Consider the following 115,343-nt stretch of genomic DNA (forward strand, 5'->3'; position numbering starts at 1 on the left):
CGAACGGCTGCGGCCATCGCTGGCGTAAAGCGAGCCGTGACCGGCGGTAAACACGTCATCGATGTATTTCTTCAAGATCCACGGCGTATCCATCCACCAACCCGGCATCTGATAAATGATGGTATCGGCCCACAGGTAGTTCTGAATTTCCTGTTCAATATCATAGCCGTTGTCCACGACCGTCACACGAACGTCGTGACCTTTATCGCGTAGAAAACTGGCGGCGACCTCAGTAAGGGTATGGTTCAATTCGCCTTTGGAATGAGCGAACGATTTGCCCGCGTTAATCAGCAATGTGTTCTGCATAGGTCTGTTCTCGAATAGGTTATCAACGAAGAGGTTGGGCGTAGTCTAGAGGAGAGATTCGTGCAGAAAAATGGGCGGTAGCGCATAACACTGTTGACTGAATATCAACAATCAGAAGCAGGATAGTGTTCTATTGAAATAATGTGGTCGGAGGAAAAGGCAAGAGAATCCTCCCTTGCCTTGTGCAGATCGTGTGGCGTATCTATCGATATAAACTGGCTTTTCCCGTGGAGCCGAAGAGCGCCATTTTATAGCGAATCACCTCTTTTGCCGCCTTAATCGGTTCCGGGTAGATGGCATTAGGGTCCCACCAGGTTTCACGACTGAGGATTTCTCGCGCTTTCTGGAAATAGGCGAATTTCATGTCGCTGGAGATATTGATTTTGCCCACGCCAAGCGTCACCGCTTCGGCAATTTCGGCGTCCGGGTTGGCTGAACCGCCATGCAGGACAAGCGGAATCGAAACCCGTTGCGAAATATCCCGCAGGATATGCATTTGCAGCTCTGGCTTCAGGTCTTTGGGGTAAATGCCGTGCGCCGTGCCGATGGCGACGGCTAATGTATCAACGCCCGTCCGGTTGACGAAATCTTCCGCCTGTTCGGGGTCGGTGTAGATCACTTTGCTGACGCCGCCTTCTATCGTGGTGCCGGTGTCACCAATCGTGCCTAACTCCCCCTCCACGGAAACGCCAACGGCGTGCGCCAGTTTCACCACTTCCGTGGTGAGCGCCACGTTCTCCTCATAAGGCAGCAGCGATCCGTCGATCATGACGGAGGTAAACCCGCACTGAATGGCACGCAAAACGTGTGCGATCGAGGCGCCATGATCGAGGTGGATGACAAACGGTACGGGGCTGCGCAGCGTTCTTTCTCGCACATAGGCGAAGAACTCATCGGTCACGAATTCCAGCTCGCTCGGGTGAATAGAAATAATGGCAGGAGTATTCGTTGCTTCGGCTTCTTCCACTACGGCGCGGATAAAGCAGCTATCGGCGACGTTAAACGCGCCAATAGCGAAACGGTGTTCACGCGTGGGTCTCAGGATATCGGTCATTGAAATCAACATGTTATGTCTCTCCTGTGTCGGATAAAGGGCAAAGCGTTCCTGTACCAGTGGAAAACCACTGATGAGAAAGTGAGTAAAGGGCTAACGGTCAGGCTTTGTTGGCTGAACCTGACCAACCAAGATAATCGACGACCACGTCGCGGCAGGCGGACTCCATCATTGCCAGTAAGTCGGACAGCTCCGCCGTTGGGTGCTGATGCAGCGTTTGCTGCAATGCCGTTTTTCCTGCCTCAAAAACGGCCGCGCCGACGTTGATTTTGGCGACGCCGTGACGGCTGACGCGGCGAATGTCGTCAGCCTTGGTGCCGCTGCCGCCGTGCAGCGCCAATGGCACCGTTGATTCCCGATGCAGTGCTTCAAGTCGCTCGAAATCAATCCGTGGTGTTACCCCAGCAGGATAAATACCGTGTGCGGTGCCGACCGACACGGCAAGCAGGTCGATACCGGTTTGGCGGATAAAGGGAACGACGTCCTCCACCTGTGTCATTTTCACCGCGGCGTCCTCTTGGTCGTAGACCGGCGCGTCGGCGATATGACCCAATTCACCTTCCACACAGACGCCAGCAGTTGTGGCGATGGCAACTACCTGCTGTGTGCGCTGGATGTTTTCCGCCAGCGGATGGCTGGAGGCATCGATCATCAGTCCGGTAAAACCGGCGCGGAACGCCTGACCAATCAGGCTGAATGCTGTACCGTGATCCAGACTGAGCGCCACGGGAACGGTGGCTTGTTCGGCCAGCGCTTTAGCCAGCGGCACCGCGAGATGCGGCGGAAAGTGTGCGCTGTGACCCTGATACACATTCAGGATCAGCGGCGCACGCTGTTGCTCGGCGGCGGCAATGGCCGCCCGCGCAGTCTCCAGGTTGAAACAGTTGATGGCGAGCACGGCATACTGCTGTTGATACGCGTCATCAATGAGGGCTTTCATTGCGGCATACATGGCGGCTCCTGTTATTCGAGAGTGAATTTAATGTCTTCGTCACGCACGTTGCTGTCGTCAACGTCGTCGAACTCTTCATCTGCCTGCGTCACGCGTTTCTTAATCAGCGACAGCATTACGCCGCAGATGACCGTGCCGATACCGAGCGCCAGACAGAACATCAGCGGTTTGGTAAACAGCGGGACGACAAACATGCCGCCGTGTGGCACGGGTGCCTCCACGCCCCAGACCATGATGAGTCCGCCCGCGATAGCGGAGGCAACGACGCAACTGGCAACGACTCTGAACAGGTCACGTGCGGCAATGGGGATGACACCTTCGGTAATCATGCAGATCCCCATCGGGAAGGCGGCTTTCAACGCCTCTTTTTCAGCGCGGGTGTATTTGTAGCGGGTCAGCAGGAAGGACAGCGTGATGCCGAAGGGCGGAATCATTGAGCCGACAAATTTGACGGCTTCAGGTCCGTAGATACCATCGACCAGCATGCCATCCGCGAAGAGTGACATCGTCTTGTTCACCGGTCCGCCGAAATCGAAGGTCGCCATCGCGCCTAATATCGCCCCCATCAGGAATTTCGATCCGCCCTGCATCGATTCCAGTAGATGAATCAGCGCTTTTTGCAGCCAGACGATGGGCTGGCCGATAAACGTCATCATCAGCAGCCCGGCGATAATGGTGCTGAGCAACGGCAGGATCATGACGGGCATCAGCCCCTGCATCGAGGTGGGTAGTTTGATGTAGCGGCGCAGCAGTAGCACGGTGTAGCCGACTAAGAAGCCGCCGAGAATACCGCCGATAAAGCCGGTTTGAATCTGACCGCAGATAAAACCTACGATCAGGCCGGGAGCGAAGCCGGGACGGTCGGCAATGGAGTAAGCGATAGCGGCGCTGATGAGCGGCACAATCAGCCCCATGCCCCAACCGCCGATCTGATTGAGCATCCACGCAATACTGCCGGTTTGCTTGCCGACATCCGGACCGCCGATAACCTGCCCGAGGGCAATACAGATCCCGGCGGCGACAATGAGCGGGATCATCCAGGAAATACCGGTAAGAAGATGCCGCTTTATTTCCTGTCCAACGGTGATTTTTCTGGTGTTCATAATTATTACCCCGAAATTGAGATATTCAGGCACCCGCTAAAGAACTAGCGACTTTTTCCAGAAATTTAATCGGAGATTTAATAACGACCTCCGTTTTTACCCGAACAATAGGCTTACCTTTAAATCGCTCTTCGCCTGTTATTTTTATATCGATGGCCAGAATAACGACATCGGCTGCGGCTATTTCATCAGGCGTTAATTCATTCTCTGTACCAATAGTTCCCTGAGTTTCTACTTTGATAGTGTAATTTAAGGCGTTGGCACCCTTAATGAGTTTCTCGCGTGCGATATAAGTATGCGCAATGCCTGCCGTGCAGGCGGCAACACAAACAATATTCATTTTGAGCCTCGTTTTATGTCGGAGTGACGGGCGCTGTTTCTGCATACTGACTAAACAGCCGAATAATTTTATGGGGATCGGATTCGTCCAGCAGTTGAGCAATCACCTCATCATCGGCCAGCGCACTGGCAACCTGAGACAGCAGGCGAATATGTGTCGTGTTCTGATCTTCCAGACGCACGGCAAAAAGAATAATGCAGCGAACCTGGCTACCGTCCAGCGTTTCCCACGGAATATCCTGACGGGTGCGGCCAATCGCGAGCGTGGTCTGTTTTACGGCGGAGGATTTCCCATGAGGGATCGCAATATGGTTTTCAAAACCGGTTGACCCTTCCGCTTCACGTAACCAGACATCGTGAATAAAATCTTGTTTATTGGTAATGGCACCATCGGCATACAGCAGATCGGTTAATTCATTAATGGCTTCATCTTTATTAGTCGCGGACATATTGAGCTTCACGCGATTGGCATTCAATATTTTATTGATATCCATTTATCACACCTCATCTATAAATTTGAAAAATTAACGTTAGGCCGAAAATCAGTGAGGGACGGCCTGATGCAGCTGATTAGCGATAACTTTTTCGGTAACACGCTTAATGTCATCGTCGTTAAAAAAGGCGGAAACATAGACGACAGGAATGTGTTGCTCTTCCAGATGAATCGTAGAAATAATCAACTCAATCTCTTCCTGTTGGCAAAACGTCTGCATATTACTGGCAGAGATCACGCCAACAATAATCCAGTCAGGAAATGCACGCAGGATACGATTTTTTAATAGATGTGATGTTCCTACGCCGCTGGAACACACCACCAGAATACGTTTATGGGCAATTTGGCGTTCCAGCGCGGCTTGAAAATGAATGGTCAGATAGCCAATTTCATCCTCAGCGACCGGTTTTAATTGGAACCGCTGACAGACTTCGCTCATTGCCTGCTGAGTCATGTCATAAATATCGATAAATTCATTTTTTATATCGTCTAATAACGGGTTTCGAATATGTATTTGGTACTTTAAACGGTTAAGCAACGGCTTGATGTGAATAAGCAATCCCTCATGTAATAACTTATCCGAGCGCAAATCGATATTAATTAAATCAGAAAATATCTGCGTCAATGCGCGCGTGATTCTGCGCGATTCACCGTTAGAGAATTGATAGCGAAGCAGTTGGTTATTCGCCCGTTCCTCCATCACAATGCCGGAAGAAATAATATATTGGTAAATAAACCAGACTTCATCCGAAGGTAGCGTGCTCTCGACTCGCTGCTCTATTTGGCTCACCATATTTTGAGCGATGGAGAATATACGATTATCAATCTGCTGATGAACGGATTCTTCCGCCATCATTAACGCTTTTCCCTGCACAATACGGTGCATCATAATTAAGGTATGCGTGAAAATATTGATGTAATAGGGCTCACCGAGCGGATAAGAAAGCTGTCTTTCCATGCCCTGTAACAGCGATTCGACGAAGGACACGTCTTCTTCACCGAAATAGTTAACCAGCGCTTTATAGCTGCCGGGGTCGAGACGAGAATGGCTTAGCGGGCCGGGTTCTTTGTGGTGCATGACGTCATTAATGAGCGAGGCCATTGCCTGACGTACCTGATTTTCACTGCCTTCAATGTGCGTGCCACTCTGGCTGCGCACCAGCGTCAGCCCCAGTGGATGTAGCCAGCTTTCGATGATTTTCAGGTCGTTAACGATAGAGGCGCTGCTGATAAAATAGCGTTCTGACAGCTTGCTGATAGACGTTTCATGAGGCGTATCGCTTAACAGCTGCGAGGCAATTTTGACGCGACGCGCATTGTTGATCAGCGCATCGGCATCCCCGTCATCCACGACAATTTGCTGTTCCAGCAATGCGCGGTGTCGATCGTCATCTGTGGTTAACATGATTCCCGCACCAACCTTTTTGTCTGGATAAATATTCCAGACAGAAAGGAAGGCTTCGACAAATTGCATATCACGATAGACGGTTTTTTCCGACACATCGAGGTACTGTGCAATATCTTTAACCGTTACATATCCCTGGTGTTGTAACAGATATTTCAATAAACGGTTCTGACGGGAGGTGAGTGGTTGCATCATATTACCCTCATGCGTATTTAGATTTTCTGATGCTTATCGAATTGATAATTTTTTCTAAATGATTCCCTGTTTTATTTTTCTGTGCATTTATTTAAATAGCGTGCTGTAGTGATTAATCTAGTCGTGATAGTCGATAGGGACAATACTAAATGCTGTCCGCCGAATAGGACAAAAATAAAACAGGGTGTTGAGTGGATATTAATTGGGATCGCGATCACGCTATCATGGGTAATAATTGTGATCTCACCTGCATATTAATTGTTTCGTTAAAAAATGCAGTGAAAATAAGAATATGAGCAAGTCAGAGCGAGGGGAAATAAAAAAAGCAAGAAAGCCGTGGTGCGCTTTCTTGCCTGATAAGGTAGCGATGCCCGAACTGAACATCGCCTTATTTCAGTAAATCAGCGCATCGTGCCGATTAGAAGTCCACATTCACACCAAGCTGGAAGGAACGGCCGGGAGCAGTAGACAGCGCGCGATCGTATTGCCCTTGTCGGTCATTGGTTTCAATCTGACGGCTGCTCAGGTAGTCCCAATATTTACGGTCCGTCAGGTTATACACGCCACCACTGATTTTCACGTCTTTGGTCACGCGATAGTAGGCGGTCAGATCCACCATGCCATAGCCGGGAATCCGCATATATTCGGCTGTTGAGCCAGTAATCGCGTTGCCTGCATTGGTATAGCTTTCACGGCTGGTATCCTTCGCCTGTTTCCCTTTCTGGAAGGTCGACGTCAGAGCGGCACCGTAGCGCTGTGAAGGATCGTCATAGGCGATGCCAACAACCGCTTTCATCGGGGCTACGCTGTCGAGATCGACATAGCGGTCGCCAAGGTAGCGAGATTGTGATTGACCTTTGGTATAACCAAACGCCAACGTGGTGCTGAGCCCATCAACCGTTGGGAACCAGGTGCCTAGCTGTATTTTGCTGCTGATTTCACCGCCGTAGATGTAGGCTTTATCACGATTTTCTGCCTGAAATATCGTATTGATATTGTTTGGCACATTGGTAAATTTATCGGGGTTAGCAGCACGGCGGTAGCGGGTATTGGCGATAAAGTTCTTATACGTGTTGTAGAACAGCGCCGTGCGGAAGGTGACGCCCTCTGTTGCCTCGCCTTTTAATCCCCATTCTACGTTGTTGCTGGTTTCCGTTTTGAGGTCGCTATTGCCGATAAAGGCGTACTGTATAGGCCCAGCAAAGTTGGCATCAAGATTGGTGCTGCCATAAAGCTGGCTGGCATCGGGGAACTGTGCGCCGCGGCGGTACTGCAAATAGGTTGTCAGCGTTGGGGTTATGTCGTAGAGGAAACTCAGTGAAGGCAGAATTTGCGTATCACTGTTGGCTTTACCGTACAGTCTGTTGACATCGGATTCACTGATGACACTACCGTCACCGCTCAGGCGAACCGTATTGGTCGGTTTGGTACGCTGGTGGACGGCGCGCACGGCTGGAACAACCGAGAAGGCGTGCCCGGCCAGATCCCAAGAGATAGTATCTTGCACGAAGCCGCCGACGGTGTAGCTGTCGCTATCGGCTTCTGGCTGCATGATATTATTCGCACCCGTTTGGTTAGGCGATTGCCTGAATGGACGCTCTGTCTTGGTTTGGCTGGCATTGAGACCCCAGCTAAACTCGTGACGATCCCAGCTTTTCACCAGGTGGGTATCGAAGCCGTACGTTTTTACATTGTAATCAGAATAGACGCGGTGGCTATCGGCTGCCGCCATTCCTGTTGTCGCTGGTAACCAGGTATTGTCGTGTGATTCGCTGTTTTGGAAGTAAATGCGGCTATCAACCAGATCAACCAGCGTGTTGTTAACGGGCGTCCAGCGATCTTTCAGGCTGGCGCTCCAACGGCGTGTCTCGCTGCTCTGTTGCGCCGTGCCGTAAATGGTATTGTTGCCGCTTGGCAAGTTACCCCAGTAATCGTAATGGGTGTGGTTGGTTTTATGATAATAATCCAGCGTACCGGTGAGTTGATGCTCGTCGTTGGCCTGCCAAATACCGGACGCCAAAATGGCGTTAGAGTGCCAGTTGGCAGGGTAAGCGGCGATCTCGTCGCTGTTATTGCGCGTTTGCTGGCCGTCACGACGGCTGAGTACGACAATGCCGCGCAGTTCGGCATCCCCGCCTGCGGCGGTGATGCCGTTATGCCAACCATGGTTGGCAGAGTCGAAGTCACTCTGAAGACCGAAGTAGTCTTGCTTACCCGCTTTCAGATAATCATCGGCAGATTTTGGTCGAAATGAGACGCTGCCTCCGAGTGCGCTGATGGTATTTTCTGCGGAGGTGACGCCTGACTCAATATCAACGCGGCTGTACAGGTAAGGATCGATATAGTCGCGTCCCATACCGAACGTATTGAATCCGGCGCGGCTGGCGTAGCTACGACCTGTTGCATTAGGCAGAGCGATGCCATCGGTATCGATCGCAACACGGTTGCTTTCTATCCCGCGAATGTTGTAGCCCGTGTAGCCACCGCGGTCGAAGCCACTTTTCCCCGTATTGCTACCGCCGCTGGAGCCCGTTGCGCTGATTAACGGCTGGTAACGCATGATGGTGCCAAAATCGTTACCGCCATTTTTCTGCATGTCATTGGCTGTGATTGCAACTGATGAGCCCGCTTTTTTCTCAACTTCAGGTGCGTGCACAGTCATGACGTCACCCGTCGGTTCCGTTTTAGCCGCTGGATTGTCTTGCTTCTTCACGTTGAGTGCGTTGTTGCCTGTGGTGCTATCCGCTGCCATGCTGTTCAGCGCGGCGCCAGTCAAGATGCCGGTGAGAAGAATTTTATTTAAATTCTTGTTAATTAACATAATGATACTCTGCTATAAGGTTGTTCTGGCCAGCGGCGTTGAGGAAACATGGCGTGCTGGTAGCTAACGTCTGCAAGGGAAATGCAAAACGGCGAATAACATTAACTATCATGTGGTAATGATAATTATTATCAATATGTTAATCATTATCGTTTGTTGCGGCAATGATGATGAATAATTCTTAATGAAACGGTTTGTCGGCTAGCAAACTCTAAAGCAGGCTGTGCCTGCGTGATGTATCAATGAGGTGTAATGAAATTACCGACTTACGAAACCGATCGCTACGAGCTGGACGATGGCGAAGCGATTAACCGTGAGTACCCAGATTCATTCTGGATTCCGGCCAAAGCAATGCGTGAATCGCTGGAACCCGGAGATTTTGTTAAGTTGATCTTCCGTATGGAGGAAACGGCGGGCTCTGACGATCTTTCAGTAGAAAGAATGTGGGTCAACGTGACGAAAAAGCACCCAGCGTTTTACGAAGGGGTTTTAGATAACGAGCCTACGGGAAGCGACTGTGTGCAATGCGGTCAGACGGTTACGTTTCATGCTTGCCACGTGATTGCTATCTATGGAAAGAATGAATAACGGCATCGCTAACACGAGTGATGTTCGTGCTGATTTCACTATGTTTAGCGTCGCAGTACGGCGATCCTATGATGCAAGGTGACTAACGATGTTTATTGAAATACCTCAATCTGTTTTTCCACTGTTTCACGCGGCAGGCTGGCCGCATGTCGAACCGCAACCAATCCCGCCGTTTGTGCCAGAGAATCATCCGGCCGCTGACATCCTGCACGCGTTCAGCGGGTTGACGGTCGGGCAGTGCGGCGCAGGAGAAGAGTGCGCCAGTGGTGATATTATTTTTGGCGGCAGTGAGGATTTGCAGGAGGATGAAACGCTACTTGAGTGGCAAGGTATTCTGAATACGACGCTGATTCTCATTGGTGAGACTCATCATTCGCACGCTGCCTTGCTGATGGATAGCGCGGGTGCCTGCTACGGGATGAGCTTTATACATGAGGCATTCTGGTTTGAAGGGGCGTCTTTTGAGGTCGCTGTTGAGCGCATTCTGCTTGGCCGGAAGGGGAAACCCATGCTGCGGCCAGACCAACCGTCAATATCCGTCTATGGCGAGACGATTACTGCCGATCATCCGAGCGTCCACCATTACTGCTAGCCGCTTGCTTCGGTAACGTTGGATTCACACCGGCCATCGCCTGGCGTGAGGGTTTTCTGAGAACAACATCGTTTCCTGTGACGCAGTTTCCTGCTAACTGTTCCCTGTGACATCACCTCATCAGATAAGGTACTATTCCCGCCAAACATACCGCCACTATGGCGTGCCGGAAAGCGTAACCATCGCGCCGCGATGTGAGGGAAATGAGATAAATGAGTGAGATGACTCATGACGGCGCAGAAAGCCTTGCGCTGCGCACGTTTACCGAAAATGCATATCTGAATTATTCCATGTACGTCATCATGGACAGGGCATTGCCGTTTATTGGCGATGGCCTGAAACCTGTGCAGCGTCGCATTGTGTATGCGATGTCCGAGCTAGGGCTGAATGCCAGCGCCAAATTTAAAAAATCCGCCCGTACCGTGGGTGATGTGCTGGGTAAATACCACCCGCACGGCGACAGTGCCTGTTATGAGGCGATGGTGCTGATGGCGCAGCCGTTCTCTTACCGCTATCCGCTGGTGGATGGTCAGGGAAACTGGGGGGCACCGGACGATCCGAAATCGTTCGCCGCCATGCGTTATACCGAATCGCGGTTGTCCAAATACGCGGAAGTGCTGCTGTCAGAGTTAGGGCAGGGAACGGTCGATTACACCCCGAATTTTGATGGCACGATGCAAGAGCCGAAGATGCTGCCTGCACGTCTGCCGAATATTCTGCTGAACGGCACCACCGGGATCGCTGTCGGGATGGCAACGGATATTCCACCGCACAACGTGCGTGAAGTCGCTGCGGCAGCCGTCATGCTGCTGGAAAACCCGAAAGCCTCGCTGGACGATTTGCTCCAGCATGTGCAGGGGCCGGATTTCCCGACGGAAGCTGAAATCATTACGCCACGCGATGAAGTGCGCAAACTCTACCAGAATGGCCGTGGCTCGGTGCGGATGCGTGCGGTCTGGAAGAAAGAAGACGGTGATGTGGTGATTACCGCACTGCCGCATCAGGTTTCTGGTGCCAAAGTGTTGGAACAGATTGCCAGCCAGATGCGCGCGAAGAAGCTGCCGATGGTGGAAGACCTGCGTGATGAATCCGATCACGAGAACCCAACTCGTCTGGTGCTGGTGCCACGCTCGAACCGTATCGATATGGATCAGGTGATGAATCATCTGTTCGCCACTACCGATCTGGAAAAGAGCTATCGCGTTAACATGAACATGATCGGTCTGGATGGTCGTCCTAGCGTGAAAGGGCTGGTTGAGATCCTGAGCGAATGGCTGGTATTCCGTCGCGACACCGTGTGTCGCCGATTGAACTACCGTCTGGAAAAAGTGCTCAAGCGCCTGCATATCCTTGAAGGCTTGCTGATTGCGTTCCTGAACATTGATGAAGTGATTCATATCATCCGCACGGAAGACGAGCCGAAGCCCGTACTGATGCGCCAGTTCAGCCTGAGTGAAACTCAGGCTGAAGCGATCCTGGAACTGAAATTACGTCACTTGGCCAAGCTGGAAGAGATGAAAATTCGCGGTGAGCAGGACGATTTGGCCAAAGAGCGCGATCAACTTCAAGCGCTGCTGGCGTCAGAACGTAAGCTCAGCAATCTGATTAAGAAAGAAATTCAGGCAGATGCGCAAGCCTATGGCGACGATCGTCGTTCGCCGCTGCATGAACGCGGCGAAGCGAAGGCGATGAGCGAGCATGACTTTGTGCCGTCAGAACCCGTTACCATTGTGTTGTCGGAAATGGGCTGGGTACGCAGTGCCAAAGGGCATGACATCGATCCTACTGGGCTGAGCTATAAAGCGGGCGATAGTTTCCGCGCCGTTGCGAAAGGCAAGAGCAATCAACCCGTAGTGTTTATTGACTCCACCGGCCGTAGCTACGCGCTGGACCCGATCACGCTGCCTTCCGCACGCGGTCAGGGCGAGCCGTTAACGGGCAAACTCACGCCGCCACCGGGCGCGACGATTGAACAGGTGCTGATGGCCGCAGACGATCAGCCGTTGCTGATGGCGTCGGACGCGGGCTATGGATTTGTCTGTACCTTCAACGATCTGGTCGCACGCAACCGCGCAGGCAAAGCGATTATTACGCTGCCGGATAATGCGAAGGCATTAGCACCGATCGAGATCAAAGGAGAAGATAACCTGCTGATGGCGATCACTGCCGCAGGCAGAATGCTGCTGTTCTCTGTCTCTGATTTGCCACAGTTGTCGAAAGGGAAGGGCAACAAGATCGTGTCCATCTCTTCTGCTGACTTTGCGGAAGGTAAAGACCGTCTGACCTGGCTGTATCTGCTGCCACCACAGGCTTCCGTCACGCTGTATTTCGGTAAGCGTAAGCTGGTGCTGCGTCCAAACGAGCTTCAGAAGTATCAGGGCGAGCGTGGACGGAAAGGTACGCTACTGCGTGGGCTGCAACGCATCGATCGGATTGAGGTGGATGCGCCGCAGCAGGCCGATACTGGCAGCAGCGAAGAATAACGCCTCCCTATTGTCATTGTGCATGTAGAAAGGCGGTGTTTACCGCCTTTCTTTGGTTTCCGGTTGCTATCCCGCAGCAAATTGAATCACCGTGTGTTTTCGCGCGGAATCGCTATACTAGCGGCGGCTGTTGGCTAATGAGGTTGCTATGTTATCCATTTTGCGTTTTTTTGTTGTTGTCATCTTTTCGATCTTGATCTGTATTTTTGGCTTGTTTTACTGTCTGTTCAGCCCTCGAAATCCCCGTCATGTGGCAACTTTCGGTCGTCTTTTTGGCCGCTTGTCCGTGGTGTTTGGCCTGAAAGTAGAAATGCGGATACCGGAAGAAGCGGCGCATTATGGCAATTGCATCTATATCGCGAATCATCAGAATAATTACGATATGGTGACGGTTTCCAGCGCGGTTCAGCCTCGTACTGTCACCGTCGGTAAAAAAAGTCTGCTGTGGATTCCGTTCTTTGGACCCCTCTACTGGTTGACGGGTAACTTGCTGATTGATCGTGAAAATCGCGCCAAAGCGCATGGCACGATCGCTCAGGTCGTGAAGCATATTAAAGAGCGTAATACTTCCATCTGGATGTTCCCTGAAGGGACACGCAGCCGTGGGCGTGGCCTGATGCCATTCAAGACCGGTGCTTTTCATGCCGCGATTAGCGCAGAAGTGCCTGTCGTACCCATCTGTGTTTCTACCACCAGCAATAAGGTGAAATTGAACCGCTGGAACAATGGCCTCGTTATCGTAGAAATGTTGCCACCGATTGATACCCGTGCGTACACCAAAGATCAGGTCCGTGAACTGGCGACGCATTGCCATGATGTGATGGCGGCCAAGATTGCGGCGCTGGATGCGGAAGTCGCAGCGCGTGAAGCGGCAGGTAAAAAATAAGTTTACTCCATCAGGTTCTACTCTCAATCACTCGAGCGGCAGGAGACCAATGCACGCCTTGCTCGGGGTATGACGGGGATTCAGGATTATTTCTTCCGAATGCCTAATCGGAAGTTAAACTTTGCTTACGGTTTATTGGATTTACGGAGTCATTATGTCACTCAGCCGACGTCAGTTTATTCAGGCATCGGGCCTTGCGTTATGTGCGGGTATGACGCCACTAGCAGCGAAAGCCAGTGGGAATCCCATCGCATTGCCGATACCTCCATTACTGGAGTCGCGCCGAGGCCAGCCGCTTTTTCTGACGATGCAGCGTGCTCATTGGGCATTTTCTGGCGATCGTAAGACGTCCATTTGGGGAATTAACGGCCGTTATTTAGGGCCGACGGTGCGAGTCTATGACGGCGATGATGTTAAGCTAATTTACAGCAATCGCCTGAATGAGCCTGTCGCGATGACGATTGGTGGATTGCAGGTGCCAGGGCCGCTGATGGGCGGGGCGGCTCGCATTATTTCTCCAGGAACCGATTGGTCACCGGTGTTGCCGGTTCGTCAACCCGCGGCGACCTGCTGGTATCATGCGAATACACCGAACCGCATGGCACCCCATATTTATAATGGATTGGCAGGGCTGTGGTTGGTGGAAGACAGCACCAGCAAATCTCTGCCTCTGCCTAATCACTATGGTGTCGATGATTTCCCCTTGATTATTCAGGATAAACGACTGGATAACTTTGGTGTCCCTCTCTATAACCCACCTTCTAATGGTGGGTTCGTCGGTGACTCGCTGTTAGTCAATGGCGTCCAAAACCCCTTTGTTGAAGTTTCTCGCGGCTGGGTTCGCCTGAGATTGTTGAACGCGTCGAACTCCCGGCGTTACGTAATGCGACTCAGTGATGGCCGAGCGATGCATGTGATCGCCAGCGATCAAGGGCTGTTACCCGCGCCAATGGCGGTGAACCAACTGTCGCTCGCGCCCGGAGAACGACGTGAAATACTGGTCGATATGTCTCAAGGCGAAGATGTCACGCTGACGGCAGGTGAATCAGCTGGGATTATGGATCGCCTGCGCGGCTTGTTTGAGCCTTCCAGTATCCTGATTTCCACCCAAATTGTTACGCTTAAACCGACGGGGCTGTTGCCATTAGTCACAGACAACCTACCGATGCGTTTGCTGGCCGACAACATCATTGAAGGTAGCATCAGTCGCACGCGCGAATTCCGTCTGGGTGACAGTCTGCCCGGCATCAACGGCGCGATGTGGGACATGACGCGTGCTGATGTGCAAACTCAGCTTGGCCGCTGTGAACGCTGGATTATCCACGCCGACACGCCGCAGGCTTTCCACATTCAGGGCGTCAAGTTTCTGGTGCGCAGCGCGAATGGTCGCCCACCAGCGGTGGAAGACAGCGGCTGGAAAGATACGGTATGGGTGGATAACGATGTCGAACTGCTGGTGTATTTCATGCAGCCTTCTTCAATGGCGTTCCCTTTCCTCTATTACAGCCAGACGCTGGAGCTGGCCGATCGCGGCTCGACGGGACAGCTTATCGTACAGACGGCGATGTGAGTCTCTATCCTGCCAACAATCCTTCGCCGTTACGGATGTAACGGCAATATCACCCACCCTCGTTTGTTTCTTAATGTGATCCACTTCTATTCAGACACACCAAAATTAAAGATGCGGAGCTGTGCGGACGATACCTTATAGAGTGATGTTGCTTTGTACTAAGGGAATATTTCGGATTCGGATACTGGGTTTAAGGCGTCATAAAAATATCTTTTATTACAACAAATTCAGAATCAGAGTATTTCGTGGCGTCATGGAATCAGGTTCACTTCTGTTTTAACTCATACGTAGCCAGAATGCTGCGTTATTGAAAAGGCTGTGCTATGCGGGAATTACTGCTTTGGGTCAGGGATCAGCTTGCTGGGGCGTCGTCGGCTCCCCGCTATATGCAGCTTGCGTCGTTGCTTGAATCAGAAATCGGCCGCCGGAAGACGTTATCAGGCCAGTTCTTACCTGCGGAAAGATTGATTGCGCAACAGTTGGGATTATCGAGAGTCACGGTTTCCCGATCTTTGTCGTTGCTGGAAGAGAAGGGGATGATTGTTCGCCAGCAGGGGGTTGGGACTCGCGTTGCCCAACGGCTTAATTATGCGTTGAGTGCTGAAGACGAAGGGTTCACCGCACTGGTGCTGAAGCAAGGCGGTGTTGCTGGCAGCCTCTGGCTGGAGAAGGTAATACAGGTTCCTCCCGCTGCAATCGCCGCGAAAATGTCTCTGCCGGAAGGCGAGGCCGTGACCTATCTGCGACGCGTCCGGCTCAGCAATGGCGAGCCCGTTTCGCTGGAAACGACCTGGATACCGCAAGAATTTCTACCCGATCCCGAAGCGCTTGAGCAGTCTCTCTATCAGTATTGGATTACGCGTGGCATCACACCGGACAAAAAACGCTATCGTTTCAAGGCGATTGCCTGTACGGCAGAAATCGCTGCGCTTCTTGGTATTGCGGCGGAGGCTCCAGCGCTGTATTGCCAACTGCATGTTTACAACGAACAAGGTGAATTGCTGGAATACAGCGAGGCACATTGCCGTAGCGATGTGTATGAGATTCAGTTTGCTGATTAGAGAAAAAATGCCAGCAGGGGGAATGCTGGCATCAAAGACGGGTTAGTCGTTTCTCGGTTCGTCAGGATCTGAACCCAGGCGTTTTCCACTGTCCAGCTTGGCAATTTCACCCAGCTCGTCTTTATCCAGACGGAAATCGAACACCTCGAAGTTTTCCTTGATACGTGCAGGTGTCACCGATTTAGGGATCACCACCAACCCACTGTCCAGATGCCAGCGGATCACAATCTGTGCCGGTGTTTTCCCGTATTTCATCGCCAGTTTGCGGATAATCGGGTGATCAAAGACCCCTTCGCCACCCTGCGCCAGCGGGCTCCAGGATTCAGTCTGAATATGGTGTGTGGCATTCCAAGCGTGGAGCTGTTTTTGCTGAAGAAGCGGGTGCAGTTCGACCTGATCGATGACAGGCAAGACGCCCGTTTCTTCTTTTAACCGCTGTAAATGGTGGATATGGAAATTACTGACGCCGATGCTTTTCGCCAGACCTTGTTCCTGAAGCTTGATGAGCCCGCGCCAGGCATCTACGAAAGTATTCTGTTGCGGTAATGGCCAGTGAATCAGGTAGAGATCGACGTAGTCTAACCGAAGCTTCCGCAGACTTTCTTCCAGCGCCTTTTGGGGATCGGTGTGATCGCCATTCCAGAGTTTGGTGGTGATGAACACCTCTTCACGCGGTAGATTTGCGGAACTCAGCGCCTGACCGACCGCTTTCTCGTTCTTATAAATCGCGGCGGTATCGATCGCCCGATAACCGATGGACAATGCTTCAGTCACGGCGGTCACCGTGTCCTCACTGCTTGCTCGCCAGACCCCAAGGCCCAACTGGGGCATGATATTGCCGTCCGCCAGCTTCACTTTCGGTTGCGTCATCTCATTCTCCTTTTATATCCGTTAATCCATAAACGTATCATAGGCTTAACTGAATGGGCGACCTGTTCATATCACGGACAGAGAGGAACGTGATCCCTCGCAGGAACAGGCATATGATTTCAGTTTAGTAGAAAAATTCGTTGGCTATGTGTGGTCGGATGATAAAGGGAGCCGATTGGCTTCATGCAGATCGTTTAAGCATCGAGATACACGGGGTGACCACAGGGGTGAAGCCTCCCTGCGGGAACCTTCCCCTGTGTTTCCCCTCATAACAGGCTTAAGCGATCGGTATTAGCTGAGCGGCTCCCCTTAACAGACACAGCATTGAGGGGGGATATGTGATTTAAACGATAGCGTGTTCTCCTGTAACTCGAATTATTGAGGACTAAGAGGCTTAACGCGCCGCTTCGTAAATCTTCTGGCTTTCTTCCAGCGTGATGTCACGGTGTTCGCCTAATGCGGTTAGGCCGTGCTCGTTGAGTTTGGCAACCAGCGTCGGAATGGAACTGCCATCCAATTGATAGTCAGAGAATCGGGTCGGCACGCCCATTGTCTCGAAGAAATCACGCGTAGCGGCAATCGCACCGTCGATGCGCTGGTCTTCGCTACCGTCGCGCAGGTTCCAGACGCGCTCGGCGTATTGCAGCAGTTTGTCACGCTTCTGGGCTCTCCTTGCTGTCAGCATGGCGGGCAGGACGATAGCCAGCGTCTGGGCATGGTCGAGGCCGTGCAGCGCCGTTAATTCGTGCCCCAGCATGTGGGTTGACCAGTCCTGCGGCACACCTGCGCCAATCAGGCCGTTCAGTGCCATGGTGGCGCTCCACATCACATTGGCTCTAACCTTGTAGTTTTCCGGTTCAGCCAGCGCACGCGGGCCTTCTTCAACCAGCGTCAGCAGCAAGCCTTCCGCAAAACGATCCTGTACTTTGGCATCGACGGAATACGTCAGATACTGCTCAACGGTATGAACGAAGGCATCGACCACGCCGTTCGCAATTTGGCGAGCGGGCAGGGTGTAAGTCACCACCGGATCGAGTACGGCGAAGAGCGGCTGCGTGTATCGCGAGCGGAAGGCGAGTTTATCGTTGGTTGATTTACGGGTGATGACCGCGCCATTGTTGGATTCTGAACCGGTCGCTGGCAGAGTGAGTACCGCTGCCATCGCGATACCGCGATCGATTTCCGCACCGCCGGTTTGCAGAATATGCCACGGGTCCTGCGCAGCCTGATAGTCTGCGGCAGCCGCGATAAATTTTGTGCCATCAACCACTGAGCCACCGCCAACCGCCAGCAAGAAATCAATCTTCTCTGCACGAACAACCTCGACAGCTTTCATTAGCGTTTCATACGTCGGGTTGGGTTCAATGCCGGAAAATTCGCGTACGTTGCGGCCTTCTAATGCGCGATAGACCTGATCCAGCACGCCATTATGCTTCACGCTGCCGCCGCCGTAAGTGATGAGAATACGGGCATCGGCAGGGATTTCTTTGCCTAATTCAGCAATCTGGCCTTCGCCAAACAGAATTTTGGTCGGGGTGTGGAGTGTGAAATTTAGCATAGGTTATTTTTCCAGTTTAAAGCCTTGTTGAAGGATTGCGGGTAAGACTTTCGGGAAGTAGATGTGTTGGTAGTAGCTGGCGGTGTTATCCCCCCAGTTATCGCCGTCTGCGCGGCCGGTTTCCTGCCAGTGTGTCACCAGCGTGTGGTTATATTGCTCAATCGCCGCAGGCAGAACATCCTGATGATAGGTTTCATCATGGCGGAATGAATTCAGCGGCAGGCGTGGCTTCTGGTATGCGGGAGTATCGACATAGCCGATAGCGACGCCTGCGACGGGGAACGTCAATTCAGGAAGCGCCAGAAAGTCGATCATTGCCTGCGGCTCACGACGAATACCGCCAATCGGGACGATACCCAGCCCAAATGAGCGGGCGGCTGCCATCAGCGTGCCAAGCGCGATGCCGACATCGGTTGTACCTGCGATCAGGCTTTCTATGCTTTCATGTGCGTGTTGCTGTTTTCCGCTCATGGCAATCCCGACCTGCGTTTTGTGCATATCTAGCACTACGGTAATAAATACGGGGGCTTTGGCAATCCACGGTTGTCCGCCAGCCAGTTCGGCAATGCGTGCCTTGCGTTCTGGGTCGCGGGTGACGATGAGCGACACTTGCTGAGAGTTCACGGACGTTGGTGCCAGATGGGCGGATTGAACAATGGCATCCAGTACGTCATCGGGAATGGGTTTATCAAGATAGCTACGTTCGCTGCGATGTGACGTAAACAGTTCAATCGTTTTATTCATGTCTTTTCCCGAGTAATAGTGGGCAAATGTATGCTCACTATTGTCATCAACCCAGGGAAGACGTTCAATGCACATTCCTGTTTGGTTATTGCCTATTTCTACAAAATACAGGAGAAAAGGGTGATAATAATTCACGGGTGTGTCATTTTATTTCTACTGTCAGGAGAAAGGCTTCAGACAGGAAAAAATAACGGTAGTGAGATAACACTATGTTGATTGAAGACCAAGGCGTGTTGATTGAAAACCAAGGCGTGTTGACGAAAGGCGAGGGCATGTCGACGGAGAGCCAATGCGAGCGGCTTGTTCAGAAACAAAAAGTTCAGAAACAAACAGTTCAGAAACAAATCGTTCAGAAGCAAACAGAACAGCTACTCACCGCGCGGCAACGCATCGTGCAACAGGCCATACGCTGTTCAGCCAAAAGCTGGGTCACGCCTTCTCTCGTGCCTCAGGTCAAAATTCTGTATACGGAACAGCACCATCCGCGAGTACCGGTGATGTATGAGCCGACGATTGTCATCATTTTCCAAGGGAAAAAGATTGGCTATCTGGGCGGAAAAACGTTCCAGTACGACGCGGAAAATTATCTGTTGATGACCGTTCCACTGCCGTTCGAATGTGAAACGATAGCCAGCGTTGAGAACCCGCTAGTGGGGATGGCAATCCGCATCGATATCCAAATGCTTCAGGATTTGCTGATCGACATTGGTGATGATGACAGCGCGATCCGCCCCTGTTCCTGCTCGTGCGGAGTGAATAGCGCACCGCTGACCGATGAGATTCTGTGTGCCGTTGAGCGACTGCTGGATGCGATGAATAACCCACGTGATGCTCGAGTACTGGGCCCGACGATTGTGCGCGAGATTATCTACCATATGCTCTGTGGCGAAAGCGGTTCGGCATTGCAGGCGTTGGTGAATCGGCACACGCACTTCAGCCAAATCACTAAAGCGCTGCGACGCATTGAGAATCACTACGCCGATAGCCTGAATGTGGAACAGCTGGCCGCCGAGGTGAACATGAGCGTCTCTGCGTTTCATCATAACTTCAAGGCGGTCACCAACACATCGCCGTTGCAGTACCTGAAATCCTACCGCTTACATAAAGCACGGGGGATGATGCTCAACGATGGCCTGAGAGCGGGCGTTGCAGCCGCTCGCGTCGGATATGAGAGTGCGTCGCAGTTTAGCCGGGAATTTAAACGCTACTTTGGCGCGACGCCGGGTGATGAAGTGGCGAGATTAAAGGCCAGTAATATGGTGGTTGAGGAAAGCGGAATACGGTAATAAATCGCACGGTTACCCGATTAGGCGACGGTGCGCTTTTTACGCCATACCACAACAGCCATGCCGATCAGGCCGCTGACCAGTAAAATAATCGGCAGCAGGATCAGTGCGGTCATCACCTGATCCTCATAGCGTTTGACCAGCGGAATGTGGCTAAGTGCATAGCCGAGCGTGACAATTCCACCGACCCACAGCAGCCCGCTGAGCCAGTTGAAAATTTGAAAACGCGTATTGTTTAACCCGGAAATCCCCGCCATTGTTGGCAGCAGCGTGCGGATAAACGCTAAAAAACGGCCAACCAGCAGCGCCATCAGGCCGTGACGGTGGAATAGATGATGCGCACGTTGGTGATAATGTGCAGGGAGCTGTAACAGCCAGCCTTTTACCAATCGGGTATCGCTCAGCCAGCGGCCCTGAAGATAGCTGAGCCAGCAGCCGAGACTGGCGGCGATGGTAAGCAGAATCATCGTGGGGAAAAAGCTCATCACGCCTTTGGCAATCATGGCTCCGGTGAGCAACAGCAGGCTATCGCCGGGCAGAAAAGAGGCAGGTAGCAGGCCGTTCTCCAGAAACAGCGTCGTGAACAAAATGCCGTAAATCACCCAAATGACGTGGGGATCGGCCAATGCACTAAAATCTTGCTGCCAGAGCGCCTGAATAATGTCGTGAACCACACTCATATTACTTCCCGCCAGTGATGATATTCACTATTTCCCAGGCTGCGGCGATGAAACGCTGAGTTACCTGAAATCTATTGTCTATCAAGTGTCTATCAAGCCCTAAAGTCGATATGGGGCAAACGCCTTGTCGTATTGTGATAATACGGCAAGGCTTAATGCTAAATTTTGGTTAAGGTAACGCGTTTTTGGTAAGCGTTGACTCATGATTATCATAACGCATTACCCACCGCGCCGCAGGGGAAATCAAGACGCGGCGGTTTTATGGCCGTCACACTTCCTGTAATTTGTTTCCTATCGCCCGACAACGCTGAGCGTGCTAGGCACGTAGCCTACTGAAACCCGCGGCCAGATCGTCGATCAGATCGTCGCTGTCTTCAAGTCCAATATGTAACCGGATAAGTGTGCCGGTAAAGTCTACCCCGCTCACTGGGCGGAGCGCTGCCAGTTCTTCCGGCTGGTTTGCCAGAATCAGAGACTCAAAGCCACCCCAGGAATACGCCATGCTGAAGTGCTCAAAATGGTCCAGATAGTGCGCCAACGTTTCTTTGCTTAATTTCTCTTTTAATACAAAGGAGAACAAACCGTTGCAACCGTTAAAATCACGTACATAGAACGCATGTCCTTTGCACCCTGGTAACGCGGGGTGATTAACGACGGCGACTTCTGGCCGTTCCGCCAGCCATTTCGCAATGCGGATGCTGCTTTCCTGATGTTGTTTGAGCCTGACGCCCAATGTACGCAGACCACGGCTGGCGACGTAGGCGGTATCAGCATCCACCATTTGTCCCATCAGGTAAGAATGCTCGCGCAGTTGCGCCCAACAGCGTTCGTTAGCGACAGCCGTACCGATCATGGCATCGGAATGGCCGACGATATATTTCGTACCAGCCTGAATCGAGATATCAATATCGAAGTCGAACGCTTTGAATAAAATGCCCGCAGCCCAGGTGTTATCAATCATGACAACGATTTCGGGATTGATACGGCGCACGGCTTGGACAATAGCTGGCACATCGTGGACTTCCATGGTGATAGAGCCCGGCGATTCAAGAAAGACCACTTTGGTATTCGGCTGGATTAGCTCGGCAATACCGGCACCAATGAGCGGATCGAAATAGGTGGTGCTGACGTTCAGCTTGCTGAGCACTTTCGTGCAGAAATCCTGTGTGGGTTCATAGGCTGACTCTGTAACCAGAATGTGATCGCCTGCCGCAACGAAAGAGAGGATCGCGTTAGAGATAGCGGCGGCACCACAAGGGTACAACGCACAGCCTGCGCCGCCTTCCAGTTCCACCATCGCTTCCTGAAACGAGAAATGGGTCAACGTGCCTCGGCGACCATAGAATAGCGCCCCCTTGGCTCGGTTAATGGTGGCGTGTTTCTTATCCTGTACGGTATCGAATACCAGAGAAGAGGCGCGCTGAATAACGGGGTTTACGGAGCCATGGGTGAATTTCTTGCTGCGTCCTGCGGCGACTAACGCGGTTGCCGTTTTTTTGCTTGTCATAGCCACTATCACCTTTTCTGTTCAGTCCTGCTGAATGACGTAATACGCCAGCTCATTCCCAGCAGTGAGCGCATGGGAATCGCGGAGCATAATGGGATTTATTCGAATTCGATTTGTGAGGTCTACGTTATCACGGCTGGAGCGGCGTGTGGGTGGCTTTTGTCATCACGGAAAAATGTTCTCTATCGCTGACATTCCCGCAGCGAAAGGGGCTTTCATCGATTTTGATGGGATAAGCTTGGAGGTAGGTGAAAATATTTCAGGTAAGAAAAGCGCCAGGTTCTTCTGCATTGCTACGAAGAACATGGCGCGATTGGGGGGGAATTACCCCGTATGGACGCCAAAGAATTTGGGCAGCCAGAGCGAGATAGCCGGAATATAGGTGACGAGCATCAGTACAAAGAAAAGTCCGCAGTAGAAGGGCAGCATCGCTTTAACGACTTGCTCTATCTTCTGTTTACTGACTGCACTGGCGACGAAAAGTACCGACCCTACCGGCGGTGTAATCAGGCCGATCCCGAGGTTAACCAGCATGATCATACCAAAATGTACTGGATCGATGCCGAGTGAGTGAGCGACAGGCAGCAGTACGGGGGTCAGGATCAGGATCAGCGGCGCCATGTCCATCAGCGTACCGACTAGCAGCAGCATGATGTTAATCCACATCAGGATGACGTACTTGTTATCCGAAATGGAAGTGAAAAACTCGGTAATGCGGGCGGGCAACTGCATATAGGTCATGATGGCACCGAATGCGGCAGCGAAACCGATCAGGATCATGACGATCGTGACGGTTTTTACCGTGCGGTACATCAGCTTGGGCAGTTCTGACCATTTATAGTCTTTATAGATAAACATGGTCACGAAGAAGGACCACAGGCAGGCAATGGCCGCAGATTCGGTCGCGGTAAAAATACCGGACAGAATACCGCCCATGATGATGACAACGGTCATCAACCCCCACAGGGTATCGACAAAGATTTTCAGCGCCTGACGGAACGGTACGCGCTCGCCTTTCGGGTAGCCTCGTCGATGCGCGAAACCGACGCACATTACCATCAAGGTCAGACTGAGCAGCAGGCCGGGCAGAATTCCTGCGATAAACAGTGAGGCGATCGAAACCGTACCGCCGGTTGCCAGCGAGTAGATGACAGAGTTGTGGCTGGGTGGTGTCAGAATCGCCTGTACGGAGCCGCTGGCAGTGACGGCGGCAGAGAAGTCGCGTGGGTAGCCCTTCTTCTCCATTTCCGGGATCATCACTGAACCGATTGAAGCCGTATCTGCCACCGAAGAGCCGGATATTGCACCGAAAAATGTCGATGCGACGATGTTAACGAGCGATAAGCCGCCGCGAATAAAGCCGACAAAAATATACGCGAAGCTGACCAGCCTGCGGGCGATGCCACCTTCGGCCATAATGGCCCCAGCCAGAATAAAGAAGGGAATCGCCAGCAGCGAAAATTTGTTCACGCCGTTGGTAATCTGAATCATGACTGCCTCAAGCGGCAGATCGATCCAGAAAGCGCCAACAATCGCGCTCAACCCTACCGCGTAGGCGACAGGAACGCCGACCGCCAGCAGCACAGCCAGCGCGGCAATAAGAATAAATGCATCCATGGTATTGGCTCCGAATTAAGAACTGCCAAGCATGACCACAGGGCGTTTATCCTGCGGGCCGAAAAACATTTTTTCGATGATGAAGAGCACGGTGATGAACGAGCCGATAGGCAGCGGCAAATAACTTTCACCCGCGGTTAATAATGGAAATTCTGCGACGGGCTGTTCCCATAATTCCATACAAAGCACGGTGCTGTAATAGAGAATAAACAGGCTGATTAAGAGCATCAGGATATTCGACAGGTGAGCGCAAATCTTCTTACCGGATTCTGGCAATCTGTCGGTAAACATGCTGACTGCAATATGTGAGCTAGAACGGTAACTGACGGCTGCGCCTACAAAAGTAAACGTCACCATACAAATAATCGAAATGGGTTCTGGCCAGGATAAGGCTGAATTTAAAACATAACGTGCGAATATGCCGATAGGAATTATTAGCGTCATAATTAATAACGCCAGACCAGAAACCCACATGGCAATACGATAGAGTATATCCATACTTAAGTGATAAGACTGTGCCATTGCGCCACCTATATTCACTTCGCTAAATGAGCAGCGAAGGATAATTGTTAATACGAGGCTATTCATGGTGGCGGATAAATAGCAGGCTATTTATCCGCTCAGATGAGATATTGATTATTGGACGTCGGCGACGGCTTTAATCAGATCCTGGTATTTGGCACCAAACTGATCGCGTACAGGCTGCGTAGCTTTGAAATAGTACTCGGTATCAATTTCATGGAATTGAACGCCACCGGCCTTCATTTTATCCAGAGATTGCTGAGTATACTCATTCCACAGCACGCGCTGTTCTTGCTGCGCTTCTTTCGCCAGCTTCAGGATAAGATCCTGATCTTCTTTGGAAAGCTTGTCCCATTTGGTTTTGGAGTACAGGAACAGCTCCGGAATAATAAAGTGGCGGCTCCAGGTGAAATTCTTGGCAACAGGCATGTAGTTATGTGCGACATAGGTTGGCGGATTATTCTCAGTGCCGTCAATCACGCCGGTTTGCATGCCGCTAAAGACTTCACTGGTGCCCATGGCGATGGAGTTGGCGCCCATGGCTTTCAGCGTTGCGAGAGCGACCTGACTGGTTTGGACGCGAATTTTCATGCCTTTGAGGTCTTCTGGTTTGGCTACTGGCTGCTTGGTGATTAAATTACGCGTTCCCGCGTCCATCCAGCCTAGGAAAACCAATTTTGATTTACTGTTCTGAGTAATCTTATCACCAATTTCCTGCCCGATTTTTCCATCCAGTACTTTATGCAGATGATCTTCATCACGGAAAATATAGGGCAGCGTAAAGACTTCTATTTCCGGTAAAATAGCGGCAACGGGCGTCATTGATACACGAATAATATCAATGGCACCGAGCTGCGCCTGCTCAATCATTTGTTTTTCATCACCTAATACGCCGCCAGGGAAGGTTTTAATTTCCAGTCTGCCACCTGTGGCAGCTTTTAATTTCTCTCCCATTTTCTGTACGGCGACGACATTCGGATATCCTTCAGGGTGAACATCGGAGGCTTTAATTTGTTGCGCCTGAATCGCGTGGCTCATCAGGAGTACAGTAGAACTCAGACAAACGCCGATCAATGTTTTCGACAGCTTCATTGAATTATCTCCAGAGGTAGGGTGACATTATCGATAATCAAATGGTGATTGAAAAAATAAACCTATGAAAAAATAGAATAACTTATGGTGGTACAGTGGTGAGACGACGGCATCCTTGTATGGGATATTATCGTGGTGCGCGTCGGCATTCTCTATGAGTTAAGCTAACCTATTATACAACTTCGTAGAATGACTCGTGTCACAAAAGAAAAAGCTAATATGAAATGCTGTTTTATAGGGGTTTTATTCCTATTTCCCCAATCTCAATATGCGTAACATGGTGTTTTTATTTATCTTATTGTGTGTTTGTGTTTCCATTCATTTCATTTAACCTATCGCCAGCCACCATGAAATGGTGTGATAACTTAATGTCGATCACAAAAGCCTAGCGGTATAACGCTGTGCTCTAAGTGAGTACCTGCGGCTCTCTCCTGAGATATATTTCTGGATGCTATGTTTCATGATTTTTTTATGCATTTCCCAGCGATATGCAGGTAATACCCCTAAAAACCCTGTCAGAACGCAAGAAAAAGTGTGTTATCTGGCGTAAATAATAATGAGAACGACTATCAATTCGTTCAGGGTTTGGTATCATTTCAGGCTGCGTTATTGCGGCATTAATACCTGCGGGTATGTGCACGTTATTGTACAGAACGAATGGTGGAGGCACAGCGTGAAGACGGCTGTCAGTAATACAACTCAACAGGTGTTATCAACCTGGCAAAAAAAACGTGGTGCGTTCAGCGCATTTTCCCGTAGCGTGCTGGTTATCCTGCTGTGTACGGCGGGACTAAGTGGAAATGCGTTTGCAGCGCCGGCAACGACGCCGTTATCGACAGAGAATGCAGCGCCAGCCGCTCAGCCTGCTGCTGCATCCCCTTCTGCCCCCGTGACAACCGATGCACCAGCATCCGCGCTCACGCTTCCGGCCAGTGCTGCACCGGGTACGAATAACCTGATGAAGACTGATTTGTCCGTCTGGGGCATGTACCAGCATGCTGATGCCGTGGTGAAAACGGTGATGATCGGCTTGCTGTTGGCTTCCGTGATTACCTGGGCGATTTTCTTCAGTAAAAGCGTTGAAATGTCTGGCGCGAAACGTCGCCTGCGCCGTGAGTATCTGGCGCTGGAACAGGCGAAAACGCTGGACGATGCGCTGGAAACGGCGGAGGCGTTCAAACCAGGCAGTGTAGCGCAACAGCTATTGGTGGATGCGCAGAACGAACTGGAACTCTCCGCACGTTCGGATGACAACAACGGGATTAAAGAGCGCACCGCGTTTCGTCTGGAACGTCGCGTGGCGGCTACCGGGCGTCATATGGGACGTGGCAATGGCTATCTGGCAACGGTTGGGGCAGTTGCACCGTTTGTGGGGTTGTTCGGTACGGTATGGGGCATCATGAACAGCTTCATCGGTATTGCACAGACGCAAACGACTAACCTGGCGGTGGTTGCACCGGGGATTGCAGAAGCTCTGCTGGCGACGGCGATTGGTCTGGTCGCTGCGATTCCTGCGGTGGTTATCTATAACGTCTTCGCTCGTTCGATTGCTGGCTACAAAGCGACGGTTGGCGATGTGGCGGCACAAGTGTTGCTGTTGCAAAGCCGCGATCTTGACGTTGCCGCCAGCAACGATAACCGGGCGTCTTCAGCAGCGCATAAACTGCGGGTGGGTTAAGTCATGGCGATGCATTTGAAGGAGGACGCGGGTGATGACGGTGAAATGCATGACATCAACGTCACGCCGTTCATTGACGTCATGCTGGTTCTGCTGATCATCTTCATGGTGGCGGCACCGCTGGCAACGGTGGACATTCGTGTCGATCTGCCAGCATCATCAGCAGTACCGCAGCCGCGTCCAGAGAAGCCACTTTATCTGACGGTAAAAGCGGATAAGCAAATGTTTCTGGGGGAAGAGGCGATTAACGAGCAGTCTCTGGCTCAGGTGTTGGATGCGAAAACCAGCGCCAACAAAGAAACAACTATCTTCTTTCAGGCGGATAAAAGCGTTGATTATGAAACTATCATGAGCGTGATGGATTCACTGCGTAAAGCGGGCTACCTCAAGGTTGGCTTGGTTGGTGCGGAAACCGCTGCTGCTAAATAACGCTTGAGAATGGTGTTTTAAGAAGGAATGCGGGATGAAGATCCAAACCGCATTCCTTTTTTTATTTCAGAATGACGTCATTGCCGTGCGAATGCTGGAGAACGCCGCAAACTCTGCACGCAAAAAAGCGACCAAGGCACTATTTCCCGCACTCTTCACCAAGATGCGCGGCAGGGTTAACTCGCCGCGCGGTCATCTTTCTATGCAACGTGGTCGCATGAGTTAGCGCAGACGGTTGCTGCTTTCCACTAGTGAGTTGTAGTTCTTGATGAGCTTATCGGCGCTGCCATCCACCATCCAGCCGGAGTTCTTGGACAGTAGCAGGCGCTCACCTTGGCTGTAGGGGGTTTTATCGCGTATGCGGCGCAGGCGCTCTTTGGCGGACACGCGATAATTTTCCAATGGTGAATCCATTACGGACCATGTTGCGGGTTTTGCGGCGTCGGGCTGCTTGGCCAGTTCGATCAGGGCGTCAGCGTTGTCTTCATAGGCTTTGAGCCGGGCTGTGGCGGTGTTGATGTCGAAGTTATCCTGCGTCAGCATGTTCACCAGCTGTTTGGCGCTGAGCATGGTAGCCATATACCAGTAATTGAACTGACGACCTTCACTCTTCTCAATTTCTGCCAGTTGCTTCAGTTGGCGCTCATCGTTGGCTTCTTCCAGTGCCTGATTGAACTGACGGCTGGCCGTGTTGAATGCCGCATAGTGTTTGACGATGTCGCCGTGCATCGCCTTACCGCGTGCCATTGCATCATCTTTATAGTTCTCGCGACTATAGTAAGTTGAGGCTTCCTGTAGCGTCTGGCCCCAGGTGATGACGGCTGTGGAGTAGTCCTTGGCAGCGGTATCCAGCGCGGGCATGGCGGGCTCGCTTTGGGCTGCGTTGATAAGAGGTTCGTTACAGTTTTTCAGGCTGGATTCCGATACTGAGTAGATGCCGTAAATGACGCGCTCTTTGCCCGTAGGGCCTGACTTCATGTCTTTCACCCAGGATGTGTACCGCTCCATCGCTTTGTGAGCGCGCTCATGGGTGGCGTTGAAACATTGGATGTAGAGATTGAGTTTCTGGTTAGCATCCACTTGAGGTTTCGCCGCCGGTGCGGGTGCGGTGTTGGCGGCGGTGGAAGCGGACTGGGCGGGGGCATCTGCTCCGCCGGGTTTGTCTTCGCAGGCCGCTAAGCCGATGGTGGCGGCAATCAACGCTGCCAGCCTAACGGGTGTACGGATAGTGCGAACGTTCATGTGAACTCCCTTTTCTTTGATCGTGATGTATCGTGATTATGCAGTCACATCAGGGCTATCGTTAGACGCCTTGGGGTGATGCGTTACATGTGGTGATGTTTATCTTTGAAGAAGTGATGCCCTCTTCGATCGCAACTATCTGCCCTGCGTAGCACGGAACTATCCTGCTTAAGGGAGACAGATGAAATTGCAATTTTTCTTTGAAAGCAGGGTGACTGAGGAAAGCCGCGGGGTGCTGATTGGCTGAGCGGTGCTTTATTAATTGCCTTATTTATCATTCAGGTGAACCTTAGCGTCTTCCTTGACCATAATGCTTAGACAAAATGATTCCGCATTATTGCTATCAATGCAACCCTTAACTTCCCGATCGGTCAAGCTGTCGGGACGGAAATATTTGGTGTTAATAGCAGAAGACGCCATAGACCCGCTAGCAATGAGACAACCGGCGAAGTGCGGATTGAGAACTGCTTTGGCCTATGCCCGTGAGTCAGGATGACGCCAGTGAATACGCGTGGGGATATAGCGTCGATCTTCTTCAAGCGGCTGTTGTGCAATCAAACTCGTAATCATTTCAAAGCTGTTACGTGCCAGATTTTCGCAGTCCTGTGCCACGGTATCGATCTTCAGCGGTAAACAATCAAACAGATAGTGATCGTCAAAACAGCACAGCCGGATACCGCTTTCCATCAGGTTATGCTGGTTCATATAGCGCAGCACGCCTTCCATCAGGCCACAAGCGGCAACAAACAGCGCTTTTGGCGGACGCCCTAGCGTTGCACACAGCTGAGCAAACATTTCATAACCCGCGCTGGGGTGGTAGCTACCGTGAATAATCCACTCCGGCTGGCAGTCGATACCGGCTCGCGTCAGCCCAAGCTGGAAGCCTTCCAGCCGGTGGCGAGTCGGGGAAATTCGCGGCTGGCCGCCAAGGAAATAGAATTCATCACGATGCTGGCGGGCGATACGTTCGACCATTTCCGCTGTGGATTCCACCGCTTCGGAAATCACCATTGGCAGTGTGGAATCACCAATCACCCGGTCAAATTGTATAACGGGCAACTGCTGATTAATCTTCTGATACTCGGTATCGCTCAATAGGCTGGAAGCGACGATCAAGCCATCGACCTGACGCTGTACCAGGCTGTTGACCGCCATCATCTCCTGGCTGGCATTTTCGTCGGTACAGGCAATCAGTAACTGTAACCCCGCTTCACGGCACAGCATCTCCAGCTCGCGGGAAATCACGGCGAAGCCGTAGTTGGTCATTTCCGGCACGACCAGCCCTAGCGTGTTGCTGCGTGAGGAACGCAGCGAACGTGCGTGAATGCTCGGCTGATAACGCTGCTCGTGCGCGACGGCTAAAATGCGATCTCGGGTTTCATCAGAAACGCGAAACTCTTTGCTGCGGCCATTAAGCACCAGACTGGCGGTGGATTTTGATACACCGGCCAGCGCGGCGATGTCACTGATTGTTATGCGTTTAGTCGGTTTCACCGCGAGGTCTGCTATCAGAAAAAAGGGAAGTTATTCTATCACGCATGGCGCTAACAGCCAGTGTTGTAGCGTTAATCGCCCAGAGCCGCTGAACGTGATCGTCGCCTCGCTTTCTGGGAAATAGCGTGCAGACATCACGGCTTCGCCATCGTTGATAAAAATTTCAACGCTGGAGCGATCGCACAGTATCTGCAATTGACTTAGATCGCCGCGCCAATAGCGGTGTTCGGGTTCCCCGGTGCGACGGTTGTGTCGGCTCATCGTTACGCGTTCACCGTCCCAACAGAGAACAATCTGCGAGGCAAGGTTGCACTGGAATTCCCCCTGAACGGTGACGAGCACTTCCGCGCGACTAATGGGGAGCGGTGATGCATAGTTTGCGACACCCTGCCAACGGTAATGCTGCTTGCGCAACTGTTGCAGTTCGCGAGCAGGACGCTGGTAAACGCGGTTGCCATGCAGTGTGAGTTCACGCGGGCAGGTCATGGTATGAATCCAACCGTATTCGATCGTCGGTTCAAAAAACTCATTATCGTCAGGAATCGACATCCAGCCGAATAGCAAGCGTCGCCCATCTTCACTCAGCGTGGTTTGTGGCGCGTAAAATTCGAAACCGAGATCCAGTTCGTGGAATTCCTGATGTGGGTAAGCACCGCTTGTGTAGTCGAGCGAGCCAATAAAATAGCCAGCCTGGAAGGTATTCAGGTAGCGTTCTTCCTCGGCAGGAACACCCTGTGGGCAGCAAACCAGTACATCTTTGCCATCCAGCGGGAAGAGGTCTGGACACTCCCACATATAGCCAAAATCACCAAGTCCACCTAAACGGGAACCGGCGATCTCGCCGATCTTGTCCCATGCCAGCAGGTCGGTAGAACGATAGAGCAGGACTTTTCCCTGAAGATCGAGATCCTGCGCACCGAGCACCATGTACCAATGAGCGTCATGACGCCACACTTTAGGATCGCGAACGTGGCCCGTATAGCCGTCAGGAAGCGTCAGCACGGCTCCCAACTTGTCATATTCACCGTGAGGATTCTCACGGGCGATGCATTGAAACGCGGTGCGTGAGCCATCGTCGTATTTCACGTTACCCGTATACATCAGCATGATGGCCCCTTGATCCACCACGGCAGAACCGGAGTAGCAGCCGTGGCTTTCATAGCTTTCGCTCGGCACCAGTGCGACGGGCTCATGCTTCCAGTTCACCAGATCGGTGGAGCTCCAGTGCCCCCAGAATTTCGCTCCGTGGGCACAAGACAAAGGGTTCCACTGATAAAACAGATGGTAACGCCCCTTGTGATGAATAAATCCGTTCGGATCGTTGAGTAGGCCTACGCACGGGGATAGATGCCATTCCGGGCGATACGGGTCTTCCTGTTTCCGTGAGTGACCTGACATCAGGGCGTGCGCCATGCGCTTTAATAAGTGGACTTCCTTCATTATTCGCTATCCGTTTTATATTTCAGCAATAAGGACAGGGTAAAGGCGGCACCGAACGCAATGAACATCCCAATCAGGTAGTTAAGCATCGATCCTCCTTGCACAATGGCCAGCCCCGGAAAACCGGTCAGCCCGACGGCCGTCATATTGACGTGATTGAAGACCACCCACGCGCCACCGAGCGCACCGCCAGCCAGTGCGGCCAGGAACGGTTTAATGAAGCGCAGGTTGATACCAAATATCGCGGCTTCCGTGATGCCCAGCAGACAAGACAGCCCTGCGGGAACGGCAATGGCTCGGGTTTTGGCATCACGCGTTTTGAAATAGACCGCCAGACACGCGCCACCCTGCGCTACGTTCGCCATCGCCCAAATCGGCAGCAGGAAGTTGACGCCGATACTAGGGTTACCCAGTAGCCCAGCTTCAATGGCATGGAAACTGTGATGAACGCCAGTGATGACGATGGCGGAATAGAGGCCACCGAACAGCAAACCGGCCAGCCAGCCAGCGTGAGCAATCAACGTGCTGAGTAAGAAAGAGATGCCGTCGCCCAATGCGCGCCCAGCCGGACCAATGATCAACATGGCGACGAAGCCGGAAATGATGACCGTCAGGAAAGGCGTGACGATGATATCCAGCGCATCGGGTACGATTTTACGCAGGCGCTTTTCCACGATGCTCATGAACCAGACGGCCAGCAGTACCGGGAACACGGTGCCCTGATAGCCAATCATGGCGATGTCCATGCCGAAGAAATGCATGGTCTGGAAGCCCCCTGCGACGCCCCAGGCATTGGTCAGCGCCGGATGTGTCAGGATACCGCCCAGCGTTGCGCCCAGATAGGGGTTGCCGCCGAATTCCCTTGCGGCGGTAAAACCGATCAAAACAGGCAAGATAATAAAGGCTGCGGAACTGAACATATCCAGCATCACGAAGATCGCACTGCTGGCATCGACCCAGCCGTAGGTCTTGATCATGCCGAGCAGACCCATCAACAGGCCGGAAGCGATAATTGCCGGCATGATAGGGACGAAAATATTCGATAGCAGACGCGCCAGTCTTTGCAGCGGGTTAAGCTTTTTCGCGGCGATCGAGGCGGCTTCGGATTTACTTGATTCACTGATGCCAGCGGCTTTAATGAATTCAGCGTAGACCTTATTCACCAGACCGGTACCGAAAATAATTTGCATTTGTCCGGCGTTCTGAAAGCACCCTTTAACGCCATCAACGTTCTCGATCGCTTTTTTGTCTGCCAGACCGTCGTCGTTCAGCACTAAACGCAGGCGAGTGGCGCAGTGGGCAGCACTGGCGATATTCTCTTTTCCGCCAAGTAAGGGGATGAGCGCGGAGGCAGTTGCGTTGATATCCATGTTATTCCTCTGTGTATACCGTTTCTTTGGCGTCGATTAGCGTGTCATTGACGCCAAGGCTAGCCAATCATCAGAACCAGGTTTCCATCTGGATGCCAAAGTTCCATTCGCCGCCTGCTTTAAAGCCGGTGGAGCCAAACGTATCTTCGCTGGAGTAATTATCCAGTCGTTTATCCCAGTCCATATAACTGGCAAACACGCGCAATTCAGGGCGGCTAAAGAAGTTGCCGATATCGCCGACCTTGAACGTAGGCGCAAAGGTCAGTTTATAGAAGCCGCCGCTCACTTGATTCAGGCTGCGATAGCCGCGCGGATCGAGGTCCATGTATTGATAGCTGCCTTCATAAGCCAGTGCAAAATTTTCGGTGATTTCCTGAATCAGGCGCGCATTAAAAGTTACCCATTCGTAGCTGTCGCCATTGACGTAACGATCTTTGCTGGTCTGCGCCAGAATGGACGGCGCGAAGCTCCAGGTCTTGTTCAGCGCCGTGGTGCCGTAGGTCGCAAAGCGCCAGGTGTTGGCGTCATTGGTCAGGTTACCGTCGGCACCGATGTTCTTCACTTCACCGCCCAGACCGTGACCGTAAAGGATCGCGGTTTTTGATGTCCCGTCGCGTAAGCCGTAGAAGCTGTCGCCGTGGTACGCCACCATCGCGTGATAGCCTTTGTCGCCCGCATTGGTATTGGTAACGAAGGTGTTATCGCGGCTTGTACCGGTATTTTGTTTTACATCGTTGTTCTTGGCGGTTAATCCGCTCAGCATGAACTGGAATGGCCCGACGTAGTTATTCGCGGTAAAGACGTAGTTTTTGATGTCGTTATCCAGCGAGGTAATTTCGCCGAGGCTGCGGCCATACAGCGAGAAGTTACTCTTGGCGCTATCCGCCCATTTCACGTCATAGATACCGCCGCCGGTGCCTGCAAGGAAGACCACGTCGCTATCGAGCCAGTGAATATCGAAGTTATCGCGATCGAAGCGTTTACCCGCCCACAGCGTGGTGTCCTTAAACGCGCCGGTGAAAGTCGGTAGTGAACCCAGCTCGACGAAGGCTTCGCGGATGTTCAGGTCGCTGGTGGCTGCCGTCCAGTCGTTATAGCTGCGTTGGCCGTCCGCCATCATGACCTTGAAACGTGTGGTCGCGCCGTTATCCAGCTTTTGTTTGTGCTCTAGTTTGATCTCAACGTAGGTGTCGTCTTCATTACCCAAGCGGCCAATATGCCCGCCCGTCTGACCCGCAGGGGACATACCCGGCCCGATATCGGTTTTGGCGCTGGTGGCAGAATCATTGATCGACAAACCGGAACGCGCGTAGCCGTGGAATTCAAATCCATCGGCGAACGACTTCTGCTTTGCCAGCGCCGTCGTGCGCTGCTCCACCTGCTGGGTTTTCTGTTCGGTTTGTGTAGTGCGGGTGGCGAGCTGCTGGGTTTGCTTTTCAGCGGCATTGGCTCTGGCCTCGGCGGCTTGAGCACGGGCTTCTGCCTGTTGTAAACGCTGCTCCATAGCGTTCAGGCGGGCCTCAATACTGTCGGTGTTGGCAGCAGATACATAAAGCGGGGAGGAGAGTAATAACCCTATCGTCACAGCAAGGTGGCTTGGTTTCATTTTTTCGTTCTCGTCGTGAAGGAGATTTATTGTTTTTGGATTTCTCATGTTTAGCTAAATTGCTAAACCGGTTTTTCATGAGAAAAATAAAAGCCGGAAGGTGGGTTAGCAAGAAATTTCATTCGCCCGATTCTGTAACTGTGATCCTGACTACAAAACCGGGCGTTAACCGTATGAAGCGAAGGGGTTAGGACTTGGTTACGGGGAGGGTGTGCAATTGCTGCGCGTAAGGGAGTGCTGTCATTGCGCCTTTTGCCGTGGTAGCCAGCGCACCGCACCGCTGCGCCTGCTCGATAATTGGGTCCCAGCTAAGTGGCTGTGACAGGTCGTCATATTGCGCCAGGCCATGCAGTAAACCGGCGACGAAGGCATCCCCTGCTCCCGTAGTATCGACAGGGGTCACCATTGGTGCGGCAAAGTGCTGTAGCTGGTGGCGATCGTGCAGCCAGACGCCTTCGCTGCCCAGCGTCACCAGCAGCAATCGAGTAGGGTAGCGCTGCATGAACTGTTGAATCCCTTCTTCAACATCCGCTGTTGGACAGAGAAAGGTCAGCTCCTCGCGCGACAGTTTTACCACATCGGCCAGCATCAGCGCCTGTGTCAGGCAATCGCGCAGTTCCTGCTCGCTGTGCCAGAGGTCGTCACGGATATTAGGGTCGAAACTGACCCGCCCCAGCGAGGCTTTAACCTTGCGCATCGCCTCAAATGCGGTACTGCGCGACGGTTCTTGCGACAGCGCGATGGAGCAGAGGTGCAGCCACTCTCTGCGGTTAAATATTGGTAGATCTTCCGGCTGTAAAAACAGGTCGGCACTGGGACGCACCATAAACGTGAAAGTGCGTTCCCCCGTCTCATCAAGGCTCACGACCACGGTTGATGTCCGGTGATGCCTGTCGTGCGCCATATAGTGGGTATCGACGTTTTCCTGCTCCAGCACCGTTTTGAGAAAATGCCCAAAAACATCGTCACCGACGCGACCGACAAAGGCGCTGTTTCCCCCCAGTCTGGCAATGCCGACAGCGACATTGGCTGGCGCACCGCCGGGGCATTTCAGATAGCGTTCCGTATCTTCCGGGATGAGATCGACAACCGCGTCGCCCATGACCCAAATTCTGTTTGCCATAACGTGACTCTTATCAATGATAATTAGACTGTTTGCTAAAATAGAAGAATCGGTTTAGCTAAGCAATACTCTTCACCGCAGAGACACATCCACATCAATAAAACGCACATTTCCACATCGCGTTGGCGAAAATTTATGCGATAGTCATCACGTTGCCACGGTCATCGGACTAAATAAACGGGCCTGTTATCCGATATCTATGGGGCGTGGCTGAATTAAGCCGCAAAAAGGACGAATGGAGAAGGATATGTATTACCCCACCTCTTTCTGGGTTTATCCCGGTGCGTAATTACAACCTGCTTTGGGGAATATGGGCGATATGGGCGTTATTGGTTGCCGTTTGGCTTATTGATATCTATAGCGAATTTCCCCTTCGCTATTACGGTCAGGGCGTGGTTGCGCTACTGGCCGCGAGTGCCGCTATCGCATTTTTTTATACTGTTAAAAGGAATAACACGATGTTTTCATTTGATAAAAACAAAAAAGACGTAAAAGAACCGCAAGGGCACAGTGAAGTAAACAGCTCTCCCGCTATTAGCCCATCGAACGAGTTGATTAATTCAGTGAATCCTGTGCGCGTGAAAAAGGACACCTTTATTTCTCAGGGCGCGCGTATGACGGGCGCTTTATCTGTTGATGGCAACATTACCGTGGAAGGTCAGGTAGAGGGTGATGTGCAGTGTGATAACACGGTGAAAGTGGAGCACACGGGTCAGGTAAACGGTGAAATAAAATCGCAGCAGATCGTCATCAACGGCCGCGTTGAAGGACGTGTGGCTGCCAGCGTTGTGGCTATTTTGGCGCAGGGAAAAGTGTTCGGTGATATTTTCACTGATGAACTCTCTATCGAAAAAGGCGGCATCTTCACGGGTCAATCCCATCCGCTAACCCCGCCAACGCAGAGTCAGGAAAAACTGACCTATGTGGAAAAGAAAAAAGAGAAAACCAGCAAAACGCCCGCAGAACAAGAAAATGTCGTGGCGCTAGCGAGTAATGCGCCCACGGCGTGATATTGTCGGGAAAGGTCACTTTGACAGGTAAAGTCTATGGACAAGGAAGACATCATCGGCCGGCGCTACTTCCAGTATTGGGGAAAAGCAAAAAAATCGGCAGATGCGCTGGAGGGGGATGATTATCACCTGCTGCCTTATCACGGTTTGGATGTGGCAGCCTGCGGTTATTTCTTATTAAAGGGAAACTATTTTCAGGCTAACCATGTGCTGCGTGAACTGGCATCTGGCGATGATGATGTCGCCGCATGGTTTGCGTATTTTCTGGCCTGGCACGATATCGGAAAATTTGCCCGTGGTTTTCAGGGCAAATATGCCAACCCTGATTCCCCGTTAGTCCAGCATTCGGGGCAGTCCGGGAGAGACAGGCATGACGATCTGGGCTTCTGGCTATGGACGATGCGTGATGACATTCCCAATTTATTTCCTTTAGGGACGAAAAAGCCCACTTCGGTGGTGAAAAATACGCTGGAGATTTGGCTGAACATTGTTACCGGGCACCACGGCAAACCGGCGGCGGAATGCAAAGGCAGTCTGGCTTTTCATCGTGATGACTATCTGGCGGTAGAACATTACCTGCATGATCTGGAAACGTGTTTTCCCGACGCGTCTACGTTCCCTGCCTGCTTCGCTGATAAAGGCTGGCGAAACCGGCTGAAGCAGCAAAGCTGGGGATTGGCTGGTTTGACCGTACTGGCAGACTGGCTGGGTTCGCGCCAGCAGGATTTCCACTATTGCAGCACACCGATGCCGCTCGAAACCTACTGGCGTGAGCATGCGCTACCGATAGCGGAAAAGGTCGTCTCGCGCCTGCCGCGTACGCCGTCTCCCGCGCTTTTCCATTCTATCCAACGACTCTTTCCGTTTATCCAGCAGCCAACGCCGCTACAACAGAACGCGCTAGAGGCTGATATTTCCGCTGACGGGCCGCAGCTTTTCATTCTGGAAGATGTGACTGGCGCGGGGAAAACGGAAGCGGCGATGATCCTGGCGAGCCGACTGATGGCGCAGCAAAAAGCGAGCGGGATCTATGTCGGTCTGCCGACGATGGCGACAGCCAATGCCATGTACAAACGGCTGGCGCAAGCCTATCGCGCATTATATTCACCAGAACATAACCCTTCGCTGATGTTGGCGCACGGTGCGCGACATATGTCGTCCGCCTTTATGCAATCGCTATGGGAAGGCGACAGTCAGGGGCAGGCACAGTACGACAAGGAAGAAAACGCGGCCAGCAAAGACTGCAACATTTGGTTTGCGGACTCGCGCAAGAAAGCGCTGCTGGCCGATATTGGCGTGGGTACGCTCGATCAGGCGCTGATGGCGGTGATGCCGTTTCGCCACCAGTCGCTACGGGTGCTGGGGCTACAGAATAAACTGCTGATTCTGGATGAAGTGCATGCGTATGACGCTTACATGAGTAAGCTGATTGAGCTGTTGATTGGCTTCCATGCACAGCAGGGCGGTAGTGTCATCATCTTAACGGCGACGTTGCCGCTTAACCTGCGAGAGAAGCTGACGCGGGCGTTTGCGCAGGGCATAGCCTGTGAGGCTGCGCAGCCCGATCCCAATGCAACGTATCCGTGGCTGACGCAGTTAACACGCGAAGGATTGCAGGAAACGACGCTGGAAACGCGGGCGGAAGTGCGACGCGAGGTCAAGATTGGCTGGCTGACTGAGCGGTTAGAGGGCATCGAACGCGTAAAAGTTGCCGTCGCGGCAGGGCAATCGATCTGTTGGATTAGAAACACGGTGGATGATGCCATCGCGGTTTATCGCCAGCTCATTGATGCGGGTGTCGCAGAGCACAATATGCTGCTATTCCATAGCCGTTTTGCCTTTTGCGATCGTATGGCGATTGAAGAACGGGCTCTGGCGTGGTTTGGCAAAGACAGTACGCCGGATGAGCGTGCTGGTAAGGTGCTGATTGCCACGCAGGTTGTCGAGCAGTCGCTGGATATTGATGTCGATAACATGATTAGCGACCTTGCGCCCATCGATCTGCTGATTCAACGCGCAGGGCGGCTACAGCGACATATTCGGTTTCTCGACGGGCGTCGTAAAACTGAGGCGGACGCTGCACCACTAACGGATGAGCGCCCAGCAGCGGTGCTGCATATCATGGCTCCGGTCTGGCAGCCGGAAGCGGAGGCTGACTGGTTGGGAGACGGATTGCGTAACAGCGGTTACGTTTACCCCGATCATGCTGCGCTGTGGCGCACGCAGGCGATATTACGCGAGTGTGGTGCGATCAACATGCCGGAAGCGGCGCGTCTGCTGATTAACAGCGTGTATGAAGAACAGATCGTGGTGCCTCTGGCATTGGAGGCAATAGCCAATAAGGTACTGGGTGAGCGATACGGCCAGCGTTCAGTGGCGAGTCAGTCCTCGCTAGCGCTTGTCCACGGTTATTGTGCCCAATCCAGCGAAGCAGGCTGGAGCGATGCAGTGGACATTTCCACCCGTCTGGGAGAGGAAACGCTGGATCTGTATCTGGCGTGGAAGTCAGAAAACGATGGTGAGCTACCGCAGCCTTATGCCACATCGGACACTTTCGCCTGGGAACAGAGCCGCGTGCAGGTACGAGTTAGCTGGTGGCAGAAACGTAAAACCGGATTACCGATACTGGAAGGTGAGGCACTGGAGCGGTTTCGGCAGCAATTACACCGCCCACAGGCGGAAGTGTTGCTGTTGAACCGAGGGGAAAACCACGCATTTTATAGCGAACGGGTGGGGTTGATGCTATTGGGCTCGTGATGTATTTATTGCGGATCAATAAGGTTGATTAACTTAATAATCACATCCTGTATGAGGACATCCTCCGCGACGGTTTCAAATGTTGCTCCACGTGCAATAAGATCTATCGCCTGAGCCTGATGGCATAGCACCACACCCCGTAAATCCCCGCGTTCTGTATCCACTGGCGTGACTACGACGGTGACGCCCGAAGAACGTGCTGCTTCTGCTTTGGTTGAAATAGGGCAGCAAATGGCGACGCCTAGTGCTGCATTCAATGCACCTTCGGTGACGACAATCCCATAGTGATCGCCTTGCAACTCGCGACCGAAAACGGGGTCAGGGCTAAAATGCCAAATGTCACCTTTTTGCGGAATACGTGTTGCTGACATTACCAATATTCCTTGCCTGTTGGTACGGCATCGGTGAAGACTTTCACGTCTTCATTGAGTGCTGCAATCTCTTCACTATCGATTTGAGTGAGTAGCTCTGCAACGCTGAATTTACCACGTGGTTTTCTTTTGGTCGGTTGTAAACTGATCCCTTCACCACTGCGTTCTACCGCGATTTCTGTCCCTATATCCCACCCCAGTTCTTTACCGTAGTCTCGGGGGATAGTGACGATCAATGCTCCACCTTGCTGACGAATCTTTACTATTTGCATCATATCATTCTCTTTCAGTGCTACTTTGTGGAACAGGGTAACACGCTGTGATTGCCTGTCAATTAATCAACAAGCATGTTTATTGAGCGATGAAATGCGTTTTTTGGTGGCCTGACTCGCTATTTTTCTTCTCGCGGTTTGTCCCCGCTGGCGCGGGGAAGTATGACTCAATAGTCCGATTACTCGGTTCATCCCCGCTGGCGCGGGGAACACGGAAGAAGTTTAACATAGTTTAGATAAATAATTTGATTCAATAGTACGTTTACTCTTCCATTTTTACTTCTCTTCTACTATCTTGTGATCGTAGCTTGTCATCGTTAATGGGGTTGCCCAAAAAAGCGGTGTTCAAGCACAAGGCACGGAACACGCACTTAGTTGAGCGAGTGGTATCTTTCATCCTAGCGGCGTATTTCGTATAAATCAAATCATGTCACAAGGAATGCATAGATTGTTAATTATTCCAATTGTTCCTATTACGGTAAACATCACCGTTTATCAAACCAAAGCGGAGGCATCGCCGCTGCATCCCACGAGTATTGTCCCGTCCCTCAACCACAAACGTGAGCCATCTCTCTGGCGTCGCGGCTTGAATGCGTTAAAAAAGAGACTGTAGAACCAGCCTAGATCTGGCTTGCCGCAGGGATGCGGCACACACAGGAGGTACGATGTATTTTTCATTGATTGAAGAACCTTGGCTGCCTGCCGTCTTTGCGGATGGTCGGATAAGTCACATTTCCCCGCTGCAACTCTCCGACGACAATATTATCGATCTCGCCTGGCCGCGTGCCGATTTTCAGGGGGCGGGCTATCAGTGGCTTATCGGTTTACTGCAAACCGCCTATGCGCCCGCCGATGATGATGACTGGGATGAGATTTGGGATGACGGTCTTGGCCCCGATTTCCCACAGGCATTAGCCGTGTTGGCACCCGCGATGCAATTTGGTGTGCAGAAGCCCGCGTTTATGCAGGATTTCGCCACGCTCGACAGCGCCCCGACACCGATTTCCGGCCTGTTGATTGATGCCCCCGGCGGCAATACGCTCAAGCTGAATAAAGATCATTTCATCAAGCGCGGCACGGTCAACGCGGTGTGTCCGCACTGTGCGGCAATGGCGCTATTCACGCTGCAAACCAATGCGCCATCTGGTGGGCAGGGGCATCGCACCGGAATGCGCGGCGGTGGGCCGATCACCACGCTGCTTATGCCGGAAGACGCCAGACTGCCGCTGTGGAAAAAGCTTTGGATGAACGTGCTGACGCAGAAGGTGATGCCCAAGGGCAAGCTCGACGCCACGGTGTTCCCGTGGTTAGCCGCCACGCCCACCAGCGATGGTGCTCACCCGCCCGTGACGCCGGAAAATTCGCATCAGCTACAGGCTTATTGGGGCATGCCGCGTCGTATCGAGCTGGATTTCACTACATTACAGACGGGGGAATGCGATCTGTGCGGCACGGAATCTACTGTGTTGCTCACGCAGTATCGCACCAAAAACTATGGCATCCAGTATGACAGTTGGCGGCATCCGCTTACCCCTTATCGTCATGCGCTGAAAGGCGATGCCCCTTTTCTGTCGGTGAAAGGGCAGCCGGGCGGGCTGGCGTATCGTGACTGGCTGGGGATGATGGTGGCGGTGGAAGATAAGCTCAACCACACCTATCCCGCCGCCGTTGTGCAGCACAATGCTGGCAAGCGGGCGCTGCGTAACATGGGGTTATGGTGTTTTGGTTACGACATGGACAACATGAAGGCGCGTTGTTGGTATGAACACCACGTTCCGCTGCTGTTCTCCCCGGCTCGCTTCCAGAGCGATACGCTTGCGTTGCGGGAATATAAAGATCGCTTACAACTGGCGGTGGAGCTGGCGCGGGACAGCGCCACGCTGCTGCGTCAAATGATTAAGGAAGCCTGGTTCTCGCGTCCAAAAGACGCAAAAGGGGATTTCAGCGCCATTGATGTCGCGTTCTGGCAGGAAACGCAGCCCGATTTTGTGCGGCTGTGCCAGTCGCTGGAGCAGGGTGATACACCCGCTACGGCACTGAATATCTGGAAAAAATCGCTCTATCGCTACCTGTTGAATAACTACGATGCCCGGGTGTTTAGCAACCCGGATGAACACCGCGATTTGGCCAAAGCGGCGGAAACGCGGAAAAAACTGAGCGTGTTTTTCGGTAAACAGAAAGCGGCAGAAACCATTAAACAAATGCAGGAGGCAGTGGATGGCGAACACGGCTGATTTTTTAGTTATCACCAAGGATGACGCGAAAAAGATTAATGATTGGTTCGATGGTCTACAAAACCGCCACGGCACCCCCGGTAATGGCCGTGCGCGGCGGGCAGATCTGCGCCGTGCCAAACAGCCTCCCTACGGCGTGCTGACCTGTCAGGGGTATCACGATCTGGCCGGGAAGCTGGAGGCGCGACTGGAAAAGGAACACCACATCGTGGCACTGACGATGTTTGTTTCTGTCGCGGCACATGCAGAGAAAAACATATTGAAGACCAGCTTCGCCGCCCAGCTAGGTGAAAAACAGGGCGGCGACCGTCCTTTTCTTTCCCCTTTGCGTTTTGAACGGCTCCAGCGGGCGCAAACGCCAGAAGAACTGCATCGCCAGCTTTTTCGCGCGGTACAAATACGCGGTGAGGCAGGCGTAAACCTTCCTTCGCTGGCGGACGGCATTTTCCTATGGGCAGAAGAGTGGCAGGCACGGCAGGAAAACCGTGCACTGAATCTTCATCCTTTGCGGCGCAATGCCGTGCGCTGGGCATGCGAATATGCGCAAGCGTCACAGGACATTACGTCCGATGAGCCAGATACCACAGAAACGTCAACGACAGCTTCAGACAAGGAATAACTGATGACCACTTTTATCCAGCTTCACTTTTTAACCGCTTATCCCTCTTCCAACCTGAATCGTGATGACGCGGGTCGCCCAAAAACCGCAATCGTTGGCGGTATTGAACGTTTGCGAGTGTCCTCGCAAAGCCTGAAGCGTGCATGGCGCACCTCTGAGGTATTTGAAGACGCACTCGATGGACACATCGGCACCCGCAGCCGCCGGGTAGGGCGCGATATCTATAACGCGCTGATTGCCAGCGGTATGAGTGAAAAGTTGGCCGATGAGGCGGCGCTGAGTATCGCTAGCCAATTCGGTAAATTGAAAGATGCGAAGGGGAGTAAAGACCCGCTAGAGAAATACGATATCGAACAGCTTGCTCATTTCAGCGTGCAGGAGAGGGCGTTGATCGATCAACTGGTTGTTCGCCTGATTGCGGAATCACGTAAGCCAAATAGTGAAGAATTGAAATTGCTGCGCAAAGATGCCGCCAGCGTCGATATCGCGCTGTTTGGTCGTATGCTGGCCTCCAGCCCAGAATTCAATATTGAAGCGGCGTGTCAGGTCGCACACGCGCTGGGCGTGAGTGCTGTTACCATCGAAGATGACTTCTTCACGGCGGTGGATGACCTGAATACGTCAGCCGACAGCGGATCGGCACATATGGGCGAACAGAGCTTTGCTTCGGCGCTGTTCTACCACTATGTGTGCATTAACCGCGATCTGCTGCTGGAAAACCTGAACAACGATGAAGATCTGGTGGCACGAACCCTGCGTGCGCTGACCGAAACGGCATTAACCGTGTCGCCGGGCGGCAAGCAGAACAGCTTTGCCAGTCGAGCGCTGGCGAGCTATGCGCTGGCAGAAAAGGGAACCGATCAGCCGCGTACTTTGTCTGTCGCATTTTTCAAACCGATTCGTCATGACAATCAGGTCAATGATGCCATCGATCTGCTGTGCCAGCAAAAGGCCAAATTTGACCGAGTGTACGCCTCTGGGGGCCGTGTTCCTTCCTATGAGCTGAACGTGGAAGCGACCAATGAGGGCGGATCGCTGCAAGGATTACTGGATTTCATCAGCCAGTAGGAGCGCGCTATGGATAACTATCTGGTCTTCCAGATCTATGCCCCGCTGGTGTCATGGGGAGAAGCGGCGGTCGGGGAAGTACGCCACACCTCAACGGTGCCTAGCCGTTCCGCCCTGTTGGGGTTACTGGCGGCGGCGCTAGGGATTCGGCGCGACGATCGGGCTGCGCTGACGGAGTTTAATCAGCATTACTCTGTGGCGGTGCGGCCGCTTTCCGATCGTGAAACCTGGCTGAATGACTACCACACAGTACAGATGCCGAAAGAAAACCGCAAAGTGCCACGCTATACCCGGCGTGATGAACTGCGGTCGGAGGCGGGGCAATCGCTCGAAACTATGCTGACCTCACGCGAATACCGCTGTGATGCCTATTACCACATTGCCATTAGCGTCACACCGGATGCGCCTTATTCGCTAACTGCGCTGCGTGATGCGCTGTTATCTCCCGTGTTCGCGCTCTATTTCGGACGTAAAAGCTGTCCGCCCGCTCTGCCGCTGGCACCACACCTGTTTTCAGGCTCGCTGGCCGAGGTGTGGCAGCAGGCAAGACTGACGCCTGCATTGAACGATCTCGCCTTGCAGTCGATCGGCAGTGCCGAAGGCCTGTGCTACTGGGAGCAGGAAAACGACACGGGATTAACACCGCAATACCGCGTCGTGCGCAACGATCAGCCTGCCGATCGACGGCGCTGGCAGTTCACTTCTCGCGTGCAATACGTCGGTAGTGGGAAGGGAGATAAATAATGTATTTTTCCAGAATAACGCTGAACCTTAGTGCGTTACCGCATGCTATGGCGACAAAGCGGTTACATGCAGGGGGTTATGCCAGCCACCAATGGCTCTGGCAACTGTTTCCCGACCAGCCACAGCGCTCGTTCCTCTTTCGTGAAGAGGAACAAGAGACAAAAAGCCTATTTTATCTGCTCTCTGAACAGGCTCCGCAGGTTGACCATAATCTGTTTCGGGTAGAGACCAAACCGTACCAACCGCAGTGGCATGATGGTATGACGCTGGCGTTTTCGCTGCGTGCTAATCCGGTTGTCACGCGGGATGGCAAGCGTAGCGATGTGTTGATGGATGCGCGGCATCAGGCGAAAGCCGCGGGGCTTTCCGGTGTGGCATTGTGGCAGCACCAGCAACAGCGTGCTCGCGACTGGTTAGTGCGTCAGGGGGAAAACGCAGGCTTCACGCTGTCGTCGTGTTGTGTGGACGGTTATCAACGCCACCGCCTGAATAAACCCAGCCAGTCGGCAGCGATCGTGTTCAGCAGCGTGGATTATGATGGGGTGCTCCACATTACGGACGCCGAACGGTTTGCGGCATCTGTCCGGCAGGGGTTAGGAAAAAGCAAAGCACTGGGGTGCGGCCTGCTGCTATTGAAACGGGCGTAGCGCGCCCCGTTACAGGGAGAGTTGACGATGTATGTTCCGCTCAACCCGATCCCCCTTAAGGATCGGGTCTCATTGATCTTTCTGCAATACGGGCAGATTGATGTTATCGACGGTGCGTTTGTTCTGGTGGATAAAACCGGTGTGCGTACGCATATTCCCGTTGGTTCGGTGGCCTGCATTATGTTGGAGCCGGGTACACGGGTTTCTCATGCTGCGGTGCGGCTGGCGGCAACGGTAGGCACACTGCTGGTGTGGGTCGGCGAAGCGGGCGTGCGGCTGTACGCGTCTGGTCAGCCCGGCGGCGCACGGTCAGACAAATTGCTCTATCAGGCTAAGCTGGCGCTGGATGAGGATCTGCGTCTTAAAGTGGTGCGCAAAATGTTTGAGCTCCGCTTTGGTGAACCTGCACCGAGCCGCCGTTCGGTCGATCAGCTTCGAGGGATTGAGGGGGCCCGCGTGCGTCAAACCTATACGCTGCTGGCACAGCAGTACGGTGTGAAATGGAATGGCCGCCGCTACGACCCGAAAGACTGGGAACGGGGCGATAAGGTTAACCAGTGCATTAGCGCGGCGACGTCCTGCCTGTACGGTATTACGGAAGCGGCGGTACTGGCCGCGGGTTACGCCCCTGCGATCGGATTTGTCCACAGCGGTAAACCGCTCTCTTTTGTCTATGACATTGCCGACATCATCAAATTCGAGGGTGTGGTGGCAAAAGCGTTTGAGATTGCAGCCCGTAACCCTGCCGAACCGGATCGTGAAGTGCGGCTTGCCTGCCGTGACATTTTCCGCAGCCAGAAAACGCTGAGCAAACTGATTCCCCTGATTGAAGAGGTGTTGTCTGCGGGTGGCATTACGCCGCCGCTACCGCCGGATGATGCGCAGCCGCCCGCGATCCCAGAACCGAAACCGTTTGGTGACAGCGGCCACCGAGGGCAGGGTTAAATGAGCATGCTGGTGGTGGTGACGGAAAATGTCCCGCCGCGCTTGCGCGGCAGGTTGGCGGTGTGGTTGCTGGAGGTTCGCGCGGGCGTGTATGTGGGGGATACCTCGCAGCGGGTGAGGGAGATGGTCTGGCAGCAGATTATCGAACTGGCAGAACAGGGCAACGTGGTAATGGCGTGGGCGACGAATACGGAGTCTGGTTTTGAGTTCCAAACCTGGGGTGAAAACCGTCGAATGCCGGTAGATCTGGACGGCCTGCGGTTAGTCTCTTTTTCACCTATTGAAAATCAATAAGTTAGCGATCTTTAACAACATGGAAAAATCGGTGGGATTTTCTCTACCGAAAAAAGTGTTATAAAACAACTCTCTACTTTTAGAGTATTCCCCGCGCCAGCGGGGATAAACCGCACGTTCCGCATGCCCTCGCCACATCGACGTGGTATTCCCCGCGCCAGCGGGGATAAACCGACAGTGCCACCGCGTTGGGGGTAGGCCACAATCGTATTCCCCGCGCCAGCGGGGATAAACCGTCAGAATTTAGCTTTTCAAACGATCACATGGAGTATTCCCCGCGCCAGCGGGGATAAACCGCGATCCATAAATTCCCGTTTTGCGTCTATTGCGTATTCCCCGCGCCAGCGGGGATAAACCGAACAGCAAGATGAACGTTTAACCCATCAAGACGTATTCCCCGCGCCAGCGGGGATAAACCGTCATAATTCCATGCAGCGGCATTTGCTCAATCGTATTCCCCGCGCCAGCGGGGATAAACCGGTTTCAGGTTTGTATATGGTTTGCTGGAGGCGGTATTCCCCGCGCCAGCGGGGATAAACCGCGCCTGTTGGTAAATTGCCAAAAATGGATACAGTATTCCCCGCGCCAGCGGGGATAAACCGAAATTCTGTAGCCTGTTGAGAATGTTCTCGTCGTATTCCCCGCGCCAGCGGGGATAAACCGTATGCAGTGCCGTGGATATCAGTTCGAAATCGGTATTCCCCGCGCCAGCGGGGATAAACCGGGTCTTTATCATTGAATGCTAGCCAGAGAAAAGTATTCCCCGCGCCAGCGGGGATAAACCGCAAGCAGAATATGTTGACCTGTTAAATAAAACATATTCCCCGCGCCAGCGGGGATAAACCATTTTGCGACTCAGCGGGACCAGATGAAATAACGTATTCCCCGCGCCAGCGGGGATAAACCGGGTAAATCATAATTTTCGTAATGCGAAGGTCGGTATTCCCCGCGCCAGCGGGGATAAACCGAAATGGCGAAGAAATAAAATTCGACATGACTAGTATTCCCCGCGCCAGCGGGGATAAACCGCAATTTTTGAGCTATACACGACCATGACTCTAGTATTCCCCGCGCCAGCGGGGATAAACCGCACCGTTGATCCTAACGTTTCGTTCCATGGAAGTATTCCCCGCGCCAGCGGGGATAAACCTGCATCGTATGAAAAATCAAAGCGCGGCGTTCTGTATTCCCCGCGCCAGCGGGGATAAACCGGTCTATGTGATGACATGGCTCAAGCGGAAAACGTATTCCCCGCGCCAGCGGGGATAAACCGCGCGGTAACAGTAATGTCGGTCTGGAGTTCGTGTATTCCCCGCGCCAGCGGGGATAAACCGCGTAGGAACCGGATCTATGTGAATCGCTGGCGGTATTCCCCGCGCCAGCGGGGATAAACCGAGCAGGAGATTCTTTTCGGGGATGGGACCGGGGTATTCCCCGCGCCAGCGGGGATAAACCGGATAACCTCAATTTCTTCCCTACCCCGGCAAAAGTATTCCCCGCGCCAGCGGGGATAAACCGCACAGATAGATTTTTCTGTTGGGCGCTTACTAGTATTCCCCGCGCCAGCGGGGATAAACCGCTGATTTCCATTTTCATCAAATCCGTTTGTTACGTATTCCCCGCGCCAGCGGGGATAAACCGTAGTGATTATGAGCACCATTACAGACCCTGAAGTGTTCCCCGCGCCAGCGGGGATAAACCGTGTCAGCGGATCGGACGGTCGGTTTTGGGAGAGTGTTCCCCGCGCCAGCGGGGATAAACCGCGCAGTTCATCCATGTACGCCGCCCAATATTCGTGTTCCCCGCGCCAGCGGGGATAAACCGTGGGCGCGGTATAGTCATGAATCCTCATGTAGGTGTTCCCCGCGCCAGCGGGGATAAACCGTGGGCGCGGTATAGTCATGAATCCTCATGTAGGTGTTCCCCGCGCCAGCGGGGATAAACCGCGGGGTCAGAAAAAGACCACTACGCCCAAGACGTGTTCCCCGCGCCAGCGGGGATAAACCGTCTCCGCGCCCCATGTGTTTTCGTAGGAAAAGGTGTTCCCCGCGCCAGCGGGGATAAACCGCGTTTAGGCGGGAACGGCGCAAGGCCGCTATAGTGTTCCCCGCGCCAGCGGGGATAAACCGTCTGATTTGTTCAATGCGGCCTCTGTTTTGGGGTGTTCCCCGCGCCAGCGGGGATAAACCGAGGTAAAGGCAGTATCGATTATCGGTTTATCCGTGTTCCCCGCGCCAGCGGGGATAAACCGATAATCATTAATGTCCGGCTGCGCTGGTAACTGTGTTCCCCGCGCCAGCGGGGATAAACCGCGTTTAGGCGGGAACGGCGCAAGGCCGCTATAGTGTTCCCCGCGCCAGCGGGGATAAACCGATTAATTGCATAGACCGGGGGGAATATGCACCGTGTTCCCCGCGCCAGCGGGGATAAACCGCTTGCAGGCTTGCGATCTCTCTCAAATAAAAAGTGTTCCCCGCGCCAGCGGGGATAAACCGTCTGATTTGTTCAATGCGGCCTCTGTTTTGGGGTGTTCCCCGCGCCAGCGGGGATAAACCGATAATCATTAATGTCCGGCTGCGCTGGTAACTGTGTTCCCCGCGCCAGCGGGGATAAACCGTGAACACGACGATCGCCCAGCCAATTGCGCTAGTGTTCCCCGCGCCAGCGGGGATAAACCGGGGGAAATATCATCCGGCGTGCATATTCGGGGGTGTTCCCCGCGCCAGCGGGGATAAACCGTACCAAAAATTGGGGATGATAAGCACTCGGAGGTGTTCCCCGCGCCAGCGGGGATAAACCGGCGTATGAGGGGCAGATTTCGACCACTGATGTGTATTCCCCGCGCCAGCGGGGATAAAACCTAATCCGTGGAAGCGGCTACAGGATTAGCTGTTCTGGTTCGCAGTGGTACAGCTTAGCCAGCTTTTCTCGGGTGCGCTTCTGCGGCCTTGAGTCTGGGGATTCAAGCTGAGAGACGGCCGCTTGGGTCATGCCGAGCGCGGTTGCAACTTCTTGCTGAGAAAAGCCTCTGAAAATTCTCCAGGCTGCCTGTAAGCTGACATCTTGATCAATGTGGATGCTAACCACTTCATGAGGAATCGAGACGTCATCCTCTGCGCTATGATCGTAGGGAATGCTCTCATAGAGGGCGGGGTCGTCAGCATTTTCAATAAGTTTCTGATATAACTCGTACGGAACAACAGCATATTCAGGTTTACCGCTTTTATCCCGAATGACTTGTATGCTCATAGTGTATTGCTCCAACATTTTCTTTCGATGGGTGAAAATCAGCTGTGTTGTAAAGAAGGATGCGCTTTCCTCCTTAGTATGTCGTCGTTGTCCTGCGCTTGACTTCAAGAATCTCGCACACTTGTGGTACATCGTTGATTAGCTCAAAGATAATGCGGTAATCCCCAACCCGTAGCCGATATTGTTTACCAGACGATTCGAGTTTTTTCAGATCTAGATTCACATCTGGAAATGTACTCAGCTCACCCACTTTTTCTTTGATTCGTTTTCGATATCTGGTGTCAATGGTGCCGAGTTGTTTTAATGCCCGTTTTGACCAACTAACCTTAAGCATGAATTCCTCAAACGAAACCCTTCCTTGATATAAGTTAATTATAAGATAATTTCAGGTTTTTTTCATTTTTTTCTTATTTTTTTGCCGATGACTATGCTGTTCCTCCAGGGATAAACCGTGGTGACGCAATGCGGTGAAGAGAGGCAATGTAAAGTGTTCCCCCGGACACCTTTTGACACTGCAATCGCCCAGCTCCTGAATCCGGCGACAGCACTGGCTGACTTATATCGGGTTATCTATGCAACGCCGGACGATATGAAAAAACGCTTCCCCAGCTTAGACAGGATAAAGTTCAGGGAAAAGTGGTGGGTGATTGATATCGGTGGTGGGCATCTTCGCGTGATGTTTTTTGCAGATTTTGAGCGAGAGAAGATCTTCATTAAACACATTACCACCCATGCAGAGTATGACAGGCTGATAGAGTATTACCGGAGGAATAAAGAATGATGTACGCAGACGCTATCAAGGCCGCTAACACGCTGACGAGTATCGTACCGTTCCTCGGAGGTAGCACCTCTCGTAAAGATTATGAGGACGCGCTGAAACTCACGGAATATTTGATCGAGAGTGAGCCTGATAGCCCGCTGATCGATATGCTGACGGCTAAAATTGATAAATATGAAGAGGATGCGCCAGAATTTGCAGACTTCAACGAGCGGATTAAAGCGCTCCCTGCGGGTATCGCTTTACTGCGCATACTTATGGATCAGCATGGGCTAACGCAAAGTGACTTTGAAGCTGAGATCGGTAAAAAGTCTCTGGTATCCCGCATTTTAAACGGTGAACGTACGTTAACGCTTGATCACATGAAAGCGCTTGCTAAACGATTCGATATTCCCGTGAGTGCTTTTATTGATTAGTACGATTTTTGCCAAGTACAGCATGATGCGCCATGTAATAAAGGTTGCCGTGCTGGACTGTTATTTGAATAATCCCTGCGTTAGCAGGGATTACTTTATGACTAAGATGCGTTTTAATAAATTGTTGAAATGAATTGGCAGATTGCCTGTAATTATTAAGAATGACGAGTTTACCCTGTAATAAAGTATAGGTCTGTGTATACCTACTTCTCTGCTATATTGTTGGCTTTGTTAAATTTACTTAGCTTTAATTGTTCTTCTGCTTTCTTGGTTTCTGCATTTTCTTTGTCTGTTTGCGCTATATCTCCAACGACTTTTAAAATAGCATCAAATCGGCCAACAACTTCAGATTGATTTAATGATCCATTCATTGAAAGAAAGCACAAGCTATTCAAAGAATAAACTAGGACATTCGTAGTAGTATTTCTTTTAGCCAGATCCACTATCGCTGTTTTTAAGCTGGCATCAGCGCTGGCATTATTTCCTGATTTATCAGCCAGCGTTGTAGCTAAGGTACTATCAATAGTTTTAGCCGTGTCAGCTGGAGCATCGGGGCAATATTTAGCATTGACAGAATTTGGTATTAATACACCAACTCTCTGGCTGGAGTCGCTTCTGACAAGCGTTGGTGAATCACTTTTAATGGTTTTTGTAACCATACACCCAGATAACAGCATAGCAATAGGTATAACAAGAATTACTCTCATAGCTTCACCTATATATTTACGAATAGTAGAGGGCGGTTATTAAATAAAATGTAATTTTTACTTTACAGCTTAGTGCTGGAAATCTACAGCCTCTATTAAAGCTATAACACAAATGTGGAAATTTTCATTACATTTATTCACATTTAATGAGAGATTTTTTCACTGATGTTAGTCAGCTAATTATTTCCTGAATTACTTCACTTTAGTGAATATGTACTGATTACCTTCCATTTATGCCAATATATTTGTAATCATTGAAAATAGAGTGTGAAAATATTTTCGTATTTATGCGTTATATCGATATGAAGTTACGAAGAAAGTGTTAACCATTGGCGTATTACCGCATCATAAAAAATGAAAGTATAATCCTTGCTGTATCGCGCTGTGTCTAATTCAGTGACGTGATGTTTTTTCAGATGCTTGATATCAACGTGGAGGAAGCATGTATATCAGTCCTGAAAACAGAAACTTTGTCGCTGCGCTTACGTTGGTGATGAGTATCGCTAAATCTGGGGTGAAAACTGCCGGATACCGGTAGATCGGGGTGGCTCACGGTTACTCTCTTTTTCACCTTTTTAAAATCAATAAGTTAGCTATTTTTAACAACATGGAAAAATTGGTGGGATTTTTTCTGCTGAAAAAAGTGTTATAAAACAACTCTCTACTTTTAGAGTGTTCCCCGCGCCAGCGGGGATAAACCGGCGTTACAGCAAAACGTATTGCGGGTGCGTTGCGTGTTCCCCGCGCCAGCGGGGATAAACCGTGCGGGTTTTCTCAGTAATAAATGGGAGTTTTGTGTTCCCCGCGCCAGCGGGGATAAACCGCAATTCAACCGTGCTTTCGCAGTCGTTGCCCCGTGTTCCCCGCGCCAGCGGGGATAAACCGGCTCAGTAGCACAGTCCGCAGCGCGTAGTAATGTGTTCCCCGCGCCAGCGGGGATAAACCTTTGTGCCACTCAAATACGCCAAATTCAAACCCGTGTTCCCCGCGCCAGCGGGGATAAACCGCGCTCGTTAGGGGTTAGAGGGAAATAATGAAAGTGTTCCCCGCGCCAGCGGGGATAAACCGATATTATCGACCCAACCCCCGAACCAAAAGATGTGTTCCCCGCGCCAGCGGGGATAAACCGGGTCTTTATCATTGAATGCTAGCCAGAGAAAAGTGTTCCCCGCGCCAGCGGGGATAAACCGAGGTTTGTTTAACCCGGTGCCGCCAAAGAAAAGTGTTCCCCGCGCCAGCGGGGATAAACCGAAATCCCAAGGCTGGATTAACCGCCTGAAAACGTGTTCCCCGCGCCAGCGGGGATAAACCGACGACCCTCCTGTCGGCAAGTTCTCTGCCACGGTGTTCCCCGCGCCAGCGGGGATAAACCGCGGTTTCTATTATTAACGAAGAGCGAGATAAAGTGTTCCCCGCGCCAGCGGGGATAAACCGCATTCAGGGTAGGAGATGAATTCCTGATTACGGTGTTCCCCGCGCCAGCGGGGATAAACCGGATGACTTCACCAACTCCTACGCTAAAATTTCGTGTTCCCCGCGCCAGCGGGGATAAACCGTGGCTCTGTTGCTCATCAAAGAAAAACGCCCGGTGTTCCCCGCGCCAGCGGGGATAAACCGTAATAAAGGTTTTCGTTAACTTTTGATTTCAAGTGTTCCCCGCGCCAGCGGGGATAAACCGAAAAATTCAGTCCTTATGAACTTATTATCGAAGTGTTCCCCGCGCCAGCGGGGATAAACCGTTTTTCTTCTTGCTCCATCAGATAACGGGTATGTGTTCCCCGCGCCAGCGGGGATAAACCGATAATGCGTCTTTAATAAAGGAGAGCATGACAGTGTTCCCCGCGCCAGCGGGGATAAACCAGTGGTGTGATGCATGGTATCTTCTGCGCTGCCGTGTTCCCCGCGCCAGCGGGGATAAACCGTGCCGTTGGCGGTTTTCAGTAGTCGCTGCTGTGTGTTCCCCGCGCCAGCGGGGATAAACCAGCGCAGTAAAGGCGCACATCACAGCGTTAATAAGTGTTCCCCGCGCCAGCGGGGATAAACCGCGAGTTATACAACTCTAAACCTAAAACCCTTTGTGTTCCCCGCGCCAGCGGGGATAAACCGTAAAGTGCGGCTAACTTAGCCACACTTGATTTGTGTTCCCCGCGCCAGCGGGGATAAACCGCGCCTCGCCAGATCGCTTCCTGATACAGGAGCGTGTTCCCCGCGCCAGCGGGGATAAACCGAACCCTGTGTGTCGCAATGACAAAGCGTTGCTGTGTTCCCCGCGCCAGTGGGGATAAACCGGTCTGCGCCGCCCGTTGCAGGTGTGCTCATAAGTGTTCCCCGCGTCAGCGGGGATAAACGGTTATACCCCTTGTTGTATGTTGGTCTAAATATTCCTCGTGCGGAGTCAAATCCCGCTTCTGGCTGGCGTGATGGCAGATTGCGTGTCAGTATTACAGCATGCTGTTTTTGTGCTCACCGTACTGGTGAGGTACGATGCCAATAATGTTTGTCTTCCATACGTTACCCGTAAGGAGGTGATATGAAAGTTGAAGCCGCAGAGTCGTCCGTTTTTGCCAGCCAGCAGGTGATGGCAAAGCGTTCCACAGAACATGCGGAAAAAGTGGCGCTGTCCGAACAGCTTCAGTCTTATCAGGCGGGCAGCGGCGCTGTTCCTGCTGGTCAGACGACGCGCTATGATTTCACCCGCATCAGCCCTGCTGAACTGTATGAAACGGTTGGTAGCCTGGTTAGCAGCGGGCAGTTGGGGCGTGAAGACGGTTCCGCGCTGCTGGGTTTTATCTCGTCACCACGAGCGAATATCGGCAGTGTGCCGCCTTCTAATGTGTTCCAGCCGATCAATGTTTTCGATACCATCCAGCAAGGCGTCGCGGGGGCATCATCCCGTAGCGAAGTGCAAAATACCGAAAGCCTGCAACGCGCCGCAGAGGCGTTGAACCGCTTTCAGGGGCAGGTTTCCAGCATTAGCGTGTACGTCTAGCACATCGGTACGCAATGGTTTGATGGCGTCGTCCTTTCTCTTCTCCCCGTGTTGGCGGGGAGTGTTGTTTTACGCTGCGATCAGCGTTGGGTCTGAGCTTTTATTTCCGTCAGCAGCGCGATGAGCGCCTGTACGTTGTCGTCCTGTGTGCGCCAGGATGATACGCTGATGCGTAATGCCGGACGCCCTTGCCAGACGGTGCCGCCAAACCATGCCTTGCCCGACGCCTGTAACGCTTCCCGTATTGCTGCCGTTTGGCTGTCGGTTTCCCCACGTAACAGAACCTGATTGAGCACCACCCGGTTTACTATCTCAAAACCCGCATGGCGCAGGCCGTCGGCGATCGACGTTGCCTGTCGGCAGTGCCGTTCGATCATCTCAGCTACGCCGTCACGCCCTAACGTGCGCAGCACCGCCCAGACGGGAATCCCACGCGGGCGACGGGAAAATTCGAGCGTTAGGTTTTTCTGGGCATCGCGTGCTGCACTTGAGTAAACCGCATCTGCGTTCATCGCCTCGGCTAACGCGTCCGCACGGCGGCAAATTGCCATCGCACAGTCGTAGGGCGTGTTCAGCCATTTATGCGCGTCTGTCGTCCAGCTGTCGGCCAGTTCGATCCCCTCGGTGAGTGCTGCGTGAGATGACGCTCTGGCCCAGAGACCGAATGCACCATCAACGTGAACCCAGGCACCGGCTGCTTTAGCGATTGGAATGATCTGCGCAAAATCATCGAACTCGCCCGTGTTTACCTCGCCAGCCTGTAAACAAAGAAGGGTGCGATCGTCGAGCGGAGGGAGCTGAGCGACATCGATTTGCCCAAATGCGTTAACGGGCGCGATGTGTAAATGGCGTAGCCCAAAGCCGAGCACGCGCAGCGCTTTTTTCACGGTAATGTGCGTCAGTTCTGAAATCACAACCTTAATTTCAGGTGCGCCGATCAGTCCATCGTTGTCAAAATCCCAGCTCTGTTTTGCCAGTAGATCACGGCGTGCGGCGGTGAGGCAGGAAAGCGTGCAGGCGGTGGCGCTGGTGCCGAACCCAACGGCGCTTTCTTTTGGTAAGTTCAGAACATCGAGCACCCAGCGGCTGGCGAGGCGTTCCAGCGTGGCGGATACTGGTGAATTATCAAAGGTGGAGGCGCACTGATCCCAGGCGATCATTAATCGCTCGGCAGCGGCAGCGACTGGCAATGCCGCACCGATAACAAAGCCGAAATAGTTCGGGCCATTGGAGGCGGTGGTGGCTGGCGATCCGACCTCGTCCAGCAGCGTCAGCGTGCTTTCGGGCGAGAAGCCCTGTTGCGGCAGCGCTTCATCAAAACGTGCCAGCGCGGCGAGAGCGTCTGCATCGGGGAAAACCCGACGCTGTGCATTCTCAGCCAGATAGCGTCGGCCGCGCTCGTCGGCATCAGCCAGTAATGTCAGTTCGCTCATGGTTTCTCCTTCATCAGTAATCATTTTCTGTTATCACAACGGTGTAAATGCTGTCGGTGACGGATCTGAAAGACGTCGTGTCACTTTCCAGAAAAGCAGCGCCGTCAGGCTGACGGCGGCGCCAAGCAGGCACACACCTGACCAGCCAGCAGAGTCATACGCTACTGTTGTTGCCATCGCGCCAAGCCCGCTGCCGATGCTATAAAACAGCATATAGCAGCCAACCAGACGGCTGTGTGCATCAGGATGCGTCTTGAAAATCATGCTTTGGTTGGTAACGTGAATGGCCTGTCCGCCCAGATCCAGAATGATGATGCCGACGACCAAGGCGAAGAGAGAGTAGGGCGCTAACCACAGCGGTAGCCACGAGGCCAGCAGCAATAACAGAGCGATGCCGCTGACCCACTGTCCTCGCCCTTTATCGGCCAGTGAACCTGCTTTCACCGCCGCCAGTGCACCGAGAATACCCACCAGACCAAACGCGCCGATAACGGTATGAGAAAAGAAATAGGGTGCGCGACTCAGCGGCAGAACCAGCGCGCTCCAGAAGATGCTCAGGGCAGCAAACATCAGTAAAGCGATCACGCCGCGTATTTGTAATACCCGCTCTTTACGCAGCAAAGCCAGCATAGAAAGCAGCAGCGCGGGGTAGTGTGGGCGCTGTTGGGCAGGTGGCTGATGTGGTAATGCACGCCACAGCAATACGGCAAGCAGGAGCATCAGCAGTGCGGAGAAAAAGTACACGCTACGCCAGCCCGCTATATCGGCGATGAAGCCAGACAGCACGCTAGCTAACAAAAGCCCAATCACCACGCCGCCCTGTGCGGCTCCCACAACGCGCCCACGCTCCTGAGGTGCAGCAGCCGTTGCGGCATAAGCAATCAGACCCTGAGTCATTGCTGTGCCGAGCATGCCTACGGCCAGCATGCCGATCAATAAATACAGGGATGTGGTAGCGAGTCCTACGGCAATCAGCGCCACGATGAGCGCACCCAACTGAGCCAACATCAAATAGCGTCGGTTGAGGATATCACCCAGCGGGACCAGAAGAATTAACGCCAGCGCACAGCCAAGCTGTGTTGCCGTCATTACCCCGCCAACGGCGGCGATGCTGATGTGAAAATCTACCGATAATGCATCCAGCAGCGGCTGTGCGTAATACACATTGGCGACACTGAGGGCGCTGGCACAGGCAAACAGCAATACTAACGCGCGCGGCAGTACCCTCTGTGCGGGCAGTATAGTGCTGTAAAGATCATATTCAGTGACAGATGACGTGGTATGAATAGGGCTATTTTTCATGATATTGGCTGTCATTATTCTGTGTGGTTTCAAAATAAAACCAGTTGAAGCATGAATGATCTGGTTTTACTCTGCAACCAAAAAATGTGCGGTCAGTTTTTCAGTTTGTGGATAAGGCAGATAGGATGAACAGGAAAAAGGGGAGGAAATAGTTATGGTGAAGCGCAAAAGTCTGAAAGAGGATGCGTGTCCCGTTGCGCGCGCGCTGGATGTGGTCGGCGATCGTTGGACATTAATGATTATCCGCGATGCCTTCGACAATCGCCGCCGTTTCAGCGATTTTCAGCGCAGTTTGGGCGTAGCCAAAAATATTCTTACCGACCGTCTGCGTACTTTGGTTGATGAAGGCATTTTGTCCGTTCAGCCCGTTTCCGAGAGTTCGGCCTATCAGGAATATGTTCTGACACCAAAAGGTGAGCAGCTATTCCCGCTCGTTGTGGCACTACGCCAGTGGGGCGAACAGCAGCTGTTCTCTGAAGGGGAACCGCACTCACTGCTATTGGATAAGCACACCAGCCAGCCTCTGCAAGCCATGCTGCCACATTCTGCGCAGGGGCAACGGTTGGCTGGGCAAGATACGTTCGTTCAGAAAATAGATTGAGGTGCCGTGATGCAGAAAGAATCGAGAGAAGCAGGCAGCGATCTTGAGGCAATCTCACGCTATCTGAAGAAGTTGCACGTACTGACATTGTGCGTGGGTGAAAATTCGGAATTATGGTGTGCGAGTTGCTTCTATACTTATGACGATGAACAAATAGCCTTCTATCTAATGACGGAGTTACAGACGCGCCACGGTGAAATCATGGCAAGGTTGCCGCAGGTTGCTGGTACGGTGAGCGGCCAGCCAAAGAGCGTCATGTTGATTAAAGGCGTACAGTTTCGGGCGCAGGCGGTGCAGTTGGAGGGGGATGACGCGGAGCAGGCCAGAGCGCGGTACAACGCACGTTTTCCTATTGCACGAGCATCAAAAGCGCCGATCTGGCGGCTCGATCTGACAGAAGTAAAAATGACGGACAATACGCTGGGTTTTGGTAAGAAACGCTACTGGCAGCGCGACGAGCAAACGAGCCAGAAAGAACACGATAAGCATGAAAAGATGAGAGAGTAAAAGACGCAAAGCAAGGGGGAAACTGATGAGCCGGGTACTGTTATTAGGTGCAACGGGGTTAGTGGGGCACGAATTGTTAGCACTGCTGAAAGCCAATAACCGGGTAGAGACGATCTATGCGCCGACTCGTAAGCCGTTGGCGCATTCGGAGAAAGTCGTCAATCCACACGATCCCGATCTGTCTGCTGCATTGGCGCAGTTGACCGATCCTGTCGATATTGCCTTTTGTTGCCTGGGATCGACGCTCAAGACGGCAGGCAGTAAGCAAGCTTTTCGCTACGTGGATTACACGCTGGTTGTGGAAGGATCGAAAGTGGCGTTAGCGCTGGGCGCGACGCACCTTTTGGTGGTCAGTTCGCTGAGCGCGAATGCCACATCACCTTTCTTTTACTCGCGGGTGAAGGGGGAAACGGAAAAATCGCTGCGTCAGCAAGGCTGGCAGCATCTGACATTGGCACAGCCCTCGATGCTACTGGGTGAAAGAGAGGACAGTCGCACGCTGGAGAGCCTTGCCGCGCCGCTATTCCGACTGTTCCCGGCGAAGTGGCGTGCGATTGAGGGAAAAACCGTGGCGCAGGCGTTGTTGAATCAGGCGTTCTCGCCGGAACCAAAAGCGCGGGTGACGGTACTGGAATCCGATCAATTACGTTCGTTGGGTAAGTGGCAACCGCTTCAGTAGCCACTTATCGCTCAACGCAGGCGGTGAACAACCTGATTGCTGCTACCGCGCCAAATCAGTGCGGGATCTTTCAGATCTTGCACAAATTTTCCATCGACTAACACGTTGATGAGATCGACCACCCGCTGTTGTTCCGGCGTGATGTCCGCCAACACGTAGCCTGTCCAAACCCAGATATCTTTGCCGGGGCATTCCGCACGGATACGTTCTACCAGCCGCAGAATATCAGGCACATTCTGTGGGTGAAGCGGATCGCCGCCAGACAGCGAAATTCCCTGCCGTGGGATCGTCGTATCCTGAAGATCGGCGATGATCCGATCTTCCTGTTCCTGCGTAAACGGCTGACCGGAGTTCAATCGCCAGGTGCTTTTGTTGTAGCACCCAACACATTCATGCACGCAACCAGCGACAAATAGCGTACAGCGGGTGCCGGGGCCGTTGACCACATCGACGGGATAATATTGGTGGTAATTCATACGATAGAGCCCATGTTATGAAGCGGGCGCGTGTTGACGGTGCCGCGAAAGGTGGGCCGCATTGCTGCGGCCCAGCAGGGATCACCCCAGTTGACCGTTGCCCAGATGCTTAATCCGGCGTTTAACTTCTTCCTGCTTACCGGCGTTGAACGGGCGTGCATCCGGGCTACCGAGGTAACCGCACACACGGCGCGTCACGGAAACGCGCGCTGAGTCGTGGTTACCGCATTTCGGGCAGGTGAAGCCTTTGCTGGTACACTCGAATTCACCCGTGAAGCCACACTCATAGCATTCATCGATCGGCGTGTTGGTGCCGTAATAAGGCACGCGCGTGTAGCTGTAATCCCACACGTCTTCCAGCGCTTTGAGGTTGTGTTGCAGGTTTGGATATTCGCCGTAGCAAATGAACCCACCGTTAGCCAGCGGCGGATAGGGCAGCTCAAAGTCGATTTTCTGATAAGGGTTCACCTTCTTCTCCACATCAAGGTGGAAGCTGTTGGTATAATAGCCTTTGTCCGTCACGCCTTGTACGACGCCAAACTCGGCGGTATCCAGACGGCAGAAGCGGTCACACAGATTCTCGCTTGGCGTGCTGTACAGGCTGAAGCCGTAACCCGTTTCGTCTTTCCACTGCTCGGTGGCGGCTTTCAGGCGAGTGATAACGGCCACGGCTTTAGCACGTAGCGCCTCATCATCAAACACGTGTGTCTGGCTACCGAAAAGCGCGTTAATCGTTTCATGCAGGCCGATGTAACCCAGTGAAATCGAGGCGCGTCCGTTCTTGAAGATGTCCGCGATGCTGTCGTCCGCTTTTAAGCGTACGCCGCAGGCTCCTTCCATATACAGGATTGGCGCGACGCGAGCTTTCACGCTTTCCAACCGCGCAATACGCGTCATCAGCGCTTTCTTTGCCAACGTTAGGCGTTGATCCAGCAACGTCCAGAAGCGGTCTTCATTGCCTTCGGCTTCTAGTGCAATACGCGGCAGGTTCAGGCTGATGACACCCAGATTATTACGCCCGTCGTGAATCTGCTGGCCGTTTTCTTCATAAACGCCGAGGAAGCTGCGGCAGCCCATTGGCGTTTTGAACGAGCCGGTGACGTTAACGACCTGATCGTAGTTCAGGATGTCGGGATACATGCGTTTGCTGGCGCACTCTAACGCGAGCTGCTTGATATCGTAATTCGCATCGCCTGCCTTATGGTTCAGACCGTCGCGGATGGCGAAGACCAGTTTCGGGAACACCGCGGTTTTGTGGTTTTTACCCAGCCCGGCAATGCGGTTGCGCAGAATGGATTCCTGAATCAGACGCGATTCCCAGCAGGTGCCAAGCCCGAAGCCAAAGGTGACAAACGGCGTTTGGCCGTTAGCGGTGTGCAGCGTGTTGACTTCATATTCCAGTGACTGAAAGGCGTCGTAGCACTCTTTTTCCGTGCGGGTCAGGGCATAGTTTTCTGCATCTGGGATCTTCCACTCTTCTGCCACGGCTTTGTGTTTCGCATGGCTGGCGGTGACGAACGGTGCCAGAATTTCATCAATACGATTAATCGTGGTGCCGCCATAAATGTGGCTGGCGACCTGCGCGATAATCTGTGCGGTGACAGCGGTAGCGGTTGAGATCGACTTCGGTGGCTCAATCTCCGCATTGCCCATTTTGAAGCCGTTGGTCAGCATGCCGTTCAGATCGATCAGCATGCAGTTAAACATCGGGAAGAACGGCGAGTAGTCGAGGTCGTGATAGTGAATCTCACCACGCTCATGCGCCAGTACCACATCACGCGGTAGGATGTACTGTTTGGCGTAATGCTTGGCGACGATGCCTGCCAGCAGATCGCGCTGGGTGGGGATCACTTTACTGTCTTTGTTGGCGTTCTCGTTCAGCAGCGCCATGTTGCTCTGCTCGACCAGACCGCGAATTTCCTGATTGAGGCGACCGTGGCGTTCACGCGCAATATCTCGGTCATGGCGGTATTCGATATAGGTACGCGCCAGCTGCTTATAGTTGCCGGACATCAGCAGATTTTCGACCGCATCCTGAATATCGCGGATATCTACGCGCGATTTATCCTGCATTTGTTGAGCGACCGCACAGGCCACAGTTGCACAATAGTCTGCATCATTGACACCGGCCGCATGTGCCGCGCGCTCGACCGCCTCTTTGATACGAATTTCATCAAAAGGCACCTGGCAACCGTCCCGTTTAATCACAACTGGTTTCACGTTTTCTTCCTCTAGAAAGGTTATCCACAGGCAAAAGCCCTACCCGACAAGGGTTACAGAGGCTGTGGATGATACTGTGGATAAACACTATATGTAGGTCGTGTTTATAGGATAGGCACTATATATTGAAATTGCGTAGGGGTGTTTGCGCTTTTATCGCTGCAAAATTGATGTAGAGCAAAGAAATCATCATGTCGGAGCGAATTTGAACCTGAACAAAAAATAGTCAAAAAAGACGATTAAAGCGTGGAGGCTTGCTACGCGCGGGTTGGCAGAAATTCGTCTGTTTTTTGACCGTAATATGTGCCTGGGATGCCCACGATCTTGCTGTGGCGAAAGAAAAAGCAAAAAAAAGCGCACCAGTTATCGTGCGCTTTTTGGGGATGGCGCTGCCGAACGTTAGCGGCGAACGGCGATCGCTTCGATTTCGATCTTCACGTCTTTCGGCAGGCGGGCGACTTCAACGCAAGAGCGAGCCGGGAATGGTGCGCTATGTTCGTTGAAGAAGGCTTCATATGCGGTGTTCACGAGAGCGAAATCGTGCAGGTCTTTCACGAACACGGTCATTTTCACGATATCGGACACTTTCAGGCCAGCGGCTTCCACAATCGCCTGAACGTTTTCCAGTGACTGGCGCGTCTGGGCGGTGATGTTGTCAGCCACCAGACCGCTTTTTGGATTCACGGGGATCTGACCAGACGTGAAGATCATACTGCCAAGGTCGACGCCTTGAACATAAGGGCCGATGGCGGCTGGGGCGTGCTCAGTGCTGATAATGCGTGACATGGTATCTCCTTGGTGGGGGCGTAAAAGGAACGCGGACGCAGCCATTATTCAAAAAAGCCCCGTGACAGGCAATGTCCATTACGGGGCAAAGCAGAAAACTAGCGATCTTGCAGCACAGCCTGACGCTCAAACTCTTTCTCACAGTACTTGCACTTCAGGTGAACGTCGCCGTCGCGTTGCTTAACGCTGAATGACGATGACACCGGTTCGCTACGGCTGATGCAGTTGCTGTTTGGGCAAGTGAGCACGCCGGTAATGTGGTCTGGCAGCGTCGGCACCAGCTTGCGCACCACGTCATACTCATCAATCTGATTGACGGTCGCCTGCGGTGCGTAAATCGCCAACTGATTCGCCTGCTGTTCCGTTAGAAACACGTTTTCGATCTTGATCAGATCTTTGCGCCCAAGGTGGTTGGACGGCAAATTCAGGCCGATGGTGATGCGCTGGTCTGTCGCCGTCAGTTTAAACAGCGTCAGCAGTTTAAAACCGACCTGTGCGGGAATGTGGTCGATCACCGTGCCACGTTTGATCGCTTCAACCTGTAATTTGTTATCGTGTGTCATGATGGTTTTTTCCTCTTACAGAACCAGTTCGCGATTCAAGACCAGTGCCAGCAGCGCCTGACGGGCGTAAATGCCGTTTCCCGCCTGTTGGAAATAATAGGCGTAAGGCGTGGCATCCACATCAATGGTGATTTCATCGACGCGTGGCAGCGGGTGCAGCACTTTCAAATTCGGGCGGGCGCGGTGCAGGTCGGCGGCGCGCAGGACAAACTGGGATTTGATGTTGATGTATTCGGATGGGTCCAAACGCTCTTTCTGGACGCGTGTCATGTAGAGAATATCCAGTTCGCCGACGACGTCGTCGATGCTGTTGTGCAGGCTGTAGGCAATATTCTTCTCTTTCAGCATGCTCAGAATGTAGTCCGGCATTGCCAATGCGTCTGGGGCGATGAAGTAGAAGCGGTTGCCTTCGAACTTAGCCAGCGCCTGCGTGAGTGAATGCACGGTGCGACCATATTTCAAATCGCCGACCATCGCGATGTTGATGTTATTCAGCCGGCCTTGCGTTTCCTGAATGGTGAACAGATCGAGCAGCGTCTGCGTGGGATGCTGGTTCGCGCCGTCACCAGCGTTCAGTACCGGAATACCGCCAGAAAACTCGGTGGCAAGGCGGGACGCGCCTTCCTGCGGATGACGCATCACGATGGCATCAACATATTGGCTGATGACGGAGATCGTGTCGGCCAGCGTTTCACCCTTTTTCCCCAGCGATGTGTTATTGCTGTCGGCGAAACCGACGACGGAGGCGCCCAGGCGATGCATCGCGGTTTCAAAGGATAGACGCGTCCGGGTGGAGGCCTCGAAGAAGCAACTGGCAATCACTTTATGTTTTAACAGCTCAGGCTGAGGTTTAGCTTTCAGGCTGGCGGCGACATTCAGCGCCAGCTCTAAATCTTCCCGGCTGAGGTCGTTAATCGAAATAATATGTTTTTGATAGAGCGGATTGACCATGTTGTCTTTCTCCTAACGAGTAAACAGGAAATGTCGTATCTGGCGGCCCGGACGGTGGGCAAAAAAAAGCCCCTCATTGAGGGGCTTTCTTAATTGATCGATTGAGCAACGGAAAGGAAAACGCTGGCTGGCTGCCGGATGGCAGTTGTGGTTGAGAACCAACATAAGCAGCGGATTTTTTGGTGTAACGGTGCATGACCCCTCCCGGCAAACTGTCGGGAATTATACGCGCCGACTAGGCTATTTCAAGCAGAAAACGTGGTTTTTTACGCATCGCAATCGGTTGCGGAGTGAGTGCTATACGCATGGTGACTGTAGGCAGGGGAAGAGTGGTTGAGAAGAGTGATGAGCAGTTCACTGTTTCGGATTAACGCGCTGGCGGGCGTCACATTTGGAGAGTATAAGGATTGTAAAACAGGGTTTCATTTTTTCTATCAACGAGGTTTTTATGATTACTGGCAATGTCCACCACCTTGGTCTGGTTCCTTATCTGCCTGCCAAACTGCGTGAAGCGATTGAGTACGTGAAGCAAAATATCACGGCGGATACCCCGCTGGGCAAGCACGATATCGAGGGTAACAACGTATTCGTGCTGATCTCCAACGACAGTACTGACCTGCTGGAGAAACGCCGCGCCGAGTATCATGCTAAATATCTGGACATTCAGATTGTGTTGTCCGGTGTGGAAGGGATGACGTTCAGCAACCTACCTGCGGGCAAACCGGATACCGATTGGCTGGCGGATAAAGACATTGCTTTCTTACCTGCTGGCGAGCAGGAAAAACAGTTTGTGATGCAGGAAGGGGATTTTGTCGTCTTCTTCCCAGGTGAAGTGCACAAACCGCTGTGTGCCGTGGGTGAGCCCGCGCACGTGCGCAAAGCCGTGGTGAAAATCGACGCATCGCTGGTGTAGGATTTCTGTGAACAAGGAACGTTCAACCATAAAATGGAAGAAAAGAATGGCAATGATGCCTCAGAGGCCTCTCGGTGGTTTTCCCCTTCTACAGAGTGGTAAAGGAAAAACCACATAAATACCGCAAGGCCTAGAAAAAAATAGCCAGTCAGCTGCTTAACCGACTGGCATTATTCAGAAAATGATTTTCTTGCTAGAAAATCTCATGATCTTTCGATTATAGGTATATTATTACTTTACATTATGTAGGATGTTTTCCCTGGCATTGGCCTGTCACAGACTTTTTATTCTATTTTAGTTTTTATAAACAGGTGCATATCAGGTACGGCATATTTTATGTAGGGTAATTTTAATGTAGGGATGCGCTGATGAAACAAATTACATTACCTGACAGATTAATCGCCATGTTCGAAGGCGACCCTCTTGTCGGCTGGGCAATAAAAGACACAAACTCCCGTTTTATTTATGTCAATAACACCTTTAAAACCTGGCAAACCATATCAACTCGTTATGATTATGAAGGCTTGAATATTAGGGATATCCCTGTTCCTGTCGCCGAATTTTCAGACATTTTTAACCAGCAGGAACGAGAGATAGAGCGTACGGGTAAGGCGGTGAGAGCCATTACAACGCATATTCAAGGCACGGAAAAAATAATGCAGCCTGCCTACAATATTCAGGAGCCAATCTATGATGAACATCGCAACTGTATAGGCACAGTTATCAGCGTCAGACATGTTAGGATCATCACACCGACCTCGTTGCTAAATGGAACCATAATTCAACACTCCACCTTCGAGCCCCCTTCTACAATATTTACCGAGAAGGAGTGGGAGGTTATTTACCTGCTTGTCTGTGGGATGATGCTTAAAGATATAAGCAGTATCCTCTCAATCACCGTCGATGCCGTTAACAGCAGACTCCGAAGCTGCTACAGAAAAACAGGCTTGAATTCACTATCAGGCTTAAAGGAATACTGTAGAGATAACCGATTTGATAACTACATCCCGCTGTTCTTTCTGAAAAAAGGACATATCATTATCAGAGGCTAACCTGATGGACCCAGATTTGACTCCTGTTGAGTATTACTTTGATAACTCTTTGTTTGGCTGGGCAATAAAGGACTGTAACTCCCAGTATGTTTATGGCAATAAGATGGCATGTCAGTATTTCGGCGTAACAGAAAATAAACTTTTAGGCTGTCTCGACACTGACTTAACGCCCGATATCAGCGAGCACTACGGCCATATACTGTATGACGACCAAAAAATATTGACCACAAATGAAATGAGTATTGTCCTCAAAACATTTGATTACGGAAGACGAAATAGACTCAGGTCTTTTCTGGTGGAGAAGCGCCCTTGGCGGCTCAATGATGGCAATGGCGGGATTGTTTGCACTTACATAGAAATCACCAATGTTTATTTTTCAACCTTTCTTATGCCATGCGAAAGGAAGCCCGTTGTGTTCACCCGACCGGCAAATATTTTTACAGACAAGGAGTGGGAGGTTGTTCTTTTACTACAGAGCGGGGTGAAGCAGAACCGTATTCCGGACATACTCGGTATAAGTTCTTCAACGCTTCGTAACCGGATAACGCGTTGCTGTGATAAAGCAGGTGTGGCAAACAGCACCGCCCTGATCCAACACTGCAACCAAAAAGGGTGGGATAACTACATTCCTCCTTTTTTTCTGATAAAAGGGCATGTGTCGATTACCTGAGGGACTGCCTACCTCTGATCTGTTTTTAAACACATCAAAGGCAGGCTAAATCTTAATCTTGTACCAGCGTGGCGACCATCACGGCTTTAATGGTGTGCATGCGGTTTTCCGCCTGATCGAACACGATACTGTGTGCGGATTCAAAGACCTCGTCCGTGACTTCCATTCCGCCGTGCAGGCCGTACTGTTCCGCCATTTGTTGACCCATGGTCGTCTGGTCATCATGGAATGCAGGCAGGCAGTGCAGAAATTTCACCTGTGGATTGCCCGTTGCGGCGATCATCGCCGTGTTCACCTGATACGGTTTCAGCAGTGCGATACGCTCCTTCCAGGTCTCTTTTGGCTCGCCCATGGAAACCCAAACGTCGGTATAAATGAAATCTGCGCCCGCAACGCCTGCGGCGATATCTTCCGTCAGCGTGATGCTGCCACCCGTTTGCTCTGCCGCTGCCTGACACTCAGCCACCAGACCGGCATCCGGCCAGCAGGCTTTTGGCGCAACAAGGCGTAAATCTAATCCGGTCAGCGCTGCCGCTTCCAGCATGGTGTTGCCCATGTTGTTGCGCGCATCGCCCACGTAAACGAGCGTCATCTCTGACAGCGCTTTACTTGGCAAATGTTCCTGCATTGTCAGCAGATCGGCCAGCAACTGTGTGGGGTGGAATTCGTTTGTCAGTCCGTTCCACACTGGAACGCCCGCGTATTGCGCCAGCGTTTCCACAATTTGCTGACCGTAGCCGCGATATTGAATGCCGTCGTACATTCTTCCCAGTACACGTGCGGTATCCTTGATGGATTCTTTATGACCGATTTGGCTACCGCTCGGGCCGAGATAGGTCACTTGCGCGCCCTGATCGTATGCAGCAACTTCGAAAGAGCAGCGAGTACGAGTCGAATCTTTTTCGAAGATGAGTGCGATGTTTTTACCTTGCAGGCGGCGGGCTTCGGTCCCGTTTTTTTTATCAGCCTTTAGTGTCGTTGACAGGGTTAAAAGATGGGCAATTTCTGCGGGTGTAAAATCCATTAACCTTAAAAAGTGACGTTTATAGAATGGTTGCATGATGTATCTCTCCATGTGGCTCAATACTATTGATTGAATTAAAATTCACTTTATATGTGTAATTATTCAAATTCAAGTGGTGATATCAAACTTTGTGGTGGAGCAAGCCGCAGGGCTGTGGGACAATAAGCAATATTACGTCGATTAATGAGGACTGAGGCATGGCAAATCGCGAATTACTGGAAGAACAACGGGAAGAGACACGCCTGATCATTGAAGAACTGCTGGATGATGGCAGCGATCCTGACGCGCTCTATACCATTGAACACCATTTCTCCGCTGAGAAGTTTGAAGTGTTGGAAAAAGTTGCTGTAGAAGCCTTCAAACTGGGCTACGAAGTGACGGATGCGGAAGAACTGGAAGTGGAAGATGGCGTGTTGCTGATGTGCTGTGATGCCATCAGTGAAGTTGCGCTGAATGCGGAACTGATCGACGCACAGGTAGAACAGCTGCTGGCGTTGGCAGAACGCCACGGTGTGAATTACGACGGTTGGGGCACCTACTTCGAAGATCCAGATGGTGAAGGCGAAGAAGACGGGGATGACGAAGATTTTTATGATGAAGATGATGACGGCAAGCGCCACTAATTATTGAGTCATTAACTCGAAAGAACACGCCTCACTGAAAACGCCGCCGGAACCCCTGCGGCGTTTTTTATTCGGTATGACCGCGCGGTATTACCGTACTTTCAGCCTATTACAGTACCTTCAGCATCGTCACTTCACAATCGGTATGACCCGTGTTACCCATTGAATGGGGAATTAGCTCGAAGCCCAGTGATTCATACAGCCGGATCGCGCTGGTCAGGTGGCCGGTTGTTTCCAGATAGCAGCGGCGAAAACCCTGCTCACGTGCAAAATCAAGTGCCTGTATTGCTAGCTGACGTGCCAAACCTTTACCCCGCACGACGGGTAGGAAATACATCTTCTGTAATTCACACACATCCTCCTCCCCTGCGACCAGCGGGGCAACGCCGCCGCCGCCCACGACCCGGCCGTCATATTCAACCACCCAGTAGGCGCTTTTCGGCTGACTATATAGAGTAAACAGCGTATCCAGATTAGGGTCGGAAACGGTGTAACCTTTGTCGGCCGTCAAACCAAATTCAGCAGAAACCTGGCGGATGACTTGTGCGATGGCTGCATCGTCCTGTTCGGTGATTGGACGTAGCTGAAGATTGGTGGAGGTCGCGGTTGTCATAATACGTACTCTTGTTCTTACGGTTTACGAGGGTAATGATCTTGGCCGATTGTAATACCATTTCAGGCCACATTGATGCAACGTCTATACTCGCCGACTTCACGTTATCAATGTGTTTTTTACTTTGTGGATTTCCCTATTCCATGTAATTAGTAAGTATATGAACTTGTTTGATTTTTGTTAACTTTTATTGTTGTGATTAACAGGACATGCTTAAATGAGCCGCTTTTTGTATGCCACTAACGTATCGAATAATACGTTTATCTGGCTTATTTCTTTTAGGATGAAAGGGTTATGACCATCAATACTTCAAAAGATAGCGCGCTGCATCGCGTGCAGTTTCATGGTAAGGCTGGGGAATATTTTGCAATTTGGCTGGTGAATGCGTTATTAACGGTCATCACTCTCGGTATTTATTCTGCCTGGGCCACGGTGCGTCGTCGTCGTTATTTTTACGGTAACACAGAAATTAACGGTGACCGTTTTGATTACCACGCGCAGCCTATTCAGATCCTTAAAGGGCGTCTGCTGGTTATCGCCGGTTTGATTCTGTTTTATTTTGTATTGGCGATATCACCCACGCTGGGGACGATTCTTGCATTGGCATTTGCGGCACTTATTCCGGTTATCGTGATCCGCAACTGGCGTTATGGTGCCATTATGTCCAGCTATCGCGGCGTCCGTTTTAACTATCATTGCAAGACGGGCCGTGCGTATTGGGTATTGCTGCTTTGCCCTATCCTGTTACTGCTGGCTTTTTATATTGCTCTGGTTGTGGTTATCATGATCGGTATGCAGAGCAATAGCCCAATTCTGATTGGGCTTATTACGCTGGCGATTGCTATTCCGGGGTTTGCCGCGGTAAATGGCATCATGAAAATGATGCAGCTTGATTTCTATGTGAATAATCTGTTCTTCGGTAAAACCGCGTTTAACGCAGAATTAACGAAAGCAGCGTTTATTAAATTTTCCCTGGTTAGCCTGCTGATTTTTGTTCCTTTCCTGATCGCATCGTTGTCATTCATGAGTTCATTCTTCTTCACGCTATTCCAAACTATTATGATGGGTGGTGGAAATGAAGATCTCGTCATGATGATGCTGCTGAGCAACGTCTTTAATATGATCATGATGGTTGTTGTGGCGCTGCTGGGTGTGCTGGTTTCCAGCAGCTATCTGGTGGTCGCGCAGCGTAATTATCTGTTTAATCAGACGTCGCTGAACGGTGGTGTGAAATTGCATTCTTCCATGCAAACGATGTCTTACATGGGGCTGCTGATAACCAATAGCCTGATCACTATTTTCTCTTTGGGTTGGGCTGCACCAGTCGCAGAGATTCGCCATGCACGCTATATCGCGAATGCGACAGCGGTTGAAGGCGATCTGGCACTGCTGCACGTTCAGGCACATCAGGACACAGCAAACAGCGCACTGGCCGAAGAAGCGGTGCAGGCGCTCGATTTGGGTGTCGGCCTGTAAGGCAGGAATATGAATATTGAGGGGCATTATCAATACCCCGGATTGGCGGCCCGCGTGGCCGCTTCTCTTCATTTAACGGACAATGGTTCGACGATGGTGCTGAACACCGGGTCATCGAACACCACATTTGCGTTGGAGCAAGTCACGGTTTCCGATGCGCTGGGTTCTATTCCTCTGATATTAACGTTTCCTGATGGCGGTCGTTTTGTTCCTGCCGACGATCCCGTTTTTCGTGCCTGGTATTCCGCACGACGCCGGCCGGGGTTTGTCCATCGGCTGGAACGCCATAAGCGTGGCGTGATTTTCACGTTATTTGCCACGATTTTGATCGTCATAAACTACGTTTACGTGGTGTTGCCTTGGGCGAGTTCCGCGCTGGCGCTACGCATCCCTACCGCTATCGAACAGCAACTGGGACAACATACGCTGAAGCTGCTGCGGCACAGTGATTTTAAGTCTTCCAAACTGCCTATTGAACGTCAGCAGGCGATGCAAACGCTGTTTCGGCAGGTTATGCCCGCCGATATGCGGGAAGATAAAACGCCGTTGCGTCTGGAGATCATGGCTGCGCCTATCGGACCGAACGCTTTCATGCTGGCGGATGGCACGCTGATTATCAGTGACGATCTGGTGAAGCTGGCGAAAAATGACAACGAACTGGCGGCGGTGATGCTGCATGAAATGGCACACCACGCCTATCGCCATCCAATGCGCATGGTGGTGCGCTCATCGCTGGTGTCGTTGACGTTCATGTGGATGACGGGAGATGTGAGTGGAATCGGTGATACCGTGTTGCAGTCTGCCGCCTTTATCAACGAGATGCAGTTTTCTCGCGATATGGAGCGGGAAGCCGATGCATGGGCAATAGCAAAAATGCAGCAACAAGGGCGTTCGCTTCAGTCAATGCAGGCAATGTATCGAGCCTTGCTCAATCACGACCGCAGCGGGGATGAGGTTGAATCGCTGGATTTACCCGATTGGCTGAGTACACACCCAGATATGGACGAGCGGCTGAGAACGATTGAAAGAGAAATGAATCAGCACTGATCCTCAACGCCAATGTTACCCCTTCCTTATGCCGATAGTGTGCGGATATCACCGCGCACTATCGGCATTCTTGTTCGCGATATGAACGACTTTTCCCACTTTTTGTTGTTTTTATGGACGTTAATGCCGAGCGGAAAGTATGAGCGGCGTAGTCAGACGATTAACGGGAATGCGTTAAATGTCATTCTATTGAAAACTTCTTATAGAATATTTCGTTATAAATAAAAAAATCAGATAATAATATCTTTTTATTATTAGCTCACTTATGTTTATTGGGATTTTTCCTAATAGACATTAAAATCGCGGCTTCACGACTTCATGATTACCGAAGAGCTATTTATGGTTAACCGAATACTATCAGGGGTGGTGGGTGCATTTCTGTTAATGCTGTCACCATTAACGTATGCACAGACCAATTTTTCAGCACCACAAGAAGGCGATTGGATCGCGCCAGAATTTACCTTCAACAGCGGCGAAAAATTAAAAGATCTGCGCATTCACTATTACACGCTCGGTGATAAAACCAAGCCTGCCGTGTTATTACTGCATGGAACGAATCAGCCGATTAAAGCGCTGTTAGCAAATGGCTTTGGTGGAGAGCTTTTCGGGCCAGGTCAGGCGCTGGATAGCAGCAAATACTTTATTATCATGCCGGAGAGCATTGGTTCTGGAAAATCTTCCAAGCCGTCAGACGGCTTACGGATGAAATTTCCTCAGTACGATTATAACGATATGGTGCAGGCGCAATATCGCTTAATCAAAGAAGGACTGGGGATTAACCACCTGCGTCTGGTGATGGGATATTCCATGGGCGGAATGCAGACCTGGCTCTGGGGGGAAAAATACCCGGACATGATGGATGCATTGGTGCCAATGGCGTCGTTGCCAAACGAGCTGTCTGGCCGTAACTGGATGATGCGTCGCATCTTGATTGAATCCATCAAGAATGATCCAGCCTGGAATAATGGCGATTATACGCAGCAGCCGCCGACGCTAAAAACGGCCAGTATTATGTTTAGTATTGCGACTACTGGCGGAACGCTGGCCTATCAGAGCAAAGCGCCGACACGTGCACAGGCGGACAAACTGGTAGCAGATCGTCTTGCCGCACCGTCAACCAGCGATGCGAATGACTTTATTTATATCTGGGGTTCGTCTGCAAATTATAATGCTGCGCCGGAGCTGAATAAAATTAAAGCCCCTGTTCTGGTGATCAACTCTGCGGATGATGAGCGTAATCCTGTTGAAACAGGCATCCTGGATAATGAGCTTAAGAAAATTAAGCAGGCGACCTTGTTCCTTATTCCCGCCAGTAACGAAACCAGCGGGCATGGCACGATGATGTCGGCGAAGTTTTATAAAGATGAGCTGCAACGTTTCTTAGACAAAAATCAGTCTCAGGAAAAGAATAAAAAATAAATATTAACGGTCGACAGAAAGTTTATTTCTGTCGATCATTATTTTCTTTATACGTTTCTTTATTTTATTACGGTTTTATAACCAGTTTATTTCAGTTCGTGGAAATTCACACGTCTGGAAAATGAATAACGACTATTACGTAAATAACTGAACGGCTCTGCTCTGGAGCTGGCGCCCACCCCTTCTTATTTTCAGACCACAGGGATAATTTATGTTTCGTAAGATAAAGATCCGTACTGCACTCAGCATGATGGTGTTTTCATTAGCGGCGCTACTGCTTTTTGTCGGCGTGTTAGGGTTGGTTGCGGTTCAGTCGGGGAATAAATCATTTGCCCGTGTCGATATGGAAGTGCTGCCAGGGTTGGTTGCGTTGAATGACAGCTCCGAACTGCTGTTGCGTGGTCGGTTAGATTTACGTCTGTACGAATCATTAATGGGCAAAGGGGATGTCGAGGCGGCTAAAGTCGCACTGGGACGTGCCAGAGGCAAGGTCGATGGTGCCAGCGAGAAATGGCAGGAATATTTGAAATATCCGCAGTCCGAAGAAGAAAAAGTCATTTCTACGGACATGGCCGAGAAGCGTAATACGCTGATGCAAGAGTTTATTGACCCGGCATTTGCGGCGCTGAACGCCGGGAATCTGGATGAATATCGCCAGCGTGCAGGGAAGTCGACAGTGCTGTATGCCGCGTTTGATAAATCTTCTAAAGCGTTGGTTGCCTTCAAGCTGAAGAGTATTGATGAAGCCTACGCGGATTCAAATGGGCGTGTGGAACTCATGGAAACCATCCTGTACGCCGCGATTGCCTGTGCGTTGCTGCTGGCTGCACTGGCCTGGTCCGTGATGACCAACCTTATCGTGAAACCGTTGAATCAGGCTATTTCCGTCTTTGACCGCATCGCGGAAGGCGACCTGCGTGCGCAGATTGATAGCAGCGGGAAAAATGAAATTGCACAGTTGTTCGCCGCAGTTCAGCGTATGCGTGACGGGCTGGAAAACATGGTGCGCGTGGTGCGTAACGGTACTGATGCGATCAGCATCGGCGTTGAGGAAATCGCATCCGGCAATATCGATCTCTCCAGCCGTACCGAGCAGCAGGCGGCCTCGTTGGACGAAACGGCTTCAAGCATGGAGCAGATCATGTCAACGGTGAAAAACAACGAAGACAACACGCGTAAAGCCAACGATCTGGCGCAGAAAGCTTCGGATTCTGCGTCTCGCGGCGGGAATGTTGTCACCGAAGTGGTTGATACGATGCGTTCTATTAAGCAAAGCTCTGCCAAAATCTCCGACATTGTTGGGGTGATAGACGGCATCGCCTTCCAGACTAACCTGCTAGCACTGAACGCTGCGGTAGAATCTGCCCGTGCAGGTCAATATGGTAAAGGCTTTGCCGTGGTGGCTTCTGAAGTTCGGATGTTGGCGGCGCGTAGTGCGACAGCGGCGAAAGAGATTGGCACCATGATTGATGCCTCCCTCAGCCGTATTGAAAAGGGCGCAGGGCTGGTTGAGCTGGCGGGTAATACCATGGACGAAGTGCTGATGGATGTGAAAAAAGTGGTCGATATCATGGATGAAATCACGCTGGCTTCCAGCGAGCAGAGCCGCGGCATTTCGCAGATTAATATCGCTATTAATCAGATGGACGGTGTGACGCAGCAGAATGCGTCATTGGTATCCGAAGTGGCGACCTCAGCAAATGCGCTTCAGGAGCAGGTTATTAACCTGCAACAGTCCGTTTCCCGTTTTCAGATCGCAAGAGAAGAGGTGGAAATGAACAATGCTCTGCCCGGCTTGCGTCAGAACATTGCGCTGGCCGATGCTCGCTAATCATTAAATGCCCCACCGTCTGTTTCCTTACTCGCTTTAGCTAAGGGAACAGACGGTACTCCCTCTGAACCGCATCGTCACGCGATAGATACTTCGACATGTAAACCTATCAGAACGCTACGCTCGCCCCTTCATTTTTCCGCTGTTCTGCCAATGACAGATAAGAACGAATAAGACTGTTCCCATTCCTAATATGTTTATCCGAGATGAAAATGTAACTAATTATTTTCATTTTCAGGTTTATTTATCATGACAAGGACTGTTTGTTTTGATTTTTTATCATTAAAAATCAATAAAATAAAATCTATCCCATTAACGCTCTCTGTATCATTTCGTCCGTTATTGTTCACGCTGCCTTTACCTTTCTTTGCAGTCATGGCGAATGCGGCTACGCCCGCTGAGTTGCAACAGCTCGATCAACGTCAGATCAACCAGCAGCAAATCAATCAGCAGGAACGGCAGCGTGCGCAAGAGCGACAGCTTTCACCTCAGGCCCCGGATGTCCGCCTGCAAGAACCAGGGGCATTTCTGACACGGCTGCATTTTCCCGTGGAGATGACGCCCTGTTTTCCCATTAACAAGGTGGAATTACAGGGAAAGAAGGATTTTCCCAGTTGGCTGCCGTTGCAGCGGCTAGCCGATCAGGCGGTGAACCAATGTCTGGGCGGTAAAGGCATTAACCTGTTAATGAGCGCGTTGCAAAACCGTCTGGTGAATCACGGCTATGTGACCGCTCGCGTGCTGGCACCTGCTCAGGATCTGAAAAGCGGTACGCTGAAGCTGGTGGTGATGGCCGGTAAGGTTGGCAAGATAACGCTGTCGCCGGACAGTGACCGCTATATTCAGCTCTATAGCGCTTTGCCTGCACGCGAAGGTGAACTGCTTGATTTGCGCGATATCGAGCAGGGGCTGGAGAATTTACAGCGCGTGCCGACAGCACTGGCTGATATGCAACTGGTTCCGGGAGAGAAGCCGGGCGAAAGCGATATCGTTGTTAGCTATAAACAAGCAAAACACTGGCGGCTTGGTGCGACGCTGGATGATTCCGGCACCAAAAGCACAGGGCGCTATCAGGGCGGTCTGACGCTTTTCCTCGATAATCCCTTTTCACTTAGCGACACGTTTTATCTCTACGGTGGTCACGATCTGCAAGGGCGTACCAGTAAAGGCAGCAAGAGCTACGTTGCCCACTACTCGGTGCCGTTTGGCTACTGGCAGGCTGGGATGACCGCCAGCGGTTATGACTATCACCAGACGATAGCCGGATTGAATGAAAACTATACCTATAAAGGTGAAAACGAGAGCCTCAATTTCCAACTGAGTCGAGTATTACATCGTAGTGGTAGCCAGAAGACGTCGGTGAGTTATGAGGTCATGACGCGTGAATCACGCAATTTTGTCAATGATACCGAGGTTGAGGTACAGCGGCGTAAAACGGCGGGATGGCGTCTGGGCTTACAGCATCGTCACTATATTTCCCAAGCCACGCTGGATGCTGCTGTTAGCTATCAGCGCGGCACTCGCTGGTTCGGGGCGCAGCCCGTTCCAGAAGAAACCAACGATGAAGGAACCGGGCTGTCAAAAATTATTCAGTTCTCTTCCGAGTTGGATGTTCCCTTCGCCGTGTTTGATGAAGCTTTCCGCTACAACGTGCAATACCGTCGTCAGCTCGCGAGTACCCGCCTGACGGCACAAGATCAATTCTCCATTGGTAACCGCTGGACGGTTCGCGGCTTTGACGGTGAGCTCACGCTCAGCGCCGACGACGGTTGGCTGGTACGCAATGAGCTCGCCTGGCGCACGCCGCTTCAGAATCAGGAACTGTATCTGGGTGTGGATTACGGCGAGATCAGTAACAACAGTAAAGAGCGGCTGATTGGTAACCATTTGGCAGGTGGTGTCATCGGGGTACGTGGCAACGTATTGAGCACCGGCTATGACCTGTTTGCGGGCATTCCGCTTTCCAAGCCTGATGGCTTTGAAACCAGCCCGGCCGTCTTCGGTTTCAGCCTGAACTGGCAGTACTGAAGCATCCGTCGGAATGCGCCAGTCATAAACCTGTTTGTTGAAAAATTTCTTTCTTTGAATGGATAACAAGAATGAATAAGCACCTGTATCGCATCGTTTTTAACCGCGCTCGTGGCGTGTTGATGGTGGTCTCTGAACTGTGTCGCGGCTGCGTCAAAGATTCTTCTCCGTTGGGACTTGGGTCGACGCTGAGTCAGATAACCGGGCGGCTTTCTCCACTGACGTTCCTATTGCTCGGCGTGATGGGGTTTGTCGCGCTTGCGCCTGTGGCACAGGCGAACATTGTCGCGGACGGCAATGCGCCCGGTAACCAAAAACCTAACGTCTTACAAACCGCAAACGGGACGCCACAGGTCAATATTCAAACGCCAAGTGCCGGCGGCGTATCGCGCAATGTCTACAGCCAGTTCGATGTGAATCAGCAAGGTGCCATTCTCAATAACTCGCGTAATCAGGTGCAAACACAGCAAGGCGGCTGGGTGGCGGGTAACCCGTGGCTGGCTAAAGGCGAAGCGAAGATCATTCTGAACGAAGTGAATTCACGCGATCCCAGCAAATTAAATGGGTACATCGAAGTTGCAGGGAAAAAAGCGCAGGTGGTTATCGCCAACCCGTCGGGCATCACCTGTGACGGCTGCGGTTTCATCAATGCGAACCGGGCGACGTTGACGACCGGCAAGGCGATGATGGAAAACGGCCAACTTAAAGGCTATCAGGTTGAGAAAGGCACGATTCGCGTTCAAGGGGCGGGGATGGACTCCAGCCGTCAGGATTATACCGACCTGATCGCGCAGAGTGCAGAAATCAACGCCGGGCTGTGGGCGAATGACCTAAAAGTAACGGCGGGACGTAATACCGTTGATGCCGAGCAGCAGAAAATCGAGAAAGCCGCGACGGCTTCAACGTCAACGGATCGCACAGAGCCGAAGCTGGCGGTGGACGTAGCGCAACTCGGTGGTATGTACGCGGGTAAGATCCAGCTCATTGGTACGGAGCAAGGTGTTGGGGTACGCAACGCGGGTGCGATTGGTGCACAGGCAGGAAGCGTGACGATCTCTGCCGATGGCCGCATTGAGAACAGTGGCAGCATTAATGCCTCACAGGATGTACAGCTGGCGGGTCGTGAACTGGATAATAGCGGCAAAGTTTACGCTCAGCGTGATGTCGGTGTCGGCACACAGAAACAGACGACTAACCGTGGCGTACTGGCGGCACAGCGCGATGTGACCCTGAAAGCGGCAAACATCACTAACCAGAAAGGTGCTGTGCTGGGGGCGGGTATCAACAGCGATGGTTCGGTGGCGCAAACGGGCAATTTATCTCTGACAGCCAGCCAGCGCGCTGATGCTAACGGCCAGCAACTCGCCGGCGGGTCGCTGACGATAGCCGCGGCAGAGGTGAATACCGATGGCGGTCAGACGCAGGCGACCGATGTTACGCTCAATGCCACCAGTGGATCGGTTTCCAGCCGTAAAGCGAAAGTCAGTGCGGATAACAACCTTAAGGTGACGGCGGCGAAAGCCGTCAATAATACCGACGGCACGCTCATTGCCGGGAAAAAGCTGGATGTACAAGCCGATAGTCTGAGTGGCGACGGCCAACTGTTGTCACTGGGTGACATGTCGCTGACTGCCGCACAGCGCTTCGATAACCAGAGCGATGTCATTGCAAACGGTAAACTCGACCTCACGGTGGCGGGGGATGTCACCAACCGCCAAAAAATCCAGTCTGGTAGTGAGCTGACGCTGACGGCTACACGTCTCGATAATCAGGCAAGTGGTGAAATCAGCAGCCACAAGACGCGACTGGCGCTGTCGGATTCGTTAACCAACCGCGGCCTGATCGATGGCGATCAAACCCGTATTGATGCGGGCACGCTGAGCAACATGGGGAGCGGTCGCATTTATGGCGACTGGATCAGCCTGCAAGCGCAGACGCTGAACAATCTGAATGAAGGTGGCATGGGGGCGACGATCGCCGCACGCCAGCGTTTGGATCTCGGTGTAGGCACGCTTAACAATCGTCAACATGGGCTGATTTACAGTGATGGCGTGATGACGCTGGGACGTAATCTGGATGCGGAAGGTATGGCAACAGGCCAAGCCGATGCCATCAATAACCACAGTGCCACCATTGAGTCCATTGGTGATATGGCATTGTCCGCTGGTCAGATTAATAACGTTAACGATAATTTGGTGACGGAAATTGTCACCAGTGCGACCCATATCGATGAAGCCGTGCTGCGTGGACATACCACGCGCTACAACTGGAGCGATATTTGGCTGACAGACAATAAATACGGCGTGAACACTGCGCATATGCCGGATGGCTATGCCAGTGAGGACTTCTATCGCTACATCTATACCCGAACGGTGAATGAAACCAGGGTGAAAGAGAGCGATCCGGGGCAGATTCTGTCCGGTAATAATCTGTATCTGACAGCGGCACGGATGACCAACAGCGATAGCCGCGTGATTGCGGCCGGTCTGTTAATTGACGGTGTGAAGGCGCTGAGCAATCTGGCGACGCCGGGCGAACGTACTACGTCTGAGAGTGGGTGGCAGGAACGCTGGTATGCCAAGAAGAAAAAGAACTGGCGCGGGGTAACAAAAACCTCACAGGGTATTGACGGCAATAACTATGCGCCAGCGGCTCAAGTCGAAACGATCGATCTAAAAGTGCATGACTGGCGTGACCAGGCAGCATTTGACGGATCGGGCTATGTGGTGACGGCGCTGCGAGCAGGTAACGTTGGTCAGAATGTGGGTACGCCGACGGCGACGCTTCCAGGCAGTAGTTTATTTACGCTACAACCCGCAGCAGAAAGCCGCTATCTGGTGGAAACGGATGTGCGCTTCACCAACCAAAAACAGTGGCTTAGCTCTGATTATATGCTACAGGCCTTCAGTATTGAGGGGCAGGATAAACGACTGGGTGATGGCTTCTACGAACAGCGAGAAGTACGCGAACAGATCGCCCAATTAACCGGGCAGCGCTATCTGGCGGGTTATAACAGCGATGAAGCACAGTACAAAGCATTGATGAATGCGGGTATCGCATTTGGTCGTCAGTTCTCATTGACGCCGGGTGTGGCGCTGACGCAAGAGCAGATGGCGTTGCTCACCACCGATATGGTCTGGATGGTGAGAAAATCGGTGACCTTGGCAGACGGCTCTTCGCAGACGGTGCTTGTTCCGCAGGTTTACACCAACGTCCGCTCGAATGAACAAATCGGTGCGGGTAGTCTGCTGGCGGGGAACACGATCTCTGTTGGACTTGCCGGAGGCCTGCTGAACAGCGGACGTATTGCCGCGCGCGATACCCTGTTTATCTCGTCCGATGCGCTGGACAATCAGGGGGGGACTCTGCTGGGTAAACAGGTGCAGCTACAGGTTCGTAACGATCTGAATAATGTCGGTGGTGTCATTCAGGCGGAAGATAAATTGACCGCACTGGCGGGCGGCACTATCACCAGTACCAGCACGTTGAGTGGCGGTGAGGATAATCGCATTCTGGATCGCATCGCGGGCATGTACGTTCAGAATGACAAGGGTGAACTGACGCTGGCGGCCAGCAAAGACATCAACCTGATCGGAAGCCAGGTGATTAACTCGGGGGCTGACAGTTCCACGCTGATCAGCGCGGGGAATAACCTGAATCTGGCAACGCTGACGACCACGGAAACGCAGAATAGCGACTGGGACAGCAATAATTATCGCCATTATCAGGCAAGCAAAGATATCGGTAGTGAAATCGCCGCGAATGGCCAGATAGCATTACGTGCGGGACTCGACCTGAATGCGACGGCGGCATCCGTCACCGCGCAGCAGGGGCTACAGGTTCAGGCGGGCAATGACATCAATCTGACCAGCGGTGAGTCATCCTATACGTTGACGGAACACAGCAAGCAAAGCAGTCGTGGCCTGCTCTCTGCGCAGTCCAGCGAACGCCATGACAGCATTCAGCATCAATCGGCGGTGGGCAGTTCGTTCAGCGGCGAGACGGTGGCGATCGGTGCAGGCAATAACGTGCAGATCGCGGGTAGCTCCGTTGCGGGTACGCAGGATGTCAGCATTACCGCCGGACGCGATATTACCGTGACGACGGCGCAAGAAAATCATCAGGAAACTCATTTAAAGGAAGAGAAAAAATCCGGTTTGATGGGCAGTGGCGGTATCGGATTTAGCATTGGTCAGGCCAGCCAAAAGAGCACGACCGATACAGATGGCATGAGTGAGAAAGCCAGCATCATCGGTAGTGAAAAAGGCAACACGACGCTGCTGGCGGGCAATCAACTGACTGTGAAAGGTAGTGACGTGGTTGCCGGACAGGATCTGGCGCTGCAAGGTAAGACGATAGCAGTGACGGCGGCGGAGAACAGTCAGACGCAGCGCCAGACCTATGAACAGAAGCAGAGTGGGTTAACGCTGGCGCTGAGTGGCACGGTCGGTGGTATGGTGAATACGGCGGTACAAACGGCGCAGACGGCTAAGGAGACGGAGGATAGCCGTCTTCAAGCGTTACAGGGTGTGAAAGCGACGTTAAGCGGCGTACAAGCGGGGCAGGCTGCCTATCTGGCTGCGCTGAAAGGTAAAGACGATCCTACGAATAACAATGTTGTGGGCGTCAGCGTCTCGCTGGGAAGCCAGTCATCGAAATCTGAGCAAACGGTGGAGCAGCGCACCGCGCAAGGTAGCAGCCTGAACGCGGGTAGGAACCTGTCTCTGACCGCAACGGGTGATGATATCCGCGTGCAGGGAAGCGAGCTGCGTGCGGGTCAGGATGTGGCACTGGATGCGGCACGTGATATCCAGCTACTGTCTGCACAAAACAGTCAGCACACGGAAGGAAGTAACAAGAGCAAAGGCGGCAGCATTGGTCTGAGCCTGGGTGCTGGCAGCGGCGGCTTTAGTCTGAGCGTAAACGCCAGCATGAATAAAGCGAAAGGCAGTGAACTGGGTGAAGGGCTGAGCCACACTGAAACGCTACTGGACGCGGGGCGTCAGGTTCGGCTAAACAGCGGCCGTGATACCACGTTGCAGGGTGCACAGGTCAGTGGGCAGCAGGTAACGGCACGCGTCGGACGGGATTTGCTGTTGCGCAGTGAGCAGGATAGCGACGTTTACGACAGCAAGCAGCAGAGCATGAGTGCAGGCGTCAGCATTCCGATTTATGGTGCGGGAAGCGCGTCAGCCAGTTTCAACATGAGCAAGGACAAAATGCACAGCGATTATCGCAGCGTGCAGGAGCAGACCGGGCTGTTTGCCGGGCAAGGTGGCTACGATGTGCAGGTGGGCAATCATACGCAGCTCGATGGCGCGGTGATTGGCTCCACGGCAGAGGCCGCGAAAAACCGATTAGACACCGGGACGCTGGGCTTTAGTGATATTGAGAACCGAGCCGAGTTTGAGACCTCTCACAGCGGCGTCGGTATCAGTACGGGCGGGCCGGTAGGCATGCAGATGCTCAGTAATCTGGCATCCAACTCACTGATAAGCGGAAATAATGACGGTAATGCGGCGAGTACCACGCGTGCGGCAATCAGCAATGGGCAGTTGGTCATCCGTGATGAGGCGAACCAGCGTCAGGATGTCGCGCAGCTGAGTAACGATGTTGAACATGCAAACCAGACGCTGAGCCCGATTTTTGACAAAGAGAAAGAGCAGAAGCGTCTGCAACAAATGCAGGTGATTGCAGAAATCAGCAGTCAGGTGATGGATATTGCTGGTACGCATGGGGCGATTATTGCGACGAAAGCGGCGAAAGCGGAGGCCGATGCGAAGACTGCGGGGCTCTCTGATGCTGACAGGAAGATGGCGAGAGACGCGCTCGCGACGGGCAATAAGCCAAACCTGAACCCGACAGAGGCCGAGATTCAGCAATACGTTTATCAGACGACGTATGACAAAGCCTATACTCAGGCCTTGAACAGTTCGGGTTTTGGCACGGGGGGCGCGATCCGTCAGGGTATAATGGCGGTCTCGGCGGCGGTGCAGGGACTGGCGGGGGGTAACGTTGCACAGGCGATAACGGGTGCAGCGGCGCCGTATCTGGCGGCAGAAATCAAGAAAGCGACGACGGATGCAAATGATAATGTCAATATTGCAGCCAATGCGGTAGCGCACGCGGTACTGGGCGGTATAGTGGCGGAAGCCAGCGGTAACAGTGCGTTGGCGGGTGCTGCGGGTGCGGCGACGGGTGAGCTGGCGGCGCGGGTCATTGCCGACAGGCTCTACCCGGGTAAAGCTATCTCGGAGATGACGGAAAGCGAAAAACAGACGGTCACCACGCTTTCGCTTCTGGCAGGTGGTCTGGCGGCCGGCACGGTGGGCGACTCGACGACAAATGCGGTAGCGGGTGCGCAGGCAAGTCAGAATGCGGTGGAGAATAACTATCTGAGTGCGACAGAAGCCGCAAGGAAAGCGGCACTGGAGCGCAAGGAAAAAGCTGGAACACTGACAACCGACGAAGCGAAAGAGCTGGCTGATACCGATCAGTTGGATAAAGAGCGCAATCAGGCTATCCATGATATCTGTACGCAGGGTAATAAATCGGGGGCGGGTTGTTCGGCACTGGTGGCGAAGGCACAGCAGGCGCTGGACAGTTACGGTGAAAGCGCAGCCAGTTACCGACTCATCTTTAAAGACCTGTACCCGCAGGATGCGGCTAATGCGAGTGACATACTGTATGGCTTGGATGCAGGCAGTATTACACGCGATGCGGCAATTACCGCGATAGCGGAGAAGAATCACAAAGACTGGAATGAAGTGGCATCGGAATATGATAGGGCGATGCAACTGCATGGTCTTGTCAGTGCGCTGGCTGGGTTCTATGGGATAAAGAGCGTTAGCAAGCCATCTGAAGCGACCAGTACCACGACATCAATGGCAGATCGTATCAAAGTCAATATCTCGGAAAGCCAGAAGGCGCGGGAGTCGTCTAATTTTGATATTCACATTGCGAAATCTGATCAGATTCAATGGGGATATAAAGCAGATGAATGGGGAATGGTTACTTTACCTGCTGGTAGAAGAGTATACGGCGGAATACCTGGACAATCGTCTTATTATACTTCATGGGATACATTACTAGATGCAGGATTTAGCAGAGAATCAATATTTAAAAATCTACAAGTATCACCTCACCCAGAGTTCGGATACCGCCCTCAAATGGGAATTTATGAGATTACTAGTGATATAAGAATTCCTTCTGGTCAAGTAATGGCTAATCCATTGTTGGGGCCCGGCGGCGCTACTCAGTACTTTATAAAAGACTACAATAGCCAATTGAAATTGATAGATAAAATAGACTTGGGTAAGTAAATGACTAAATCACCTTATATAGACCACGCTATTGAGCTCTCTCTTGCTGAAGGTAACTCAGTGAAAGAGATATCAGATGGATGGTCTAACATGGAGCAAGTGATATTTTTTTCTAAAAAAATGTCACAATCTTTACAACTGAAAATAAAAAAGGAAGAGCCGACATTAAGGTATTTTTCAACGGATAGAACCCCTCATAATAAAGCTGATGAGGGATTTATCTGCGATGAATATAAGGTTGCAATCTCATATCCAAAATAAACTCAATGATCCCGGCCCTTAAAACAGGCCGGGATTTCTTGTTGCCTGTCATTCAACCACAATGCGTATCACCACTTGGCCCTGTTCAACGGTGATAACGACCGGGGTTCTGACTTGACGTCGTGTTCAGCTTTATCAACGTCGAGAACCGAAATCGAAGACTGCGGGGCTCTCTGATGCGATGGCGAGAGACTCGCTTGCGACGGGTGAGTTGGCGGCGCGAGTCATTGCCGACAGGCTCTACCCGGGTAAAGCTATCTCGGAGATGACGGAAAGCGAAAAACAGACGGTCACCACGCTTTCGCTTCTGGCAGGTGATCTGGCGGCCGGCACGGTGGGAGACTCGACGACAAATGCGGTAGCGGGTGCGCAGGCAAGTCAGAATGCGCAGAAACAGCTCGTTGCTATGGTTGAAGAATTCAAAGCTCAAAATTGTGCGGGATTAAGTGCGGAAGCGTGTTCGGCAAAGATAAGTGAACATCGCAATGAATTGTTGAAAGGCGCTGCTGGTTTTGGAGTAGATTTTGTCCCAGTTGTGGGCGATATCAAAGGCTTTGCGGAAGCGCAAAGTGCAATTGACTATCTTGCAGCAATGGTTGGGTTAATTCCTATTGCGGGCGATGCTGCGGGGAAAGCGATTAAAGCAGCAGAAATGGCGCTGAAGAAAGGGGATGTTGCTGAAGAGTCTAAGCTGATCAATAAGGCTAGTGATGAAATTGCTGGCTCAGTAGCTCATACGGGAGCCGCTGTTAACCTTGACGAAGTAAACCGATTGAAGTTTGATCCTCACGCTGGCAAGAACAAGCTTGCAGAAGGTTCAGCCGCCACCGAATTGCGAAATACTATGGGCGGGAAATTGGAACGTGTTGAGCCTGATGCCAGTGGTGCCGATTTTGTATTTTCCAGCGGACCAAACAAAGGGAAAACTGTTGACTTTATGTTTACAACAGCAAAAGGTTCAGAGAAAGAAATTGAGGGGATGAATAAGTTTTTTAATAATAACTGGGATAGAAATATTACGCAGTTACGCACACACTTAGATAAAGCAGATATAGTCCCCTTAGATTTCAGGAGTTTAAATGTTGAAAATCAACATAAGCTATTGAACCACATCAACTCATTGTCACAGGCAGATAAAGCAAAGATTGTTATCATGAGGTGAATATGGCCGGTTTTTTATTTTTTTCAAAAAATAATGGTGTGTCATTGGGGTCTTCAGCCATAGATATTATGGCTGATTATTTACGCCCCTACATGAGCCAAATAAGCAAAGAGATTATGGAGGAAATCTATGAAACTTATGATTTCTATGATCAAACCTTAGATTTTTCTAAGCTATCGAAATCCAATTATATGCAATGCTATAGAAATATAGAGAAAGCAATAGAAATAGACCTCAAAGCTAATCCTGTAATAAATAATCGTCCACAAGACTGGATTTTTAAGGCTTGGTATGAAGAAATCAAGCCCAAAATGCAGGACTCGCCTTTGTACGATCCTAACATGTTGGATAAGTAATTCGGACGTTATAAATAGTTCTGTATGCAGGTTTCTCGATTAGTTATGTTGAATTAAAAAATCCCGCCCCCTAAAAAGGCCGGGATTTTTACATCAGCCAGTCAAAACCGCAGTTCCGTCTCAATGACCAGCCTACCGTGTTCAACAGTGACAATCACCGGCTGTCCGGTGTTAAAACCAAGGTCTTCCAGCCACTTTCCGCTGAGCTGCTGGCTGGGCGGTTTTTTGCCCGCGGTTGTGGTTCTTTTACTTCAGTTGTGCAGAGGGCTGACTTGACGTCGTGTTCAGCCTTATCAACGTCGAGAACCGAGCTGAGTTTGAGGCCTCACATATTTTTACCTAATCCAAAGAGTGAGTGGATCATCAAAAAATGAGCACTAATGAGTTAATCAAAATGTGGATTGCAGGAAAAGAGTCACTCTATTTCTTTTTACCTGATGGTCCTTATGGACGACCTTTTGATAATCAATTTTTTGTAAAAAAAATAGACTCGGCTGAAAAATATCTGGTTATCCAGTTTGAAGGCGACATTGTTCTATCTTTTATTGGTGAGTTAAAAATAGTCGATGAAGGATGTAATTTATTGATAAGTAATTATATCGAATGTAAATTCGAGACTAAATTGCAAGCGCCGAAGTGCTTTGATTATGGTGAAGTTATATTAAATGGGTTTTGAATATGACGCTCCCAGCTTCCGAGTCGGGAGCGTCATTTTTGCCAGTCAGAACCTTAGCTCAGTCTCAATCACCAATTTACCGTGTTCAACAGTGACAACCACCGACTGTCCGGTGTTAAAACCGAGGTCTTCCAGCTACTTGCCAACTGAGCTGCTGGCTGGGAGGTTTTTGCCCTCGGTTGTGGTTCTTTTACTTCAATTGTGAAGAGGGCTGACTTGACGTCGTGTTCAGCCTTATCAACGTCGAGAACCGAAAGCGAAGACTGCGGGGCATCTCTGATGCTGACAGGAAGATGGCGAGAGATGCGCTTACGACGGGTGAGCTGGCGGCGCGAGTCATTGCCGACAGGCTGTAAACTCGAGTCTGATTTGGCTGCTGCCATCGCAGGTGGGGTCGGTGTTGCGAAAGCAGGGGCAGCACTCACGGAAAGAGTGGTAGCTAAAGTAGTGGGTAAAGCTGAATCTGCTGTTAATCACAGTGTTGTTTCGTTCCCCACTATAAGGGTATTGGGGAATATTCAGCAATTAAGCCTGAACCGTTAGATAATGATTTAGCAGCCACTTTTAGTGGTGGTATTGAAGGACGATATTATTCTTTTTTGGGGAGAGGGATGATAAACCTTATGGTCAGTTCTTTAGTTACGAAGCGCTGCAAGATGTTATTTAAACAAGGATCGATAAAGCGGTCTGATGGGGGGCGTCACCGATAGACACATATTTTTCGATAAAAACCCCCTCAGGTAAAAAAGTGTATGTAGGTGAAGTTGGAACCCCAGATGTAGTCCGAGCAGAGCTTCTGGGCCTTTATGGTGGAATGGGATCATTGAATGACTTATTACTCTACAAGGATGGTGTTCTTCTATTTGATGAAAATGAAGAGTTTGATTGCTTAAGAGCAGAAGTTTTCAATTTGGTTTCATACGCTTGAATGCTCCCGGCCCTTGAGCCAGGATCGTTGTTTTTATCGGTAAGAAGCGCAGTTCAGTCCTGGCAAGCCGACGGCTGACGTGAAGTAATGTGAGGTGGAAATGGCAACAGATTACAATTTGTGGGCAGTGGGCAATAGCAGAAACGACGATGTATAGGATAAAAAACTGTCAGCCAGAGCGCTGACGTTATGGGATAATGTGCCTCCCGTTTCATTTAAAACGCCGGAGTTTTAATAATGTTAACGCTATCGACAATTATTTATTTTAGTATGATCGCATCTCTGCAAACACTTTCTCCTGGACCGGCGGTAACGCTTTTAATTAACGAAGGAATTAGTAACGGATTTAAAAAAACACTTCCTTTTATGATTGGGTTTCGTTTAGGTGAGGTGATGTTGATTACCGCATCTTTAGTTATTACCTATGTTGGGGCTAAAGCATTTAGTGAATATGTTTATCTTATAAAACTAGTTGGTGGTGCTTATCTTGTATTTTTAGGCTGTAGGATTATTTTAAATAAAAGAAGAGTGAGCAGTACCAATAAAAAAGATGATAATAGGTTTTTTGTTAGTTTAATAAAGGCAATGGTGACGACATTATCTAATCCTAAAGCTATTATTTTTTTCTCCACATTTATCCCGTCATTTATATACTCTTTATCTGACTATGAGTTTAATTTTATTATATTAGGTATTGTCTTTATTTGTGTGAGTATGACAACAGATCTTCTATATGCGGCAGTTTCTTCTATTGGAAAAAACATTGTTAATGCTTCATTTATTAAAACTCTCTCTTTCATTAGTGGGAGTTCGTTAATTCTCACTGGCAGCTATTCTATTTTCTCTGGTTTGTCTTAATTCATATTGATAGTAGAACATCGTTTACACGAGAAAAAAATAAAAGCCCCGTTTTGCAACGAGGCTTTCATATTAATCATACTACTGCTGGAAATCGATTAGCGTTACAGCGCCGCGATGACTGCTTGCTGCTCCAGCAGCTTGGCTTTGTCTACGGCGTAGCCGTCCAGCTTCTCACGCTCTTTGGCAACAACCGCTTCCGGTGCACGTGCCACAAAGCCTTCGTTGGACAGCTTGCTTGCGATGCGCTCAATCTCTGCTTCGATTTTCGCCACTTCTTTCGCCAAACGATCCAGCTCTGTCGCTTTGTCGATCAGGCCGGCCATTGGGATCAACAGCTCGGCACCATCGATGAGTTTAGTGACGGAAATTGGACCTTTATCGTCCGCTGGCAGCAGCGTAATGCTTTCTAGACGTGCCAACGTTTGGATGAAGCTGCGGTTCTCTTCCACACGACGCTGTGCTTCGGCAGTGGCATCGCGCAGTAAGACTTCCAGCGGTTTACCCGGCGCGATGTTCATTTCTGCACGAATGTTACGCACTGCGGTAATCGCCTGCTTGATCCACTCCAGATCGTTCAATGCCAGCGTATCTTCCTGCGCGGCGTCGAACTCAGGGAATGGCTGCAACATGATCGTGCCATCGTTAATGCCTTTCAGCGCTTTAACACGTAGCCAGATGGTTTCGGTAATGAACGGAATAATCGGATGCGCCAGACGCAGTAATGCTTCCAGTACGGTAACCAGCGTGTGGCGTGTACCGCGCAGTTCCGCTTCTGTACCACCGTTCATTACAGGCTTCGTCAGCTCCAGATACCAGTCACAGAACTGGTTCCAGGTGAATTCATACAGAATGTTGGCGGCAATATCAAAGCGATAACCGTCCAGTGCATCACGGTAAGCTTTCACTGTGCGGTTGAATTCTGCCAGAATCCAACGGTCAGCCAGAGACAGCACTTTTTCGCCTGCACCAAAACCGCAATCCTGATCTTCGGTGTTCATCAGCACAAAACGGCTGGCGTTCCACAGCTTGTTACAGAAGTTACGGTAACCTTCCAGACGCTTCATGTCCCAGTTGATGTCACGGCCAGTAGAGGCGAGCGCCGCCAGCGTGAAGCGTAGGGCGTCTGTACCGTGAGGTTCGATGCCGTTCGGGAATTGCTTCTCAGTGCGCTTGCGGATTTTTTCCGCTAGCTGTGGCTGCATCATGTTACCGGTGCGTTTTTCCAGCAGCGCTTCCAGCGAGATGCCATCGACCATATCCAGCGGGTCGATCACATTCCCTTTGGACTTAGACATCTTCTGGCCTTCTTCATCACGGATCAGGCCGGTCATGTAGACAGTGTGGAATGGCACCTGCGGTTTGCCGTCTTCGTCTTTGATGAAGTGCATGGTCAGCATGATCATGCGAGCAATCCAGAAGAAGATGATGTCGAAGCCACTCACCATCACGCTGCTTGGGTGGAACGCTTTCAGATCGGGCGTTTGTTCCGGCCAACCCAATGTAGAGAACGTCCACAGCCCGGATGAGAACCAGGTATCCAGCACATCTTCGTCCTGATTCAGAACGACATCGTCAGCAAGGTTGTTTTCACTGCGTACTTCCGCTTCGGTACGGCCCACATAGACGTTGCCATTGGCATCGTACCAGGCAGGGATACGGTGACCCCACCACAGCTGACGGGAGATACACCAGTCCTGAATGTCACGCATCCAACTGAAGTACATGTTTTCGTACTGTTTTGGCACGAATTGGATGCGGCCATCTTCTACCGCTTCCACCGCAGGTTTAGCCAGCACGGCAGCACGCACGTACCACTGGTCAGTCAGCATCGGTTCAATAACAACACCGCCACGATCGCCGTAAGGAACAGTCAGATCGTGTGCCTTGATCTCTTCCAACAGGCCGAGTTCATCGAATGCTGCGACGAGTGCTTTACGTGCAGCAAAACGTTCCAGACCCTGGAAGGCTTCTGGAATGTCGCTGCTGTAAGCGGTACTGACTTCGCCATTGGTGTCAAAAATTTCGGCGCTCTGGCGGATATCACCGTCGAACGTCAGAATATTTACCATCGGCAACTGATGGCGTTTACCCACTTCGTAGTCGTTGAAGTCGTGAGCTGGCGTGATTTTCACGCAGCCGGTGCCTTTTTCCATGTCGGCATGTTCATCGCCAACGATCGGAATACGACGGCCAATCAATGGCAGGATCACTTCTTTGCCGATCAGATCTTTATAACGTGGATCTTCCGGGTTAACGGCAACGCCGGTATCACCCAGCATCGTTTCCGGGCGAGTCGTGGCGACGACCAGATAGTCTTTTCCTTCGGCAGTTTTCACGCCATCGGCCAGCGGATAACGCAGGTGCCACATTGACCCTTTCACTTCGCGGTTTTCGACTTCCAGATCGGAAATCGCGGTGCGCAGCTTCGGGTCCCAGTTTACCAGGCGCTTGCCACGATAAATCAGGTCTTCTTTATACAGGCGGACAAAAACTTCTTTCACCGCGTTGGACAGGCCTTCATCCATGGTGAAACGCTCGCGTTCCCAGTCAACGGAGTTGCCCAGACGGCGCATCTGGTTAGTAATGTTGCCGCCGGATTCGCCTTTCCACTGCCAGATTTTGTCGATGAACGCCTCGCGGCCGTAATCGTGGCGAGTTTTGCCTTCTTCTGCGGCGATCTTGCGCTCAACCACCATCTGCGTAGCGATACCGGCGTGATCGGTACCCGCCTGCCACAGGGTATTTTTGCCTTGCATACGCTGATAGCGGATCAACGTATCCATAATGGTTTGCTGGAAAGCATGACCCATATGCAAGCTGCCGGTGACGTTGGGCGGCGGGATCATAATGCTGAAACTTTCTTTACTCGTGTCGCCGTGCGGCTTGAAGTAGCCTTGCTTTTCCCAGAGTTCGTAGAGCGGCTGCTCGATATCTTGCGGGTTATATTTCGTTTCCATTATGCTCAAAATTCAGTGAGTTGGCGGCGTAGCCGTGGTCAATTGGAAGCCGACGCTGCGATAGGTTTTGTAGCGGTCGCGCGCCAACTGTTTTAAGGATTCTTCGTAAGGGACAAAGTCTATCACTTCATGGAAAGCGGTGGCAAAATCTGCGAACTGCGGCAATAGGCTGATCAGCAGGTCACGTGGTGCATTACCACGTCGCTGTGGCCATGCCAGCTCGACCGGTGCGCCGTGACGCGGCCCTTCGCCTGCCAGATTATGTGGCACGAACGCGTTGGGATCGCGCTGCCATAATGCTTCATCCAGCCTGATAGCCTGCTGCTCGTCTTCGCAGGCAATCAACACGCGCTTTCCTGCTCGCCAACGTTCTGCCGCCAGATCGCATGCCAGTGCCTCATGGGCGCTGAGCTCACCGCTTTTGCTGTCGTGTTCGAGAAGATAGAACGTTGCGTTTTTCATTGTTTACACTATTGAGTGCTAAGAGCCAGAAAGTGATAAGGGCCGGAAGTCCGGCCCATAAGACGACAATGACATGATAAGGCCATCGCACTGACGCGAAAGCCTTATTCTACGTCGTTCTGTCCGGCGCGGTTAAGCAGGAACTGTGATAACAGTGCGACCGGACGACCCGTTGCGCCTTTGGCCTTGCCAGAGCGCCATGCAGTACCCGCGATATCCAGATGTGCCCAGCTGTACTTACGCGTAAAGCGTGACAGGAAGCAGCCTGCGGTAATTGCACCGCCAGGGCGACCACCAATATTCGCCATGTCGGCAAAATTGGATTCCAACTGCTCCTGGAATTCGTCGGTCAGCGGCAGACGCCATGCTCGGTCGCCAGATTGTTCGGACGCGCTCAACAACTCGTGCGCCAGCGGATTGTGGTTCGCCATCAGCCCGGTGATGTGGTGCCCCAGCGCAATCACGCATGCACCCGTCAGCGTCGCGACGTCAATGACGACGTCCGGCTCATAGCGCTCAACGTAGGTCAGTGTATCACACAAGACCAGCCGACCTTCCGCATCGGTGTTCAGCACTTCTACCGTTTGGCCGGACATCGTGGTCAGCACATCGCCTGGACGGTATGCGCGCCCATCGACCATATTTTCACAACCCGCCAGTACGCCGACGATATTCAATGGCAGCGCCAGCTCGGCCGCCATACGCATCACACCGTAGACCGTTGCCGCACCGCACATGTCGTATTTCATTTCGTCCATACTGTCGGCAGGTTTGATGGAGATGCCGCCGGAATCGAAGGTCAGACCTTTACCGACCAGTACAATCGGGCGAGTTTCCGGGTTCGGATCGCCTTTGTATTCGATCACGGACATCAGCGATTCATTCTGCGAGCCCTGACCCACGGCCAGATAGGCATTCATGCCCAGCTCTTTCATCTGCTGTTCACCAATCACGCGTGTGATGATGTTTTGGCTGTAGGTGTCGGCCAGTTGACGTGCTTGCGACGCCAGATAGGCGGCATTACAGATATTCGGCGGCATATTGCCGAGATCTTTCGCAGCTTTGATACCCGCAGCAATCGCCAGACCATGTTGGATGGCGCGTTCACCGCTGGTCAGCTCACGGCGCGTCGGCACGTTGAATACCATCTTGCGTAGCGGACGGCGCAGCTCGACCTTGTTACTTTTGAGCTGATCGAAGGTATACAGCGTCTCTTTTGCGGTTTCGACCGCCTGACGCACTTTCCAGTACGTATTACGGCCTTTCACGTGTAGCTCAGTCAGGAAGCAGACAGCTTCCATCGAACCGGTTTCGTTGAGAGCGTTGATGGTTTTCTGAATCACCTGTTTGTACTGGCGTTCATCAAGTTCGCGCTCTTTACCGCAGCCAATCAGAAGAATGCGCTCGGAAAGAATGTTAGGTACATGGTGCAAGAGCAGTGATTGCCCCACTTTGCCTTCTAATTCACCACGGCGAAGCAACGCGCTGATATAGCCGTCGCTGATTTTATCGAGTTGTTCGGCAATAGGGGACAGACGACGCGGTTCAAACACGCCGACGACAATGCATGCACTGCGTTGTTTTTCCGGGCTACCGCTTTTTACGCTGAACTCCATGTACTCTCCTGAATCTTAAAGACAAAGGCGGGGGCAACGGCTAGAATGTGACACTCCGTAATACTTTCCCGCCGTTGCGTTAACATAACCTGTGTTAATCTTAACGACGTAGCGAACCTGTTTTGGTGACTATAAGCAGGTTCTGATACAACTGCTCAAACGCAATGTGTTGTAATACAGTCTTAGCTAAGAGGGCTGCCAAAAATGAGTATAAATGGCGCGTTAGCGAAGAAACTATCGATTTTCCTGCAAAAAGACAAGTTTTCACAGGCGTAATTAAGCGTGATCATCATTCGATATCTGGTACGGGAAACCTTTAAGAGCCAACTGGCGATCCTTTTCATTCTGCTACTGATTTTCTTTTGTCAGAAATTAGTACGGATATTGGGCGCCGCTGTTGATGGTGAAATCCCGACAAATTTGGTTATCTCCCTGTTGGGATTGGGCGTGCCAGAGATGGTGCAGCTCATCCTGCCATTAAGTCTGTTTCTTGGCGTATTGATGACGTTTGGCCGCCTCTATGCGGAAAGCGAGATCACCGTCATGCACGCCTGCGGATTAGGCAAACGCGTGTTGCTGAAAGCCGCGCTGGCCTTGGCTGTATTCACTGCCATCATCGCAACGATTAACGTCACGTGGCTCAGCCCGTGGTCGTCACGGCATCAGGAAGAAGTGTTGGCAGAAGCGAAAGCCAATCCTGGCATGGCCGCCTTGGTAGAAGGACAGTTCCAATCTGCACAAGGTGGCAATGCGGTGCTGTTTGTCGGCAATGTGAAAGGATCGGAGTTTCAGCACGTTTTTCTGGCACAGCTGCGGCCCAGCGGTAACGCACGACCTTCTGTTGTCGTGGCCGATCGTGGTCATATCACGCCAAACGAAGAGGGGGCGCAGGTTGTGACGTTGGATAACGGATCGCGTTACGAAGGCACTGCGCTACTGCGCGACTTCCGTATCACGGATTTCACCAACTATCAGGCTGTGATTGGCCACCAGAGCGTGACGCTAAATAATAGCGACGTGCAGCAAATGGATATGTCAACCCTCTGGCATTCGGATGCGCACGATGCGCGCGCAGAGTTCCACTGGCGGCTGACGTTGATTATTTCGGTGCTGATCATGGCGCTAATGGTGGTGCCGCTGAGCGTGGTGAATCCACGTCAGGGACGGGTGCTGAGTATGCTGCCTGCGATGCTGCTGTACCTGATCTTCTTTCTGCTGCAAAGCTCGCTGCGTTCTAACGCCAGTAAAGGGAAAATTGATCCGATGGTATGGGTCTGGTTGACCAACCTGATGTACTTTGGCATCGCGGTGATGCTTAACCTATGGGATACCGTGCCGATGCGCAAAGTGCGCGCTCGCTTTAAGCCCCGTCCCCTTAGAATCCAAGGAGCGGCCTGATGTTTGGTGTATTAGACCGCTATATCGGTAAAACGATTTTCACCACCATCATGACAACATTGTTCATGTTGGTGTCGCTCTCCGGCATCATCAAGTTTGTCGACCAACTGCGTAAAGTCGGGCAGGGCGAGTATTCGGCGCTGGGCGCGGGGCTGTATACGCTGCTTAGCGTCCCAAAAGACATTGAGACTTTCTTTCCTATGGCTGCACTACTCGGTGCGCTGCTGGGATTGGGTCAGCTCGCGACCCGCAGCGAGCTGGTGGTGATGCAGGCTTCAGGTTTCACCCGCTTGCAGATCGCGACTGCCGTGATGAAAACAGCGATCCCACTGGTATTGCTGACGATGGCGATTGGTGAGTGGGTTTCTCCGCAAGGGGAGCAGATGGCGCGTAATTACCGTTCTCAGATGATCTCCGGTGGGTCGATGATCTCTACGCAGGGCGGACTGTGGGCAAAAGATGGTAATGACTTTATCTATATTGAACGGGTAGTCGGCGATAAAGAGCTGTCTGGCGTCAACATTTATCACTTCGACGATCGGAACAAACTCCTGTCGGTACGCTACGCGGCCTCCGCTGAGTTTGATAAGGACAGGAATGTCTGGAATCTCTCGCAAGTTGATGAATCTGATTTGAGCGACGGCAAACAAATTGGTGGCAGTCAGACGCTCAGTGGCGAATGGAAAACCAACCTGACGCCGGATAAACTGGGTGTGGTGGCGCTGGAACCTAATGCGTTATCGATTCGTGGGTTGCATGATTACGCCAAATACTTGAAACAGAGTGGTCAGGAATCAAGCCGCTACCAGCTCAATATGTGGAGTAAGATCTTTGCGCCGGTCTCGGTGGCGGTGATGATGCTTATGGCAGTCTCTTTCATCTTTGGCCCGCTGCGTAGCGTGTCAGCAGGTTCACGTATCGTGATAGGGATCAGCTTCGGCTTTCTCTTCTACCTGCTGAATGAGATTTTCCGTCCACTTAGCCTGGTTTATGGTATTCCACCGATATTGGGCGCGGTGTTGCCTAGCTCGGTATTTTTATTCATCAGCGTGGCCTTGCTGTTGAAACGGCGATAGAACTCAACGAGTCTTAGAAAGAAGCGCCGTGCGAATGAACCCTCGGCGCTTTTTTATTGTTCGCTAAAACGTTCATACCACACAATATTGACGGCAAAGTAGCCATAACGCGTTGCTAAAGATGATTTTTTCAGCACTTAGCCGAGTGTAGAGTGGATTAACGTTGCGCGTGAGCCATCAAACGGTATAATGCACCCGTTTTCCGCATACTACTTCTGTGCCGAAGTGGCGAAATCGGTAGACGCAGTTGATTCAAAATCAACCGTAGAAATACGTGCCGGTTCGAGTCCGGCCTTCGGCACCATAGTATGTAAATAGACCTCAACTGAGGTCTTTTTTTATGTCTAAAATCCGCGCCACACAAGGCTTCACCCGAATTTTCTGTCAACGGAAGTCAATCTGACTCCACCCACATCAATCTGCTTGTGAGTATAGAACCGAGTATATATGCTGGTTCGATATTGCCTATATACTCACAGCAGGATTATGGAAGGATAACCATCATGGCCCTGACAGATACCAAGGTACGTTCTGCTAAACCCGAGGAAAAAGAGTATTCGCTGGTTGATGGCGACGGCATGTTTTTGCTGATCCATCCCAACGGCTCAAAATACTGGCGCTTTCGTTTTCGCTTCGGTGGTAAACAGCACCTGATGGCGTTTGGCGTCTATCCCGAAGTTTCACTGGCTGATGCCAGACAGAAGCGTGAAGCCGCAAGAAAATTGGTCGCTGCGGGTATTGATCCGCGTGAGCAAAAACGTGCGGTACAAGAAGAACAGGCGAAGGCGGTATTCACTTTTGAGTTTGTAGCTCGGGAGTGGCACGCCACCAATAAAAAGTGGTCGGAAGAGCACAGTCGCCGCGTGCTGAAAAGTCTGGAAGATAATCTTTTCTCCGCTATTGGTAAACGCAACATTGCTGAGCTCAAAACGCGTGATCTGCTTGCGCCCATCAAGGCAGTGGAACAGTCAGGCCGCCTCGAAGTCGCATCACGACTTCAGCAACGTACAACCGCAATAATGCGCTATGCGGTACAAAGCGGATTAATTGACTACAATCCGGCACAAGAAATGGCGGGTGCCGTAGCGTCAAGCAACCGGCAACATCGCCCTGCACTGGAATTAAAGCATACTCCCGAATTGCTTCGGCGAATTGATAGTTATATTGGCAGACCATTAACGCGTCTGGCGGTCGAATTAACACTACTGATCTTTATCCGCTCCAGCGAACTGCGCTTTGCCCGTTGGTCGGAAATCGATTTTGAAACCTCAATGTGGACTATCCCTCCTGAGAGAAAACCGATAGAGGGTGTGAAGCACTCTCATCGTGGCTCAAAAATGCGTACTCCGCATTTGGTGCCGCTTTCTTGTCAGGCGTTGGTTATTTTGAAGCAAATACAGCAATTCAGCGGCAACCATGAATTGATCTTTATTGGCGATCACGATCCGTGTAAGCCGATGAGTGAAAACACGGTGAATAAGGCGCTGCGGGTTATGGGGTATGACACGAAGGTTGAAGTCTGCGGACACGGCTTCAGGACAATGGCCTGTAGCTCGCTGATTGAGTCGGGGTTATGGTCGAGGGATGCAGTGGAACGGCAGATGAGCCATATGGAACGTAACTCAGTACGAGCGGCGTATATCCATAAGGCGGAGCACCTGGATGAGCGTAGGCTAATGCTGCAATGGTGGGCGGATTATCTGGATGCTAATCGGCAGAAGGCGGTGAGTGCGTTTGATTTTGGGAAGCTGGCGGCTAATGCATAATAAATAACAGATTGTAACTCTGGTTTGATCGAGTTACAGCTTGCTTATATGGATAGGAACACTATTCGTTGAACGTATAACCATCCCCAGTATCTTGAGCTGTACCTAGCATATAAGCAGTGCTAGAAGAATGAGCAACGCGTGGCGTACTATTGGAGTTTACAGCAGTATGCTTCAATAGTAGCAGCTAGTTTTACGTGTTTGACTTGGTTAATCATGTGCTTTTGAGCAGAAGCCGTTTACTAGTCATGAACGAGCCAACAACGTAAAAAAGCGCGATGTGTTCGTTAGGTACGGTGAGCAAGACATAGAAGATGCCAAAGTGTTAGAGCTGCCGCCTTTTGACCAATTTGGTAGCAAAACACAAATCCGGCGGGGAATTTTTGGTGGCGTAGAACAGTATACCCAAGCTGTACAGGAACTGGCGCTCTACGACATATCCGAATAAAAACAGGCTTGATTAAACGACGAGCCATCACCGCCTGAAGCCAGCGGAAAAGTTCCCTTGTGGGTGTACCACTTTAAGTTCTCCTAGACCCTACCGAATTCAACAAAACCCCGTTATATTCATTGGTACCACTAGGACTTTCTGTCGCTGATCTCCACTGAAGTCAACCCAGCATACTGGAAATCAAGTCGATGTTAAGGGCCTATATGGGGCTCTTCTTGTTCAATGACCATTAGGGCCCCCAGCATGCGACTTAATGCTCGACAGATAGGAACCGCCAAGCGACAAGATAAAGAGTACAAACTCACTGACGGCGCAGGTCTTTATTTTCTGACAAATCCGAACGGAGCCAAATATTGGCGTTTGAAGTATGGAGAGTGATGAATGAGCATCCGCGGAATAACCGTTATTTTAAAAATATCCGCGAGTTTCGAGATGCGATATCCAATTTTTTCATCCGTACGCGGCCAGAAATAGGTAATAAAATAAACCTCGAATTTACGATAATTTTCAGGATATCAAATCTGCGCCTTGAAGTTTATTGGATATAACGTATTGTAGGGATAAAATTCATAATCCGATTGGTATAAGACCGGGTAATAAGCCTGGCCAGTTCTGATATCCGAGAAAATTAGCCGTTTTCTCACAGAGACTACGAACGAAGTAGTGCAAAATGGTATCGCTGTATGCTATTTTTTCTATTGCTTACTCAATAGATTTATTTATATTTAATTGATATTAAAATTTTTATTTAATTCATTTTTTTCACCGAGTTCAAAGGTGCTATCCTCGAATCGGCTGATAATATAGCCGCCCTTGGCCTTTACTTCATTATAAAACAGACAATTACACAATTTAAATTACAGTCTCTAAAAAATCCACCGTAACTTCCAGTTGCTCCTCGTATATGACGTCGAGCGGGCACTGAGCAAAGTATCGCAGCATTAATAACATGTTATAAAGCTTTCAAGGTTTTTTCTACTGTTTACAATGTAGCTAATTGACCATTATTAAATGCGCTTCGGTAGAATGAGGGAGATACGTGCATTTGGACAGTAAAGTGCTGTCGCAGAGACTGCGATGTTCCAAACCCGACTTCCATCGCTATTTGTTCTATGGAAAGCTCCGTAGTTTCAAGAAGCTGTTGAGCTTTGCTTATCCGCTCTGCCGTAAGCCATTTTTTGACAGTCGTCCCCGTCACTTCACGAAAACGCCTGGTAAAATTTCTGCGGCTCATCCTCGCAGCATCAGCAAGTTCGTCGACCAGAATAGGTTCGGCCAGATGTTCTCTGGCCCAGTCCATCACGCCGGAGAGACGACCTTCCCCCGGCAACTGAGGTACCGGTTTTTCAATGTACTGAGCTTGTCCTCCCTGCCTGTGAGGAGGAGTGACAAGAAGTCTGGCCACTCGGTTGGCTACACCAGCACCGTGTCGCTCACGAACGATGTTAAGGCAGCAGTCTATGGCTGCTACGGTGCCTGCTGACGTGGTGATATTTCCGTCTCGGAGATAGAGTACATCCGGATGAAATTTAGAGGCCGGAAATCGTCTGGCAAAAAGTTCTCTGTATGCCCAGTGTGTCGTTGCCTGCCTACCATCAAGTAAACCAGCATCGCCCAGTACGAACGTCCCGAGACTCAGTCCGACAATTTGTGCGCCACCTGCATGCGCCTTTCGAAGAGCGTCCGTTAAAGCAACCGGCGCAATGATCTCAGGATGTTTCCATGAAGGGGCTACGACAATATCGGCATCAGCCATCGCATCCAGGCAACTGGGAACATCAATTTCCATCCCCTGATCGCACGTTATTCGCCCAGGTTCTGGTGCACAGTAGAATACCTCATAAGGCGGTAAGCCTGTGGGCACGGGATTGACACCAAATACAATGCCAGGAACAGACAGATGGAACAAACTGACGCCGTTGAAGGCAAGCACGGCAACTTTAATTGTTTTCATTCAAACGCTGACGGAGTAAAAAATATTTTGGCCCAATTATAGCGAAAATAGATGTTAAGGCCAGTGGCGAGGAAAATATTTGTGCATGACAATGCCGGTTCAACTTTACAAACGGAAGAATTTAATCGTGGCAAAACTAAACACAGAGCTTAAAACAACTTGGACCGGCACATTGAAGGGGAACGGGAAAATTCAGGGAGATGATCTGGATGTTGGCATCGCGATACCCGCGAGTTTTGGCGGAAGCGGTGCAGGAGCCGAGCCTAACACTTTCTTAATTTCGTCTGCCGCTGCGTGTTATGCCATGACTCTCATCGGTATGCTTGAAGCAAGGAAGATCCAGGTTGTTGATTTAGAAGTGAAGACTAAAGGCACGGAGTCTAAAGAGGCGGGGATCGGTGTTGCTCATAGCGTTCTGCTTACCGTATCCTCAGAAACAAGTCAGGAGGGGATCGACACGGCAGCGAAACTGATCGTTTCGGCAGAAAAATCATGCATGATTGGCAATATACTTCGCAACTCGGGATTTGTGTTTAACGTCAATGGTGAAGTCATGATCCAGAAATAGCACGGCGCACCGAGGCCACATGGTGCCGGTTGCTAAGGTTGCTAACATCGAACTGAAAAACGGGCACCTTTATACTGATTCAATTTTAATCTATGATTCGTTCAGGTATGATCCATAGTGAGTACCATACGGAACTTAACCTGCCCGCTGCGCATTTTCTCAAAGGCCTCTTGCGCATACGCAAGAGCACGCGTTTCCAACTTCGCTCGCACTCCCGTAAGCAGACTGAAATTCAGTGCTTTTTCTAACTCAATGGCCGTACCGGTTATGGTGCCGTTTACTATTAATTCCCGCCCAACCAACAAACCCGGGATAAAAGTCAGAGGCTCTTTTCCCACTCCGACGATCATCATGCATCCTTGCGGAACTAGCGCAGATAACAGAGGCGATGTGGAATGACTGTCTGTTATGGTCGACAGAATTACTTTCGCGCCGCCAAGTGCCTTAATCGCTTCCACTGCATCTTGCTTACGCGTATCAATGAAGTAATGTGCTCCGAGCTCGATAATCTCGTGCGCAATATCTTCGCCTCGCCCTATCGCAATCACGCGAAACCCCATCTTTCTGGCATATTGCACTGCGAGATGCCCTAGGCCCCCCATCCCTTGAATAGCAACCGTATCGCCAGCCTGTGCATGGGATTTCTTTAGCGCATTGAATGTCGCGATCCCGGCGCAAAGTAGCGGTGCGGCTTCTACAGATAACAAGTCGTCAGGAATCGCTACCAGCCCCGTTTCACGTACCAGCATATACTCGGCGTAACCTCCGTCACGTGAACTACCCGTAACCGGCTGGTTTTCACAAAGGTTAAAGTGGCCGAGCCGGCATTGTTCGCAGGCATTGCAGTGGCCGCCTAAACGCCCAACGCCGACCCGCTGCCCAGGTTTCAGCCAGGCAGGTAGTGGGCCTGATATTTTGCAGATCGTACCGACCACTTCATGGCCGGGAACGCGCGGATATTCAACGCCCTTTTCCGTACCGTCGATGACGCCGGAATCCGCTCCGCAAACACCACAGGCTTCGACTTTTATCAGCACCTCGCCTGGACCGGGCTCAGGAAGCTTTTTTTCCACCATCTCCAGTTGACCAGGGCGTGTGACCTGCATCGACTTATATGTCTGTTTCATACTTTATCCCCACACTACTTATCGGACTCTTGCTCTGGCGTAACCAATGACACCAACCAGATAGGCTGAAAATACATTCGACGTTTCACTGACGATTCTGGTCAGACGGTGACTCCAAGGCCCGTCATTTTTACAGGCTTTACGGTACAGAATGACCGGTCGGTAAAGACAAGCCGCACGATGTTGCGATCGGGTGAACGGCCACTCGACCTTTAACAAATCCTGTATGCGGATGCCTAGCCTATTTGCAAAAATAGTCACCCCAGCGAGTTAGGTATAACCACCGTCGCTTCGCGTACCCTGGTGCCTGTCAAGCATCAAACGTTGGCCCAATAAATCCAAACAGGGCATATTTCCTTTTCCAGCAGTCAGAAAAACAGAGTGCGACATACTTTGTTTGGGACTTTCTAGGTGCCGATGCTACGCTAGTCATGGAGTCACGTGCTAGAGGGGAAACAATCAGTAATGACGTTATCACTGTCCAATGATCGCATCCGTCATTATCAACTGAATGAATCTGGTGATAACGCATCCTAAACGCAGCCCCCCTGTCATCGATATGAATAATCCGTAGCCCCCATTTCCGCGGCCAATCTACAACCTGAAAATCTATTATATCTCAGTACCGAGCAATTCCCCGGCCACTTGTGGGTGGGGGAGCAAATTTTGGCGACATGCGCTCAGTACAGTGTGGTTATGCCGGGAAGTGCAGCCGATCAAGCCCGTGACGTAAATCGGTGACTAAGTCATCAATATCTTCCAGACCTATCTGAAGGCGGAGGGTTTCCCCCTCTTTTTTCCAGGTCGTTGCAGTACGATATTCCCTACAGTCGAAGGGGATGATCAGGCTCTCAAACCCGCCCCAAGAATATCCCATTCCAAACAGTTGCATACCGTCAAGCATCCGGGTTACTGCGGTTTTACTGAAGGCTGGATCGAGAACAAAGGAAAATAATCCTGACGATCCAGTAAAATCCCGTTTCCAGATCTCATGCCCCGGGCAGCTTGCAAACGCAGGATGAAGAATGGCTTTTACTTCAGACTGCTGGGCAAGCCAGTGAGCAATTTTCAGCGCCCGATCTTCTGCCTCTTTTAGGCGGATGTGCAGTGTCCTTAACCCACGTAAGGCAAGGAAACAATCTTCTGCGCCAGGCAGCATCGCCATGCTGTCGTAGGTTGCACGCAACGCCGGCCACGTTTCCGCATTCGCACTCACCATCCCCATCAACAAGTCAGAGTGGCCACTGAGATATTTTGTTCCTGCCTCTACGGAGATATCACAGCCATGGCGATGAGCCTGGAAAAACAACGGCGTTGCCCAGGTGTTGTCAATAATCGTTTTGATATTCCTGTTACGCGCGATGTTGGTTATTAATGGAACATCCTGAATCTCAAAGGTCTGGGAGCCAGGTGACTCCAGGAAAATAGTTGTAGTTTCTGGGCGGATCAGTTCACAAATTCCTTCTCCTACCATTGGATCGTAGTACGTGGTCGTGACACCAAACTTTTGTAATGTGAGATCGCAGAAGTTTCGTGTTGGCCGGTAAACAGAATCCGGCATTAGCAGATGGTCGCCTGCCTTAAGCGTCGCCAGTAATGCTAACGCGACAGCACCGAGGCCTGAAGGCGACATGACTGTCCCGGCTGCCCCCGCTAGTTCAGTCCAGGCATCTTCCAGGTTTTTAATTGTTGGTGTACCCAGTGTGCCGTAAGCAAAGGCAGCCCGGTTATTTTCCAAGTCTTCGACGGTCTCAAATACAACGGTTGATCCTCTGTAGACAGGGCTATTAACAAATCCATGCTGTTCACGCGTATCTCGCCCCAGTTGCGTTAAGCGGGTTGATAACTTTAGGAACTGGCTGTTCGTATTTTTCATATTTACGTCCATTATTTATGATCTCGACTGCAAGACCACGATTACTCTACAAATTTTAAGAAAGGAGAGATGCACAGAAGGATGCCATAAAAAGCAACATAGTAATTCTTACTGGCACGCAAGTTTTCCAGTGCAGGTACTTTTTTCACAAGATAAAAAGGAATTAAACAGGCCACGAGGCCAAATACTGGGCCGGCAATTTGCATGAGTAGCATCACTGAGAAATTAAAACGTACCCAAACCCAGAGGAATATGACAATCGTAAAGGCAATAACTGTAGATAGTAACCCTCTATTAATATCTCCGTTACCAGAAAGACGTGAGATCATATTTACTACCAATCCCATGACGGCTTCCTTAAACCCCAGGTAAATACTAAAAAATGCAGTTAATATTGCAAAAATATTCAGCGTGACGGAGAGAATATTCACCATATTCCCTGGCATAATTTGCGAGGCAAGAGCCAGAGCAGAGATGTTTTGATCCAGTGCCGATACGGCTTCTTCTTTGGTTATGGCAAAACTAAAGGAGAATGCGAAGAACAGTACGCTTATCACCAGCACGATGTAGGCAATACGTGTGGCGCGAATCGCCCGGATTGACGCAATCACAGGATTTGACTCAACCTTTCGATAAGCGATGTTCATTGGGTTGAGGATCTGAACAAATAGAATGGAAAATAGTGTAAATGGCAATGTCAGTAGGACATCACGAAGAAAAGCCATGACAGGAGGGAATGCAGATATATTGCTAAAACTCCAGTGAGGGGCCATCACTATTCCCAGGAAGACAATAACCGCAACCTTAAAGAAAATCATTGGTCCAGAAATTCGGAAAAGCCATCTTTCTCCTTGATTAGCAACCAATACCATTATTCCTAATACAATCAAAGGATACCATGCTGTTTTAGATAAAAATGACTCGGTGATGTGATAACTGTGAAGATATGCAGCGCTATCATTTACCAAGCTCATTGCATAATTAAGAATACCCATTAACAGCATTAAAAAATAAGCAATCCCTAGCAACCCCCCCCAGTTTTTCCCTAGGTATTGCGTAATAATTTCGGCATAACTGTCACAGGTTTGAGTCTGAGTTAATGTTTTAAGGTATAAATCCTGCAGCCAGTAGACTGCTGGGTAACTCAATCCTATCGATGCAACAAACACCCAAATACCTTTTACGCCTGCTTGTATTGGCATATAAATAATACCTGCACCTATCGCCATACCGATGCACAGTACAACCCATCCGAGATCATAGGCCGTGAATGGCACCCTGACCTTAATCATTGCTTTTTCAATATTTATCATTATTTTAAACCTCTCAAAAGAGAAGTATATTTATGGCGTCAGATAAACCATAAATACTCTCGTAGGGACATCGCCATTACAGAAAAATATTCTCCTGTACTCCTATTCTTTAACGAAGCGATCGGCAAGACAATCATGTTTCCATGATAACGATAGTGAATTGTGACCCGTGGTGTGTTATCGCTTAAACTGTGAATAGGATTCACATATATTGTCGTCAGCGATCAGCGCGTCATCACATTTTTTCCGCAACGTCTTTTTCAGAAAGTCGATAAAGCGCCCCGTACTTTTGCCGCCCTGCGATGAAGGGGAAATTATTGCCTGCAAGCGATGTGTAACGCCCGGATCATGTTCGGGCAACACACGTATCAACTTGCCGGAATCGACATAATGGCTAACAAGATAATTCGGAAGGCAGGCAACTCCTCCATGCGCTAGTGCTCTTTGCAGCAGCAACAGGCTTGAGTTGCACGAAAAATGAGGAACCACTCTTACCGTTTCACTCTTTCCCCTGTGGTGAAAAGTCCATCGCCCTTCACTGGTCATTTGTGGATAAACTAGGCATTGATGGAAGCGTAAATCTGCTGGCGTGCTAATGGGAGGATGGCGCTTCAGGTACACCGGTGAAGCACAATAAAACCAGCTGATATCCATTAAACTCTCATCATTTTCTCCACTCTGTGAGGCTTCCGAGGAAATCCTTAACGCAATATCAAACTCATCTCGTGCAAGATTAATAATCCGATCGTCGAGAGTGACATGGATACCGATCCCTGGATGCAAACTCTGAAACTCACCTGAAATCCGCGGAATATGCATACAGCCAAAGGCAACCGAACAACTGATCCGTAGAGTTTCTGTTTGCACATTGCTGGCATAGTTTCCCGCGGCTAGCCCTTCAATGTCTGTAAGAACGCGATGAGCTACCTGCAGTATTCGTCGTCCACTTGCAGTTAACTGAAATGGGCGCGTTTCACGGGAAATAAGCTCGTTTCCAACCACGCTTTCGAGCTGAGTAAGGCTTTTGCTCACCGCAGAGGGCGTTAGCCCCAACTCTCTTGCTGCCCTTGACAAATTTCCTGTTTCAGCAACTTTAATAAGTACCTGAAACTGATTCAGATATCCAGACAGATTGGGCGTATTCATCTATTTTCTCTCCTCAGTTCATAGCGTTCAGCAATGACCATGATATCAAGGTAAGCGTAGTGGGAGACGTATTGACGGTCGTAGATTATTCAGTTGGCAGTACAACGCGCCACGGCAGCAGTTCGCTCACGCGATTGTCTGCGCGGACAAGGTATGACATTTTTGATGCCAAGGATGATGCGAGGATCGATGTTAAATTAACAGCCTCGCTTTTGGTTGCTGTATTTATGGTGGCTGGATACTGGGCATGAAGCTGCCTTATGCCGTCATTCTGGTACAGATTGCGGCACATCCTTTCTGTCAGGCGTGGTACATTGATCTCCAGAAACCCTCACTCAGCTTTAACCTTTTTCCTTCATCACATTCTCACAGGTATTTTACGTGCTGTCGCTGCGCGGGTCGGAACGCTATGACTATTTAGACCAGCGATCTGAGCGGGTTCAACTACTATAAATATAAAATTCCGTATTTTAACCGCCGACTTGATTCGCAGCTTTACTATATGGTGAACTAAGCTGAATAAAGTATTCACTGAATGGTCTCTGACAGTCATGTGCATCTATATTCTAGAATTACCGTCTCAGGCCTGTTTTTTCCAGCGATTCACGAAAGCCGACAGGTGTCAGCCCAACGCAGCTTTTAAAAAATTTTACGAAGTGGGTTGGTTCATCAAATCCTAGTAGCTGGCTGATGAAGTTTACCGAAGCAGGCGTGTGTGCCAGTAACCTCTTGGCCTCCAGACAGATACAGTCAGAAAGGTATGACTTTGCGCTGCAGCCAGCAATCGCGGTAGTAGCACGCGTCAGACTCTTACTGGAGCAATTCATTGCTTTGGCATACTGATTAACCTGATGCCAGGCTCCTAAATTTTCTTCAATCAGGTGAGTAAACTGCCTGAAACGCTGATGATCCCGTGTTTCCTCAGAAGACGTCCTTTCCTTCTGTTTGCTCAGCATACTAAGGCGGGTGATAAGCGCCCCCAACTGATGATACAAAAGTTGGTTCAGACACAACTGTTCAGTACAGTTCCGTATATCAGCAGACATCTGACGTACGGCGTGTTCAATCGTGAAAAAATTGTCTCCTGTAAGTGCTAAGCTGTTAATCTGCCTAATATCCTTGCTGAGAGTGCTCTGGAATGTTGACCGCAGCGGCGGCAATATTTCAGACCTGAACAATATCAGCCACCCATCCCAGTCGTTTCCGTTGCCAAGATGATGTACTTGCCCTGGCCTTATCATAATCAGCGTGCCTGGACGGCAGTCTACGGGACTACAGTCAATCATCTGACAAACAGTTCCGTTGGTCACCAGTAGCATCATGTAGAAATAATATTTACGGCTACCCGATAACTGGCTAGGGTGAACACGTTTCCTTAACTCTGACATTCTGAATATTTCCATGTCGTGAGATGGATATTTTTCAGGTTTATAGTTGAGTGAGGCAACGCTGGTACCATTACGTGTATCGTGCATCTTTCACCTTTAGCAACGGGGGCAGAGAGTTGGCACAGTGCCAGCCTGCTTATGGTATACCTGTCCAATTTAAGCATTATCTCGTCTGATTTATATCGTGTCGACGAGAAGTAAACCATGTATTTTCATCGTCAGAGCCACACTCATCCATCCAGTTTTACTGATAGTTCAACAGGAGAACATCCCGATGCCTTATGCTCATAGTTTTGACGGCACTGCTTTATGGTACGACGTGCGAGGCCATGGAGGCGGAGTACCTGTTTTATTGATTGCAGGTAATGGTTGTGACCACTCAGTGTGGAACTATGTCATTGATGATTTTTCAGCCGAAAGGCCGGTAATTGTATATGATCATCGTGGAACCGGTAAAAGTGGAAGTAATTTTACAGGTGCGTGGTCAACACGGGATTTTGCGCGCGACGCCTTTGCAGTACTTCAGGCTGCTGGCGTTGCACGAGCTCATGTTTACGGGCACTCAATGGGGGGACGCGTGGCGCAGTGGTTTGCCGTGGACAGACCTGATGCGACCGGAGCTCTTATTATCGGAGCCTCGTCTGTCGGAGGAAAACAGGGCATCCCCCGCTCAGCGGAGGCAACAAAAGCGATGAAAGAAAACGATACCATCACCCTGCAAGCCCTGTGTTATCCGAAATCTTGGTCCAAAGAGCATCCAGAACAGGCCATGTCTGGTGCACCAAATCCGCACGATATGAATACTTTTTTATGGCATATGCGCGCATCTGAAGAACATGACTCGTGGGATATTGCTCTATCCATTACATCCCCAACACTTGTAATACATGGAAGCGAAGACGGTATTACCCATCCCGGTAATTCGGAAATCCTAGCGGCCAGAATACCGACGGCTCGATTGTTAATTGTAGACAAAAGTAAGCATGTTTACTGGGCGGATCATCCGGAAGTGCACCATACCGTTTCAGCGTTTATGAAAGAAACTGAAAGGGGGGGCGTTCCATCAGCCGATTGAGCGCATCAACGCTGACTGCACCCAAACGACCGTTCTTCCCTGCAATACGATTTGGTTCGCTGTTTGGCGAAGTAGCTCACTCTGAACGTCAGTCGATCATAAATCGTTTGATAATCTTCAGTGTTGATATCCAGATAATAGAGAGGGCTTTTAGGGAAGTGTACCAGCGTCCGGTAGCTTGGTTGGTTACTAAGACCTAACCCACTCAGCCATGCTGTTTGTATCAACGATGCTAGCCCCGTTCCGCTTTCGTCATACCTTCCCAGGCTGCTGAAGGTGTCTTTGTTGACGAACAAGACAACATGATAATGGGATTTTCGGTTTTCCTCTCCAACTTCGCGTACCCAGAGATGACGTAAATGGCAGGGGTATGTCCGTGTCCCTTGTTTCTGCTTACTTCGATATCGTGCTTCAATCTTTGCATCCAGTGATTCAATGAAACGGGACATCAAGCCCTGGCGTGCATTGAATTCATCGTCTGGCAAGCGTAAATCTACCCTTATTGCCATGGTGCGCGGATGCTCGGCCACTGCGTTATTTATCACGCTAATCATGCGTTGCAGATAAGCCTCATTGAACGGAGCTTGGCTCTGATCAATACGAATGTTATCTATCATGGTTTTTCACTTATAAGATTGCTACAGGCAGGGCATAGCCTTACCCGTAGTGGCCTGATTAATGGGTTGAGTGATTTGCAGGGATAGTGCTGAAGTAGCAGTAAGAGGAATTACACCTGTATTATGCGAATGACCACCTGCCTGGTTACCAGTGATAGATAATTTAATTATATCATATAGTTAATAATACCAATCCGTCATCAAGCACACCCGATTGATACCTGTGGCGTATGGTGTTACCCGAGAAAATCAGGTTAATTTTTACTCCGAAGTTATCCTGCTCATACTATGGCCTGTTAACGTACCAAAACGTCTGAAGACGATTCGGTACGTGTTATGTTTGAGAAGCCTCTGTAGAGCCTGTATTTCAGCCTTTCAGGCAATTATATTTCCCTGCTGTAAATGCCTGTCTTGCACAGTGAACACTGTTTCTTCCCCCGGTAGTGGCTACCACACATTGTGCATCGCCAGTGTGTAACCCGCTGAACGGGTGGTAGCTACGCAATAAGCCTTTGCAATTGCTTCATATTGGAGGACGTTTGATCCTTTGAGACAAGGTAAGCGCAATGTAATAGCGCTTCGGGATCACCAGCAGTAATGACATGCTCAAACCATACAGGCGACATTACCGTTGCAGGATGAAATATCAACGGACACCGACAGTGATGGCAGCACCACTCATCGTCAGCAGAATCGACCTGACGGGCTGCCGCGATTTCACCGATACTCCTCTGTACGATGTGGTATTTTTCTATACGCATAGCCCACCTTCACAATGGCTGGGTGGCTTCAATGTAATCCTTCGTCAGCGTTGCCAATCCTCGGTAATTTTCTTGTCGTGCTGATATCCACTTTTTAACTCATCAGCGTCAGGCAAGTGTAGTGAATACCATTCATCCAAATCGCTACCAGTGATGAGATCACACCAGCACAGCAGTATTAGGGCATGACGCATCTCCGGTTGCGTATGCAATCGGAATAGCATTTTTAATTGTTCTGTCAGCTTTCTTCTTCCCAACCGGCAACATTCACTGAATAGCACGCCTGGAAGCAAGGGGTAATCAATATGCTTAATCAGTTGAGGAATAATATTGCAATCTACTACCTGCTCTGTGCGTATAACCTGGAGCAGATATTGTGGAATAACAATAACGGATATGTTGCCATCTTCTTGCTGGCATGATGCAATCGTCAGCTTGTGCCACAGTGTTATCGACTGTTGAAATAATCCATGGCACAGGTTTAGTCGGGTAAAATCATCAAGCCAAGTTTGATAATGATTAAGTAGTGGAGTCTTTTTCATCGTTATTTCCCTTCAATGCTGGATTTCAGGCAGCAGAAAACCGCCGCTGGCGCGGATAATGGTAATAGCTGACTAAAAAGGTGTTATTAGTGGATAAAAGGAGGGTTAGCGTTGCTTACGAGATTTGGCAATGCTCTCTTGTAGCCAGGCCTCAATCTCACTCTTTAGCCAACGGGAACTTCGGCCAAATTTAACGGGCGCAGGGAAATCGCCATCCTGAATCAACTTATAAAACCACTTATCCGTCATCTCAGTGAGGGCGGTGATAAATTTCATATCGATAAACTGATCTTCCAGTAAGGTCGGTTGCGTTGCCATGTTGGTATTCTCCGGCTGGTAAATAGATATCAGAGCCGGGGATTTTGCTTACCTGCCGACTCCGCTATACCAACTGACCCATCTGTAAAAATATTGTGACCCAGTGACAGTGTCCTTGTCATGGGAGGCACCTCACTGTGATGCGACCTCCTACTCAACAGGTTGCACCATTCTTTACATCAAGATTACAAGCGCCACCATCGCCATTTATATGCGAAAAAATGGGCAAACTGACTGCTGGCTTCCACAGGAAGCTTTAACTAAAAACCCGAAAAAACATCATTTAACTCATTGATATTAAATAATTTAATCATATTGTTATTAACTTTTTTAAGCTCAGAGTATGATACATCTACTGTATGCGTATCTTACCCACTCAGTTACGGGTATTGGTTATGACATGTGATAAAGCATGGGAGTAGAACGAGTGAAAAAGACGAAAGAGAAGAAAGGAAAGAATACGTCGGTAGTATCATTCAGTATCGATAAGGCTGTTGAGAAAAATTTAAATGATGCATTTTATTTTTACAGGAAGAAATCTAAGTCAAAGTTTGTTTCTGAGTTGATTGATCTTGCTTTAAATGAAAAGAACTTTGATTTAATTTCAAGAAATAATGATCTTAAAGAAAAAATAAGTGAAAACGTAACAGATGAAATATACATGTTATGGTATAAATCAATGTATACATATGGTATAAAAGAATTTTGTATATTTGATGATAATTGGTTTGTTTTAAATAGTGACGCCGTCGTAATTGATGACAAGTATAACGATCCCAATGAAGTAAGTCAGAGAAACGAATTGTTTGCATTAGAAGAAAGGATATCAGTCATTTATAATACAATGATAAAGACACATGGTTTTTTCTCTATATACGTTAAAGGTATCTTGGAAAATGAAAACATAAAAATCCTGGCCTTAAAAATAAGAATTGAAAGATATAAAAAAAACGATATGGATAGAGATGACAATGAATACTGCAATTTCAAATATTTAATTACTTTTTTAGATGTGAGTGAAAACTTAACAAGCAAATCAAGGTATTATCTAGATTACAGCTCTATCAAAATGATTTCTGTATTATCGATCTATGAAAATTCAATAAAAAACATCTTAAAAAAAGAACTGGGCATATCCCCACTCCATTATTTATATTGGTTGCCGATAAGAGCCTACAATCAATACTTTTTTTTTGCAGGTGTTAAAATACGAAAATATTCAAAAGATGAAATTGAATATGTCAAGAAGAACAAGATCATCATAGTGGACGCGACTTGATGTTATTAGATTTTTCTCAGATAGATATTATCCCCATGCACACCCCAATCTGTGGCGGTTTTCAATAGCCGCCACACTGTTCTGTCTGTCTGAGAAATCCTTATGCCCAACCACGAGAATCTGCGAGAGATACAGACGTCGCTGTCAGTATTGCCAGATAGCCTGCATCAGCGCGTCATTGACCACATTGAACAACTGATCCAATACGAACCCATCATCGGCATTATGGGAAAAACCGGTGTGGGTAAATCCAGTCTGTGTAATGCATTGTTTCAGGGGGAAGTGTCCCCGGTCAGTGATAACAGTGCCTGCACCCGGCAGGCTCTTACGTTCCGGCTGTTATCAGGGCAACGCAGCATCCTGTTTGTCGATTTACCCGGTGTCGGTGAGAGTGAGGATAGGGATCGTGACTATGCCGCACTCTACCAGCACTGGCTGCCGCGCGTTGATATTGTCCTCTGGTTACTCAAGGCCGATGACCGAGCGCTTGCCATTGACCAGCATATCTATCGCACCGTTATCGGTGAGCGCTACCGTGACAAAGTACTGTTTGTCCTGAATCAGGTTGATAAGCTGGAGCCTTGCCACGAGTGGGACAGGGACACACAGCAACCCTCACTCAATCAGTCAGGCAATATTTATGCCCGTCGTGTCGCCGTGCGTTCTACCTTCTTTCCGACCCATCCGGTCTGCGCCGTGTCGGTAAAAACCGGCTGGGGCATGGCAGCAATGGTGGAGACGCTGTTTCAGTGTTTACCGCCTAAGGCCAGTAGTCCGTTGTCGGCCCGACTACAACCCAATTGGCGTTCAGTGGCTATTGAGAGTCGGGCTCGGGATGATTTTGCCCAATCGGTTGGCGACATACTTGATAGCGTGATTGCGCTACCTGCCGTCCCCGCACCACTAAAAATACTTATCGGCGGCCTCAAACAAACCGTGGTGTCACTCGCCCGTTCATTGTGGTCCTTGCTGTTCTAGGCAACATCTAACCTTTTTATTCCCATCTGGCCCTGTCGCTTTTGCGGCAGGGCTTTTATTTATTCTTTTTCTGAGGACATTCCTATGGTTCGTTTAGCTTCCCGCTTTGGTGCCGCCAATGTTATCCGCCGTGACCGACCGTTAACACACGATGAATTGTTCCGCGTGGTCCCCAGCGTGTTTAGTGAGGACAAGCATGCGTCGCGCAGTGAACGCTACACCTGCATCCCGACCATCACCCTGCTGGATAGCCTCCAGCGTGAAGGGTTCCAGCCCTTCTTTGCCTGCCAGACCCGCGTCAGGGATATCGGCAAACGCGAGCACACCAAACATATGCTACGCCTGCGCCGGGAAGGACAAATCACCGGCCATCAGGTGCCGGAAATTATTCTGCTGAACAGTCATGACGGCTCAAGCTCTTACCAGATGTTGCCGGGGCTGTTTCGCAGTGTGTGTCAGAACGGCCTGATTTGTGGTGAATCGTTGGGTGAGGTTCGGGTGCCACACAAAGGCGATGTGGTTGGGCGGGTGATTGAAGGGGCTTATGAAGTGCTGGACACCTTTGAGCGTATTGATGAGAAGCGGGATGCGATGCAGTCACTGCTGTTGCCGCCACCGGCTCAGGTGGCGCTGGCTCAAGCGGCACTAACCTACCGCTTTGGTGAAGACCACCAGCCAGTCACAGCAGCGCAGATACTGGCTCCACGCCGCTGGCAGGATGAATCCAACGACCTGTGGACCACCTATCAACGGGTACAGGAGAACCTGATAAAAGGCGGGCTGACTGGTCGCTCCGTGCAGGGAAGGCAGTCCCGTACGCGAGCCGTCAAAGGGATTGATGGCGATATCAAACTCAACCGGGCGCTGTGGGTGATGGCAGAAACCATGCTGGAAACATGCCAGTGAGTGATGGGCAACGTGTTATCAGTCTGTAACCACCTGGACAGGGTGTGTCCGACCGTTAGCGTTTGCCCTCATAGCTTGTTTACCTCAATCGCCCCTCAGGCCGCATCCCACTGGCTTTCTTACTGAAAATAAAAATATTTTTCATAGTGTCCATACCCTGACCACGCCCCTCTTTAAAGTAATCACAGGATTTTCATTCCGTTAATTGCCTCAGGAGGCTGCACCATGACACAAGCTGACCGCCGATATGACCGGCTGGCCGTCAGGCTGTCATTGATAATCAGCCGATTACTGGCGGGCGAAACGCTGAGCGTCAGAAAACTGGCAGCAGAGTTTGGCGTGTCTGCCCGTACCTTGCGGCGAGACTTTCGTGAACGGCTGATGTATCTCGACCTGGAATACCGCAACGGTCTTTGCCGTTTGCCGGAGCACCATAACCCGACACGGCATGGGCAGGATGTGCTGATGTTTGTCCGACAGACCGGGATGGAGAACGTGTTTCCCGGTCTGGATAACCGGCTGGTTAACACCCTGTTGGACAGCGGTGAGGACGCACCCTGTCTGGTCTGGCATCCTCCCCAGCGCGGTACGCCGACATTGCCGGGGCATTTTTACCGTCTGACTCGGGCAATTGGCGAGCAGCTACGAGTCACCGTTCTGGCCGACGGCCAGCGCTATGACGGGTTATCGCCTTATCGGCTTATCTGCCTGTATGGCGAGTGGTATCTGGTGGCTGAATCGCTGGGGCATCTTCTGGTCCTGCCACTGCATGAGATTCACGGC

At 51.0% G+C, this 115,343-nt stretch carries 104 protein-coding genes, 1 tRNA gene, 1 pseudogene and 2 CRISPR repeat arrays (2 of these 108 running past the window's edge); of the genes and pseudogenes, 54 read left to right on the top strand and 52 right to left on the bottom strand.

Annotated elements, in window-relative coordinates:
- The 8 genes from E2566_RS01875 to E2566_RS01910 form a co-directional block, all read right to left on the bottom strand.
- A protein-coding gene (locus E2566_RS01875; RefSeq protein ID WP_107170919.1) for an NAD(P)H-dependent oxidoreductase crosses the window boundary here: on the bottom strand, positions 1 to 306 show its 5' portion. It extends 276 nt beyond the left edge of the window; the window shows 306 of its 582 coding nt (coding positions 1-306); the start codon lies at positions 304 to 306; its stop codon lies off the left edge, out of view.
- A 202-nt stretch (positions 307 to 508) separates the two neighbouring features.
- On the bottom strand, positions 509 to 1,372 hold the full coding sequence (locus E2566_RS01880; protein WP_107170920.1) for a ketose-bisphosphate aldolase: 864 nt from the start codon (positions 1,370 to 1,372) through the stop codon (positions 509 to 511).
- An 88-nt stretch (positions 1,373 to 1,460) separates the two neighbouring features.
- Complete coding sequence (locus E2566_RS01885) at positions 1,461 to 2,312, bottom strand: class II fructose-bisphosphate aldolase (protein WP_107170921.1); 852 nt, start codon at positions 2,310 to 2,312, stop codon at positions 1,461 to 1,463.
- A gap of 11 nt (positions 2,313 to 2,323) precedes the next feature.
- On the bottom strand, positions 2,324 to 3,415 hold the full coding sequence (locus E2566_RS01890) for a PTS fructose transporter subunit IIC (RefSeq protein ID WP_107170922.1): 1,092 nt from the start codon (positions 3,413 to 3,415) through the stop codon (positions 2,324 to 2,326).
- A gap of 25 nt (positions 3,416 to 3,440) precedes the next feature.
- The gene (locus E2566_RS01895; protein WP_039462704.1) at positions 3,441 to 3,755 is read right to left on the bottom strand and encodes a PTS fructose transporter subunit IIB; all 315 of its coding nucleotides are present in this window, start codon (positions 3,753 to 3,755) and stop codon (positions 3,441 to 3,443) included.
- Positions 3,756 to 3,768: 13 nt separating this feature from the next.
- Entirely contained in the window at positions 3,769 to 4,248 is a 480-nt protein-coding gene (locus E2566_RS01900) for a PTS sugar transporter subunit IIA (protein WP_010280230.1), read from the bottom strand.
- 48 nt (positions 4,249 to 4,296) lie between these two features.
- Positions 4,297 to 5,847, bottom strand: a complete 1,551-nt coding sequence (locus tag E2566_RS01905; RefSeq protein ID WP_107170923.1) for a BglG family transcription antiterminator — start codon at positions 5,845 to 5,847, stop codon at positions 4,297 to 4,299.
- Between the two features lie 418 nt (positions 5,848 to 6,265).
- Complete coding sequence (locus E2566_RS01910; RefSeq protein ID WP_107170924.1) at positions 6,266 to 8,668, bottom strand: TonB-dependent receptor domain-containing protein; 2,403 nt, start codon at positions 8,666 to 8,668, stop codon at positions 6,266 to 6,268.
- 252 nt (positions 8,669 to 8,920) lie between these two features.
- On the opposite strand from E2566_RS01910, the gene E2566_RS01915 reads away from it, so the two are divergent.
- The 6 genes from E2566_RS01915 (at position 8,921) to E2566_RS01940 (ending at position 15,848) form a co-directional block, all read left to right on the top strand.
- Positions 8,921 to 9,256: a DUF2314 domain-containing protein gene (locus E2566_RS01915; RefSeq protein WP_107170925.1), complete on the top strand. Its 336-nt coding sequence runs from the start codon at positions 8,921 to 8,923 to the stop codon at positions 9,254 to 9,256.
- Positions 9,257 to 9,344: 88 nt separating this feature from the next.
- Positions 9,345 to 9,848, top strand: a complete 504-nt coding sequence (locus E2566_RS01920; protein WP_107170926.1) for an SUKH-3 domain-containing protein — start codon at positions 9,345 to 9,347, stop codon at positions 9,846 to 9,848.
- Between the two features lie 212 nt (positions 9,849 to 10,060).
- A complete protein-coding gene (gene parC / locus E2566_RS01925) occupies positions 10,061 to 12,331 on the top strand; it encodes a DNA topoisomerase IV subunit A (RefSeq protein ID WP_107170927.1) in 2,271 nt (756 codons plus the stop codon).
- A gap of 148 nt (positions 12,332 to 12,479) precedes the next feature.
- Positions 12,480 to 13,217, top strand: coding sequence for a 1-acylglycerol-3-phosphate O-acyltransferase (locus E2566_RS01930; protein ID WP_107170928.1), 738 nt, complete (start codon positions 12,480 to 12,482; stop codon positions 13,215 to 13,217).
- Between the two features lie 154 nt (positions 13,218 to 13,371).
- On the top strand, positions 13,372 to 14,787 hold the full coding sequence (gene ftsP, locus E2566_RS01935) for a cell division protein FtsP (protein ID WP_107170929.1): 1,416 nt from the start codon (positions 13,372 to 13,374) through the stop codon (positions 14,785 to 14,787).
- Positions 14,788 to 15,110: 323 nt separating this feature from the next.
- Positions 15,111 to 15,848 (top strand): GntR family transcriptional regulator, encoded by a 738-nt coding sequence (locus E2566_RS01940; RefSeq protein ID WP_107170930.1) that lies wholly within the window; start codon positions 15,111 to 15,113, stop codon positions 15,846 to 15,848.
- Positions 15,849 to 15,890: 42 nt separating this feature from the next.
- On the opposite strand, the gene dkgA is transcribed toward E2566_RS01940, so the two are convergent.
- From dkgA to E2566_RS01955, 3 genes are all read right to left on the bottom strand, one after another.
- Positions 15,891 to 16,718, bottom strand: coding sequence for a 2,5-didehydrogluconate reductase DkgA (dkgA, locus tag E2566_RS01945; RefSeq protein WP_107170931.1), 828 nt, complete (start codon positions 16,716 to 16,718; stop codon positions 15,891 to 15,893).
- Between the two features lie 394 nt (positions 16,719 to 17,112).
- Complete coding sequence (gene yqhD / locus E2566_RS01950; RefSeq protein WP_107170932.1) at positions 17,113 to 18,276, bottom strand: alcohol dehydrogenase; 1,164 nt, start codon at positions 18,274 to 18,276, stop codon at positions 17,113 to 17,115.
- Positions 18,277 to 18,279: 3 nt separating this feature from the next.
- The gene (locus tag E2566_RS01955; protein WP_107170933.1) at positions 18,280 to 19,020 is read right to left on the bottom strand and encodes an NADPH-dependent oxidoreductase; all 741 of its coding nucleotides are present in this window, start codon (positions 19,018 to 19,020) and stop codon (positions 18,280 to 18,282) included.
- A 272-nt stretch (positions 19,021 to 19,292) separates the two neighbouring features.
- On the opposite strand from E2566_RS01955, the gene E2566_RS01960 reads away from it, so the two are divergent.
- The gene (locus E2566_RS01960; protein WP_205942500.1) at positions 19,293 to 20,306 is read left to right on the top strand and encodes an AraC family transcriptional regulator; all 1,014 of its coding nucleotides are present in this window, start codon (positions 19,293 to 19,295) and stop codon (positions 20,304 to 20,306) included.
- Positions 20,307 to 20,326: 20 nt separating this feature from the next.
- On the opposite strand, the gene E2566_RS01965 is transcribed toward E2566_RS01960, so the two are convergent.
- The 5 genes from E2566_RS01965 to E2566_RS01985 all read right to left on the bottom strand — a co-directional run bounded on the left by E2566_RS01965 (position 20,327) and on the right by E2566_RS01985 (position 25,724).
- Positions 20,327 to 20,986, bottom strand: a complete 660-nt coding sequence (locus tag E2566_RS01965) for a DedA family protein (protein ID WP_107170935.1) — start codon at positions 20,984 to 20,986, stop codon at positions 20,327 to 20,329.
- Between the two features lie 316 nt (positions 20,987 to 21,302).
- Positions 21,303 to 22,493: a cystathionine beta-lyase gene (gene metC, locus E2566_RS01970; RefSeq protein WP_107170936.1), complete on the bottom strand. Its 1,191-nt coding sequence runs from the start codon at positions 22,491 to 22,493 to the stop codon at positions 21,303 to 21,305.
- A 324-nt stretch (positions 22,494 to 22,817) separates the two neighbouring features.
- Complete coding sequence (locus tag E2566_RS01975) at positions 22,818 to 24,110, bottom strand: TRAP transporter large permease (RefSeq protein ID WP_107170937.1); 1,293 nt, start codon at positions 24,108 to 24,110, stop codon at positions 22,818 to 22,820.
- A gap of 15 nt (positions 24,111 to 24,125) precedes the next feature.
- Positions 24,126 to 24,632, bottom strand: coding sequence for a TRAP transporter small permease (locus E2566_RS01980; protein WP_107170938.1), 507 nt, complete (start codon positions 24,630 to 24,632; stop codon positions 24,126 to 24,128).
- 114 nt (positions 24,633 to 24,746) lie between these two features.
- On the bottom strand, positions 24,747 to 25,724 hold the full coding sequence (locus E2566_RS01985; protein WP_107170939.1) for a TRAP transporter substrate-binding protein: 978 nt from the start codon (positions 25,722 to 25,724) through the stop codon (positions 24,747 to 24,749).
- A 673-nt stretch (positions 25,725 to 26,397) separates the two neighbouring features.
- On the opposite strand from E2566_RS01985, the gene exbB reads away from it, so the two are divergent.
- The 3 genes from exbB to E2566_RS02000 are packed head-to-tail and all read left to right on the top strand — an operon-like array spanning position 26,398 to position 28,057.
- Positions 26,398 to 27,402, top strand: a complete 1,005-nt coding sequence (gene exbB / locus E2566_RS01990) for a tol-pal system-associated acyl-CoA thioesterase (protein ID WP_107170940.1) — start codon at positions 26,398 to 26,400, stop codon at positions 27,400 to 27,402.
- A 3-nt stretch (positions 27,403 to 27,405) separates the two neighbouring features.
- Positions 27,406 to 27,831 carry a TonB system transport protein ExbD gene (exbD, locus tag E2566_RS01995; protein ID WP_107170941.1) on the top strand — a complete coding sequence of 142 codons (426 nt, stop codon included), beginning with the start codon at positions 27,406 to 27,408 and terminating at the stop codon, positions 27,829 to 27,831.
- Positions 27,832 to 27,865: 34 nt separating this feature from the next.
- Positions 27,866 to 28,057: a hypothetical protein gene (locus E2566_RS02000; protein WP_107170942.1), complete on the top strand. Its 192-nt coding sequence runs from the start codon at positions 27,866 to 27,868 to the stop codon at positions 28,055 to 28,057.
- Here the strand turns inward: E2566_RS02000 and E2566_RS02005 are convergent.
- From E2566_RS02005 to E2566_RS02030, 6 genes are all read right to left on the bottom strand, one after another.
- Positions 28,054 to 29,073, bottom strand: coding sequence for a YiiG family protein (locus E2566_RS02005; protein WP_107170943.1), 1,020 nt, complete (start codon positions 29,071 to 29,073; stop codon positions 28,054 to 28,056). The genes E2566_RS02000 and E2566_RS02005 overlap by 4 nt on opposite strands.
- Before the next feature lie 474 nt (positions 29,074 to 29,547).
- Entirely contained in the window at positions 29,548 to 30,567 is a 1,020-nt protein-coding gene (locus tag E2566_RS02010) for a LacI family DNA-binding transcriptional regulator (RefSeq protein ID WP_107170944.1), read from the bottom strand.
- Positions 30,568 to 30,597: 30 nt separating this feature from the next.
- Entirely contained in the window at positions 30,598 to 32,007 is a 1,410-nt protein-coding gene (locus E2566_RS02015) for a glycoside hydrolase family 32 protein (protein ID WP_107170945.1), read from the bottom strand.
- A complete protein-coding gene (locus tag E2566_RS02020) occupies positions 32,007 to 33,377 on the bottom strand; it encodes a sucrose-specific PTS transporter subunit IIBC (protein WP_107170946.1) in 1,371 nt (456 codons plus the stop codon). The genes E2566_RS02015 and E2566_RS02020 overlap by 1 nt, the downstream gene beginning before the upstream one ends.
- Before the next feature lie 70 nt (positions 33,378 to 33,447).
- Entirely contained in the window at positions 33,448 to 34,983 is a 1,536-nt protein-coding gene (locus E2566_RS02025; RefSeq protein WP_107170947.1) for a carbohydrate porin, read from the bottom strand.
- 187 nt (positions 34,984 to 35,170) lie between these two features.
- Complete coding sequence (locus tag E2566_RS02030) at positions 35,171 to 36,106, bottom strand: aminoimidazole riboside kinase (protein ID WP_107170948.1); 936 nt, start codon at positions 36,104 to 36,106, stop codon at positions 35,171 to 35,173.
- A gap of 458 nt (positions 36,107 to 36,564) precedes the next feature.
- Here E2566_RS02030 and E2566_RS02035 point away from each other — a divergent pair, with 458 nt between their 5' ends.
- The gene (locus E2566_RS02035) at positions 36,565 to 37,116 is read left to right on the top strand and encodes a bactofilin family protein (protein ID WP_107170958.1); all 552 of its coding nucleotides are present in this window, start codon (positions 36,565 to 36,567) and stop codon (positions 37,114 to 37,116) included.
- A 36-nt stretch (positions 37,117 to 37,152) separates the two neighbouring features.
- On the top strand, positions 37,153 to 39,873 hold the full coding sequence (locus E2566_RS02040; RefSeq protein ID WP_107170949.1) for a CRISPR-associated helicase/endonuclease Cas3: 2,721 nt from the start codon (positions 37,153 to 37,155) through the stop codon (positions 39,871 to 39,873).
- 5 nt (positions 39,874 to 39,878) lie between these two features.
- Here the strand turns inward: E2566_RS02040 and E2566_RS02045 are convergent, their stop codons facing one another.
- Positions 39,879 to 40,244 carry a type II toxin-antitoxin system PemK/MazF family toxin gene (locus E2566_RS02045; protein WP_005973745.1) on the bottom strand — a complete coding sequence of 122 codons (366 nt, stop codon included), beginning with the start codon at positions 40,242 to 40,244 and terminating at the stop codon, positions 39,879 to 39,881.
- Positions 40,244 to 40,519, bottom strand: coding sequence for an AbrB/MazE/SpoVT family DNA-binding domain-containing protein (locus tag E2566_RS02050; protein ID WP_107170950.1), 276 nt, complete (start codon positions 40,517 to 40,519; stop codon positions 40,244 to 40,246). Before E2566_RS02050 ends, E2566_RS02045 begins: the two co-directional genes overlap by 1 nt.
- 662 nt (positions 40,520 to 41,181) lie before the next feature.
- On the opposite strand from E2566_RS02050, the gene casA reads away from it, so the two are divergent.
- From casA to cas2e, 7 genes are read left to right on the top strand one after another with little or no spacing between them, the layout of a single operon-like run.
- Positions 41,182 to 42,750, top strand: coding sequence for a type I-E CRISPR-associated protein Cse1/CasA (casA, locus tag E2566_RS02055; RefSeq protein ID WP_107170951.1), 1,569 nt, complete (start codon positions 41,182 to 41,184; stop codon positions 42,748 to 42,750).
- A complete protein-coding gene (gene casB, locus E2566_RS02060; protein WP_107170952.1) occupies positions 42,734 to 43,369 on the top strand; it encodes a type I-E CRISPR-associated protein Cse2/CasB in 636 nt (211 codons plus the stop codon). The genes casA and casB overlap by 17 nt, the downstream gene beginning before the upstream one ends.
- Positions 43,370 to 43,372: 3 nt before the next feature.
- Positions 43,373 to 44,437: a type I-E CRISPR-associated protein Cas7/Cse4/CasC gene (gene cas7e / locus E2566_RS02065; protein ID WP_107170953.1), complete on the top strand. Its 1,065-nt coding sequence runs from the start codon at positions 43,373 to 43,375 to the stop codon at positions 44,435 to 44,437.
- Positions 44,438 to 44,446: 9 nt separating this feature from the next.
- A complete protein-coding gene (gene cas5e / locus E2566_RS02070; RefSeq protein ID WP_107170954.1) occupies positions 44,447 to 45,181 on the top strand; it encodes a type I-E CRISPR-associated protein Cas5/CasD in 735 nt (244 codons plus the stop codon).
- Positions 45,181 to 45,828, top strand: coding sequence for a type I-E CRISPR-associated protein Cas6/Cse3/CasE (gene cas6e, locus E2566_RS02075; protein WP_107170955.1), 648 nt, complete (start codon positions 45,181 to 45,183; stop codon positions 45,826 to 45,828). Before cas5e ends, cas6e begins: the two co-directional genes overlap by 1 nt.
- 27 nt (positions 45,829 to 45,855) lie before the next feature.
- A complete protein-coding gene (cas1e, locus tag E2566_RS02080) occupies positions 45,856 to 46,773 on the top strand; it encodes a type I-E CRISPR-associated endonuclease Cas1e (RefSeq protein WP_107170956.1) in 918 nt (305 codons plus the stop codon).
- Complete coding sequence (cas2e, locus tag E2566_RS02085) at positions 46,774 to 47,067, top strand: type I-E CRISPR-associated endoribonuclease Cas2e (protein WP_005973730.1); 294 nt, start codon at positions 46,774 to 46,776, stop codon at positions 47,065 to 47,067.
- Positions 47,068 to 47,151: 84 nt separating this feature from the next.
- A CRISPR array of direct repeats spans positions 47,152 to 49,928; the repeat unit is 29 nt; unit sequence GTGTTCCCCGCGCCAGCGGGGATAAACCG.
- 16 nt (positions 49,929 to 49,944) lie between these two features.
- On the opposite strand, the gene E2566_RS02090 is transcribed toward cas2e, so the two are convergent.
- Positions 49,945 to 50,316 carry a helix-turn-helix domain-containing protein gene (locus E2566_RS02090; protein WP_012822192.1) on the bottom strand — a complete coding sequence of 124 codons (372 nt, stop codon included), beginning with the start codon at positions 50,314 to 50,316 and terminating at the stop codon, positions 49,945 to 49,947.
- 73 nt (positions 50,317 to 50,389) lie between these two features.
- Positions 50,390 to 50,650, bottom strand: a complete 261-nt coding sequence (locus tag E2566_RS02095; protein WP_107169426.1) for a type II toxin-antitoxin system RelE family toxin — start codon at positions 50,648 to 50,650, stop codon at positions 50,390 to 50,392.
- Positions 50,651 to 50,767: 117 nt separating this feature from the next.
- Between E2566_RS02095 and E2566_RS02100 the strand changes: the two genes are divergently transcribed.
- Positions 50,768 to 51,097: a type II toxin-antitoxin system HigB family toxin gene (locus E2566_RS02100; RefSeq protein WP_420892582.1), complete on the top strand. Its 330-nt coding sequence runs from the start codon at positions 50,768 to 50,770 to the stop codon at positions 51,095 to 51,097.
- On the top strand, positions 51,094 to 51,510 hold the full coding sequence (locus E2566_RS02105; RefSeq protein ID WP_107169427.1) for a helix-turn-helix domain-containing protein: 417 nt from the start codon (positions 51,094 to 51,096) through the stop codon (positions 51,508 to 51,510). The genes E2566_RS02100 and E2566_RS02105 overlap by 4 nt, the downstream gene beginning before the upstream one ends.
- A 203-nt stretch (positions 51,511 to 51,713) precedes the next feature.
- On the opposite strand, the gene E2566_RS02110 is transcribed toward E2566_RS02105, so the two are convergent.
- On the bottom strand, positions 51,714 to 52,217 hold the full coding sequence (locus E2566_RS02110; RefSeq protein WP_107169428.1) for a hypothetical protein: 504 nt from the start codon (positions 52,215 to 52,217) through the stop codon (positions 51,714 to 51,716).
- 672 nt (positions 52,218 to 52,889) lie between these two features.
- Positions 52,890 to 54,567: direct repeats of the CRISPR family, unit length 29 nt; unit sequence GTGTTCCCCGCGCCAGCGGGGATAAACCG.
- A 180-nt stretch (positions 54,568 to 54,747) separates the two neighbouring features.
- Between E2566_RS02110 and E2566_RS02115 the strand changes: the two genes are divergently transcribed.
- On the top strand, positions 54,748 to 55,206 hold the full coding sequence (locus E2566_RS02115) for a hypothetical protein (protein WP_107169429.1): 459 nt from the start codon (positions 54,748 to 54,750) through the stop codon (positions 55,204 to 55,206).
- Between the two features lie 80 nt (positions 55,207 to 55,286).
- Here E2566_RS02115 and E2566_RS02120 read toward each other — a convergent pair whose 3' ends face one another.
- On the bottom strand, positions 55,287 to 56,639 hold the full coding sequence (locus E2566_RS02120) for a pyridoxal phosphate-dependent decarboxylase family protein (RefSeq protein ID WP_107169430.1): 1,353 nt from the start codon (positions 56,637 to 56,639) through the stop codon (positions 55,287 to 55,289).
- 33 nt (positions 56,640 to 56,672) lie between these two features.
- Positions 56,673 to 57,941 carry an MFS transporter gene (locus E2566_RS02125; protein WP_107169477.1) on the bottom strand — a complete coding sequence of 423 codons (1,269 nt, stop codon included), beginning with the start codon at positions 57,939 to 57,941 and terminating at the stop codon, positions 56,673 to 56,675.
- A 154-nt stretch (positions 57,942 to 58,095) separates the two neighbouring features.
- Between E2566_RS02125 and E2566_RS02130 the strand changes: the two genes are divergently transcribed.
- The 3 genes from E2566_RS02130 to E2566_RS02140 are packed head-to-tail and all read left to right on the top strand — an operon-like array spanning position 58,096 to position 59,728.
- Positions 58,096 to 58,542, top strand: a complete 447-nt coding sequence (locus E2566_RS02130) for a winged helix-turn-helix transcriptional regulator (RefSeq protein ID WP_107169431.1) — start codon at positions 58,096 to 58,098, stop codon at positions 58,540 to 58,542.
- Between the two features lie 9 nt (positions 58,543 to 58,551).
- The gene (locus E2566_RS02135) at positions 58,552 to 59,049 is read left to right on the top strand and encodes a YhbP family protein (RefSeq protein ID WP_107169432.1); all 498 of its coding nucleotides are present in this window, start codon (positions 58,552 to 58,554) and stop codon (positions 59,047 to 59,049) included.
- Between the two features lie 25 nt (positions 59,050 to 59,074).
- On the top strand, positions 59,075 to 59,728 hold the full coding sequence (locus E2566_RS02140) for a Rossmann-fold NAD(P)-binding domain-containing protein (RefSeq protein WP_107169433.1): 654 nt from the start codon (positions 59,075 to 59,077) through the stop codon (positions 59,726 to 59,728).
- Positions 59,729 to 59,739: 11 nt separating this feature from the next.
- Here E2566_RS02140 and nrdG read toward each other — a convergent pair whose 3' ends face one another.
- From nrdG to pyrB, 5 genes are all read right to left on the bottom strand, one after another.
- Positions 59,740 to 60,204 (bottom strand): anaerobic ribonucleoside-triphosphate reductase-activating protein, encoded by a 465-nt coding sequence (gene nrdG, locus E2566_RS02145; protein ID WP_107169434.1) that lies wholly within the window; start codon positions 60,202 to 60,204, stop codon positions 59,740 to 59,742.
- An 81-nt stretch (positions 60,205 to 60,285) separates the two neighbouring features.
- Positions 60,286 to 62,424, bottom strand: a complete 2,139-nt coding sequence (gene nrdD / locus E2566_RS02150; RefSeq protein WP_107169435.1) for an anaerobic ribonucleoside-triphosphate reductase — start codon at positions 62,422 to 62,424, stop codon at positions 60,286 to 60,288.
- A 399-nt stretch (positions 62,425 to 62,823) separates the two neighbouring features.
- Positions 62,824 to 63,210 (bottom strand): 2-iminobutanoate/2-iminopropanoate deaminase, encoded by a 387-nt coding sequence (ridA, locus tag E2566_RS02155; RefSeq protein WP_039354809.1) that lies wholly within the window; start codon positions 63,208 to 63,210, stop codon positions 62,824 to 62,826.
- Between the two features lie 98 nt (positions 63,211 to 63,308).
- On the bottom strand, positions 63,309 to 63,773 hold the full coding sequence (pyrI, locus tag E2566_RS02160) for an aspartate carbamoyltransferase regulatory subunit (RefSeq protein WP_039491703.1): 465 nt from the start codon (positions 63,771 to 63,773) through the stop codon (positions 63,309 to 63,311).
- 15 nt (positions 63,774 to 63,788) lie between these two features.
- Positions 63,789 to 64,724 carry an aspartate carbamoyltransferase gene (gene pyrB / locus E2566_RS02165; RefSeq protein ID WP_107169436.1) on the bottom strand — a complete coding sequence of 312 codons (936 nt, stop codon included), beginning with the start codon at positions 64,722 to 64,724 and terminating at the stop codon, positions 63,789 to 63,791.
- Positions 64,725 to 65,172: 448 nt separating this feature from the next.
- On the opposite strand from pyrB, the gene E2566_RS02170 reads away from it, so the two are divergent.
- The 3 genes from E2566_RS02170 to E2566_RS02180 all read left to right on the top strand — a co-directional run bounded on the left by E2566_RS02170 (position 65,173) and on the right by E2566_RS02180 (position 67,359).
- The gene (locus E2566_RS02170) at positions 65,173 to 65,637 is read left to right on the top strand and encodes a NanQ anomerase/TabA/YiaL family protein (protein WP_107169437.1); all 465 of its coding nucleotides are present in this window, start codon (positions 65,173 to 65,175) and stop codon (positions 65,635 to 65,637) included.
- Between the two features lie 368 nt (positions 65,638 to 66,005).
- Positions 66,006 to 66,689, top strand: coding sequence for a helix-turn-helix transcriptional regulator (locus E2566_RS02175; RefSeq protein WP_107169438.1), 684 nt, complete (start codon positions 66,006 to 66,008; stop codon positions 66,687 to 66,689).
- A 4-nt stretch (positions 66,690 to 66,693) separates the two neighbouring features.
- Positions 66,694 to 67,359, top strand: a complete 666-nt coding sequence (locus E2566_RS02180) for a PAS domain-containing protein (protein WP_107169439.1) — start codon at positions 66,694 to 66,696, stop codon at positions 67,357 to 67,359.
- Between the two features lie 52 nt (positions 67,360 to 67,411).
- Here the strand turns inward: E2566_RS02180 and argF are convergent, their stop codons facing one another.
- Positions 67,412 to 68,419, bottom strand: a complete 1,008-nt coding sequence (gene argF / locus E2566_RS02185) for an ornithine carbamoyltransferase (RefSeq protein WP_107169440.1) — start codon at positions 68,417 to 68,419, stop codon at positions 67,412 to 67,414.
- Positions 68,420 to 68,580: 161 nt separating this feature from the next.
- Between argF and rraB the strand changes: the two genes are divergently transcribed.
- Positions 68,581 to 69,006: a ribonuclease E inhibitor RraB gene (rraB, locus tag E2566_RS02190; protein ID WP_012773090.1), complete on the top strand. Its 426-nt coding sequence runs from the start codon at positions 68,581 to 68,583 to the stop codon at positions 69,004 to 69,006.
- 109 nt (positions 69,007 to 69,115) lie between these two features.
- Here the strand turns inward: rraB and E2566_RS02195 are convergent, their stop codons facing one another.
- Positions 69,116 to 69,619 (bottom strand): GNAT family N-acetyltransferase, encoded by a 504-nt coding sequence (locus tag E2566_RS02195; protein WP_107169441.1) that lies wholly within the window; start codon positions 69,617 to 69,619, stop codon positions 69,116 to 69,118.
- A 294-nt stretch (positions 69,620 to 69,913) separates the two neighbouring features.
- Between E2566_RS02195 and E2566_RS02200 the strand changes: the two genes are divergently transcribed.
- The 9 genes from E2566_RS02200 to E2566_RS02240 all read left to right on the top strand — a co-directional run bounded on the left by E2566_RS02200 (position 69,914) and on the right by E2566_RS02240 (position 86,521).
- Complete coding sequence (locus E2566_RS02200) at positions 69,914 to 71,095, top strand: YjgN family protein (protein WP_107169442.1); 1,182 nt, start codon at positions 69,914 to 69,916, stop codon at positions 71,093 to 71,095.
- A gap of 9 nt (positions 71,096 to 71,104) precedes the next feature.
- On the top strand, positions 71,105 to 72,142 hold the full coding sequence (locus E2566_RS02205) for a M48 family metallopeptidase (protein ID WP_107169443.1): 1,038 nt from the start codon (positions 71,105 to 71,107) through the stop codon (positions 72,140 to 72,142).
- Positions 72,143 to 72,481: 339 nt separating this feature from the next.
- A complete protein-coding gene (locus E2566_RS02210) occupies positions 72,482 to 73,561 on the top strand; it encodes an alpha/beta fold hydrolase (RefSeq protein ID WP_107169444.1) in 1,080 nt (359 codons plus the stop codon).
- Positions 73,562 to 73,772: 211 nt separating this feature from the next.
- On the top strand, positions 73,773 to 75,392 hold the full coding sequence (locus tag E2566_RS02215) for a methyl-accepting chemotaxis protein (protein WP_107169445.1): 1,620 nt from the start codon (positions 73,773 to 73,775) through the stop codon (positions 75,390 to 75,392).
- 375 nt (positions 75,393 to 75,767) lie between these two features.
- A complete protein-coding gene (locus E2566_RS02220) occupies positions 75,768 to 77,420 on the top strand; it encodes a ShlB/FhaC/HecB family hemolysin secretion/activation protein (RefSeq protein ID WP_233671814.1) in 1,653 nt (550 codons plus the stop codon).
- A gap of 71 nt (positions 77,421 to 77,491) precedes the next feature.
- Positions 77,492 to 84,742, top strand: a complete 7,251-nt coding sequence (locus E2566_RS02225) for a hemagglutinin repeat-containing protein (protein ID WP_240618630.1) — start codon at positions 77,492 to 77,494, stop codon at positions 84,740 to 84,742.
- Positions 84,743 to 85,003, top strand: a complete 261-nt coding sequence (locus tag E2566_RS02230; protein WP_107169447.1) for a hypothetical protein — start codon at positions 84,743 to 84,745, stop codon at positions 85,001 to 85,003. It abuts the gene before it with no gap.
- Positions 85,004 to 85,184: 181 nt separating this feature from the next.
- Positions 85,185 to 86,165 (top strand): VENN motif pre-toxin domain-containing protein, encoded by a 981-nt coding sequence (locus E2566_RS02235; protein WP_107169448.1) that lies wholly within the window; start codon positions 85,185 to 85,187, stop codon positions 86,163 to 86,165.
- A gap of 2 nt (positions 86,166 to 86,167) precedes the next feature.
- Positions 86,168 to 86,521: a hypothetical protein gene (locus E2566_RS02240; protein ID WP_107169449.1), complete on the top strand. Its 354-nt coding sequence runs from the start codon at positions 86,168 to 86,170 to the stop codon at positions 86,519 to 86,521.
- Positions 86,522 to 86,622: 101 nt separating this feature from the next.
- Here the strand turns inward: E2566_RS02240 and E2566_RS02245 are convergent, their stop codons facing one another.
- Positions 86,623 to 86,712 carry a SymE family type I addiction module toxin gene (locus tag E2566_RS02245; protein WP_107169478.1) on the bottom strand — a complete coding sequence of 30 codons (90 nt, stop codon included), beginning with the start codon at positions 86,710 to 86,712 and terminating at the stop codon, positions 86,623 to 86,625.
- Positions 86,713 to 86,891: 179 nt separating this feature from the next.
- Between E2566_RS02245 and E2566_RS02250 the strand changes: the two genes are divergently transcribed.
- Positions 86,892 to 87,197 carry a hypothetical protein gene (locus E2566_RS02250; protein ID WP_107169450.1) on the top strand — a complete coding sequence of 102 codons (306 nt, stop codon included), beginning with the start codon at positions 86,892 to 86,894 and terminating at the stop codon, positions 87,195 to 87,197.
- Between the two features lie 45 nt (positions 87,198 to 87,242).
- Here the strand turns inward: E2566_RS02250 and E2566_RS22005 are convergent, their stop codons facing one another.
- A complete protein-coding gene (locus tag E2566_RS22005; protein ID WP_420892584.1) occupies positions 87,243 to 87,299 on the bottom strand; it encodes a hypothetical protein in 57 nt (18 codons plus the stop codon).
- Between the two features lie 177 nt (positions 87,300 to 87,476).
- On the opposite strand from E2566_RS22005, the gene E2566_RS02260 reads away from it, so the two are divergent.
- The 3 genes from E2566_RS02260 (at position 87,477) to E2566_RS02265 (ending at position 88,983) form a co-directional block, all read left to right on the top strand.
- Positions 87,477 to 87,740: a hypothetical protein gene (locus E2566_RS02260; protein WP_133169862.1), complete on the top strand. Its 264-nt coding sequence runs from the start codon at positions 87,477 to 87,479 to the stop codon at positions 87,738 to 87,740.
- 271 nt (positions 87,741 to 88,011) lie between these two features.
- Entirely contained in the window at positions 88,012 to 88,125 is a 114-nt protein-coding gene (locus E2566_RS22010; RefSeq protein WP_420892585.1) for a hypothetical protein, read from the top strand.
- A gap of 237 nt (positions 88,126 to 88,362) precedes the next feature.
- Entirely contained in the window at positions 88,363 to 88,983 is a 621-nt protein-coding gene (locus E2566_RS02265) for a LysE family translocator (RefSeq protein ID WP_107169452.1), read from the top strand.
- A 104-nt stretch (positions 88,984 to 89,087) separates the two neighbouring features.
- Here the strand turns inward: E2566_RS02265 and E2566_RS02270 are convergent, their stop codons facing one another.
- From E2566_RS02270 to pepA, 3 genes are all read right to left on the bottom strand, one after another.
- Complete coding sequence (locus E2566_RS02270) at positions 89,088 to 91,943, bottom strand: valine--tRNA ligase (protein WP_107169453.1); 2,856 nt, start codon at positions 91,941 to 91,943, stop codon at positions 89,088 to 89,090.
- Positions 91,944 to 91,955: 12 nt separating this feature from the next.
- Entirely contained in the window at positions 91,956 to 92,405 is a 450-nt protein-coding gene (locus E2566_RS02275; RefSeq protein ID WP_005973664.1) for a DNA polymerase III subunit chi, read from the bottom strand.
- Between the two features lie 104 nt (positions 92,406 to 92,509).
- The gene (gene pepA / locus E2566_RS02280; protein ID WP_005973662.1) at positions 92,510 to 94,021 is read right to left on the bottom strand and encodes a leucyl aminopeptidase; all 1,512 of its coding nucleotides are present in this window, start codon (positions 94,019 to 94,021) and stop codon (positions 92,510 to 92,512) included.
- A 282-nt stretch (positions 94,022 to 94,303) separates the two neighbouring features.
- On the opposite strand from pepA, the gene lptF reads away from it, so the two are divergent.
- From lptF to E2566_RS21755, 6 genes and pseudogenes are all read left to right on the top strand, one after another.
- The gene (gene lptF / locus E2566_RS02285; RefSeq protein ID WP_107169454.1) at positions 94,304 to 95,419 is read left to right on the top strand and encodes an LPS export ABC transporter permease LptF; all 1,116 of its coding nucleotides are present in this window, start codon (positions 94,304 to 94,306) and stop codon (positions 95,417 to 95,419) included.
- Positions 95,419 to 96,495: an LPS export ABC transporter permease LptG gene (gene lptG / locus E2566_RS02290; protein ID WP_107169455.1), complete on the top strand. Its 1,077-nt coding sequence runs from the start codon at positions 95,419 to 95,421 to the stop codon at positions 96,493 to 96,495. The genes lptF and lptG overlap by 1 nt, the downstream gene beginning before the upstream one ends.
- Before the next feature lie 219 nt (positions 96,496 to 96,714).
- Positions 96,715 to 96,799, top strand: a tRNA-Leu gene (locus E2566_RS02295).
- 199 nt (positions 96,800 to 96,998) lie between these two features.
- On the top strand, positions 96,999 to 98,261 hold the full coding sequence (locus tag E2566_RS02300; RefSeq protein ID WP_107169456.1) for a tyrosine-type recombinase/integrase: 1,263 nt from the start codon (positions 96,999 to 97,001) through the stop codon (positions 98,259 to 98,261).
- A gap of 280 nt (positions 98,262 to 98,541) precedes the next feature.
- Complete coding sequence (locus tag E2566_RS02305) at positions 98,542 to 98,709, top strand: type I restriction-modification enzyme R subunit C-terminal domain-containing protein (RefSeq protein ID WP_205946022.1); 168 nt, start codon at positions 98,542 to 98,544, stop codon at positions 98,707 to 98,709.
- A 246-nt stretch (positions 98,710 to 98,955) separates the two neighbouring features.
- A pseudogene (locus tag E2566_RS21755) lies at positions 98,956 to 99,081 on the top strand (Arm DNA-binding domain-containing protein); the annotation flags it as partial.
- Between the two features lie 613 nt (positions 99,082 to 99,694).
- Here E2566_RS21755 and E2566_RS02310 read toward each other — a convergent pair.
- Entirely contained in the window at positions 99,695 to 100,666 is a 972-nt protein-coding gene (locus E2566_RS02310; RefSeq protein WP_107169457.1) for a GlxA family transcriptional regulator, read from the bottom strand.
- Between the two features lie 85 nt (positions 100,667 to 100,751).
- On the opposite strand from E2566_RS02310, the gene E2566_RS02315 reads away from it, so the two are divergent.
- Positions 100,752 to 101,234, top strand: a complete 483-nt coding sequence (locus E2566_RS02315) for an OsmC family protein (protein ID WP_107169458.1) — start codon at positions 100,752 to 100,754, stop codon at positions 101,232 to 101,234.
- Between the two features lie 101 nt (positions 101,235 to 101,335).
- On the opposite strand, the gene E2566_RS02320 is transcribed toward E2566_RS02315, so the two are convergent.
- From E2566_RS02320 to E2566_RS02340, 5 genes are all read right to left on the bottom strand, one after another.
- The gene (locus E2566_RS02320; RefSeq protein ID WP_107169459.1) at positions 101,336 to 102,361 is read right to left on the bottom strand and encodes an alcohol dehydrogenase catalytic domain-containing protein; all 1,026 of its coding nucleotides are present in this window, start codon (positions 102,359 to 102,361) and stop codon (positions 101,336 to 101,338) included.
- A gap of 694 nt (positions 102,362 to 103,055) precedes the next feature.
- Positions 103,056 to 104,237 (bottom strand): cystathionine beta-lyase, encoded by a 1,182-nt coding sequence (gene metC / locus E2566_RS02325; RefSeq protein ID WP_107169460.1) that lies wholly within the window; start codon positions 104,235 to 104,237, stop codon positions 103,056 to 103,058.
- A 41-nt stretch (positions 104,238 to 104,278) separates the two neighbouring features.
- Entirely contained in the window at positions 104,279 to 105,466 is a 1,188-nt protein-coding gene (locus tag E2566_RS02330; RefSeq protein WP_240618633.1) for an amino acid permease, read from the bottom strand.
- A gap of 261 nt (positions 105,467 to 105,727) precedes the next feature.
- Positions 105,728 to 106,696, bottom strand: a complete 969-nt coding sequence (locus E2566_RS02335) for a LysR family transcriptional regulator (RefSeq protein WP_107169462.1) — start codon at positions 106,694 to 106,696, stop codon at positions 105,728 to 105,730.
- A 572-nt stretch (positions 106,697 to 107,268) separates the two neighbouring features.
- Positions 107,269 to 108,171, bottom strand: coding sequence for an AraC family transcriptional regulator (locus E2566_RS02340; protein WP_107169463.1), 903 nt, complete (start codon positions 108,169 to 108,171; stop codon positions 107,269 to 107,271).
- Between the two features lie 187 nt (positions 108,172 to 108,358).
- Here E2566_RS02340 and E2566_RS02345 point away from each other — a divergent pair, with 187 nt between their 5' ends.
- On the top strand, positions 108,359 to 109,159 hold the full coding sequence (locus tag E2566_RS02345; RefSeq protein ID WP_107169464.1) for an alpha/beta fold hydrolase: 801 nt from the start codon (positions 108,359 to 108,361) through the stop codon (positions 109,157 to 109,159).
- 5 nt (positions 109,160 to 109,164) lie between these two features.
- On the opposite strand, the gene E2566_RS02350 is transcribed toward E2566_RS02345, so the two are convergent.
- The 5 genes from E2566_RS02350 to E2566_RS02365 all read right to left on the bottom strand — a co-directional run bounded on the left by E2566_RS02350 (position 109,165) and on the right by E2566_RS02365 (position 111,397).
- Positions 109,165 to 109,776, bottom strand: a complete 612-nt coding sequence (locus tag E2566_RS02350) for an inovirus Gp2 family protein (RefSeq protein ID WP_039503049.1) — start codon at positions 109,774 to 109,776, stop codon at positions 109,165 to 109,167.
- Between the two features lie 383 nt (positions 109,777 to 110,159).
- A complete protein-coding gene (locus tag E2566_RS22070; RefSeq protein WP_436971776.1) occupies positions 110,160 to 110,234 on the bottom strand; it encodes a putative zinc ribbon protein in 75 nt (24 codons plus the stop codon).
- A 39-nt stretch (positions 110,235 to 110,273) separates the two neighbouring features.
- Positions 110,274 to 110,537: a DUF7828 domain-containing protein gene (locus E2566_RS02355; protein ID WP_436971775.1), complete on the bottom strand. Its 264-nt coding sequence runs from the start codon at positions 110,535 to 110,537 to the stop codon at positions 110,274 to 110,276.
- A gap of 44 nt (positions 110,538 to 110,581) precedes the next feature.
- Positions 110,582 to 111,079 carry a secretoglobin family protein gene (locus E2566_RS02360; RefSeq protein WP_240618631.1) on the bottom strand — a complete coding sequence of 166 codons (498 nt, stop codon included), beginning with the start codon at positions 111,077 to 111,079 and terminating at the stop codon, positions 110,582 to 110,584.
- Positions 111,080 to 111,184: 105 nt separating this feature from the next.
- Positions 111,185 to 111,397, bottom strand: coding sequence for a helix-turn-helix transcriptional regulator (locus E2566_RS02365; RefSeq protein WP_107169465.1), 213 nt, complete (start codon positions 111,395 to 111,397; stop codon positions 111,185 to 111,187).
- A 427-nt stretch (positions 111,398 to 111,824) separates the two neighbouring features.
- On the opposite strand from E2566_RS02365, the gene E2566_RS02370 reads away from it, so the two are divergent.
- The 4 genes from E2566_RS02370 to E2566_RS02385 all read left to right on the top strand — a co-directional run.
- On the top strand, positions 111,825 to 112,676 hold the full coding sequence (locus E2566_RS02370) for a hypothetical protein (protein WP_133169863.1): 852 nt from the start codon (positions 111,825 to 111,827) through the stop codon (positions 112,674 to 112,676).
- A 102-nt stretch (positions 112,677 to 112,778) separates the two neighbouring features.
- A complete protein-coding gene (locus E2566_RS02375; RefSeq protein ID WP_107169467.1) occupies positions 112,779 to 113,654 on the top strand; it encodes a GTPase family protein in 876 nt (291 codons plus the stop codon).
- 84 nt (positions 113,655 to 113,738) lie between these two features.
- Complete coding sequence (locus E2566_RS02380) at positions 113,739 to 114,560, top strand: DUF932 domain-containing protein (RefSeq protein WP_107169468.1); 822 nt, start codon at positions 113,739 to 113,741, stop codon at positions 114,558 to 114,560.
- Positions 114,561 to 114,785: 225 nt separating this feature from the next.
- Positions 114,786 to 115,343: the 5' portion of a DeoR family transcriptional regulator gene (locus tag E2566_RS02385; RefSeq protein WP_107169469.1), read on the top strand. It continues 141 nt past the right edge of the window; 558 of the gene's 699 nt are visible here — the first part of the coding sequence; it begins with the start codon at positions 114,786 to 114,788; its stop codon lies off the right edge, out of view.

The organism is Pectobacterium punjabense, assembly GCF_012427845.1.
In the GTDB taxonomy this organism is placed as follows: Bacteria; Pseudomonadota; Gammaproteobacteria; order Enterobacterales; family Enterobacteriaceae; genus Pectobacterium; species Pectobacterium punjabense.

What these genes read in the sequence shown, in the direction of transcription:
- E2566_RS02120 (WP_107169430.1), bottom strand. Translation starts at nt 56,639, where the DNA reads ATGAGCGAACTGACATTACTGGCTGATGCCGACGAGCGCGGCCGACGC.
- E2566_RS01980 (WP_107170938.1), bottom strand. Translation starts at nt 24,632, where the DNA reads ATGGCACAGTCTTATCACTTAAGTATGGATATACTCTATCGTATTGCC.
- lptG (WP_107169455.1), top strand. Translation starts at nt 95,419, where the DNA reads ATGTTTGGTGTATTAGACCGCTATATCGGTAAAACGATTTTCACCACC.
- E2566_RS02380 (WP_107169468.1), top strand. Translation starts at nt 113,739, where the DNA reads ATGGTTCGTTTAGCTTCCCGCTTTGGTGCCGCCAATGTTATCCGCCGT.
- E2566_RS01890 (WP_107170922.1), bottom strand. Translation starts at nt 3,415, where the DNA reads ATGAACACCAGAAAAATCACCGTTGGACAGGAAATAAAGCGGCATCTT.
- casB (WP_107170952.1), top strand. Translation starts at nt 42,734, where the DNA reads ATGGCGAACACGGCTGATTTTTTAGTTATCACCAAGGATGACGCGAAA.
- E2566_RS02360 (WP_240618631.1), bottom strand. Translation starts at nt 111,079, where the DNA reads ATGAAAAAGACTCCACTACTTAATCATTATCAAACTTGGCTTGATGAT.
- E2566_RS01960 (WP_205942500.1), top strand. Translation starts at nt 19,293, where the DNA reads ATGTCGACGGAGAGCCAATGCGAGCGGCTTGTTCAGAAACAAAAAGTT.
- E2566_RS02090 (WP_012822192.1), bottom strand. Translation starts at nt 50,316, where the DNA reads ATGAGCATACAAGTCATTCGGGATAAAAGCGGTAAACCTGAATATGCT.
- E2566_RS01905 (WP_107170923.1), bottom strand. Translation starts at nt 5,847, where the DNA reads ATGATGCAACCACTCACCTCCCGTCAGAACCGTTTATTGAAATATCTG.
- cas5e (WP_107170954.1), top strand. Translation starts at nt 44,447, where the DNA reads ATGGATAACTATCTGGTCTTCCAGATCTATGCCCCGCTGGTGTCATGG.
- pyrI (WP_039491703.1), bottom strand. Translation starts at nt 63,773, where the DNA reads ATGACACACGATAACAAATTACAGGTTGAAGCGATCAAACGTGGCACG.
- E2566_RS02300 (WP_107169456.1), top strand. Translation starts at nt 96,999, where the DNA reads ATGGCCCTGACAGATACCAAGGTACGTTCTGCTAAACCCGAGGAAAAA.
- E2566_RS01975 (WP_107170937.1), bottom strand. Translation starts at nt 24,110, where the DNA reads ATGGATGCATTTATTCTTATTGCCGCGCTGGCTGTGCTGCTGGCGGTC.
- E2566_RS02365 (WP_107169465.1), bottom strand. Translation starts at nt 111,397, where the DNA reads ATGGCAACGCAACCGACCTTACTGGAAGATCAGTTTATCGATATGAAA.
- E2566_RS01930 (WP_107170928.1), top strand. Translation starts at nt 12,480, where the DNA reads ATGTTATCCATTTTGCGTTTTTTTGTTGTTGTCATCTTTTCGATCTTG.
- E2566_RS02180 (WP_107169439.1), top strand. Translation starts at nt 66,694, where the DNA reads ATGGACCCAGATTTGACTCCTGTTGAGTATTACTTTGATAACTCTTTG.
- E2566_RS02195 (WP_107169441.1), bottom strand. Translation starts at nt 69,619, where the DNA reads ATGACAACCGCGACCTCCACCAATCTTCAGCTACGTCCAATCACCGAA.
- cas7e (WP_107170953.1), top strand. Translation starts at nt 43,373, where the DNA reads ATGACCACTTTTATCCAGCTTCACTTTTTAACCGCTTATCCCTCTTCC.
- E2566_RS02225 (WP_240618630.1), top strand. Translation starts at nt 77,492, where the DNA reads ATGAATAAGCACCTGTATCGCATCGTTTTTAACCGCGCTCGTGGCGTG.
- E2566_RS02020 (WP_107170946.1), bottom strand. Translation starts at nt 33,377, where the DNA reads ATGGATATCAACGCAACTGCCTCCGCGCTCATCCCCTTACTTGGCGGA.
- ridA (WP_039354809.1), bottom strand. Translation starts at nt 63,210, where the DNA reads ATGTCACGCATTATCAGCACTGAGCACGCCCCAGCCGCCATCGGCCCT.
- E2566_RS01895 (WP_039462704.1), bottom strand. Translation starts at nt 3,755, where the DNA reads ATGAATATTGTTTGTGTTGCCGCCTGCACGGCAGGCATTGCGCATACT.
- argF (WP_107169440.1), bottom strand. Translation starts at nt 68,419, where the DNA reads ATGCAACCATTCTATAAACGTCACTTTTTAAGGTTAATGGATTTTACA.
- E2566_RS02125 (WP_107169477.1), bottom strand. Translation starts at nt 57,941, where the DNA reads ATGAAAAATAGCCCTATTCATACCACGTCATCTGTCACTGAATATGAT.
- E2566_RS01965 (WP_107170935.1), bottom strand. Translation starts at nt 20,986, where the DNA reads ATGAGTGTGGTTCACGACATTATTCAGGCGCTCTGGCAGCAAGATTTT.
- E2566_RS02215 (WP_107169445.1), top strand. Translation starts at nt 73,773, where the DNA reads ATGTTTCGTAAGATAAAGATCCGTACTGCACTCAGCATGATGGTGTTT.
- E2566_RS01885 (WP_107170921.1), bottom strand. Translation starts at nt 2,312, where the DNA reads ATGTATGCCGCAATGAAAGCCCTCATTGATGACGCGTATCAACAGCAG.
- E2566_RS01955 (WP_107170933.1), bottom strand. Translation starts at nt 19,020, where the DNA reads ATGAATAAAACGATTGAACTGTTTACGTCACATCGCAGCGAACGTAGC.
- metC (WP_107170936.1), bottom strand. Translation starts at nt 22,493, where the DNA reads ATGACAAGCAAAAAAACGGCAACCGCGTTAGTCGCCGCAGGACGCAGC.
- E2566_RS02095 (WP_107169426.1), bottom strand. Translation starts at nt 50,650, where the DNA reads ATGCTTAAGGTTAGTTGGTCAAAACGGGCATTAAAACAACTCGGCACC.
- E2566_RS02250 (WP_107169450.1), top strand. Translation starts at nt 86,892, where the DNA reads ATGAGCACTAATGAGTTAATCAAAATGTGGATTGCAGGAAAAGAGTCA.
- E2566_RS02045 (WP_005973745.1), bottom strand. Translation starts at nt 40,244, where the DNA reads ATGTCAGCAACACGTATTCCGCAAAAAGGTGACATTTGGCATTTTAGC.
- E2566_RS02140 (WP_107169433.1), top strand. Translation starts at nt 59,075, where the DNA reads ATGAGCCGGGTACTGTTATTAGGTGCAACGGGGTTAGTGGGGCACGAA.
- casA (WP_107170951.1), top strand. Translation starts at nt 41,182, where the DNA reads ATGTATTTTTCATTGATTGAAGAACCTTGGCTGCCTGCCGTCTTTGCG.
- E2566_RS22010 (WP_420892585.1), top strand. Translation starts at nt 88,012, where the DNA reads ATGGGATCATTGAATGACTTATTACTCTACAAGGATGGTGTTCTTCTA.
- E2566_RS02135 (WP_107169432.1), top strand. Translation starts at nt 58,552, where the DNA reads ATGCAGAAAGAATCGAGAGAAGCAGGCAGCGATCTTGAGGCAATCTCA.
- E2566_RS02115 (WP_107169429.1), top strand. Translation starts at nt 54,748, where the DNA reads ATGAAAGTTGAAGCCGCAGAGTCGTCCGTTTTTGCCAGCCAGCAGGTG.
- cas1e (WP_107170956.1), top strand. Translation starts at nt 45,856, where the DNA reads ATGTATGTTCCGCTCAACCCGATCCCCCTTAAGGATCGGGTCTCATTG.
- E2566_RS02350 (WP_039503049.1), bottom strand. Translation starts at nt 109,776, where the DNA reads ATGATAGATAACATTCGTATTGATCAGAGCCAAGCTCCGTTCAATGAG.
- pyrB (WP_107169436.1), bottom strand. Translation starts at nt 64,724, where the DNA reads ATGGTCAATCCGCTCTATCAAAAACATATTATTTCGATTAACGACCTC.
- dkgA (WP_107170931.1), bottom strand. Translation starts at nt 16,718, where the DNA reads ATGACGCAACCGAAAGTGAAGCTGGCGGACGGCAATATCATGCCCCAG.
- cas2e (WP_005973730.1), top strand. Translation starts at nt 46,774, where the DNA reads ATGAGCATGCTGGTGGTGGTGACGGAAAATGTCCCGCCGCGCTTGCGC.
- pepA (WP_005973662.1), bottom strand. Translation starts at nt 94,021, where the DNA reads ATGGAGTTCAGCGTAAAAAGCGGTAGCCCGGAAAAACAACGCAGTGCA.
- E2566_RS02025 (WP_107170947.1), bottom strand. Translation starts at nt 34,983, where the DNA reads ATGAAACCAAGCCACCTTGCTGTGACGATAGGGTTATTACTCTCCTCC.
- E2566_RS01920 (WP_107170926.1), top strand. Translation starts at nt 9,345, where the DNA reads ATGTTTATTGAAATACCTCAATCTGTTTTTCCACTGTTTCACGCGGCA.
- E2566_RS02235 (WP_107169448.1), top strand. Translation starts at nt 85,185, where the DNA reads ATGGCGAGAGACTCGCTTGCGACGGGTGAGTTGGCGGCGCGAGTCATT.
- E2566_RS02320 (WP_107169459.1), bottom strand. Translation starts at nt 102,361, where the DNA reads ATGAAACAGACATATAAGTCGATGCAGGTCACACGCCCTGGTCAACTG.
- E2566_RS02200 (WP_107169442.1), top strand. Translation starts at nt 69,914, where the DNA reads ATGACCATCAATACTTCAAAAGATAGCGCGCTGCATCGCGTGCAGTTT.
- E2566_RS02330 (WP_240618633.1), bottom strand. Translation starts at nt 105,466, where the DNA reads ATGGCGATAGGTGCAGGTATTATTTATATGCCAATACAAGCAGGCGTA.
- E2566_RS02230 (WP_107169447.1), top strand. Translation starts at nt 84,743, where the DNA reads ATGACTAAATCACCTTATATAGACCACGCTATTGAGCTCTCTCTTGCT.
- exbD (WP_107170941.1), top strand. Translation starts at nt 27,406, where the DNA reads ATGGCGATGCATTTGAAGGAGGACGCGGGTGATGACGGTGAAATGCAT.
- E2566_RS02240 (WP_107169449.1), top strand. Translation starts at nt 86,168, where the DNA reads ATGGCCGGTTTTTTATTTTTTTCAAAAAATAATGGTGTGTCATTGGGG.
- yqhD (WP_107170932.1), bottom strand. Translation starts at nt 18,276, where the DNA reads ATGCTAAATTTCACACTCCACACCCCGACCAAAATTCTGTTTGGCGAA.
- E2566_RS02345 (WP_107169464.1), top strand. Translation starts at nt 108,359, where the DNA reads ATGCCTTATGCTCATAGTTTTGACGGCACTGCTTTATGGTACGACGTG.
- E2566_RS02260 (WP_133169862.1), top strand. Translation starts at nt 87,477, where the DNA reads ATGCTGACAGGAAGATGGCGAGAGATGCGCTTACGACGGGTGAGCTGG.
- E2566_RS02035 (WP_107170958.1), top strand. Translation starts at nt 36,565, where the DNA reads ATGTTTTCATTTGATAAAAACAAAAAAGACGTAAAAGAACCGCAAGGG.
- E2566_RS02355 (WP_436971775.1), bottom strand. Translation starts at nt 110,537, where the DNA reads ATGCGTATAGAAAAATACCACATCGTACAGAGGAGTATCGGTGAAATC.
- E2566_RS02265 (WP_107169452.1), top strand. Translation starts at nt 88,363, where the DNA reads ATGTTAACGCTATCGACAATTATTTATTTTAGTATGATCGCATCTCTG.
- E2566_RS02110 (WP_107169428.1), bottom strand. Translation starts at nt 52,217, where the DNA reads ATGAGAGTAATTCTTGTTATACCTATTGCTATGCTGTTATCTGGGTGT.
- E2566_RS01915 (WP_107170925.1), top strand. Translation starts at nt 8,921, where the DNA reads ATGAAATTACCGACTTACGAAACCGATCGCTACGAGCTGGACGATGGC.
- E2566_RS02335 (WP_107169462.1), bottom strand. Translation starts at nt 106,696, where the DNA reads ATGAATACGCCCAATCTGTCTGGATATCTGAATCAGTTTCAGGTACTT.
- cas6e (WP_107170955.1), top strand. Translation starts at nt 45,181, where the DNA reads ATGTATTTTTCCAGAATAACGCTGAACCTTAGTGCGTTACCGCATGCT.
- E2566_RS02340 (WP_107169463.1), bottom strand. Translation starts at nt 108,171, where the DNA reads ATGCACGATACACGTAATGGTACCAGCGTTGCCTCACTCAACTATAAA.
- E2566_RS02375 (WP_107169467.1), top strand. Translation starts at nt 112,779, where the DNA reads ATGCCCAACCACGAGAATCTGCGAGAGATACAGACGTCGCTGTCAGTA.
- metC (WP_107169460.1), bottom strand. Translation starts at nt 104,237, where the DNA reads ATGAAAAATACGAACAGCCAGTTCCTAAAGTTATCAACCCGCTTAACG.
- E2566_RS02310 (WP_107169457.1), bottom strand. Translation starts at nt 100,666, where the DNA reads ATGAAAACAATTAAAGTTGCCGTGCTTGCCTTCAACGGCGTCAGTTTG.
- E2566_RS02105 (WP_107169427.1), top strand. Translation starts at nt 51,094, where the DNA reads ATGATGTACGCAGACGCTATCAAGGCCGCTAACACGCTGACGAGTATC.
- E2566_RS01940 (WP_107170930.1), top strand. Translation starts at nt 15,111, where the DNA reads ATGCGGGAATTACTGCTTTGGGTCAGGGATCAGCTTGCTGGGGCGTCG.
- E2566_RS02050 (WP_107170950.1), bottom strand. Translation starts at nt 40,519, where the DNA reads ATGATGCAAATAGTAAAGATTCGTCAGCAAGGTGGAGCATTGATCGTC.
- parC (WP_107170927.1), top strand. Translation starts at nt 10,061, where the DNA reads ATGAGTGAGATGACTCATGACGGCGCAGAAAGCCTTGCGCTGCGCACG.
- E2566_RS02130 (WP_107169431.1), top strand. Translation starts at nt 58,096, where the DNA reads ATGGTGAAGCGCAAAAGTCTGAAAGAGGATGCGTGTCCCGTTGCGCGC.
- E2566_RS02175 (WP_107169438.1), top strand. Translation starts at nt 66,006, where the DNA reads ATGAAACAAATTACATTACCTGACAGATTAATCGCCATGTTCGAAGGC.
- E2566_RS02015 (WP_107170945.1), bottom strand. Translation starts at nt 32,007, where the DNA reads ATGAAGGAAGTCCACTTATTAAAGCGCATGGCGCACGCCCTGATGTCA.
- E2566_RS02040 (WP_107170949.1), top strand. Translation starts at nt 37,153, where the DNA reads ATGGACAAGGAAGACATCATCGGCCGGCGCTACTTCCAGTATTGGGGA.
- E2566_RS02275 (WP_005973664.1), bottom strand. Translation starts at nt 92,405, where the DNA reads ATGAAAAACGCAACGTTCTATCTTCTCGAACACGACAGCAAAAGCGGT.
- E2566_RS01910 (WP_107170924.1), bottom strand. Translation starts at nt 8,668, where the DNA reads ATGTTAATTAACAAGAATTTAAATAAAATTCTTCTCACCGGCATCTTG.
- ftsP (WP_107170929.1), top strand. Translation starts at nt 13,372, where the DNA reads ATGTCACTCAGCCGACGTCAGTTTATTCAGGCATCGGGCCTTGCGTTA.
- E2566_RS02030 (WP_107170948.1), bottom strand. Translation starts at nt 36,106, where the DNA reads ATGGCAAACAGAATTTGGGTCATGGGCGACGCGGTTGTCGATCTCATC.
- E2566_RS02270 (WP_107169453.1), bottom strand. Translation starts at nt 91,943, where the DNA reads ATGGAAACGAAATATAACCCGCAAGATATCGAGCAGCCGCTCTACGAA.
- E2566_RS01880 (WP_107170920.1), bottom strand. Translation starts at nt 1,372, where the DNA reads ATGTTGATTTCAATGACCGATATCCTGAGACCCACGCGTGAACACCGT.
- E2566_RS01900 (WP_010280230.1), bottom strand. Translation starts at nt 4,248, where the DNA reads ATGGATATCAATAAAATATTGAATGCCAATCGCGTGAAGCTCAATATG.
- E2566_RS02220 (WP_233671814.1), top strand. Translation starts at nt 75,768, where the DNA reads ATGGCGAATGCGGCTACGCCCGCTGAGTTGCAACAGCTCGATCAACGT.
- E2566_RS02005 (WP_107170943.1), bottom strand. Translation starts at nt 29,073, where the DNA reads ATGAACGTTCGCACTATCCGTACACCCGTTAGGCTGGCAGCGTTGATT.
- nrdG (WP_107169434.1), bottom strand. Translation starts at nt 60,204, where the DNA reads ATGAATTACCACCAATATTATCCCGTCGATGTGGTCAACGGCCCCGGC.
- E2566_RS02205 (WP_107169443.1), top strand. Translation starts at nt 71,105, where the DNA reads ATGAATATTGAGGGGCATTATCAATACCCCGGATTGGCGGCCCGCGTG.
- E2566_RS02210 (WP_107169444.1), top strand. Translation starts at nt 72,482, where the DNA reads ATGGTTAACCGAATACTATCAGGGGTGGTGGGTGCATTTCTGTTAATG.
- E2566_RS02315 (WP_107169458.1), top strand. Translation starts at nt 100,752, where the DNA reads ATGACAATGCCGGTTCAACTTTACAAACGGAAGAATTTAATCGTGGCA.
- rraB (WP_012773090.1), top strand. Translation starts at nt 68,581, where the DNA reads ATGGCAAATCGCGAATTACTGGAAGAACAACGGGAAGAGACACGCCTG.
- E2566_RS01985 (WP_107170939.1), bottom strand. Translation starts at nt 25,724, where the DNA reads ATGAAGCTGTCGAAAACATTGATCGGCGTTTGTCTGAGTTCTACTGTA.
- E2566_RS02170 (WP_107169437.1), top strand. Translation starts at nt 65,173, where the DNA reads ATGATTACTGGCAATGTCCACCACCTTGGTCTGGTTCCTTATCTGCCT.
- E2566_RS02000 (WP_107170942.1), top strand. Translation starts at nt 27,866, where the DNA reads ATGAAGATCCAAACCGCATTCCTTTTTTTATTTCAGAATGACGTCATT.